The organism is Rhodococcus sp. NPDC019647 (assembly GCF_044389235.1).
GTDB classification, from domain to species: Bacteria; Actinomycetota; Actinomycetes; order Mycobacteriales; family Mycobacteriaceae; genus Rhodococcus_F; species Rhodococcus_F oxybenzonivorans.
This window is the reverse complement of the sequence record NZ_JBIRXS010000002.1, coordinates 451,531-563,873: the sequence shown is the minus strand read 5'-3', so window position 1 is coordinate 563,873 and position 112,343 is coordinate 451,531. Positions and strand designations below refer to the sequence as shown.

Genomic DNA, 112,343 nt, shown 5'->3' with positions numbered 1-112,343 from the left:
CTGCACCGAAGAGGACGTTCTGATGGCCCTGTCGACGGTCACCGACCCGGAACTGGACGAGCCGATCACCGATCTCGGTTTCGTCCGGTCGGTCACCCTCGACGACGACGGGGTCACCGTGCACCTGCGGCTGCCCACCGCATTCTGCTCGCCGAACTTTGCCTATCTCATGGCCTCCGACGCCCTCGACGCCCTGCGTCTGATCGAGGACATCGGCGAGGTGCGGGTGATGCTCGACGACCACCACGACAGCGACAAGATCAACACCGGCCTCGCAGCCGACGCCGGATACGTCGGAACGTTCGGCTCCGAGGCGGAAGAGAGTCTGCACGAACTGCGCCGAACGTTCCGGTCCAAGGCACATGCCGCGGCGATGGAACGCTGTGTGGAGGCGCACCTGAAGACCACCGACCTGGGTGTGAACGAGATCTACCGACTCGTTCTCAGCGACCTCGCCCCCGGAAAGGCGAAGGCCGCGTTGCTGCGACGCCGAATCGGCATCGGGTTGAGCATCTGCCCGGCCAGCCCGGTGTTCGTCGACGACGCCGGCAAACGCATCCCCGCGGAGTCGGTGCCGATGCGGCTGAGGTTCGCCAAATCGGTGCGCATTTCGATGGAAGGCAACGCCCACTTCTGCCGCGGCCTGCTCGCCACCCGCTACGCGGACAGCGAATCCGTCGGCGGCACTCCGCGAATCACTAATCTCAGAACCAGGAGCCCCCGATGAAGGCCGTGCAAGTGGTGGGATACCACACCAAGTTGCAGCTCACCGACATTCCCGAACCCACGATCGAGGGTCCCCTCGATGTCATCGTGCGGATCGGCGGCGCGGGTGTGTGCCGCACCGACCTGCATGTTCTCGAGGGGCAGTGGGAGGAGAAGTCCGGTGTCGCACTGCCGTACACGATTGGTCACGAGAACGCCGGTTGGGTCCACGCGGTGGGTGACGCCGTCACCAACGTGGTGGTCGGCGACAAGGTGATCCTGCACCCGCTGATCACGTGCGGGCTGTGCCGGGCGTGCCGTTTCGGTGACGACGTCCACTGCCAGAACAGCAAGTTCCCCGGCATCGACACCAACGGCGGATATGCCGAGTATCTGCGCACCACCGCCCGCAGCGTGGTCCGGATCGACGACTCGCTCGAACCCGCCGACGTCGCCGCCCTCGCCGACGCGGGCCTGACGGCGTACCACGCCGTCGCCAAGGTCGCCAGGACCACCCGCCCCGGAGACGTGTGCGTGGTGATCGGGGCAGGCGGCCTCGGGCACATCGGCATCCAGGTCCTCAAGGCGATCTCCGGGGTCACCGTGGTCGTGCTCGACCGTAACCCGGCCGCGGTCGACCTCGCCGCGAAGATCGGCGCCGATCACGGCATCGTCGCCGACGGCACCCACATCCAGCAGGTGCTCGACCTGACCGGCGGGCACGGCGCCGAAGCCGTCGTCGACTTCGTCGGTGAAGGCGGTGCCACCGCCGAAGGGATCGCGATGCTGCGCCGCGCCGGAAACTACTACGTCGTCGGCTACGGCGAGAACATTAACGTCCCGACCATCGACGTGATCTCCACCGAGATCAACTTCATCGGAAATCTCGTCGGCTCCTACAACGACCTGCAGGAGCTCATGACCCTCGCCGCCCAGGGCAAGGTCACTTTGCACACCACCCGGTACCGGCTCGAGGACTTCCAGCAAGCCCTCGACGATCTCGATGCCGGTCGGGTCCGCGGCCGGGCGATTCTCGTCCCCTGACGCGCTGCATACTCCGCACAAGAAAAGTACGAAAGGGACCATCAGTCATGGCAAAAGAGTTGCGGTACAACACGGACGCCCGAGCCCGCCTCGAGCAGGGCGTCAACGCCCTCGCCGACGCGGTCAAGGTGACCCTCGGCCCCAAGGGGCGCAACGCGGTACTCGAAAAGCTCACCGGACCGCCGACGATCACCAACGACGGCGTCACCATCGCCCGCGAGATCCAGCTTCGCGAACCCTTCGCCAACATGGGTGCCCAGTTGGTCAAGGAGGTGGCGATGAAGACCAACGGTGTGGTCGGCGACGGCACCACCACCGCCACCGTGCTCGCCCAGGCCATGGTCCGCGAAGGTCTGCGCTCGGTCGATGCCGGCGCCAACCCCATGCGGGTGCGGCGCGGCATCGAACGGGCAGTGTCCGCGGTCGTCGACTCCCTCCGTGAGCAGGCCTCCCAGATCGCGGGGCAGAGCGATCTGCACCGGATCGCGACCCTCGCCGCCAGCGACGACGAAGTGATCGGACACGCCATCTCGACGGCGGTTGATTACGTCGGCAAGTCCGGGGTCGTCACCACCGAGGAAAGCGACACCCTCGGGCTGTCGGTCAACATCGTCGACGGCATCGAGTTCGACCACGGCTACATCTCCGGCTACATGGTCACCGACCCGGAGCGGATGGAAGCGGTGCACACCAATCCGCTGATTTTGCTGACCAACAAGAAGATCAGCCAGGTCCAGGACATCATGCCGGCCATCGAGGTGGCCAAGCGAGCCGACCGGTCCCTGGTCGTACTGGCCGAGGACGTCGACGGTCCGGCCCTGCAACTACTCGTCGGCGGCAACATGCACAAGACGATGCAGTCGGTGGTCGTTCGGGCTCCAGGGTTCGGTCATCGCCGCGTTGCCGAGCTCGAAGATCTCGCGGTGGCATTGGGTGGGCACGTGATCGCCAAGGACACCGGCATCGAACTGTCCGAAATCAGTGTCGAGCATCTCGGTTCGTGTGACCGCATCACCGTGACCGAGAACGAGACCACGATCGTCGGCGGCCACGGGGACCAGCGTCTGCTCGACGCCCGCATCGCGCAGCTCGAGGCGCAGCTCGAGCGCGCCAAGATCGAGGCGGATCAGGAAAGCCTCGAACTGCGCATCGCCCGGCTCACCGGGCGGGTTGCCGTCATCCGCGTCGGCGGCGCGACCAGTGTCGAGCTCAAGGAGCGGATGCTGCGCGTCGAGGACGCCCTGGCCGCCACCCGCGCCGCGCTCGAGGCCGGGATCGTCTCCGGCGGTGGCACCGCGCTGGCGCAGTCGCATCGGGCATTGGCCGATCTCGACCTGGCCGGCGACGAGGCCATCGGGGTTGACGTCGTGCGCCGCGCTCTTCCGGAACCGCTGCGCTGGATCGCGATCAACGCCGGTTTCGAAGGCGACGAGGTCGTCGAGGTGGTCGCCGGTCTACCGCTCGGCCACGGTTTCAATGCGCTCACCGGTGAATACGGGGACATGTTCGACGACGGGGTGATCGACCCGTTCAAGGTCACCCGCGCCGCGCTCGAGAGTGCCGCCTCGATCGCGGCACTGCTGATCACGACCGAGACCGCTGTCGTGGAGGAGGTGATCGGTAATCCCGGTGCCATCATGGCGCCCGGTTTCGGCGATCTCGCCGAAGGCATGGTCCGCCCGTCGAATATCTATTGACAAAGACCAGTGGGTCACCCGCCTCGTTGGTCCTGCGAGGCGGTGACCCACTGACCCGATCCGAACCGGAGAGGGTCATTACCGGCGGTCAGGTGGGTGCGCACCTGACCGCCGGTAACCCGCGCCCCCGGCGCACCCCCCCTCAGGATCCCTATGGCAGGTCATATCCGTCAGCCTTGCTCCGCCCGGTGAAAGGCTTTCCGACACAGATCAGTGGAGGCGTCATGATTTTTATTGTCGTGAAGTTCAAGGTCCTTGACACACACCAGAACGACTGGTTGCTCATCACCAAGGAGTTCACCGACGCGACCCGATCGGAACCGGGCAATCTCTGGTTCGAATGGCACCGTAGCGCCGACAATCCCGCCGAGTTCGTGCTGATCGAGGCATTCGCCGACGGGCAGGCCGGTTCCGACCATGTCAATGCGGACCACTTCCGGAAGGGATTGGACGCGATGCGCCCGGCACTGAGCGAGACACCGCGCATCCTCCACACCGAGCTTCCCGGCGACGACTGGTCCCGTATGGGCGAGTTGGACATCGCTTCGTAATGCGCCACGCACCACACCGGGCCAGGCAAACCCCGGTGTGGTGCACACGTGACGGACACACAACAGTGCGGAAGGACAAGGCATGACCGTGGTGACGACCGGCCCCGTAGCGGATCTGGTTGCGGTTCTCGGCGATGCTGTGGTGACCGACGGCGACACCATGATCGCCTACACCCGCGATCAGGCGCTGCTCTCGCCATCCGGTCAACCGATAGCCGTGGTTCGTGCCCGGACAGTCGACGACGTCGTCACGACGCTGCAGACTGCCTACCGGTACACGATTCCGGTTGTCACGAGAGGTGCGGGGACCGGCCTGGCAGGCGGTGCCAATGCGCTCGAGGGGTGCATTGTCTTGAGTACCGAGAAGATGAACCGCATTCTCGAGATCGACGAGCAGTCACGTACCGCGACGGTCGAACCCGGTGTCGTCAACGGCGACCTCGCTACTGCAGCAGCAGAGCGAGGACTCTGGTACGTGCCAGACCCAGGCAGTCGCGCCATCTCCACGATTGGTGGGAACCTCGCGACAAACGCCGGTGGGCCCTGTTGCGCCAAGTATGGGGTGACCGGTGATCACGTCGCCCGGATAAAGGCGGTGCTCGTCGACGGCCGCATCATCCACACCGGTGCCGTCACCCGCAAGAACGTCGCCGGCCTGAACCTCACGCAACTGCTGGTCGGGTCCGAGGGCACTCTTGCCGTCATCGTCGAGGCGACCATGCGGTTGCGCAGAAAACCGGCGTACGCATCCACTGTGGTGGCGACGTTCGCCGACCCCGTCCAGGCCGTCGACGCGGTGATGGCGATTCAGCACGTGGCCGACCCGAGCCTGGTGGAACTCATGGACCACAACACGATCACCGCGGTCAACGACATGACCCAGATGGGCCTCGACGAGAGCGTCGGTGCGCTGCTACTCATCCAGTGCGACGGCGAGGCCGCGGAGGCGGAAACCGATCGCATCGCCGAAGCATGCCGCAGTTGTGCGGCGACCGAACTCTTCGTGACCACCGACCCGGTCGAAAGCGACGGGCTCATGCAGGCTCGGCGTGTAGCGTTGACCGCCCTCGAACGCTACGGCAGTACCCTGCTCGATGACCTGGCAGTGCCGGTGCCCCGGCTACCGCACATGCTCGACGCCATCAGCCGTATCGCTGACCGCCACCACCTTTTCGTTGGCACCTTCGGGCACGCCGCGGACGGAAACCTCCACCCCACGATCGTGTTCGACGCGGCTGACCCCGACGCATCCGACCGTGCCTACCGCGCCTTCGACGAGATGGTCACCCGGTGCTTGGCGCTGGGCGGATCGATCACCGGCGAGCACGGTGTCGGCGACCTCAAACGCAACTACCTCGAGACGATGGTAGGCACACACGAGCGAGTGCTCATGGGTCAGATCAAGGCGGTGTTCGACCCTCCCGGGATCCTCAATCCGGGACGCGCGATCTGACCGCCATCCCCGCAGATATCGATCCCGTAGTCCTGCCTCGAACGGTGCCCATCCCCGGGTGGCTCGGCGTGTGTCTCATACTGAGACTCGTATCACATTGAGACGCCGTACGCTCAAGCATGTAACCGGTGGAAGAAGAGGGCGTAGAGGAACCATGACCGCTAAGGATCTACGGGTAGCACGTGAGCGTTTTCTCTCCGAGCATCATCTCGACAGCTCCATTCGGCAGGACATCTACTCCTCCTGGCAGCGGTCGAAGTCACTGAAAGTGGTACCTGATCAGCTCGATCTCCCGTATGTCCGGGAGCCGAACCTGGACTGTCCCCTTGTCACGGCTGCTGGACCGGTCCTGAAACAGCTCGCGGACGGGCTGGTGGACGAGCCGGTCAGTGTGATTCTGACATCCGCCGACGGAGTGATCCTGACGAGGATCGCCGCCAGCCAGCGGCTCAATCGCACGCTCGACGCTGTCAGCCTGGCCCCAGGCTTCAGCTACTCGGAAGAATTCGCAGGTACCAACGGTATCGGCACTGCTCTCGAGACCCGGCAACCAACCCTGGTCACCGGCGCCGAACACTACGTCGAATGTCTCGGGCAACTGGCCTGTGCCGGTGTCCCGATCACCCACCCGATTTCCGGAGCTCTCGTCGGCGCGCTCGACCTGACCGGCTGGGTCGAGGACGGGGGACCACTGCTGGCCACCCTGGCCAAATCCGCAACCGCCCAGATCGAAGGCCGGCTCCTTGCACAGGCCAGTGCCGAGCAGACAGCGCTCCTGAACGCCTATCTGAAGGCCGGTCGGCGGGCACCGCAAGCAGGGGTTCTCGCTCTGGGTGACGATCTGGTGCTCCTCAACCGTCGCCTGCGCCTGGCACTGGATGCCCAAGACCAAGCTGCGCTGCTCGAGCACGCTGTCGACTTGACAGGAATGCCTGCCACACATCGACATATCGTCGCCCTACCCAGCGGACTGTCGGCGCGCCTGTCGTCCACCGAGGATTTCGGATTCGGATCGCGACGGCAGATGGCTTTGTTCTACGTACACCTCCTCGACACCGCCAACTCCGCGATCCCGGCAACAGAGAGACATGATTTCCTGCCCGGTATCACCGGCAGCAGCGCTTCCTGGCGCCGTAGTTGCCAGCAGATCGCCCGCTGCGCTCGCGAACAACAGTGGGTGACGGTTTCCGGGGAGCCGGGAAGCGGTCGCACTGCAGCACTCAAAGCGGCTGCTATGGTCCATATTCCGGTTCGAACGCGAATCTTCAGTGGGACGGAGCTGTCGGGGGACAGTGGCGCCATGCAGGCGCTTCGGCAAGAACTCGAACAGGACCGCTTCAGCATCATCCTTCGCGACATCGATCTGCTCGACGAGGAGCATCAGAGGTCTGTCGCCGACCTCATTTCCGGACGCGAGCACGCCGGCTGGATCGGTGTAACCATCGGCGCTGCAGCGCACAACACCGATCTGGACACGCTGATCCTGCCCTATTTCAGCCATACCGTGTCCGTGCCCGCGCTGCGCCACCGCATCGAGGATCTCCACGACCTGGTGCCGCTCCTACTCCGTCAGCTGGGCCACGGGGCAGAGCTATCGCTCGACCCTGCGGCAATGCGTCAACTGTGCAAATACAGCTGGCCCCGAAACGTGAGCGAGCTCCGGCAGGTCCTCCAGGAGGTGGTGCAGCGGCAACGCTCCGGCATCGCCGGGGTCGATCAGTTGCCACCGGTATGCCGGGCGCTGAGCCGACACACGCTTACACAGATCGAGGCCCTGGAGCGAGACGCCATCGTCCGCAGCCTAGAAGAAAACCACGGAAACAAGAAAGCGGCGGCAACCGCGCTCGGCATCTCACGCGCGACGATCTACCGGAAAATCAAGGAGTTCGGAATCGGCTTGTAAGTCGTCTCCCAAGCATGGACTGGCCGCCCCGCAGTCACGCGGAGCTACTCGGCTATCGCTGATCGCGAACACCCCCCGCGTCGTGGCTTCCTGCCTCAGGTTCGGATTGCTCAATGCCCGAACCCGGTACGGACCGGGAAGCCGCACGATCGCGGCCGATCGGGGGCCGATGGTCCTCTGTGGTCGTATCCAATTCGTCGGGGCAGCATCCCTTCTGTGTCCGGAAATGAGACGGCCATCACGCCAGTTCCGCCGGATTATGGGGGATGCCGAGATAGTGCACTCGGTACGAAACCCGAAGTCTAGCGCAGCAACCGAGAAGGCGATTCTGATGACGACAAACCCGCATACTCTTCACACAACGACTGGGCGAGAGCACTCCGGTAGTGGTCGGGTCTGGCTGGTGGCTCCACTGTGCACGACGGCCGCCCCCACCGACCGCCCTCCCGTGCGTGATGACCTGATGCGGACCTGGTTGCCGGACGGCGACGCTACATACCGCAGCTCCGACGGCCGCCGCAAGACCACCTGGGCACAACTGCATGCACAGTTCGATCTGGTGGAGGTGACGTCATGACGACCCTCACCGAAAATCGATCTTCATCTGGATTGCGTTACCCACGAGATGCATTCGAGAGCGGCTCGCGAGCGAGTCCGCTGCCGAGGATGATCTGCGCTTGGCTCCCGACGACCGCGTCACGTGCCCGCTACACCATCGGTGGATCTACCGCTGCGTCGCGTCGCCGGCCCATATCCGACCACTATCCGCCTGATCGCCGCATGCCGCGCCAGTCTCGCCACCTCGAAACAGCGAGCACGCAAGCCGGCGTGAACCCGGCTGTGCAATGCGCTACCGGGTTCCGCAGCGTCTCAATATGACTCATTATCTTGATCAGTTACAGAAAGCCGGGGCATAGTCTGCCCGTGTCTTCGACAACGGATTTCGCACGACAGTTGCGGCTCGCCGATCTGCGTGTGACCCAGCCGCGGCTTGCGGTATTGGAGGCGGTGCAGGCAAATCCCCACGCCGACACGGAGACGATCCTCGCGGCGGTGCGCGGTGTTCTACCCCGAGTGTCTCAGCAAGCGGTGTACGACGTGCTTCACGCGATGACCGCGGCAGGGTTGGTGCGGCGCATCCAACCGTCAAAATCTTTGGCGCGCTACGAGTCTCGGGTCGGTGACAATCATCACCACGTGGTCTGCCGGTCCTGTGGAGCCATCGCTGACGTCGACTGCGCCGTCGGTGACACGCCGTGCCTGACCGCTTCGCACGACAACGGATTTCGTATCGACGAGGCGGAGGTCATCTTCTGGGGCACGTGCCCCGACTGTTCCCCTTCACGCCGTTGACAACCCGATCCACCAAGCAGAGCCCGGATTACTCCCTTTTTGGAAGGAAAGCAGTGACTGACACCCAGACCATCGCAGAAGAACACCCTCCGATCGCCGAGGCCCAAACGGAGCCCGCGCAGAGCGGCGGCTGCCCCGTTGCCCACGGTCGTCAGAAGCACCCCACTGAAGGCGGGGGAAACCGTGACTGGTGGCCGAACCAGCTCAACCTGAAGATCCTGCAGAAGAACCCCGCCGTGCGCAATCCCATGGACGAGGACTTCGACTACACCAAGGAATTTGCGGCCGTCGACCTCGACGCTCTGAAGCGTGACATCGAGGAGGTCATGACCACCTCACACGAGTTGTGGCCCGCCGACTTCGGGCACTACGGCCCCCTCTTCGTCCGCATGGCATGGCACGCGGCGGGCACCTACCGCATCACCGACGGTCGCGGCGGCGCCGGCGCCGGGATGCAGCGGTTCGCGCCCCTGAACAGCTGGCCCGACAACGCGAACCTCGACAAGGCGCGCCGGCTCCTGTGGCCGGTGAAAAAGAAGTACGGCAAGAAGGTGTCGTGGGCCGACCTCATGGTCTTCGCCGGCAACGTTGCACTGGAGTCGATGGGTTTCGCAACCTTCGGATTCGGCGGAGGCCGGGTGGACCGGTGGGAACCGGAAGAGGACGTGTATTGGGGGCCTGAGCTCACCTGGCTCGGCGACGACCGCTACACCGGTGACCGGGACCTCGAAAAGCCCCTCGGGGCAGTCCAGATGGGTCTGATCTACGTCAACCCCGAAGGCCCGAACGGCAACCCGGACCCGCTCGCCGCGGCAACGGACATCCGCGAGACGTTCGCCAGGATGGCGATGAACGATGTAGAAACGGCCGCCCTGATCGTCGGTGGCCACACCTTCGGCAAGACCCACGGGGCCGGCCCCGCCGACCACGTCGGCCCGGAGCCCGAGGCCGCACCGCTCGAGGAGCAGGGCCTGGGCTGGAAAAGTTCTTTCGGCACAGGTAAGGGCAAGGACGCCATCACCAGTGGCCTCGAGGTGACCTGGACACCCACCCCGACCACGTGGGACAACAGTTTCCTGGAAACCCTGTACGGCTACGAATGGGAACTGAGCACGAGCCCCGCCGGCGCCAACCAGTGGATCGCGAAGGACGGTGCCGGTACCGGCACCGTTCCCGACGCCTTCGACTCCTCGGTGCGGCACGCCCCCACCATGCTGACCACCGACCTCTCCCTGCGGATCGACCCTGCCTACGAGAGGATCACCCGTCGCTGGCTCGACCACCCCGAGGAGCTCGCGGACGAATTCGCCAAGGCCTGGTACAAGCTGACCCACCGCGACATGGGCCCGGTCGCCCGTTACCTCGGGCCGCTGGTCCCGCAGGAGACGCTGCTATGGCAGGACCCCATCCCCGCCGTGACCCACGACCTCATCGGCGCCGATGACATTGCCACCCTCGAGGGGCAGATCCTGTCGTCGGGCTTGACTGTTCCACAGTTGATTTCGACTGCGTGGGCGGCGGCGTCGTCGTTCCGCGGAAGCGACATGCGCGGCGGCGCCAACGGCGGCCGTATCCGTCTCGAGCCGCAGGCGAGCTGGGAGGTCAACAACCCCGACGAGCTCGCGCACGTGGTAAGCACCCTCGAGGGCATCGCGGAGTCGTTCAACTCCGCCCAGACCGGGAACACCCGGGTGTCGTTCGCCGATCTGGTCGTATTGGGCGGAACTGTGGCTGTCGAGCAGGCCGCCAAGAACGCCGGACACGACATCGAGGTTCCCTTCACTCCGGGACGAGCCGACGCCACACAGGAACAGACCGACGTGGAATCCTTCTCGGCGCTCGAGCCGAGCGCGGACGGGTTCCGCAACTACCTCGGGACGGCACACCGGCTGCCCGCCGAGTATTTGCTGATCGACAAGGCGAATCTGCTGAACCTCAGCGCTCCCGAGTTGACGGTGCTGATCGGTGGCCTGCGGGTGCTGGGCGCGAACCACAACGAGTCGTCGCTAGGCGTGTTCACCGCACACCCCGGGTCGTTGAGCAACGACTTCTTCGTGAACCTGCTCGATCTGGAAACGTTGTGGGCGCCCACATCTGCGAACTCAGGTATCTACGAGGGCCGCGACCTCACCACCGGCGAGGTGAAGTGGACCGGCAGCCGTGTCGACCTGCTGTTCGGGTCGAACTCGGAGCTTCGCGCGCTGGCCGAGGTCTACGCCGCCGACGACGCCGAGGCGAAGTTTGTGCACGACTTCGTCTCCGCATGGGACAAGGTGATGAACCTCGATCGGTTCGACCTCCGCTGACCCGTGCACCCGGGTGTGCCACCCCGCGAGCTCACCGCTCCGGGGTGGCACACCAGGCACGCGGTTGTGCCACCGTCGAACTTCATTGACTGACGCTTCCCGGTCAGAGCACAGATTCGAGCCAGGCGGCGGTCTCGAAGAGTCGTTGCTCGGCACCGGGACGCCCGATCAACTGCAATCCGAGGGGAAGGCCCGCACTGTCACGACTGCCAGGGATCGTGACCACCGGCAGACCCATGGCCTGCCACGGTCGGCTCATGATGGGCGTCCCTGTCGCGTCGTGGCCGTGCGGCGCGGCGCCGAGAGCCGCGGGTCCGAGGATTGCTTCGTCCTCGTCCAACGCCGAGAGCAGCAGCTGTCGGGCCTCGCGGATTCCGGCGAGGGCGGCCCGGTAATCCGCTTCTGTGGTTGCGGCCCCCGCGGCGAACAGTTCGGCGAGGGGTGTGCTGATCTTGTCGGTCTGCGCGGCATCGGCGGCGCGTTCGCGAGCTGCTTCGTACGTCATCACTGTGTGGTGGTGTTCCGTCAGTGCCACAACCGTTGCGGCGGAGTCCAACTCACGGCATTGGATCCCCGTCGACGCGGCGGAATCAGCGGTCGTCCTGAGCGCCGCCGTCATCTCTCGGGATACCTCGCCGAGCTCGAACCCGCTCCACAGCCGCAGCCGGTGCGGAGCGGAAGGTTCGAGAGCGGGCGCTCGCGTGCCGTCGCGCAGTGCTGTCCACGCGAAGTGCAGATCGGGCACGGTTCGTGCCAGCAGCCCCACCGTGTCGAGACTGGGACTCAGCCCGGTGATGCCCGCGGTCGGGAGTTCGCCGTGAGCGGTGACGAAACCTGCGACTCCGCAGAACGACGCCGGCCTCGTCAGCGACCCCGCGGTCTGTGTACCAAATGCGAGCGGCACCATGCCCGCGGCCACCGCTGCCGCCGAGCCGCTCGACGACCCGCCGGGGGTGTGACCCAGGGCGCGGGGATTGCGGGTCGGGCCGGGCTTGAAGTACCCGAACTCGGTGGTCACCGTCTTACCGAACGGGAGTGCGCCGAGGGCACGCGCACGCGCCACACAATCGGCGTCCGTCGTCGCGGAGTCCGCGCCCCGCAGCTCACTGCCGCAGCGCGTCGGCATACCGGCGACGTCGATGAGATCCTTGACGCCGACGGGCAGGCCCCAGAGCGCGCCGTCCGGGCCGCCGTCCTGGATTCGGGCGGCCGCGGACCGCACCGCATCGGCATCGAGGTGGGCCCAGGCGTGGATTTCCGGCTCGAGGTCCGCGATTCGTGCGAGTGCCGCCTCCGCCACATCGATGGGCGTTGTCGCGCCCGTCGCCAGCTGCTCAGCCAGCTCCCGGAGTGGGCTCGGTGACCGTAGTTCCGTCTTCATCGCATCGCCACCATCGTGTCGTCGCTCGTCGTCTCGGTCTGCCCGGTGAGCGCTCGGGTGCGCATCACCGAGAAGAGGCGATCGGCTCGTGCTTTCGTCTCCCCGGACGGCGCCGACAACAGCGCGACGATGATGGACACCGCCAGCGAGAGGGGTGCCACGGCGAGTGCCGGGTTCGAGAATCCGAGGATGGAGTCCGGTCCCTGCACGACCGGGCTGAGCAGGATGACGGTCACCGACAGGACAAGCCCGACCACGATGCCGGAGATGACGGCACGCGCCGTCATGCGCTTCCAGTACATGGTCAGCAGCAGTGCCGGCAGGTTCGCACATGCTGCGATCGACATCCCCAGTGAGGCGAGGAACGCGACGTTCTGCTTCTGCGCCGCGAAGGCGATGGCGACACCGATGACGCAGGTTGCCACCGTCGCGACCCGGGCCGCGCGATGCTGGGCCTTCGCCGACACCGATCCGTTCCTGATCACCTGCCCGTACAGGTCGTGTGCGATCGCACCGGAGGTGGCGATCACCAGGCCGGACAGTGCGGCCAGAATGGTCACGAACGCCACGGCCGCGACGAACGCCAGCAGGACGCCGCCGCCGACCGTCTCGGCGAGCTGCGCGACCGCAAGGTTGCCGCCCCGATTCTCGGACTTGATCGCCTCGACACCGACCAGCTTGGCGGCGCCGTAGCCTAGCACGGGAACCAGCAGGTAGAAGGCGAAGAAGATCCAGATCGCCGTGTAGGCGGACGTTCTCGCCTGCTTCGCATCCGGAACGGTGAGGAAGCGGATCATCACGTGCGGCAGGCCGAGCACGCCGAGGACGAGCCCGACGGTCTGCGACAACTGGTCGAACGACGCGGCACCGGACGTACGCTGCGGCGCGACGAACGATTGCCCGAACTCGGCGAGCGCGGTGCTGAACGGGCCGAAGGGATTGAAATCGAACCGCACCAGCACGAGAACGAACAGCACGACGGCGCAGACCATGAGGAGACCGGTCTTGATGATCTGGATCCAGCTGGTGGCGAGCATGCCACCCACCAACGTGTACGCCGTGGTGAGTGTTCCGATGATCAACACGGCCACGGCGTAGTCGAGGTCGAACAGCAACGACACCAGAAGCGCGGCACCGACCAGCTGCGACACGAGATAGACCACGCTGATCACCACCGTGCTGATCGCCATCATCGACCGCACGTCCTTACCGGGGAACCGGGTGGCGAGAACATCCGCCAACGTGAAGCGGCCGAGGTTGCGCAGGGGTTCCGCGATCAGCAGCATCGCGAGGACGAACGCGACGGGCACGAAGACCGCGAGGTAGAACCCGTTGAAACCGGTCAGCGCGATCGCGCCGGTGACTCCGAGAAACGAGGCGGCAGAGATGAAGTCGCCGGCGATGGCGACACCGTTCTGCCTGCCGGTCAGGCTGCCGCCTGCGACGTAGTGATCGGCGGCGGACTTGTTCCTCTTGGAAGCCCACGCGGTGATCATCAGGGTGACAACGACGAGGGCCGCGAAAAGTGCAGCGGAGACGAGGTTCATGGCGCGTTATCCTTTCGCCGGCGAGGCGGTCCGGGAGTCGAGTTCGGCTGCCCGTGCCATGTAGTACCGGGCCACGACGATGGCGACGACGAATTGCGCGACCGCATAGAGCCACGCCACGGTGACGCCGCTGAAGACGACGCCGTCCAGCAGCGAGGTGAACCCGCCGAGGATCGGCAGGGGCAGGAACAGTGCGAGGACCAAGGCGCTGAGACGAAACGTCAGGGCGGCACGCGTGTCGGCGAGCGCCTGCAAATCGGATTTGTGTGGGACTTGTTCGGGCGGTGACGAGGTGACCATGGCTATTTTCCTCCGGCTGCGGCGGGAACGAGGGCGGGTGTCACGGTGATCGGATCGGACCATTCGTCGTAGAACAGCCAGTCGGGGGACTCGACCGGAACCGACAAACGGTGGAATTTGCGTTGGAAGTAGACGAGGCTGTCGCCGTGTTCGCGCGTCTGCACGCGGTCCAGTTCGATGAACATCACCGAATGCGATCCCACGGTCTTGCTGTCCGCGATCCGGCCGGCGAGCACCACGTGGGCGGCGCGCAGGATCGGGACACCGTCGTCGGTGTCGTCTTCCCAGATGTCCCACTGGAACCGGTCGGCCATCGCGACTTGTGTTGCGCCCGCGAAATGCATGGCCAGTTCTTCGTCGTCGCCGGAGAGCACGTTGATACCGACTCTGCCGTTGTTCTGGAATACGTTGTGCATGGCGCTGTTCTGATTTACGCATACGAGTGCGGTGGGCGGGGAGTCGGTTACCGAGCAGACGGCGGTCACCGTCATTCCGCATCGCCCGGCAGGGCCGTCGGTCGTCACGATGTTGACTGCGGCCGGCAGATTCGCCATGGCGGTGCGGAAGATCGATTGCATGGTTGTGAGTTCGGGCATTTCGTCTCCATGAGTTGGAACAAGAAAGTCGTGTCACCACGTTGCGCCGGCGTTCCTGAAAGAAGGATATGACGCGCGTCATGCACTGGAACATTGGCGGCGACGCTACTTTCTTGCAGTAAGTCGCCTACTCGGGTAGGGGATTCCTTCAGTTGCCTACCGCTTCCGTTACGGTCGGTGTTCACTGGACGAGGAAGCAAGCCATCTGTGCGAGGCAGGATTCGATGGATCAGCAAGAAACACGGGTTTACATCGTCGACGACGATCAGGAGTTGTGCGCATCGCTTGCGTGGTTACTCGATTCGGTCAACATCACGTCGGAGTACTACTTCTCGGTGCAGTCGTTCCTGGACGAGTACCGCCGCGACATCCCGGCCTGCCTCGTCCTGGACGTCCGGATGCCGGAAGTCGGGGGATTCCAGCTCCAGGAGGCACTCCTCGCCGACGAATCCCCGATTCCGATCATCTTCGTGTCGGCACACGGTGACATCAAGATGTCGGTGCGGGCCCTCCAGCGGGGTGCGCTGACGTTCATCGAGAAGCCCTACGATCCGCAGCACATGCTCGACGTCATTCAGGACGCGCTCCGAGTCGCGCGTCAACGATTCGGCGAGCGACGCAACAGAACGGAACTGCAGGGCCGGATAGACACGCTGACGGTGCGCGAAAAAGAAATCCTCGCACTCGTCCTCGACGGATTGCCCAGCAAGAACATTGCGAAAGAGTTGGGAATCAGCGTGAAGACGGTCGACGTGCATCGCACCCGTATCAAGGAAAAGACCGGAGCAGAAAGCATCGCCGTTCTCGTACGCGATATTCTGCAGGCCGGAATTGCCGTGACCTGAAATAGTTCGGCACTTTTCAGGGGAGTTCGACGACGAGCCGCCCGGATTTCGCGCGCGACACACACGCGGCAATTCTGTCTCCCGCCTTTCTCTCACTCTTGGTGAGGCAATTGTCGCGGTGGTCGGGCTCGCCCTCCAGCACGTCCAGGACGCACGTGCCGCAGATGCCTTCCCTGCAGGACGTGTCGATCTCGATGTCGTTCTCTTCGAGTACGTCGGCGATGGACTTCCCGGCAGGCACTTCGAACACCTCGCCCGTGTCGAGTTCCAACTCGAACGCCGTGTCCGATTCGGTCGCTGTAGGCGTCGCCGCCTCGAAGTGTTCGAAGTGGACCGCGTCCTCACCGACCGCGGGTTCCGCCAACCCGCGCACCCGATCCATGAAACCTTCGGGGCCACAGGTGTAGACGTGCGTTGCGGCGGACGCATCCGCCAGGATCTTCTCGAGGGCGGAGAGCTGGTCGTCCCTCGTCAGGCCGAAATGCAGGTGCACGTCCCGGCGGAAATCCGCACTCTCCAGCAGGTCGACGAACGCGGCCTGAGCCCTCGTCCGCGCGAAGTAGTGAAGGTCGAACTGTTGTCCCCGCCGGTGCAACGCGAACGCCAGACTCAACATCGGGGTCAGCCCGATCCCGGCCGCGACGAGGATGTGCCGATCGGCGCACTCGGCGAGCGTGAGCAGTGTGCGCGGCCGGCTGATCTGCAACTCGCTGCCGATCGTCACACGATCGTGCAGTGCGGCCGAGGCGCCGCGGGGACCGGTCTCGCGCTTGACGGCGACAACATAGGATTCGGACTCGTGCGGCGGGCTGCACAGCGAGTACTGGGTGAGGACCTCGGTGGGGCCGAGGATGTCGATGTGGGCGCCGGCAGGGTACGGGTCGAACGGTGAACCGTCCGTCCGAACAAGCCGGAACGATTTGATGTCCGGCGTTTCGTCGACAATGTCCGCAACAGTGACAGTGAACATGCTCATGGTGATTCTTCCTCCGGTGCTGCGACCCGTCGCCCGCGGGCGGGGTCAGCGCATGTACAGGCCGCCATTGACGTCCCAGCAGGCTCCCGTCACCGACGCGGCCGTCGGCGACGCGAGCAGAGCAACGGTCTCGGCAATGAAGTCGGGGGAGCCCAGGGTGCCCACCGGGATCGTGGTGAGGATGGCGGCCAGCTTGTCCGCGGGCACCGTCTCACGCACCACCGGCAGATCCAGCGGCCCCGGGGAGACCGCGTTCACCGTGACACCCGATGGGGCGAGTTCGCGGGCGAAGACCTTGGTCAGTGTGCCGACGCCGCCCTTGGCCGCGGCGTAGTGCGCGCCAGTCGCCGTGCCACCGTTCTGTCCCGCCAGCGACGCGATGTTGATGATTCTGCCGTATCGCTTCTCGGCGAAGTAGCTGCCGAACACCTGGCAGCCGAGAAAGGCCCCGTTCAAGTTGATCTCGACGATGTCGGAGAATTCTTCCGGCGCAATGTCCATCAGCGAGCCTGTCTGCGACCGGCCGGCGTTGTTGACGAGGACGTCGATGCCGCCCCACTCCTGGATCACCCGGTCACGGACGGCTTCGAAACTCTCCCGTTTCCGGACGTCCAACTCCACGCCGATGGCCGTGTCACCGCCCGGATTCAGCTCCGCCGCAGTCTCTTTCGCGGCATCGCTGTCGATGTCCGAGACTGCGACGCGGTATCCGCGGTCGTGCAATTGGTGTGCGATCGCGGCACCGAGGCCGCGTCCGCCGCCGGTGACTACTGCGACAGAATCCACGTCGAGCTCCTGTTCGATCGATGAGGTTCGGAAAATGCTGGTCAGAGCAGGTAGCCGGAGGCGTTGACCGCTGCCTGCGAGTTCACCAGCCGGATGACCTTGAGATCCAACCGCGGTCCGCTCTCGGTGTACCGGATGCGGTGCGTGACGTCGGCGGCGAGGGTCTGCTGATCGTCGCGCTTGAAACCCACGAGTATCTGCGCGGACCTCACGGTGACCGAGTCCTCTGTCCTTTCCTCGACCGTGAACCGCGAGACGGTGCGGACCGTCCGCGCGGCGGCGAGCGCGGACATCGAGTAACCGGAGGTCAGACGTTCGATACGCATGCGGCGCATGCGAGTGTCGTCATTAACCATGTTCAGCGATCCGTCGAAGTCGTCGGTGTCCGGGTCGATGGGAATGACGTACCGGCCTTCGTCGGTCCAGAGGGCGTCCCACGCCTGGTAGTCCTTGGCGTCGAGGAGGGCCGCTTCGTGCCAGATGAGTTCGATCGCCTGCAGTACGCGGGTGTCGGCGAACTGGGTGGTCATCAGATCAGCGCTCATCGGTCATCATCCTCTTCCACATTGCGTAGGCCTCGCGCATTCCGGTTTCGTCGGTGACGTGCGAGGTGCGGTGTCCGTTGCTGTCGAGCGCTTCCCGATTGAGACCGCGGTTCACCATGATCGGCATTCCGGGTGCGCCGCGGGATCCGCGCTGTACCCGATCCCAGGCCTCGGAATCGTCGGGACTGCCGAACCCGAACGGGCCCTGAAAATGTTCGTGGATGCGGAGGCGTTCGCGATTGACGATCTCCGGGCCGCCGTCCATGCCGAGGGCGATGTGCCGGATCTCGGTCTCGTCGACCGAGATCGGGCGCAGGACCCGGAAGAACGACATCGACATCGCGACGTTGGGGAAGATGTTGAGGTTGAATCCGGCACCGTGCATCGAGCGGACGATGCGGCGAACCTTGTCGGCGGGCATCGTCTTCGACAGTTCCTCGACGATGTGGTCGAAACGGGCCTGAATCTTCTCGGTCCCGTCGTCGTGGTCCAGGTCGACGTGCTCCGGGACCATGATCGCGACACTGTGGCCGTTTCCGAGTGCGTGGGTCACGGCGTTGTCGTCGGTCATGAAGGAGAGCATGTCGGCGGTCTCGGCGTCGACGGAGGACATCCAGGACCGGTGCACGATCGGGAAGTGGTATCCGTCGGTGGTGTTCTCCAACTGGATCTTCCAGTTTCCGCGGAAGCGGAAGCAATGTTCACCCTGCGTCTTGATGGGGTATCCGGCGCCCTGCTTCATGAACAGGTCCATCCACACCTTGGCGTCGCCGAGGAAGTCGTCGAGAGGTTCGACGTCGGGGTTGAAGCTGGCGAAGATCATCCCGGCGTAGGACTCCACCCGCAGGCTCTGGAGGGGGAGGTCCTTCTTGTCGAGGTTCTCGTCGTATCCGTCGGGGTATGGAATTCCGCGCAGACGACCGTCGAGGGCGTACGACCAGCTGTGATAGGGGCAGGTAAATCCGTTCGCTTTGCCCTTGGGGACCTCACAGACGCTGGCCCCGCGGTGGCGACACCGGTTCAGCAGGACATTGAAGTTCCCCTTGCGGTCGCGGTTGACGATCACCGGCTGCCGGCCGATGGTCGCCATCTTGTAGCTTCCGGCCTCGGGGATCTCGCTCTCGTGGGCAACCCATACCCAGGTGCGGTAGAAGATCCTTTCGAGCTCCGCCTCGAACATGTCGGGGTCGGTGTACAGCGATCCGTCCACGCGGTCGCCCGTGGCGAGGTCCGCGAAGTTGGTGTCGGTGGTGGTGGGATCCAGGGAAGTGGTCATCAGTTTCTTTTTCCATTCGATTCGAGCAGTCGTGTCGCCTCGTGGAGGCGAGTGACGAACAGCTTCTCGGTCGTGAAGTGCTTGATCCGGGCGATACCGCCCTGCACTTCACACTCGGCGGTGATGCGTGCGACGAGCAGTTCGGCCGATTCGTCCTCGTATCGCGACAGTTGCTGCATGATCCACCGCCCCCGCGCCGCAGGGCCGTCCACCTCGATCTGCTCACTCCCGAGCAGGTGTACATTTCCGCGGAAATGGGAGTTCGGTGGAAGATACGCGGTGAGCATTCCGACGATCTCCGGCCGGCCCCGACGCGTGCCGAACTTGTGCGCGTACTCGGTGCCGATGCCTTCCCACACCGCATCGGGCGTGAACAGCGAGGCGAGTTCTTCGATCGAAAACTCCACGGAGGGAACATCGCACAGTTCCATGTAGCGGCACATCACGCGGTGCACGGCCTCACGACTTTCGATGCGCTCGGCCGCGGTCGCAGAGTGCATTCCGCTCACACGCCGAGGTCGACGTCTTCGCGGACGGTGAGCGCACGGCCGATGCGGGCTTCGATCTTCGCGTATCGCCACAACGTGTACTCGCCGACCGGGGTGGTGCGGAAGAGGCTGCAGACGGCCTTGACTGTCTCCTGGGTGTCGACGTCGGCGAGGATGTAGCAGGTCCAGGGCCAGCCGTCCGACGGTCCGACCAGATGGCTGTCGTCGTCGATGTCGCCGATCACCCGGACACCCGGTGTCTCGGCCACCGCGTCCATCATCCCGGAGAACGCCTTCCACACCAGCCCGCCCTGGCCGGTGGGGAGGTCGAAGAAGTTCTGATTGATGCCGATGCAGAACAGGACTCGCAGCGGTGCGGTCTTGGTGTCACTCACGATGATCTCCTCGATTCGAACGGGGTGGTCAGATGAAGCCGGGGAACGGCGGGATGTCCATGAGTACCGCACCGGCGCTGTCGTAGATGCCGTCGCCGAGGAAGGCGTGCTGCGGCGGGACCAGGGCCTCGCGCATGTACCGCTGCATCGCGTTGCCGTCGTAGATCGCGCCGGTGCCCGACAACTGGAAGGCGGTGTGCACGGCGGAAGCGCCCGCCTTCGCCACGTGCGTCGAGGACAGACGGAGAAGTGCCGCAAGCTTGTCCGGGACCGGATCGCCGGCGACCACCGTGGCGTACGCCTCGTCGGTGACCTCGTAGAAGAAGGCACGAGCGGACCTCAGGGTCGCCTCCGCCTTGGCCAGGTCAATGCGATAGTAGGCCCGATCGGCGAGCTTCGGCGCTCCGGTGATTCCCGTGCGTCCCGCACCGACTTTGATCGCGTAGTCGAGCGCGGCGCGGCCCACTCCGAGATTGACGACGGCCAGGACCTGGGCGGCGTACGCGATGGAGGGATAGCGGTAGAGGGGTTCGTCGACGGTCGGGGTTCCGCCCCGGATGAACGTCCAATCCTCGGGGACGACGACGCCGTCGACCTTCAGTTCGTGGCTTCCGGTACCCGACAGACCGACCACGTCCCAGTTCTCGACGATCTCGACGTCCTTCGGCCACAGCAGTGCGGTGCGGGGTTTTCCGGCTGTGGAGTCGCCGCCGCGAATTCCGACACCGAGAATGTCGGCGCCCTTGCATCCGCTGGCGAACTTCCACTGCCCGGTGATCTTCAGACCACCCGGCACCTGCTGCGCGGGTTGGACCGGGAACAATCCGCCGGCGAAGACGAGGTCCGGGCTGTCCTTGTACAGCTCCGCCTGAGTCGCGAGCGGCAGTGCCGCCAGGTAGACGAGCGCGGAGCCGAAGCTCGCAACCCAGCCCGCCGATGCATCCACCGCGGAGATTCGTTCGATCATCCGCAGAAACTCGCTCGGGGGCAGTGCGTCACCGCCGAACCGGCGGGGGGTCGCCGCGCGGTAGATGCCGATCTGCTTGAACTCGTCGATCATGTCGCGAGGCACGAACTTCTGGCGAGCGAACTCTTCCCGCCGCAGTGCGACGTGCTCGAGGACGTCCTCGAACGACAGCGTTCCGTTCGCGGCGGCGTCCGTCGTGTCGAGGGTCGGTGCGTTGGTCATCAAATACTCCGATCGACGCGAAGTAGAAGGGGTGTGGCGTGTTTCGTGTCGAATTCACGCTATTGCGGTGGTGGGCATCACTCAATCGGTGCTTCCTCCCGCCGACATGCAGAGATGTCGCCTCGGAGTAAAGGATTTCCCTATCGTGTCCGCTGTCTGTCCGCTCAGTAGACTCGACGTGAGCCGAAGGAGGCCGCATTGTCCGATCTCGCGCCGTCCGACTACGAACAACTCGTCGAGTCCCTCCGCTACTGCGTCCTGGTCCATGATGCGGCCACCAAGGACATCCTCTGGGCGAACAGGGCTGCATCGGAACTGCTGGGATTCACGGTCGAGGAACTCAAACCGCTCAAGGCGCCCGATATGAGTTCCCGGGCGAAGCGTTACCGCCGGTCGGTGGGACGGCGGTGGCTGCAGGACGCGGTCGACAACGGGGCGGCGGTCATCGAATGGGCGTATCGCGCGAAGAGCGGGAGGGAAGTCCTCACGGAGGCGATCGCGGTCCGGGTCGAGTTGAGCGCCCGGACCGTGGTGATGGTGCAGTTCCGCGACATCGAGCAGGAGACGTCGATGCGCCGCGATCTGACCCGCACCGAGGCCGACCTCACCCGCACCGAGGCCCGCCTGGCCGCCTTCCTGCGGAACATGGCCGAGGGAATCCTCGTCCTGGACGACGACAGCCGTATCACGTACGCAAGTGAGGCGGCGTCGCAACTCCTGAAGGTTCCGGTGACATCGCTTGTCGGCGAACGTTTCACGGAGTTTTGCCGGGCGGGGCAGTCACGGGAGAGCGTGCGGCGCGCCCTGGAACTGACAACCGCCGACGGAGGCTCCCAGAGCCTGCGCTACGAGGTGGAACTGACAGCCGGAGAGCGCCGGTGGCATGCGGGGAGCTGCCAGAACATCGGTATCGAGAACGATCTGAGCGGCCACCTCCTGCTCTTCCACGACGTCACCGAACACGTCCGCACCGAGCAGGAGCACGAACGGGACTCGCAGTACCTCAATTACCTGGCCCGGTACAACGCGATGGGCGATATGGCCATGGCCATCGCTCACGAGCTGGCCCAGCCGCTGGCGGCGGCCACCAATTTCATCGCCGGAACGCAGAGCCGCCTCGGCGATGGCCAAAGCGGTCACGACGAGGTGAGCTGGGGCCTGGGGGAGGCGCGCAAACAGATCGACCGGGCCAATCAGATCGTCCGCAGTCTGCGTGAGTACGTGACGCAACTCGAGGAGTCACAGCAGATCGTCGATCTCAACGACATCGTCGACGAATGCGCGTATTTCATCAACATCCGGGCGCGGCAGAGGGGAGTGCACGTCGAATACCTCCGTGCGCACGACACCATTGCCGTCGTGTGTGAACGTGTGCTCACCGGGCAGGTCATCCTGAACCTGTGTTTCAACGCCATCGACGAGATGGCGGAATGGCCGGCGGCCGACCGCATCGTGACGGTGCGCACCGACGTCACCGAGACGGAGGGCGTCGTGAGCGTCGAGGACCACGGCAAGGGGCTCTCGCACATCCCGGACGGCCGAATCTTCGACGGCGTGTTCACCTCGAAATCCACGGGTCACGGAATCGGGCTCGCACTGAGCCACCGCATCATCACCCGCCAGGGTGGGACACTCACCGCGCGCGAGAACGATCCGCACGGGGCCGTCTTCACGTTCACATTGCCCGCCGATCCGAACCACTGAGCGGCCGACCCACGCGGGTAAAGGTTTCTTGGATTCCGTTGGGCGCGATCCGGTTCTAGCGTGGTGGAAAACACCACCGCGGCCCGGAGGTACCTCGTGGACTATTCGCATCATCACCGGACATTCCTGACCTGTTACGCCGACACCCACCGCTACGGCTGGCACCACGTCGACCTCTTCGTCCACGACGAGGACGGCAACGAAGTGAACTGGGTCCACTGGCAGACCCGGGAGGACGGACCGGACGGCGCCGACGCGGCCACCGCGCGCGTCGAACCGAACCTGAGACGGACCACCGACTGGCAACACGGAATCAGCGCCGACGGCAGCGAGTACTGGATCGCCGAGGCGGCATGGGCTCAGTGAACCGGCGGATCGGGGAGGCGGGCTCGACGTGGGCCTGGGCCGTCCCGTTCGGCGGAGTAAAAGGCTCCGGTTATGGACTCGAGCACGGGGTCGAGTGTGTGAAGGCCGTCCCAGCGCCCCGCGTGGTCAACCATCCACCGAAAGGGCCGTGATTGGGACGGGCAGCCTCATCGGTCAGTCCGACTTCGCAGATTCGTCGATGAGACGCTCCAGATAGTCGAGATCTTGGCGGAGTAACGCAATGGCGCGGGCGGGACCTTCGGGTGTGACGGGATGTGGGTTCTCCTGAACCAGGGAACGTACTGCCATGTCGGCGAGTTGGCCGGCGATAGCCCGGTCGTTCTCGGCATTCCCGGGTTGGTGCCACCACGCGATCCAGTTGATCATGCCGATCACACCGAGTGCGGCAGTTCGGGGATCGACGGGACGCATCTCGCCGAGTCGGATTCCGTCTTCGATGACTCGAATGAACTCTTTGAGCACGTGCCGGCGGCTTTGCTGGTACGTGGATGCGATCTCCTCCGGCAGTTCGGCTTCGGATCGGATGATCAGCCGGAATCTGTCCGGACCTTCCGCCTGGTGCAGGGCGATGGCGGTGGCCATTTGCCGGAGTTTCTCGGTCGGACCGACTTCGGGACGTTCGTTGATCTCGTGCAAGAGAGCGGCGGGCGTCTCGGTGCTCTCACTGACCAGGCGCGAAAGGAGTTCGTCCTTGTTGGCCACGTAGTGGTAGAGAGCCGGCCGGGTGAGGCCGGTCGCATCAGCGATGTCCTGGAGCGTGGTGCTGGCGAAGCCTTTCTCGGCGAACAGCCGAGTAGCTTGCTCCATCATTTGCTTCTCCACAAGCTCACGACGAGGGTTGCTGCGGCTCGCTGCGCTCTCGACCGTGGCCTGATCTGCGGTGGTCGACTTACCCCGCCCACGGGGTCGGCGCCCGGGTGCAGCTTCCTCGCGTGTCATGCCCGAAGGATAACGGGAGCCCGACACGGGCCGGGTGCTCATCCCGAGGCCCCGAACCTGGCCAACACGGGATCGGCCGGTGTCGATGCGGGTCCATCGAAGAAAGCAAGGTCAATGCGTGCGCTGGCCAGACCGGCGGCGATATCTTCGCGGCATGAGGTGGGGGCTTCGACGACGACCAGGGCATCGGTGTGGTGGCGGAGTCGTTCGGCGAGATCGAGCCGCGTGAGCACGGCAGCCCGGGTAGGGGGGCCGGCGAGCCACAGAAGACGCGCGTTCGGTGCGGACGCGACGAGGTCGGTGGCTTCGGCGTCTCGAGCTGAGTCGAGATCGACATCGAGTACGACGGTGGTCGCCGACTCCCGCAGCTCTGGCGGTGCGATCCGGTGCTCGAACCGGTCGTTGTCGTGGTCGAGCGGTTGCTCGAAAATCCAGTCCGCGATGGCCGTGCTGGGGACGGAGTCGACGGGTGCGTTCGCGTAGCTGGCCAGCCCCTTACGAACCAGGTCGGGTGCGGACTCGTGGAATCTGCTGACGCTGACCTTTCCGGCGCGGGTCATGTAGGCGATCATCAGCTGTTGGACGGGAAGGTTCATGCGTCGCGGGAAAGATTCCCACCAGAGTTCGCTGCGGTGCGCGATCTGCTGAAGGTATTCGACGGCGGGACGCCGTACCCGCTCGTACTCCGCAAGGGCGTCTTCGAGGGTCGGGGCCGTGGTGAGTGCGCGGTCGAGGGCGATGGCGTCCTCCATGGCCAGCTTGGTTCCCGAGCCGATGGAGTAATGCGCGGTGTGGGCGGCGTCGCCGAGAAGGGCAACGTTGCCGCTGTGCCAGCGCCCGCACGAGACGGTCCGAAAGCGCATCCAGCGGGTGCGGTTGCCGATGAGCGGGTGATGTTGCAGCGTGTCGACGAACGCATCCTGCAGGTACTGCAGCGCGAAGTCGTCACTGTCCTGCGGTGCGGTCTTGTCGGTGGAGACGTCGAACCCTGCCCGCCGCCACGTTTCCTCGTCGGTCTCGATGAGGAAGGTGCTGCGGTCGGGGGCGTAGGGATAGGCATGCGCCACGAAGGTTCCGTGTTCGGTGGTCACGGGGATGAAGATGGCGCTGGGAAGCGCGAAATTTGTTCCGCACCAGAGATACAGGCCGGCGCCGGTGTCGATGCGGGGCCGGAGTGTGTCGGCCATCTGGGTGCGAGTGGCACTGTTGATCCCGTCGGCAGCGACGATCAGGTCTGCGTCGAGTTCTGTTGGGTCGCGTCGTTCGCCGAAATGCAGTTGCACGCCGGCGTTCTCCGCTTGCTGCTGGAGGACGTGGAGCAGGGTGGTGCGCGCGATGGCGAGAAGGTCTCCGTGTGCCAGCCGTGCGATCTGATCGCCGACCTGCATCGACATTTCGTGGGGGTGGGCCGCTGCCACGATCGCCTCGAGTGACGCCGGGTCGGCGTCCCGGAGGTTGCGCTGAGTGCGCGAGGCGAGACCGACGCCGAAGCCGAAAGTCTGATCCGGGGGGCTCTGTTCGTAGACCGTCACCTCGGCGTCCGGGTGGCTGCGTTTGAGCAGTCTCGCGGTGTAGAGGCCACCAGGCCCGCCGCCGAGTACTGCGACTCGCTCGAGATTCATGACAACTCCAGTCTGTGACGTTTAAGTAGATTATTCTACGCAGATGTCGAATGGTCAATCCGACATGTGGCGATCTCGGAGTAGCTCCGGTGTTGCGGTTTTGCGACGCCCCGGCCCCGGCATGGGTTTCGGGGCATGCCTCGCTGAGGCATGCCCCGAAAGGTGGTGAACCGTTGGTTCAGACGACCGTGTGACTCACTTCTGCCTCGGCGGCCACTTTCGCTGCGATCTCGGCACGCAATCGCTTCTTGTCGATCTTGTTCACGTTCGTGTGCGGCAACGACGAGGCCCATTCGAGCCGTTCGGGCCATTTGAACTTGGCCACACCGAGTTGCGCCAGATGTGCCTGAATATCGCTGAGTGGCAGCGGTTCTCCGCCGGTGGCCACCAGGTACGCGCAGGTTCTTTCCCCGAGTCGCGGGTCGGGCATGGCGACGACCGCCGCGTTTGCGACTCCGGGGTGTGCGAGCAAAAGCAGTTCGAGTTCTTCGGCGTTGATCTTCTCCCCGCCACGGTTGATGAGATCTTTGATGCGGCCTTCGATCGACAGGTACCGCTCACCGTCGATGATCGTGATCGCGGCGAGGTCCCCTGTGCGGTAGAAGCCGTCGGAGGTGAAGGCTTCCCGGTTGTGGTCCGGGGCGTCGAAGTAGCCGGGGATCGTGTACGGGCCTCGGCAACACAGTTCTCCCACCTCTCCGTCGCCGAGTTCGTTCTCGGTGCCGGGCTCGAGGATGCGGATTTCATCGTCCGCGGCGACCGGGGTGCCCACTGTCGTCAGTCGCGCCAGGGTGGGGGCACCGGGCGGAGTCACCGTGAACAGGCCTTCGGACATGCCGAACAGCTGCCCGGCCCAGTGGCCGGCACCGTCGTCGACACGCTCGAACAGTTCGAGTGGAACCTTGGCACCGGACAGTACGACGCGGGACAGTGATGCGCGGGCCTTGTCGAAGTCCGGGCTCAGCACGGCCTGGTAGTGACCGTGCCCGATCAGGACCTCGGTTGCCCGGGCCCGTGCCATCAGTTCGAACGCCGAGGAGGCGTCGGCAGTGGCCAAGATCAGGCAGGCACCGACCGAGTGCGCTGCGTGCAAACCACAGGTGATCCCGGCGTTGTGAATGATCGGAATCAGATGTGCCACACGACTGTGTTCGTCCCAACCGAGTCGCTTCGCGTAGAGCAGGGCGTTGTTCCAGTATTCGGCGTGAATGCGTGGAATGACCTTCGGGACCCCGGTGGTGCCGCCGGAAAGTTGGAAAGCCGCGACGTCGAGTGGGTCGGTCTGTGCCTCGGTCTGCTCGACGATCGCTCGCGCCGACGCGACCGGGATGTCCAGCCCCAGTTCCTCGAGTCTCGGTTCGGCGCCGTCAGCGCCGCCGGCGACGGTGAGGATATGGCGAATCGTGGGATGGTCGGCGGCATGTTCGCGGGCGAACCCGACGAGATCGAATGTCGGCAGACTCGCCTCGACGATGTGCGCAACGGCGCCGACCTTGCGACTGATATTCCCGATTTCGTGCATGCGGTGCGCGGCCAACGTCGCCACCGGAATAAGCCCGGCTTTGACGCAGCCGTACCAGGCGAGGACGGTTTCCAGTCGGTTGGTCAGTTGGAAGATGACCGGGTCGAGTCGCCGGAGACCGAGCCGGATCAGCCCGGCCGCGATCTGGTCGGTGCGCCGGTCGAGTTCGATGAAGCTCATTTCCCGTTCCGCGGTGATCACGGCCGACCGGTCCGGGAAGCGGGTGGCGATCTCGTGCAGTCGCTGCCCGGTGGGATCACTACTCCACGCACCGCTTGCGCGGTAGTGATCGGCCCGATCCTCCGGGAACGGGACCAGGCGCCCACCCCAGTCCGAGAATGTCACGGTCGATCTCCTCTGCTGGTCCTGATTGTGCCGGCGGGAAACATCATCGCTCCGTGACGGCAGGCAGAAGCCGTGCCAGCTCGAGGGCGTGGTCCGGGTGATCGGCAGGCACGATGCCGGAGTAGATGGCGGTCCAGCAGCCCGGGCAGCACAGCTGCCGGAACACGACGGGGGTGTCGACGTACTCGGCCGGGTCGGACGTGACCTGTGGTCCGGCGGTCGACGACGGACCTTCGAACCGTGCCAGACCGAGCGACGTGTTGTTCTTGTCGTCTCCGAGAAGTCGTCCGCACTGGGCGCAGGCGATGGCGCGGGTGTCTCCGATGGTGACCTCGGCGAGGTTGTCGTCGAGTCGGCGAGCGCCGGTCAGATCGAGTGTGGGGGCGTCGATCGGTGTGGAACCGGAGCGCTCTCGCCTCTCGGTGCGCATCGCGTCTCGCCGATCCGAGGTTCGATTCTCGTCGACGGCTCCGTCACCGAGGATGACGCCGTACACGGTCTCGGCACCGGATGCGGTGACCTTGCCCTCGCGGAAGTCGGCGGCCACCGCGGCCGGGTCGCGCAGCAAGGGGTCGCCGTATCCGCCGCCGCCCTGCCAGTGCATGTACAGCACCTCGCCGGGGGCGACATAGCTCTCGGCGTAGCAGGCTCCGAGTTCACGACCGCCGCCGAGTTCGTCGAGCGACCCCGGAATGCGGCCCGCCGCGAATTGCTCGACGATGTCGGTGCTGCGGGCAAGCACCTCGACCCCGGTATTTCCGGGGTATCCGCCGGCGAGTCCGTTGTTCTGGGCGACGGCCTTGCCTGCGGATGCCAGGACCAGGCCCATAGGCAGGCTGGTGCCGTAGGGGGTGATGGCGATGGAGGCGCTGACACCGCCGCGGTGACGTCCCGGTCCGCCGGAATCGGGTTCCTCGCGACGCCACAGGGTGAGTAGCGGATAGAGGAACTCGGTCATCTCGGTGTCCGGAATGCGGCCCATCGGGATGCAGAACAGGCCACCGGTGTCCATGCCGTCAGCGGTTGGGCGCGCACCGTATCCGCCCGCCATGGGTTCCATCATGATGTTGAGGAACGGTACCGATTGTTCGGGGCGCTCGTCGAGACCGGCGATCACCGCGGTGTCCCAGGTGCCGCAGCAGGCGGCCTGCACACTCGTGCCGAGATCGACGGAGCGGTCGAGCATCTGGGACAGGCATTCGGCGATCAGGGTGCCGGTGAGCCACGCCGGTCCGATCGGGCCGCGACTGACGGCGGCGGGGAAGGTGGCGTTGTTGATCGTCCCTTCCTCGGCGACGAGGTCGAAGCAGCGCATCAGCCCGCCCGCGGACCACGGAATGTCACCGGCGAGGATCGGCAGCAGAGCCAGCATGACGCCGCCGCGCATGCCGGCGTAGGTGCAGTTGATGACGCCTGTCTGGGGGTCGGTACCGGTGAAGTCGAAAGTGAGGTGATCGGCGGTCTTGGTCATCGCGACTGTGATCTTGTGGACACCGCGGTCCCCGGTGTGTGACTGGTCCTGGTAGCCGGTGGCCTTCCAGGTTCCGTCGGGCAGTGAGGTGAGCTTGCCCCGCAGCCGACTCTCGGCGTCGGCCATCATGCGCTTCATCACGGCCTTGACGGTGTCGGCACCATACTGCTCGATCACGGCGAGAAGCCGATTGCGGCCCACCGTGTTGGCGCCGATCTTCGCCCTCAGGTCGAGTCCGACGAGCATCGGGACCCGCGAGCGCCGTACCCAGGCATCGGCGACGTCGCGCTGCAGTTCGTAGTCGCGGACCACCTTGATCGGCGGGGTGGGCAGCGACTCGGAGAACACATCCTTGGCTGCGGGGTCGAAGGACCCGAGGCCGGATCCGCCGAGATCTGGCTCGTGGCAGATCGCACTGGTCCACCCGAACAGCTTGCCTTCGTGGAAGATCGGCTGATAGACGATCACGTCACTCTGGTGCAGGCCGCCCCCGACCCAGGGGTCGTTGCACAAGAACATGTCACCTTCGGTGATGCCCGGATTGGTGGCGCGGTGCTGCAGGGTCCAGTAGATCGCGAGGTCGACGGCACCGACGAGCATGGTGTTGTAGAGGCCGACCTGAACTTCCTGGCCGAGCTCGTCACTGATGGCGAAGTCGAAGTCGTTTGCATCGGTGACGATGGGGGAGCCGGACATTCGCTTGAGTGCCTCACCCATCTCGTCGGTGACCGACCACAGACGGTGCCGGATGACCTCATAGGTAAGCGGGTCGAGGTTGTCGATCTGTTCGTCGGTGACGGTGTGGACTTCCAGCGTCGGCGGAAGGGATCGGGAGAGCGCGTCGGGGTCGACGGGTCGGCTCGAGAAAACTTCGGCGCCGGGAATTTGCATGGTCATCTTCGGTGCTCCTAGTGGGCGACGATGTTGAGGTTGCCGAGACGGTCGACGGTGCCGGTGGTGCCGTGGGGGACGACGACGGTGGTCGTCGGGACCTCGACGATCGCCGGGCCGGACAGTACGTGTCCGGCGAGCAGCTTGCTGTAGTCGTAGACGTCGGTGTCCACGTATCCGATCCGGCCGTTCAGGCAGACCTTGCGGGTGCCGATCCTGGCGGCCGATGCATCGGCGGAGTCCGCGGACTTCAGTTCCGGCAGCGTGGGGGAGAAGGGCAGAATGCCGGTCGCGCGCACCCGGTAGGTAATCGCCTGGATGCCGGCTTCCCGGAATCCGCTGTCCTCTCCGTAGAGTTCGGCGTACCGCTGCTCGAACAGATCCGACGCCTGCGCGATCCCGACTGCGTCGAGGTCTCCGGCCGGGATCGGGGTGGCGACCTCGGCGAGCTGCATGGTGTAGCGCATGTCGATCTCACGCTCGATCTCGACGCCGGTGAACGTCAAGCCCTGTCGGTTGATCTGTTCGAGCACCTGGTTTTCCAGTTGCGTGAAGTTGCGCTCGGCGCGGGCGGGGTCGAGGGGCATGGCGGCCGGGTCGGACAGTTCGGCGGCGAGGACGATGTTGGACGACGCGAGACCGTACGCCGAGAAGGCCGACGCGACCTGGCCGAGCGGAACGATGACCTCCCGGACACCGACCTCGGCGGCGTAGGCCGCGCAGTGGGCCGGGCCGGACCCGCCGAAGGCGTAGAGGACGAAGTTCCGGGGATCGTGGCCGGCCTCGACCACGGTCTTGCGAAGCAGGTCGCCGGTCTGGGCGTTCTGGACCGCGTAGATGGCCGCGGCGGCGTCCTCGATCGACAGACCCAGCGGCTCGGCAATTCTGGTACGGATCGCTTCGCGCGCAAGGTTTTTGTCGAGCGGTTTACGCCCGCCGAGGAGGCCGCGTTCGGGCAGGATTCCCAGCACCAGATTGGCGTCGGCGTTGGTCGGTTCGGTGCCGCCCTGGCCGTAACAGGCCGGGCCCGGGACGGCCTGCGCGCTGTGCGGGCCGATTTGCAGGTTGCCACCGGCGTCGATCCAGGCGATGGCGCCACCGCCGGAGCCGATGGCGTGGACCTCGAGGGTCGGCACGTTGATCGGATGGTGGTTGATGATCGTGCTGGAGGAACGGACGGGCTCCCCGTCGACGACGAGTCCGACGAGGAAGGTGGTTCCGCCGACGTCGGTGGCGATGATGTTGCGGTGGTCGAGTTGCTTGCCGAGGGAGACGGCGCCCACCACACCGCCGGTCAGCACTGATCCGACTGTGCTGATCGCGTTCTTCGGTGCCTCCGCGGCGGCGACTGCGCCACCGTTGCTCTGCATCACCAGCAGAGGTCCCGCGAGTTGGAGCTTGCGCAGCTTGGACTCCAATTCGCCGAGGTAGTCCCGGAGCCCGGGCCCGATCTGGGTGCTCATGATGGTCGTCGCGTTGCGGGCGAACTCGCGGATGCGGGGACTCACCTCGCTCGACAGGGAAACGAACATCGTCGGGTCGATTTCGTGGACGAGTTCGCGAATGCGCTGTTCATGCACGGGGTTGCGGAACGACCACAACAGCGAGACCGCGATCCCCGACACCTTCTCGGCGAGGAGCTCGCGGATGGACTCGCGGGCGGAGTCCTCGTCGAGGGCGACGACGACGTTGCCGTCCCGGTCGAGCCGCTCGGTCACCTCCAGGGCGTGCTTCTTCGGGACGAGACCGTGGGACTTGCTCTGTCCCATCACGTTCTGGAGCTGTTCAGGTGAGCTGCCTAGATAACGTCCTTCGACGTTCATGATGTAGATCGAGTCGCGGTGGCCCTTGGTGGTGAGGAAGCCGACCGGGGGCACGTTGCCCATGACGAGGGCGTTCAGGGACGAGGTGGTGCCGTGAGCGATGTGGTGCGTGTTTGCCAGCATCTCCTCGATCGGGCATCCCAGCTGCTCGGCGAGCGCCTCGAGAACGTCGATCACGCCGCGTGAGTAGTCGGGCGGGGTCGAGGGAGCCTTGGCGGCGAGAACAGTGCCGGCGTTGTCGTCCAACACCGCGTCGGTGAACGTGCCACCGACGTCCACTCCAATTACATATGCCATTGCCGCTGTGCTCCTTCGTGCCGGGGGTATGCGACGGGGTGTGAGGTCATCCTCGAACACCTCCTTACGTCAATGTCGAGTATTCGACGTGACTGACGACCTGTCAAGTGCTGAATGTGAGGAGGGACACGAACGTGGCTCAGGTCGGCATCGTTGCTCGCGGGGCCCGCCAATCCCGAGGCTTGACGAATCGTCATTCGCGTCGAATAATCGTCGTGAACGTAAATATCCGGCAGGGCGGACCGCGCTCCCAGCTGCCATTCCAATCAGAAGGGCTACGCCATGGGCATTCACCGCATCGGACTCGTCGTACCGAGCTCGAATGTGACCGTCGAAACGGAAATGCCGGCCCTGCTCGGCCGACATACGAAGGCCCAGTTCTCATTCCACTCGAGCCGCATGCGGATGCAGGCGGTGTCTCCGGAACAACTGCGAGCGATGAACGCTCAACGCGAGCGGTGCATCCTCGAACTCGGTGACGCAGGCGTCGACGCCATCCTCTACGCATGCCTGGTCGCCCTGATGTCAGTGGGACCCGGGGAGCACCAACGCGTGGAAAGCCTGGTCGCCGAGCAACTGGCGACCGGGGGTTCCGACGCAGTGGTCCGCTCCAGCGCGGGCGCCCTCGTCGAAGCGCTCCATGCCCTCGACGCGAAACGGATCATCCTCGTCACGCCCTACATGCTTCCGCTCGCCGAGCAGGTCGTCGCCTATATCGAGGCGGAAGGCATTGCGGTGTCCGACTGGCGCGCTCTCGAGGTCTCGGACAACGCCGAGGTCGGCTGCATCCCCGGCGAACGGGTCATGGAAGCGGCACGATCGCTCGACCGCACCGGAGCCGATGCCATGGTGATCTCCGCCTGCGTGCAGATGCCCTCACTCGACCTCGTCCAAGGCGCGGAAGACGAATTCGACCTGCCGGTGCTGTCGGCCGCTACCGCCGGCGCCTACAGCCTGCTGCGCGCACTCGACCTCGACGTCGACATTCCCGGAGCCGGAAGTCTGCTGCGCGCCGACGCGCCGGCTGCCGCCCGCCAGTAACCGAACCCTTGGGAGAGTTCACCATGTCCGAACTGCAGCACACCGTCAGAGGCGTTGACCACGTCGCTTATCCGACCTTCGATCCCGCCGCCACCGTGAAGTTCTATCGCGACGTTCTCGGGTTCCCGGTCGTACACTCCATCTGCGCCGCCGGCTGGGGACCGGAGAAACACCCCGACTTCATTCACTTCTTCTTCGACATCGGCAACGACGACCGGCTCGCCTTCTTCTACTACTTCGGCCTCGAACCCTTCGACGGCGGACCACAGGGCGACTCGTACTCCCGCTTCGATGACGACGTGCCCATCTTCTTCATCCGCTCGCGTCATCTGGCCATTCATGTCGACAGCGAGGAGGACCTGACGGAATATCGGCGGCGACTGGACCACAGCGCATGGCCGGTGGAGATGCAGATCCAGCACGAGACGATCGAGTCGATCTACACCCATGACCCCAACGGGTACATGATCGAGATCACCCGGGCGCTGCGTCCGGTCACCCCGCAGGAAGATCTCGACGCGAACCTCACCATCGACGCCCTCGTCGACGTGGTGACCGGCCCCGATCCCAGCATGGCCGCCCTGCTGACTCGCAAGGCGGAACTGATCACCGAACGCGCGGCCGCCTGGCAGCAGGAACAAGAATCGAAGGAGGTGGTGACCCGATGACGACCTTGTTCGTCCTCGACGTCCCGGAGAACACCGCGGTCGCCGAAGTCGCCGGTCAGGATCCGGCGGTCACCGTCGACCACGTCGGTCCCTACTTCCGGATCGTCTCCGAGACGGCCATCGTCATCGACCGCCGCGCCACCGGCTGCCGCCACGCCGTCTGGTACAGCAGTGTCGCCGGGCTGGCGCAGTCTCGAATTACGCAGTGGGACAAGGACGTCATGCGGGTCGAGCCGCGATGAGTGAGGACTCACGGTTGGGCGCCGGCCGATATATCGACGCTGCTCGAGCTCCCGAGGCCACGGTGACGTCGACGCACGAGCTCGCCACCGCCGACGGTGCCACGGTCTCCGGCGTGCTGCGGGTCGTTCCTGGTGCGCGCACCGTCGTCACCTTGATGCACCCGCGTCAGGATCTGACTCATCATGTGCTCGTTCCCGAACTGCTCGCCCGTGGGTTCGCGGTGTGGACGCAGGGCACCCGGTCGGTCAACAACGACATCGCCCTGGTGCATGAGCAGGCGCTGCTGGATGCCGCGGCCGGACAGGTGTTCCTGCGGGAGAAAGGGTTCGAGTACGTCGTCAGTCTCGGGCACTCCGGAGGCGGGACCCTCTTCGCGTTCTATCACCAGCAGGCCGCACTACCGGCAGAGGAGCGGTTGACCCGTACCCCGGCGGGACGACCGATCGATCTCCCCGGCGCCGAGATGCCGCTGCCCGACGCGGCGATCTTCATGGCCCCGCACCCCGGACAGGGGGCACTGCTGTTGCGGTTGATCGACCCGTCGGTCACCGACGAGTCGGACCCCCTCGCCGCCGATCCCGACCTCAACCCCTTCGATCCTGCGAACGGTTTCGCCGAACCGCCGCACAGTTCCTCGTATCCACCCGATTTCGTCACCCGCTACCGGGTAGCGCAGCACGACCGGATCGCCCGCCTCGACGCGATCGCCCGCGCACGAGTCGACGAAGCCGCCGATGCGCGTCGCCGATACAAGCGCACCGCGGACCCGGCGGATCGCCGCGCCGCGTTAGCGCCCCGCGTCCTGAGCGTGTACCGCACCGACGCGGACCTCAGGTTCACCGACCTGTCCCTGAGCCCGAACGAGCGTCCCTACGGGTCACTGTTCGGCCGGCGACCCGACCTGACCAACTACGGACTCGTGGGCTTCGGACGGTTCGCCACTCCGGACGCCTGGCTGTCTACCTGGTCGGGTCTCAGCAGCAATGCCGACTTCCTCCGCTGTGCTCCCGCCGTCACCGTCCCGACACTGTTTGTCGAACTCACCGGTGATCAGGCGTGCTTCCCCGAGGACGCCACAATGATGGTCGACGCCCTCGGATCGACCGACACAACGCACGTCCGCGTCGCCGGCACCCACTTCGGAGGGCCGATCCGGGATGGCGCTCCCACCGGCGCCAGCCTGGCCGCCGCCGAGATCGGCGCGTGGCTCGAAACCCGCTGCACGTAACGCGTCCCTAGTGCGGCGTGGGGTAAGTGATTTGACGGTCTTGTTTGAGACAATGAGGCATGCGAGCTGCTCCTTTGGTTTTGCGCGACGGAGATCGGGATGTGCTGACCGCGTTGGCGCGGTCGAAGTCGGTGCGTGCGGATTTGGCGCAGCGGGCGCGGATGATGGTGTTGGCGGCAGACGGGGAGTCGAATGCGCAGATCGCGCGGACGGTCGGGGTGTCTCGGCCGACGGTGATCCTGTGGCGTTCGCGTTATGAGCAGTTCGGGACCGCGGGGCTCGAGGACGAGTTGCGGTCGGGGCGGCCTCGGAAGGTCGACCACGCCGCGATTGTGACCGCGACGTTGGCTCCGCCGCCGAAGAATCTCGGGGTGACGCACTGGAGCAGCCGGTTGCTCGCCGACCGATTGAAGATCAGTAACACCACGGTCGCGGCGGCATGGCGCGAGTACGGTGTCAAGCCCTGGCGCAGTGAGACGTTCAAGTTCTCTACCGATCCGGAACTGGTCGCCAAGGTCACCGACATCGTCGGGCTGTACTTGAATCCGCCGGACAACGCGATCGTGCTGTGCGTGGACGAGAAGTCGCAGATCCAGGCCCTGGACCGGACGGCACCGATGCTGCCGATGCGGATCGGTTCGGTCGAGAAACGCACCCACGACTATGTCCGACACGGCACCTCGACCCTGTTCGCAGCCCTGGACATCGCTACCGGGGAGGTCACCGGGCTGTGCAAACCGAGGCATCGTCATCAGGAGTTCCTCGTCTTCCTCAAACACCTCGCCCGCGCCTACCCGGACCGGGAGCTGCATCTGGTGATGGACAACTACGCCACTCACAAGAAGGCCGAAGTCCGGGCGTGGTTGGCCGAACATCCGCGTATTCATGTGCATTTCACGCCCACCTCGGCATCGTGGATGAACCTGGTGGAGGTGTGGTTCGGGATCATCGAGCGTCAGGCCATCCACCGCGGAACCTTCGGTTCCGTCAAGGATCTGACCACTAAGATCCGCGCCTTCATCAACGGATGGAACACCCGCTGCGCGCCGTTCGTCTGGACCAAGACTGCCGACCAAGTCCTTACCAAGGCAAACCGTCAAGTTACTTCAACAACAGGCCACTAGCCACCGATGCATTCACTCTGACCTGCCTCCGGCGGGACAGCGTGGTCATGTCACTTCGAGCGGAGACACCGATGTCTGCCCGTATCGCCCCTGCCGCGCCCGTCGTCGGACTCTGCCTCATGGCACTGATCCTCGAGGGGTATGACCTCCTGATGTACGGAACAGTGGTCCCCTCACTGTTGAGCTACGACTCCTGGAACCTCGACGCCACCCAGGTGGGAATGCTCGGCTCCCTCGCCGGAGTCGGCATGCTCGTCGGCGCCCTGCTCGCCGCGGCCGTCGCCGACCGTTGGGGCCGCCGCTGCACTCTCCTCACCGCCGTCCTCGTCTTCTCCACGGCGATGGGGGTGTGCGCGTTCGCACCCAGCCCCGAAGTGTTCGGGGTCGGGCGTGTTGCGGTGGGACTCGGGGCCGGTGTCCTGATGCCGACCGCGGCAGCAACATTGATCGAGTTCGCCGAACCGGGTGCTCGGGCCCGGTCGGTGGCGCTCGGGTTCGTCGGCACCAGCATCGGCGGAATACTTGCCGGAGTGCTGTCGCTGTGGCTCGTGCCCGAGTACGGGTTCCGGGCGATGTTCCTGGCCGGGATGGTGCCGGCACTCGTCTTCCTTCCGGTGATGCTCCGATACCTGCCGGAGTCACCGGCCTATCTGAATGCTCGTGGCCGGCATGAGGCCGCGGCGGCGATCGCCGACCGCTATCACCTCCAGCACGCCGCGAGCTCCGCTCTGGCCGCGCCCAGCCCCCGACGCGGGCTGCGCGCACTGTTCGGCGCGGACCGCACTGTCGCGACGCTGCTGTTCTGGGGCATGACCCTGGTCTGCCTGCTCGTATTGTTCGGCGTCGCGACCTGGCTTCCCGCGCTCATGAAGTCGGCCGGCTACCCGCTGGGTGCCGCCTTGTCGTTCCTGCTCACCCTGAACGTCGGCGGCGCGGCGGGCGCACTCATCGGTGCCGTACTCGCCGACCGGTACGGTATAAAACCCGTCACCGCAACCTTCTTCGTCATTGCCGCAGTGTCTCTGCTGCTCGTCGCCACCGCCCCGCCGCTCGCGGTCATCTATCTACTGGTACTGCTCGCGGGTGTGGGCACCACGGGCACCCAAATCCTGCTCAACACCTTCGTCGGCACCTTCTACCCGGCATCCAGCCGGGCCACCGGGCTCGGCATGGCATTGGGAGTGGGCCGGATCGGTGCGATCATCGGCCCCACATACGGGGGACTTTTCGTCGCACTCGGCGCCGGCACCACCTGGCAACTGCTCGCCTTCGCCGTCCCCGCCGTCGTCGGCGCCGTACTGACGCTGCTCGTACCGCGGCATACCGCGGCCGACGCGGCCATCCCTGTCGCTGAGAACGTTGAACAGAAAGCAGTGTCATGACCATTGATTTCACGGGCCAGGTCGCCATCGTCACCGGGGCCGGCGGCGGACTCGGCCGCGCCCACGCCCGCGCCCTCGCAGCCCGCGGCGCTCACGTCGTCGTCAACGACATCGCTGGATCCGCTGACGAAAGCTCCGCCGACAACACTCCGAACACGCCCGCAGACCGGGTCGTCGCCGACATCACCACCCGCGGCGGCTCGGCAATCGCCGACTACGCCGACGTCACCGACTATCCGCAGGTCACCGCCATGGTCGACCGGGCCCTCTCCGCATGGGGCCGGGTCGACATCCTCATCAACAACGCCGGAATTCTGCGAGATGCCAGCTTCCGCAACGCGAGCATCGACGACTTCCGCACAGTCCTCGACGTCCATCTGATGGGTGGCGTGCACTGCAGTAAAGCCGTATGGCCGCACATGATCACCCAAAAGTATGGCCGAATTCTCATGACGACCTCCGCGTCCGGGATCTACGGCAACTTCGGGCAAGCGAACTACGCCGCAGCCAAATCGGCGCTCGTCGGCCTGATGAACGTGCTCGCGATCGAGGGGCAATCCAAGGGCATTCGAGTCAATGCGCTGGCGCCCCTCGCGACGACTTCCATGACCGAATCGATTTTCGACGTCACGGCCGCCGAACTTCTGACTCCGGAGTCGATTACGCCCGGTGCGCTGTTCTTGGTCTCCGAGGATGCACCGACCAAGACGATCCTCGGCGCCGGCGGTGGAACGTTCGCGGTCAGCCGCATGCTCGAAGCCCACGGCGTCTTCCTCCCCGCGGATGCCAGAACCCCAGAAGACGTTGTCCGTCACTGGCCTCAGATCAACGACTCGACGGCGCAGTCGGGCACCGACAGCACTGCAGCCCAGATTCAGCACTTCGTCGAAACCGCAATCCGGGCCACACCCGACAGAGGAGACTGCTACCCGGAGTGACCAGCCGTATACAACCTCCGGTTGGTCTGCGCAAGTTGCCATTCCGTTTGCTGCGCGAGGCGGTCGAGCTGGGCGGCGTCGAGCCGGTCGCAGACGAAATTCCAGTGCACCGCGACACAATCGCCGACGGCGAGGTCGGGGACGAAGGCTCCCTCGGGCACTGTGTAGTCGGCGGGCACTTCCCGGTCGGGTCCGAGGAAGAGCTGCCCGTGCTCGAACATCAGCGGTCGTGAACGGACCACTGCCCGGTCGGCCGTGAACCCCACCACCTCACCCCAGCCGATCCGGCACGAGTCGAGGACGTGCAGCGGTTGCGGCATCCCCGTGTCGAGTAGTCGCGACCACGGGTAGACGCCGAAGACATGGAAATTGTGTGTCGGAGCCGCTTCGACGAGGAGCTCCCCGGTCAGGTGTTTCCAGTAGTGTCCCGCTGTCGACGCCAGCCGCGCGAGGAGGGTTGCGCCGAACTGGGCTCGGTCTATGCGGTCGATCAGGTCGTCGGCCGTCCAGTAGGCACGGACCACCCGCTCGTCCAGGGGGTCGGCGATGCCCGCGAGTTCCGCGATCACCTGTTGATACGGCCAGGCGCCGCTGAACTGCCGTGCCAGCGAGAGCACATCGACGTCGGTGGCCTGACCGCACGCGAGCGCCTGCAGTCGCTCGGAACCCGGAGGGCCGCAATACCCGAGCGCATTCGGGGCGTGCGCGTACTGCGCGAACAGGCGGTGCCCCGGCAGCACCGAATGTTCGAGCGACACCATGGCAGTCAGGCTCGCTGCCCGAGCAGCTGCGCGGTCTCGCGGTGCAACCGGCCGAAGTTGTAGTAGGCGGCGCAGGCGCCCTCGGGAGAGACCATGCAGGTGCCGATGGGTGTCTCCGGTGTGCAGGCCGTCCCGAACACCTTGCACTCCCAGGGCTTGATGACACCCTTGAGTACCTCACCGCACTGGCATGCCTTCGGGTCGGCGACGCGGATGCCCGGCATCGAGAACTTCTCCTCGGCGTCGAATTCCGCGTAATTCCGGTGCACCTTCAGTGCGCTCTGCGAGATGAACCCGAGACCACGCCACTCGAAATGTGGTCGCAGCTCGAACGTTTCGGCCATCAATTTCAGCGCCTGCACGTTGCCCTCCGGGCGCACCACCCGCTTGTACTGATTCTCGATCTCGCAGCGTCCCTCCCGGATCTGCTGGAGCAGCATGTGCACCGAGGCGAGAATGTCGAGGGGTTCGAAGCCGGCGACGACCATCGGCTTGCCATACACCTCGGACACGAAGCGGTACGGGCGCAGTCCGACCACCGTGGACACGTGCCCCGGGCCGAGGAACCCGGACAGCCGCAGGTCCGGCGACTCCAGGATCGCCTTGATGGGCGGAACGATCGTGACGTGGTTGCAGAACACGCTGAAGTTCGTCACCCCGAGCGCCCGCGCCCGCACCAGGGTCACGGCCGTGGACGGCGCCGTGGTCTCGAAGCCGACCGCGAAGAACACCACCTGCTTGTCCGGATTGTCGATGGCCACCTTCAGGGCGTCGAGCGGTGAGTACACGAACCGGACGTCCGCGCCCCGCGCCTTGGCCTCGATGAGATTGCCCTTCGAGCCGGGCACGCGCATCATGTCGCCGAAGGTGGTGAAGATGACACCGGGCTGTTCCGCGAGCCACATCGCGTCGTCGACGCGGCCCATGGGGATGACGCACACCGGGCATCCGGGCCCGTGCACCAACTCCACCGATTCGGGCAGCAGGTGCTCGATACCGTGACGATAGATCGTGTGGGTGTGGCCGCCACATACTTCCATGAACTTGAACTCGTCACCGCGGGCCAGCTCGGTGATGGACTTGACCAGGGCTCGCGCCGCTGCGGGGTCGCGGAATTCGTCGACGAACTTCATCACTTACCTCTGACTCTCAGGCGATCTCGGACGAGTTGAACGCGTCGATTTCGTTCACATAGTCGGCGCCCATCTTCTGCACCTGGTCCAGGGTGAGTTGCGCCTCGATTTCGTCGATCTTCGCCATCGCGAACCCGACGTGCACGAGCACCCAGTCACCGACCACCAGGTTGTCTTCGGCGAGCAGTCGAACACTGATCGTTCTCTGGACGCCGTTCACGTCCACCTTGGCCAGATGCTGTTGGGCGTCGACGATGTCGACCACCTGACCGGGTATTCCCAAGCACATCGGGTTTCTCCTCTCCGGGAGGTTCTCAGCAGATCCGGGGGAGTGGGTCACCGACGAGCATGTCGACGATCCGGCTGCCGCCGAATGATGTTCTCAACGCGACGATTCCTGGAGGTTCCCTCAGAATCTCGCCCACGACTGCGGCATTCGCTCCGCGAGGGTGCGCCCGCATCGCCGTCACGGCGGCCTCGGCTTCCTCCGCCGCGACGACGGCCACGAACTTGCCCTCGTTCGCGACATACAGGGGGTCGATGCCGAGCATGTCGCAGGCACCGAGCACCTGCGGTTGGATCGGCAAGGTTTCCTCGTCGACGATGACGGCGACCTGGGCGGCCTTGGCGAGTTCGTTGCAGACGGTTCCGACACCGCCGCGCGTGGCGTCGCGCATCCACCGTGTCGACGGCGCCGCCGCGAGGAGCGCCTCCACCACTCCGTTCACCGGCGCGGTGTCCGAGGCGATGTCCGCTTCGATCGCGAGGTCACCCCGCGCCAGCATGACCGCCATTCCGTGTTCCCCGATGGTGCCGGACAGCACCACCTTGTCGCCGGGCCGGACGAGGTCCGGCGACAACCGCCGACCGTCGGGGATCACACCGACGCCCGCCGTGGAGATGTACACGCCGTCGGCGGCGCCCTTGCCCACCACCTTGGTGTCACCGGTGACGATCTGCACCCCGGACAGAATCGCCGCCTCACTCATGTCGGCGACGATCTCCTTCAGCTCCGCGATGGGAAAGCCTTCCTCGATGACGAATGCCGCCGACAGCCACTGCGGCCGCGCACCCGACACCGCGAGGTCGTTGACCGTGCCATGGACGGCGAGGTGACCGATCGATCCACCAGGAAAGCGCCGCGGCTGCACCACGTAGGAGTCGGTGGAGAAGGCGAGCCGCTCACCGGAAGGCAATGCCAGGGCCGCGGCGTCCCCGAGCTGTTCCAGTTCTTCGTTGCGGAACGCCTCCACGAAGACGGCATCGACGAGCGCGGCCGACGATTTGCCACCTGCCCCGTGCGCGAGGGTCACCACCTCGTCCAGCAATCGCGGCCGACGCTGACGGAACTTGTCGATGCGCTCGAGCACGCGGTCTTCGCGCTGAGCCGAGGTGGCTGGTTCGGTGGTGCTCATGCATACGCTCCCGGTCTCGCGAGATGTTCCTGGGCGACGGACCACAACCGGTACCCGAGCATCGCGTGGCTCTCCTGAATGCGATGAATGCTCTGCGAGTGGATGGTGAAGCAATAGTCCAGGTAGTCGGCAACCGCCATCCGGCCGCCTTCGTGTCCCGCGAACCCGATGGTCAGAAGACCTCTGCTCTTCGCCTCGGTCAGCGCCGTCATCAGATCGTCGGAATTGCCGGAGGTCGACAACGCAATGGCCACGTCCCGATCCCGGGCGTGGGCGATGATCTGTCGCTTGAAGATCAGGTCGAACCCGACATCGTTGGCCAATGCGGTCACCACCGCCTGGTCGGCGGCGAGGGACCAGGCCGCGACGGGGCGTCCGCGCGCCGGACGACTGAACAGGGTCGCCAGGGTCGCGGCATCGGTGGAGCTGCCGCCGTTGCCGAACGTGTAGAGGCGGCCGCCGCGCCGAAACCTGTCGGCCATCTCGATGCCGGCCGCTGTCAGGCCTTCGCCGTACTCCTCGAGTGAGGCCCGTTGCAGCCGTGCACTTTCGGCTGCTTTCCCACGCGCCGAGGCGGCCAGGTCGTCGAGGAGGCTCTTCGCGTCCGTCTCCTCGGAGTCGATGAACGGGTAGAGAAAGTTGGTGCTCTCGGAGTCGTGCGTGGTCATCCTTCCCTCTCCTGCTCTGCTGCGCGGGGCTCTGTGCCACCGAGTCGGGTGATCGCTGCGCCCGCATGGACGAGGACCAGATCGTTCGGCCGCACGTCGGGCAACACGCTGACGTCCACCCATTCCTCACCTGTGGCGGTGCGCACCAGGGCAGGGCCGAGTGCGTCAGCGGGCTCCAGCACCACTTCACCGAGACGGCCCTCGTCGCTGCAGGTGACGCAGCCGGTCTGGGTGCACTCTTCGGTGTCGGGCTTCAGCAGCCCCGAGTGCTCGAAGCAGACGTGCGTGAGCTCCCACAACAGGTGGTACATCAGGACGAATCGCCCGGTGGCCGGGACCATCGGGTCGTCGGAATCGACCCACAGGATGTGATTCGCCGCTCCGGCGGGTGGACGCGGACCCGCCCCGATCCACAAGGTTTCGACGCCCCACGCCGGGGCGCGGCGCATCGCGTCCACGACGGCAGGCTCGTCGGCCGACGCGACCGCCAGCAGGACGTCCCCGGGCCGGCTCGCCACCCGGGATTGCGCCACGGGGTCGGGCTCGACGAGTGCGACCGACGGCAACGCGCGTTTTCCCATGATCACCGGGTGTACGAATTCGACCGCCACATGGTGGGCGTGCGGCTCCCATTGAGGTGAGATGACCCAGAGCGTCGCGCCGTCGTGGAATCTGCGCGCAAGGGCAAGTGATGCGGCGGCAAGGTCTGCCGACAGGTCCGTGTCGACGAGGTGGCCGCCCGTTTCGATGATCGTCATTGACTTCGCTCCCGTCCCCGGGCCGGTCGGTCGGGGCTACCGACGTCACGGTCCGCGCATGGTCGCCGCGGCACCGATCACCGCCTGGCCGAGGGAGAGTCCTCCGTCGTTGGGAGGCACCCGGTGGTGGGTGAGGACTCGATAACCGCTGCTCTTCCAGTGTGCTCTCAACAGACCGAGGAATAAACGATTTTGAAAGACTCCACCGGTCAGTCCGATCGTGGTAATGCCGGTGGTGGCGACGGCGAGGTCGACGAGCGTGGCGGTGGCCTCGGCCAGGGCATGGTGGAAACCGAGTGCCAGTTCCGCGGGAGGCGTTCCCCCGCGGACACCCGCGATCAGGCCCGACAGAAGTGAATGGATCCCGATCTTGTCGCCGTCCACGTCCATGGTCAGCGGGGCGGGGTGAGTGGTGGTGCGAGCGAGCGCCTCGAGTTCGATGGCGGCCTGCCCCTCGTAGGTGACGCGGTGACGAACACCCAATAGAGAGGAGACCCCGTCGAACAGACGGCCCGCGCTGGTGGTCCTGACGCAGCCCCTGCCCGACACCAGTTGTGACGCGACCGCCGCGCGTTCCGGCGCCGGCAGCGCGTCCGTGCAGGGGAGTCCGTCGAGGTTCCCGATCCCGGCCTCGTGCAGGAGGGCGAGTGCCACCCGGGCCGGGTTGCGGACGGCGGCATCACCGCCGGGAAGAGAAAAGGGCTGCAGGTGTCCCAGACGCCGGGTGCTCAGCACGTCGGGGCCGACGAGGAGGAGTTCGCCGCCCCACACCGTGCCGTCGCAGCCGTATCCGGTGCCATCGAAGGCCACACCCAGCACCGTTGTGTCCAGCAAACCCTGTTCCGCCATCAGTGACGCGACGTGTGCGTGATGGTGCTGGACGGTGTGCAGAGGGGTGCCGGTCCGCTCGCTGTACCGCTGCGCCCAGTGATGGGTCGAGTATCCGGGATGCGCATCGGCGATCACTGCCTCGGGCGAGATGCCGTGGAGGTGCGTCAACTGCTGCACCGACGTCTCGAACGCCCGCAGACTTTCGAGACTGCCCATGTCGCCCAAGTGCGCCGAACAGAAGGCGTAGTCCTGCCGGGTAAGGCAGAAGGTGTTCTTGATCTCGGCACCGACCGCCAGCACCTCCGGGCTGTGCTGCGGGAGTACGACCGGCAGTGGTGCATAACCGCGGGATCGCCGGATCGGCAGGACGGTGTCACCGTCGACCGACAGCACCGAGTCCTCGCACGGCACGGCGATGCGGCGGTCGTGCATCAGGAACACGTCCGCGATGCCCCGAAGCCGCGTGCGCGCATCGTCGTTGTCGAAGCACAGCGGTTCACCGCTGAGATTGCCGGAGGTCATCACCAACGTCCGCGGCGGTGTCACCCGGCCGCCCGGGGTGCGCGCGAACAGCAGATGGTGCAGCGGCGTGTACGGGAGCATCACACCGAGGTCGTCGATGCCGGGAGCGATGCCCTCGGACACGGAAGCCGAGTCGTGCTTGCGCAGCAGGACGATCGGCCGGGCGGGATGCTGCAGCAGGGCAGTCTCGAACTCGGAGATCCGGCACAGTTCCCGCGCCACGGAGAGGTCGGCCGTCATCACCGCGAACGGCTTGTCCGGCCGATGCTTGCGCTTGCGGAGGATCGCGACCGCCGCGCTGTCGGTGGCATCGCAGACGAGATGGAACCCGCCGAGACCCTTGACCGCGACGATCCTCCCGCCCTGCAGCGCCCGCTGCACGGCGAGCAGCGCGGTGTCATCGCCCGTGAGACGTTCACCGTCCACTTCGGCGAACAGGTGCGGACCGCAGTCGGGGCAGCAGACCGGCTGCGCGTGGAACCGGCGATCACCGGGGTCGCTGTACTCGGCCGAGCACCGCTCACACAACGGGAAGTCGGCCATTGTCGTGTTGGGCCGGTCGTAGGGCAGGTCGGTGATCACGGTGAAACGAGGTCCACAGTTCGTGCAGTTGATGAACGGGTGGCGGTACCGGCGGTCCTGCGGATCACCCAGCTCGCGGAGGCAATCCGTGCACGTCGCCACGTCGGGTGAGACGAGCGTTCTCGCACCGGCGACGTGACGGCTGTCGATGATCCGGAACGAGTCGTCGCCCCGCAGCGGCACTGCTTCGACGGCCACGTCCACGATGACCGCCATCGGCGGCGCGTCCGCGTGGAGCCTGCGGGTGAACTCCGACAACGACGCGGTGGGACCTTCCACCTCGATGAACACGCTGACGTCGTCGTTGCCGCAGTGGCCGCTGACACCGAGGTCGTCGGCGAGGCGGGCGACGAACGGGCGGAAGCCGACGCCCTGCACGACCCCGTGAACCGTGATGCGCGATCGTTCGACCGTCATCCTCGGATGATTCTCCGGTCGATGTCCCGGGCGCAAGAGCCTTCCGTGGCGACGCCCGTGTGGAGCGGAAGGGCGCCGGTGATCAGCCCGGGCTATTCCTCTTCGGTGGCGCGGGCGCCGGTGACGGTGTCGATCAACCCGTAGTCCCGCGCGTCGTCCGCGGAGAGGATTCGGTGTGCGCGCATGTCGTCGATCACGGTGTCGACGGGACGTCCACAGGAGTCGGCGATACGACTTTGCAGCCTGCGTAGTTGCCGCGAGTGGTGTTCGGTGGCAGTGGCGATGTCCGATGCCGCACCGGCACACGTGGTCCGCGGTTCGCGGAGGTGGAAGGTGGCGTGGGGTGCTGCCGTCCGTTTCTCGGCGGGAGACAGGAGGGCCACCGCCACGCTCGCTACGGCGCCCTGGCAGTGGACATGCAGCGGCACGCTCATCAGATCCAAGGTGTCGAGCAGGGCGGCGGCCGCGTCGACATCGGCATCGACGCTGCGCAGCCACACCTGGACCGCCCCGTCGCCGGACGCGTCGAGCAGGGCGAGTGACGCCGCCGCGCGGTTGGTGGCTTCGCTGCCGAGCCTCCCGGTCAACGTCACGATCCGTTGATCGAACAGGCGCTCGGCGAGCCAGTCGGAACTGGGAGCGGGGACCGACGTGACGTGCATCGGCGCGGGTGGCTGCCGCGGATCCGGTTGCCACGGTGTGTGGAACGGCGGGACGGGCGGCGGTGAGGGTGGTGGCCAAATCATGGTGATGACTCCTGTTGTGCAGAGATCGTCCAGTCGACAGTCCGGCCGACGGCCGCCGCATACCGCTCGAGCGTCGAGAGCCGAGGATCGATGTCACCGCGCTCGAGGCGTGCAATCGCGGACTGCGACGTGCCCATCTGTGCCGCGATGTCGGTCTGGGTCAGTCCGTGCTCGAGCCGGGTGGCGACCAGTTCGTCCAAGAGCGCTCGACGCCGGCCGGACAGGTGTTCCAATCCGGGAAAGGCAGTGCGCCGAGGTTCGGTCGACATACCATCGATGATATCTCGAATTCGATATACGGAGGGGTGCTCATGGCGAAAGTTCGTGCGGCTGTCGTCGGCGGCGGCATCATCGGTCTGGCGGTCGCCCGGGAACTCCTGCACCGGATCGACGGCCTCGAGTTGACGCTGTTCGAGAAGGAGGCCCGTGTTGCGGCCCATCAGACCGGCCACAACAGTGGAGTCGTCCACGCCGGTCTGTACTACACCCCCGGCAGCCTCAAGGCCCGGCTGTGTCTGCGTGGTGTCGCCCTGCTCCGGCAGTATGCACAGGACAAGGGTGTGCCCTACGAGGAATGCGGCAAAGTGGTGATCGCCCACGATTCCACTGAAATAGCTCGTATGAACGCCATATTCGAGCGTGCCGTTTCCAACGGGGTGCCGGACGTCCGGTTGCTCGACGGCGGCGCGATTCGGGACATCGAACCGCACGCACGCGGAGTCGCCGCGATCCATTCCCCGAGAACTGCGATCATCGACTACGTCGCGGTGGCGGAGGCGCTCGCAGGAGACGTCGGCGCGGCCGGTGGAAGGGTACGACTCGGGACCGAAGTGGTGGGGCTGGAAAGCCGGGCGCGGGAGGCTCTGGTTGCCACCTCCCACGGGACCGAGTCGTTCGATCTGGTGGTCACCTGCGCCGGCTTACAGTCGGACCGCGTCGCGGTACTGTCCGGTGAGTCCCGATCACCGCGCGTGGTCCCGTTCTCCGGCGACTACTTCCTGTTGCAACCCGAACGTTCGTCGCTGGTGAAGGGACTGATCTATCCGGTGCCGGATCCTCGCTATCCGTTCCTCGGCGTCCATCTCACGAAACGGATCGACGGCCGGATCATGCTCGGCCCGAACGCTTTCCTTGCGCTCGGCCGGGAGGCATACACGCGGCGGGACTGGTCGGTGCGCGATACCGCGTCGGCGATCGGGTTTCCGGGGTTCTGGCGGTTCGCCCGCGGGAACGTAGCGGCAGCCGTGCGTGAAGCCCGCACCGTCCTGAGTACGGAGGCGTTCGTGCGGGAGGCACAGAAGTACGTGCCCGATGTGTGTCGCGCGGACGTCACCCGTGGTCCCCGGGGGATACGGGCCCAGGCCATGAACGCCGACGGAAGCCTCGAGGACGACTTCGTCATCACCGGGGCGCACCGCGTCATTCACGTCCGGAACGCGCCCTCCCCGGGTGCGACGTCCTCGCTTGCCATCGCCGAATACGTCGTCGACGAGGCGCTCGCGCGCGCAACCGGGTGAGCTTGCCGTGACGTCCGACCGCCGCAACGCTGCAGTCGGAGGGTCAGCGGCGTCGCAGCTGGAGCGTGAAGCCCTCGGGCATGAGGGTGAGCCGCTCGGCGATCTTCAACTGATAGTCCGGATCACCCACGATGTCGTAGCGGCGCAGAATGGTCCCCAGAACGAGCACGGCCTCGTGTACCGCGAATTGTCTTCCGATGCAGGCGCGTTCGCCGGTGCCGAAGGGCTTGTACACGTGCGCGGGACGCGACCGGATTCGTTCGGGCAAGAAGTTGTCGGGGTCGAAGGCCTCGGGATCGTCCCCCCAGACGGGGTCGCGGTGCAGCGCGGGGATGAGGACGAGGACCCAGTCGCCGACCTTCATCGGATACTTGCCGACGAGGGTGGTGTCGACGGTGGCCTCCCGGCCGTAGGCGGGCGCCGTGGGCCACAGCCGCAGCGACTCGTCGAGCACTCGTCGCACATACCGCAGTTTGGCGATCTGCTCGAACCCCGGTGTCTCCTCGCCCCACACCTCCTCGACCTCGGCGCGAGCCTTCGCAAGCACCTCGGGGTGACGAGAGAGGTAGTAGAGGGCGAAAGACAGCGCGCCGGAAGTCGTCTCGTGTCCCGCGACGAGGAAGGTGACCACCTGATGACGGATGTTCAACTCGTCGATCTTGTCGGGGTGATCTTCCCGGGCCGCCCGCAACATCAGTTCGAGCAGGTCCTCGGGGCCCGCGTTGCCGCTGCCTCGGCGGGCCCGGATCACCTCGTCGACCACTTCGGCCAGATACTCCAGATTTCTCGCATTGCGGCGATCCGCCCTGCGTGTCAGGAGTCGCCCGATCGCGGACGTCTTCACGAACGTCGTCCGCTGCGAATGGCTGAGTGCGCCCACCATTGCCTGCACGAATGGGTGCGGACGTGGACGCTCGAACGAGTCGAACGAATAGCTGAAGCCCGTGCGGCCGATCGTCTCGAGGGTCAGCTTGGTCATGTCCGAAGACACGTCCACGGGTGTGCCGTCGGTGCGGCGGTCCCAGTACTCGGTCAACTCGTCGGCGACGTCGAGCATCGTACGGTGGTACGAGCGCATCGCCGGCTTCGTGAAGGCCGGCGCGAGCAGGTTGTGTCCCTTGCTCCAATTGGGCTCGTGGTTGTAGGCGGTGAACAGCCCGTCTCCGCCCAACTCCCGCAAGGAGGCGACGCCGGGAGCGAGGTGTTTGGCGAAACGGGACTCGTCCGACAGTTCCGCCACCATGTCGGCGCCCGAGGCGAACACGAAGCGGTTACCGAGGACATCGCGTTCGAAGATGGGCCCGAGCGTCTTCCCGATCTCCATCGAATTCTGCAATGGCGTGCGGATGTTGATGCCGAGCACGTCACCGAGTACCGGTAGTCGCCAGCGGGGATGAGGAATAGCCGCGGTGTCGCGCTCGCGAAGTGATTCGACGCTCATATTGCCCCCGGTGTGTCGCGCACTACTGAATTGATGTCTAGTACGCAAGGTACGCCTTACTGAATCGGTGTCAAGTAGTAGCGTGAGTCAGCATGACCAGTGCCCGCCGCCGCCTCGACCCCGAACAGCGGCGGACGCAGCTACTCGACATCGGCGCGCGTTTGTTCGCCGACCGGCCGTACGAGGACGTGTGGATCGAGGAGGTCGCCGAGCTCGCCGAGGTGTCGCGTGGGTTGATGTACCACTACTTCCCGACGAAACGAGACTTCTTCGCGGCCATCGTCGAGCGCGAGTCCGAACGGCTCCTCGCGGCCACTGCCCCCGACCCGTCGTTACCCGTCGAAGAGCAGGTGGCGGCGGGCCTCGACGCGTATCTCGAGCATGTCGCCAGCCATCGGCACGGGGTGCGGGCGGTCAACTTCGGTGCCCTGTCGGCGGATGCCGACATCCGGGCCATCGTCGAGCGCGAACTCGACGCGCAGCAACGCCGGATCGTCGACGCCCTCGACCCACCGGCGGACGACCGTGAGCTCATCGGTGTCGCGGTGCGCGGCTGGATCGCCTTTGTCCGAGCGGTGTGTATGGACTGGCTCGATCACCCGTCGATCCGCGAAAGCGAACTGCGGGACCTCTGTCTGCGGTCGCTGACCGGCATGCTCGGTGGGTGGCCGGAATGAACCCCGTGATCATCGAGCGAGAATCGACTGTCGATGCACCCATGGACCGGGTCTGGGACCGCGTCGTGAGCCCCGAGGGCATCAACGACGAGTTGCGGCCCTGGTTGACGATGAGTCTGCCCCGCGGCGCCGGGTCGATCACCATCGACACTGTTCCCGTGGGCGACCCCCTCGGCCGCGCCTGGCTCAAACTTTTCGGCATTCTGCCCTTCGACTACGACGCCCTGACCATCGCCGAGCTCGATCGGGGACGACGGTTCCACGAGAAGTCGACGATGCTCAGCATGCGTCGTTGGGAGCACGAACGCACTCTGACTCCGTGCGAGGACGGTCGTACTCGGATTTCTGACCGGATCACGTTCGAACTTCGTACTCCGATGGCGATAATGGCGCCCTTGATCGGTCGCGTGGTGCACGCCCTCTTCGGTCACCGGCACCGTCGCCTGCGGCGTCATTTCGACCGACCGATCACCAGTCGGTGAATCAGCCGTGCCGCGGTGCGTGCGGTGCGCTGGTCGATGTCGTATACAGGATTGAGTTCGGCCACATCGCAGACCGCGAGTTTTCCACTGGCGGAAACGGTGTCGCAGATGAACTGCACTGTCTCGACCGGAATGCCGAACGCGGCGGGCGCACTCACTCCCGGCGCGACTGCAGCGGGTAGAGCGTCGAGATCGATGGTCAGGTAGACGAGGTCCACGCCCGCCAGGAATTCGAGGACGAACGCGTGCACGGCAGCCCGGTCGAGCGAGTCGTCGTCCGACAGATGGCGCACACCGAGTCGCCGGGCGGTGTCGAACAGCGCTGTCGTGTTACTCGGCTGGGCGATGCCGATCACCGAGTACTGCACTGCGGTTCCGGCGGCACGTTCGCGCTCGAGAACTTGCCGGAACGGCGTTCCCGACGTCGCCACCGGATCGGGGCGGAGATCGAAGTGCGCGTCCACGTTGAGGATTCCGATTCGCCGATCCGAGGTTCTCAGCGCGGACCGGGCCAGACCGAGGTACGTCCCGTACGCCATTTCGTGCCCGCCGCCGAGGACGACCGGGAAGTGACCCGCGTCGACGACGGCGCCGACCGCGGCCGCGAGCGCCTCCTGCCCGGCCTCGAGCCGATCATCGACGACTGCGATGGTGCCGGCGTCGTACGCCCGAATCGGGTGGGGCAGCGCCATGGAGGAAAGTGCGGACCGCAACGCGTCCGGTCCGCCCGCCGCCCCCCGCCGCCCCTTGTTTCGTGCCACCCCTTCGTCACTCGCGAAACCGAGAAGCACGGTCGCCCCCGGTTCGGCTGCGGGATCGAACGGTGTGACCACCTGATGCCAGCGCAGATGCTCCGACGTGGAGCCGTCCACTCGCCCCGACCAGGTCGGCGGGGGAGTGGACACCGGAATCGGCACGTTCACGGCCGGCACCGGGCGGCCGAGTATGCAAGGACGCCGCGGCGCCACACGTCGGTGATCAGGGGGACGCCCGGGCGATAGGCGAGATGCAGATACGACGGTGCATCCAGCGCCAGGGCGTCGGCACGGGCGCCGGGACGCAAAACCCCGACGTCGTCTCGTCGCAGTGCCCGTGCACCCCCGGCTGTGGCAGCCCAAACGGCCTCGTCCGGTGTCATGTGCAGTTCCCGTACTGCGAGGGCGATGCAGAACGGCAGGCTGGTGGTGTAGCTCGTCCCGGGATTGCAGTCCGCGCCGAGTGCCACTGTCACCCCGGCGTCGATCAGGGCGCGGGCGTCGGGGTACTTGTTCCGGGTCGAGAAGTCCGCTGCCGGAAGGAGAGTCGCCACTGTGGAACTGCCGGACAAGGCGTCGAGGTCGGACTGCGTGGTGTAGCAGACATGATCGACGGACGCGGCCCCCAGCTCCACTGCCAACTGGACGCCCGGTCCCTGGCCGAGCTGATTTCCGTGTACCCGCGGGATCAGGCCTCTCGCCATCCCGGTAGTGAGGACCGCGCGTGCCTGATCCCGGTCGAATGCCCCTCTCTCGCAGAAGGCGTCGATCCACTTCGCCTCGCTTGCACACGCGTCGATCATCTCCGCGCACACCATGGTGACGTAGTCGTCGGTGCGCCCTTCGTATTCGGGCGGCGGCACGTGCGCGGCGAGCAACGTGACCTCGTCGGTGAGCGACGCCGCGATCCGGGTGCAGCGCAGTTCGTGTCCGATCGTCTGGCCGTACCCGGTCTTGCATTCGACGGTGGTGCTGCCCGACCGCAGCGCTTCGGCGAGGAGACGACGCGAATTGGCCTGTAGTTCTTCGTCGGTCGCGGAGCGTGTCGCTTCGATCGTGGTGCGGATCCCGCCCGCGGCATAGGGGTGCCCGGCCATGCGCGCGGCAAACTCCTCGGCACGTTCGCCGCCGAAGACGAGGTGCGCGTGGCTCTCGACGAAACCCGGGAGGACGGCCCGGCCGCCGAGATCGTGTCCGGCATCAGCGCTCGGGGCGGTTCCCGAGGGCCCCACCCACGCCACCGTGCCACCGTCGAAGACGACGGCCGCGTCGCGGAGCAGTCCGAGCGGACCGGCTCCGGCGCCCGGATCGTTGGTCACCAGCATGCCGATGTTGGTGAGGACCGTCGAGCGGGCGGCGTTCGTCGTCACGACGCACCCTCACCCTTCGGACATCGGTATGCGCACACCGCGCTTTCTGGCGATGTCGGCGGCGTGTTCGTATCCGGCGTCGACGTGCCGGACGATTCCCGTTCCGGGGTCGTTGGTGAGCACCCTCGTCAGTTTCTGCGTCGCCAGGTCGGTGCCGTCCGCGACACAGACCTGCCCGGCGTGGATGGAGCGCCCCATCCCGACGCCGCCGCCCTGGTGGATCGACACCCACGACGCACCGGACGCAGTGTTGAGCAGTGCGTTGAGCAAAGGCCAGTCGGCGACGGCGTCGGAGCCGTCCGCCATCGCTTCGGTCTCGCGGTACGGCGAGGCGACCGACCCCGAATCGAGGTGGTCACGGCCGATCACGATGGGCGCCGACACCTCACCGGAGGCCACCATCTCGTTGAACCGCACACCCGCGAGGTGCCGCTCGCCGTACCCGAGCCAGCAGATGCGGGCGGGCAGGCCCTGAAAGGCCACTCGCTGCCCGGCCAGTGTGATCCACCGGCGCAGGTGCTCGTTGTCGGGGAAGAGATCGAGGATCGCGGAGTCGGTGGCGGCGATATCCGCGGGATCACCGGACAACGCGGCCCAGCGGAACGGTCCCCGCCCCTCCTCGAACAGCGGCCGGATATACGCGGGAACGAATCCGGGGAAGTCGAATGCGCGGTCGTAACCGGCCTTGCGCGCCTCGTCCCGGATCGAGTTGCCGTAGTCGAACACCACGGCGCCCCGATCGAGAAACCCCACCATCGCGGCCACATGCCGGGCCATCGACGCCCGGGCGTCCTCGGTGAACGTCACCGGGTCCTTCTCCGCCATCCTCTTCATGTCACCGAAGTCCATTCCGAGCGGCAGGTACGACAGCGGGTCGTGCGCGGAGGTCTGGTCGGTGACGATGTCGATCGGTGCCTTTCTGGCCAGCAACTCAGGGAGCACCTCGGCAGCATTGCCCTCCAGACCGATGGACAGCGGACGCCTCGCGTCGCGGGCTTCCACCGCGAGAGCCAGCGCCTCCGAGATGTCTGCGGCCTTGACGTCGAGGTAATCGAGCGCGATCCGGCGATCGATGCGGGTGACGTCGCAATCGACGCAGAGCGCGACGCCCTCGTTCATCGTGACCGCGAGCGGTTGCGCGCCGCCCATCCCGCCCAGGCCCGCAGTCAGGGTGATCGTTCCCGCGAGCGTGCCACCGAAGCGGGCGCGTGCCACCGCGCCGAAAGTCTCGTACGTGCCCTGAAGGATGCCCTGCGTGCCGATGTAGATCCAGGAACCCGCTGTCATCTGGCCGTACATCATCAGTCCGAGCGCCTCGAGCCGGCGGAACTCCTCCCAGTTGGCCCAGTCACCCACCAGGTTGGAGTTGGCCAGGAGCACCCGAGGCGCCCACTCATGCGTGTGGAACACCCCGACCGGTTTCCCGGACTGCACCAGCATCGTCTCGTCCGACTTCAGGGTCCGGAGCGTCCTGACCATCGCCTCGAAGGCGTCCCAGCTGCGCGCGGCCTTTCCGGTCCCGCCGTAGACGACGAGGGAGTCGGGGTGCTCGGCAACCTCGGGATCGAGGTTGTTCATGAGCATCCGCAACGCGGCCTCCTGCGGCCAGCCGAGCGTGGTGAGTTCCGGCCCGCGGGGTGCCGACACCCGTCGTGGCCCGGCAGTCGAAGGCGTCGTCGTCACTGTCCACCCTCCAGCTTTCGATGGTCTCGAGTCAGTGTGGGTCTAGAAGCAGTGTGGGTCTAAAAGCAGTGTGCTCCCGCTGGGCAACGCAGGGGACGGGTTCTGCTGAGCGAGGCGGAACGCGTACGTGGCCGGAAGCGGGCATTTCGGGCGCCATCACCCTTACTTTGTCACGATTGAGTCACGGACCGCTACGGTAGGACATTGACGACGACGCCGATCATGAGAGAACAGATCCTTGTTACGAAGTGACTCGAAGTTCAGGACATATGGCTTTCACGCCGTCGCGGTCCTTGCGGCCGTCTTCTCGCTCGCGTTGGTCGCCTACCGCGAGTACGAGGCGGCGACGGGCTACCTCATGGATCTCTCCGTGTTCCGGGACGCCGGCTACGCATTCCTCAACGGCCTTCCGCTCTACTCTGCTGATTTCCCGAGCAGCTCCGGATTCCGATTCATCTATGCGCCTTTCGCGGCCATCCTTTTCGCGCCGATGTCAGAACTCGACCCGGTGGTTCTGCAGGTGCTGTGGTGCGCCCTGAACATCGCGCTCGTGTGGTGGATGCTGCGGGTGGTGTTCGCCAAGCTCGACATGCGGCGTCCGGACCTTCTCGCACTGATGTCGCTGGGTCCGGTCCTGCTGCTCGAGCCGATGCGCTCGAACTTCGGCTTCGGGCAGGTCAACATCATCCTGATGGCTTTGGTGGTCGCCGACTGCACCGGCGTGATCCCGCGCCGATTCCGTGGCATCGCGATCGGTTTGGCGGCGGCAGTCAAGATCACCCCTGCGGCGTTTCTCCTGGTGCTCCTGGTCCGCCGGGATTACCGCTCCATCGCGCGTGCCTTCGCTGCAATCCTCGCGACCATCGGCCTCGGCTTCTGGCTCCTGCCCCAGTCGTCGGTGTGGTTCTGGACCACCGAATTCTTCGCTACCGGCCGCGCAGGCCCGCCGGACTTCTTCCGCAACCAGGCCCTCACCGGTCTGATCGCCCGGCTGGGAGTCGAGGGCCGGCTCGCCAGTGTCCTGTGGATGGCGTGCGTCGTCGTGGTGGTCGCAGCGGTCGCGTGGTCGGCTCACCGGTTCACCCGGTCGGGGGAACATGTGATCGCGTTGTCCATCGTCGCGTTGGGGTCTCTGCTCGCGGCACCGTTCGCCGTCACGCATCACTGGGCGTACAGCATCCTTCTCATCCCGATTCTCGTCGCGCCTCGCTACCGCAGCTGGCGGCCGGTGGTCGGCGCGGCAACCCTCGTCTTCTTGATCGGCCCGAATTACGTACTGCAGTCCTCGTCGTCGGGCTGGGTGGAGTCGGCCGTGCGTGAGGTCGTCGGAAGCTCGCAATGCCTCGCCGGGGTGGTCCTCCTCTGCGCCGCAGTCGTGGCGGCGCGGTCGCGTACCGCGGTCAGCCCAGACGCCACGGTCGAGCCCGCCTCCGCGGACGCGTTGGAACCCGCCCGGCCCTGAAACGTCCTACCGACGGCGGGCGAATGTACCGTTCAGCGCCTCAGATGCGTCGAACGGTACATTCGCCCGCTGTCGAGGGGGCCGCGCTATCGTCGAAACATGTGCCGAAACATCACCGAACTGCGCGGACTCGAACCGGCAGCCACCGCGGAGGAGATTGAAGCGGCGGCGCGTCAATACGTACGTAAGGTCAGCGGGATTCAGAAAGTGTCGGACGCCAACCGCGAGCCCTTCGAGGAGGCGGTGGCGATCGTCACCGAGGCCACCACCACACTGCTGGCCGCGCTGCCACCTCGGAAGCAGCCGCCCCCCACTGTGCCGCCGCTGCGACGGCCGGAGGTCCGGGCGCGGATCGAGGCGAAGGCTGCGTCGTCCGGCTGATCCCTTCCCGGTTCGTGCAGGAGCAGAGGGGGCCGCGTGCCGGCGTCAGTAGCGCAGTGCGCCCAGGGCGTCGATGCGTTTGACGGCATCCGCGACGATGCCGTCGATGAGGTCCTTGCAGGTGGGCAGATCGTCCAGTAGCCCCACCACCTGACCCGACGCCAGGACACCGGCGGCGGTGTTGCCGTCGACGAGTCCCGCCTTGAGCAGCATCGGCGTGTTGGCGGCCATGATGATCTGCTGCCAGGTGCGGTCGCTGGACTTCTTCATGGCGAGGCCGTCCTTGACGAGCGTCGACCACTTCATGCCGGTCATCGCCTTGAATTTGGACGCGTTGCGGGCGGCGGCCACGAGTCCGCGCACATTCCCGGAGTGCTCGAGGCTGTTGACCAGTTCGGTGTTGAGGACCCGGTGCGGCATGCCGTCGACCTTCCGCGACACCGTGGTGTCCTGCAGTCCCTTGGCCAGGTACTCCTGCTTCACGGAGTCGGGCACGGTCGATTCCTGGGTAAGGAGGAAGCGGGTGCCCATCGCGACCCCGGCGGCGCCGTAGGCCAGCGCCGCAGCCAGCCCGCGGCCGTCGTAGAAGCCGCCCGCGGCGACGACGGGGATGTCGACGGCGTCGAGCACCGAGGGCAGCAGCAGGGTGGTGGCGACCGGTCCGGTGTGGCCGCCGCCTTCACCGCCCTGCACGATCACCGCGTCGGCGCCCCACGACGCCACCTTTTTCGCGTGCTTGGCCGCGCCGATCGACGGTATGACCACCACACCGGCCGCTTTGAGCTTCGCGATCAGTTCCTGTTTGGGGGCGAGCGCGAACGACGCGACGCGCACCTTCTCCCGGATCAGCAGGTCGATGCGTTGCGGGGCGTCGGTGGCATCGGCGCGGATATTGACCCCGAAAGGCTTGTCCGTCAAGGTCTTGGTCTTGGCGATGGCCGCCTCGAGTTCCTCGTACGTCATGGTCGCCGACGCCAGAATTCCGAGTCCGCCGGCGTTCGCGGTACCGGCAACGAGCCGCGGTCCGGCCACCCAGCCCATCCCGGTTTGGACCACCGGGTGTTCGACACCGACGAGTTCCGTCAACGCCGTTCGGAGCGCGCTCATGCCGACACCTCCCGGTCGCGCAGGCTGCGAGGATCGAGGACCTCGCGGATCAGGTGCAGTTCTTCTTCGGTCGGTTCGCGCGTCACTCCGGCCTCGTCCAACCCGGCCACTTCGAACGACGTGTTCTCCGCAACCTGGTCGGCGGTGACGCCCGGGTGGAGGCTCAGCGCGCGGAACGTGTGGCCGGGTCCGCCGAAATCGAATACGCCGAGATTGCTCACCACGCGGTGCAGGTGCAGGAAGCGGAACGCCGGGTTCTCGGGATCGACCTGGTCGTAGCCCACTCCGGACACGATGTCGACCTTGTCGCAGAACACCCGGGACGAATGCTTGCCCACCCAGTAGCTCGTGGGGTGGTTGATGGTGTTGCCGGGTGCACCGCGGACACCGAACATCTGGCGCGTGGGGTGTTGCAGCGGACCGAACGCCGACAGGTTCTGGTTGCCGTGCCGGTCGATCTGGTTGGCGCCCATGACGACGTGGCGTCGTCCGGATGCGACGACGTCGAACACCTTCCGGAACGGCATCCACCCCTCGATCGGGGCCTTGGCGCCGACAGCCGGGGTGTCGGCGAAGATCAGGGCTTCACCGTCGGTGATGAGCAGGTCGGGTTCGGTGGTGAGCCGGGCGAGCCGGGCCCCGATCAGTGGCAGCGTCGCCATGGGGCTGGCCATGATCTCTCCTGCACCGGAGAAAATTTCGGCGCAGGCGATGGCGCAGTATTCTGCGCGAGTCACTTCGGTGATCGTCTCGCTCATGCGTGTTCTCCAAACTTCTTCACGGCGGCCTGGTAGTCGTCCTCGCTGCCCGAGAGATAGGTGTCGACGAACTTCTGCCACGACTCCGGAGTTTTCGCCGATTCGGCGTAGTGCCGCTGGAACTTCTCGTCGCGCCCGTAGCTGTCGCCGGCGAGCGTGAAGTGCGCACCGTTGGGTGCCTCGACGACGCCGTCGACCATCATGCGGTTGAGGATGAGGTTCTGCAAGGGAACGGTTTTCACCAGTTCCTCGGTTTCCACCACTCGCTCGACGGAGACGAACCGCTTCTCCGCCGCGGCGCAGTACAGGTCGTCGAAGTAGGGATCGACACCGGTGTATGCGGCGTTGCCGTGCTTGTCGCCGAGATTCAGATGTACGAGCGCCGCATCGAGATTCAGTGCGGGCATCGCGATGAGTGTCTCGGATTTGCCCGAGGCGTCGGGGTAGGGGGAGGTGACGGTGCGTAATTCGTCGCCCCAGAAGGCGCGGACATCGGAACCGAGACCCGCGCGGATCGGCAGAAACGGCAACCGTGCCGCCGCGGCTTCGAGGCCACACTTGACCATGCCCTCGTCCATTTCCCGGACCTCGATCTCGCCGCCCGTGCGGGCCTTCGCGAACCAGGGGTCGTAAAACGGTGCCGAGTCGAGTGAGACGAATCCGTAGTACGCCTTCTTCACCTTGCCCGCCGAGCACAGCAGGCCGAGGTCGGGGCCGCCGTAGGTGACGACGGTGAGGTCGGTGATATCCGAGCGAAGCAACGCGCGCACCAGAGCCATCGGCTTGCGCCGAGAACCCCAGCCACCGATGCCGATGGTCATTCCGCTGCGCAGTTCGCCGACGACGTCGTCGAGCGACATTCGCTTGTCACGCTTGGTGGCCATGTATCAGCCTTCCCTGTTGTTCGAGTTGGAGCGGGGCTTACCGGTCTCGACGAACTCGTCTCGATGTTCGTCGGAGACCCCCACCAGGTTGAGTTCGAAGGTGTAGCCCTGTTCGAGTCGGTAACTGGTCTTCACGTCGACGGGGTCGATCCCGTTGATCGCCTCCTTGGCGCATCGGATCACGCGGGTGTCCTTGGCGGCGATCTTGCCGGCGATGTCGCGGGCGGCGGCGTCGAGTTTCTCGCGCGGTACCACCTCGTAGACCGAGCCGAAGTGCTGCAGTTGTTGTGCCGTCACGTTCTGGGCCGTGTAGTACAGGGTGCGCATCATGTGTTGCGGGACGAGACGCGCCAGGTGTGTCGCGGCGCCGAGTGCACCGCGATCGACCTCCGGCAGTCCGAAGACGGCGTCGTCCGAGGCGACGATCACGTCGGCGTTGCCGACCAGGCCGACGCCCCCACCGACGCAGAACCCGTTGACGGCGACCACCACGGGAACGGCGCAGTCGTAGACGGCGGCGAACGCGGCAGCGCACCCGCGATTGGCGTCGACGAGGGCGTCGTAGCCGTCGGTGGCCTGCATCTCCTTGATGTCGACGCCGGCGTTGAATCCGCGGCCCTCGGCTCGCAGGATCACCACGTGTGTGTTCGGGTTGCGGCCCGCAGCCAGTACCGCGTCGGCCAGTTCGAACCAGCCTTGCGACGGGATGGCGTTTACGGGCGGGTAGTCGACCGTCACCGTCGTGATGCCCCCGGGCTCGTCGTCAGTCCGGATTCCCATGTGTTTCCTCCATTTGAGCGGCCTCGCTACTGCACCAAGCAATTGCTTGGTAGGGTAGCACGATGGAAACGCGTTTCACTATGGACAGAACGGTGGTGCTCGTGACCGGCGGCGTTCGCGGAGTAGGTGCAGGCATCAGCCGCACCTTCCTGCGCGCGGGCGCCACGGTCGTGACCTGTGCGCGGAGGCCGGCGGACGGCCCGGTCAAAGCGGACGGTCGCGTCGCGGAGTTCATCGCCTGCGACATCCGCGACCCGGAGCAGGTACAGGGCATGGTCGATCGGATCGTCGAACGGCACGGCCGCCTCGACGTTCTGGTCAACAATGCGGGAGGTGCGCCCTACGCACTCGCCGCGGAGGCCAGCCCGAAGTACCACTCCAAGATCGTCGAACTGAACCTGCTCGCGCCCTTGCTGGTGTCGCAGGTGGCCAACGCGGTGATGCAGAACCAGGATTCAGGCGGCGCGATCGTCAACATCTCGAGCGTCAGCGGTTCACGGCCCTCACCCGGTACGGCTGCCTATGGGGCGGCCAAGGCTGGTGTCGATCACCTCGGCCGCAGTCTGGCGGTGGAGTGGGCGCCGAAGGTGCGGGTCAATTCGATCGTCGTCGGGATGGTCCGCACCGAGCAGGCACATCTGCACTACGGCGGTGAGTCGGGGCTCGCGGCTGTCGCGGAGACGATCCCGCTCGGCCGCATGGCCTGCCCCGAGGATGTCGGCAACTGTGCGGTGTTCCTGGCCTCACCACTGGCCGCCTACGTCAGCGGATCGACCTTGACCGTGCACGGCGGCGGCGAGCGCCCGGCCTTCCTGTCAGCAGCAGACCCCGATCCCGCCGGAGTGGCGGCGAATATCAACCCCCCGCGAGCAGCGGCGAATATCAATGAGGAGAGAATATGAGTGGACTGGTCGACGGTCGCGTCGTCATCGTGACGGGCGCGGGCCGCGGTATCGGACGCGCACACGCGCTGGCCTTCGCCGCGGAAGGTGCCAAGGTAGTGGTCAACGACATCGGCGCCGGACTTGACGGCTCGGCGACGGGAGAGAGTCCCGCCGAGCAGGTCGTCGCAGAGATTGTGGCCGCCGGCGGCGAGGCCGTCGTCAACGGTGACGATGTCGCGGACTGGGCCGGGGCGGAGAATCTGATCAAGGCTGCACTGGAGCACTTCGGCCGCCTCGACGTGCTGGTGAACAATGCCGGCTTCCTGCGCGACCGCATGCTCGTCGGGATGAGCGAGCAGGAATGGGACGCCGTGGTGCGGGTGCACCTCAAAGGTCATTTCGCCACCCTGCGGCACGCGGCCGCGTATTGGCGCGGTGAGGCGAAAGCAGGCCGTGCCGTGGACGCCCGGATCATCAACACCAGTTCCGGTGCCGGACTGCAGGGTTCGATCGGGCAGGGCAACTACGCGGCGGCGAAGGCGGCTATCGCGGAGCTGACCATTCAGGCGGCGGCGGAACTGAAGAACTACGGCGTCACCGTCAATGCCATCGCCCCGTCCGCCCGGACCCGGATGACCATCGGCGCCGGCGGGGCCATGGCCGAGGCGATGGCGGCGCCCGAGGACGGGTTCGATGCGATGGCCCCGGAGAATGTCTCCCCACTGGTGGTGTGGCTGGGCAGCACCGAGTCCAAGGACGTCACCGGACGTGTCTTCGAGGTCGAGGGCGGCAAGATCACCGTCGCCGAGGGATGGCGTCACGGTCCCACCCAGGACAAGGGCGCGCGGTGGGAGCCGAAGGAAATCGGCCCCGTCGTCGCGGACCTGCTTGCCAAGGCCGAAACCCCGGTCCCGGTCTACGGCGCCTGATCCGTGATGTGCGAACGGGACGCTCGTTGCGATAGACCCGACGAGCGTCCCGTTCGTTCCGATGCCGCTCGGATCGGAACACTGTTTGGACACCTTGCTAAACAGGTGTCCAAAAGTTACTCTCCAAGAAGGAAATGCCTCCCGGCTTAGGAGATTTCGTGAAGTTCGGTATTACGTTGTTCACCAGTGACCGCGGAATCGGACCGGCCTCAGCCGCGCGGGGGGCCGAGGCCAATGGATTCGACTCGTTCTACGTGCCCGAGCACACGCACATTCCGGTCAAACGTGATGCGGCACATCCGCAGACGGGCGACGCCTCGCTTCCGGACGATCGCTACATGCGCACGCTGGACCCCTGGGTCGCGCTCGCGTCGGCAGCCGCGGTGACCCAGCGTATCGAGCTCGGGACTTCGGTGGCTCTGCCTGTCGAGCACGACCCCATCACCCTTGCCAAGACGATCGCCTCGCTCGACCATTTGAGCGGCGGCCGCGTCGTCCTCGGTGTCGGATACGGCTGGAATCTGGATGAACTTTCCGATCATCATGTTCCGCCGGGCCGCCGTCGCACGATGCTGCGCGAGTACCTCGAGGCCATGCGCGCCCTGTGGACGCAGGAGGAAGCCTCCTACGACGGCGAGTTCGTCACCTTCGGGCCGAGCTGGGCGTGGCCCAAGCCGACGCGTGTGCCTCCGGTCGTCGTCGGTGCGGCCGGCAACGAGAAGAACTTCAAGTGGATCGTGCGTTCGGCTGACGGCTGGATGACCACACCGATCGAGCAGGACATCGACGATCGTGTCCGGTCGCTTCAGCGAATGTGGCGTGAGGCGGGCAGGGCGGGCGAACCGCGGATCGTGGTGCTCGACGGGAAGCCGGATGTCGACAAATTGCACCGGTGGCGAGACCTCGGCGTCAGTGAGGTCGTGTACGGAGTTCCGGATCGTAGCGAGGAGGAGGTACTCGCGTACCTCGGGCGACTCGCCGGAAAGATCGAAGGTTTGCGCGAGTCGGCGGCGCTTCGCTGAGTAGTGCGGTTGGATAGGACGAGGACACTCAAGTGTGAGAACGTGTTCTAGTATTGCCGTCTGCTGCTCGAGGAGAGGTCGGAGTCCGTGCGCATCGCACTCCTGTCGTATCGAAGTAAGCCCCACTGCGGTGGGCAAGGTGTGTACGTCCGTCATCTCAGCCGTGAACTGGTCGAACTCGGACACCAGGTAGAGGTGTTCTCGGGTCAGCCGTACCCGGATGTCGACCCCCGGGTCACCCTCACGAAGGTCCCGAGTCTCGACCTCTACCGCGAGCCCGATCCGTTCAGAACGCCGCACCCGCGGGAGTTCCGCGACAGCATCGATGTGCTGGAAGTAGCCACCATGTGGACGGCCGGCTTTCCGGAGCCGCTCACATTCAGCTTGCGTGCGGCGCGACTGCTGCGCGAGCGCGCCGACGAGTTCGACGTCGTGCACGACAATCAGTGCCTCGGCTACGGGTTGCTCCAGCTACAGAAGGCCGGCCTGCCCGTCGTCGCGACCATTCACCATCCGATCACCCGCGACCGCGCGCTCGACCTGGCGGCCGCCAAGTGGTGGCGCAAGGTCACAGTCCGGCGCTGGTACGGCTTCCTGAGCATGCAGAAGCGCGTGGCACGCCGGATTCCCGCGCTGGTGACGGTGTCGCAGTCTTCGGCCGACGACATCAGCGCGGAGTTCGACGTGCCCGCTGCTCATTTGCGGACCATTCCGCTCGGCGTGGACACCGAGGTGTTCCAGCCGCGCGCCGATGCACGGGTCGCGGGGCGGATCGTGTGTGTCGCGAGCGCCGACATGCCGCTCAAGGGTGTGTCGACCTTGCTCGAAGCCGTTGCGAAGGTGCACACCGAACGCACCGTCGAGCTGGTTCTCGTCGCCAAACTGGCGGCGGGCGGGGTCACCGAGAAACTGATCGACGAACTCGCCATCGGTGACGTGGTGCGCACGGTCTCGGGCATCGACGACTCCGAATTGGCGTCGCTGCTGGCCTCGGCAGACGTCGCCTGTGTCCCGTCCCTGTACGAGGGCTTTTCCCTACCCGCCGTCGAAGCGATGGCCTGCGGAACGCCGCTCGTCGCGAGCCGTGCCGGTGCCATCCCCGAGGTCGTGGGAACTCAGGAAGAAGCCGGTGTCCTGGTGACGCCCGGCGATCCGCAGGAACTGGCGGACGTGCTGGGCGCGCTGCTCGACGACCCGGAGCGGCGCGTCAGGCTGGGCGATGGCGGCCGCCGCCGCGCGCTCGAGCGCTACAGCTGGTCTGCGGTGGCGGCGAAGACCGCGGAGACTTATGCCGATGCCATCCAGCAGACCCGTGGAGGAGAACGACTGTGCTGACCGTGGACTTCGACCGGCTGGGCGTGAAGCCCGGCGACAAGGTGATCGACATCGGTGCGGGAGCCGGACGGCACTCGTTCGAACTGTATCGGCGCGGGGCCGACGTCATCGCGTTCGACCAGAACGCCGACGAGCTGGCCGACGTCGAGAAGATGTTCGTGGCCATGGCCGAAGTGGGGGAGGCGCCCGCGGGAGCCGACGCGCGTATTCAGGTGGGTGACGCGCTGAACCTACCCTATGAGGACGGCACGTTCGACGCTGTCCTCATCTCCGAGGTTCTCGAGCACGTGCCCGAGGACGATCGCGCCATCGCCGAGTTGGTGCGCATCCTCAAGCCCGGTGGTGTTGCAGCAGTGACGGTTCCGCGGTGGTTGCCGGAGAAGGTCTGCTGGGCACTGTCCGACGCCTACCACGAAGTGGAAGGCGGGCACGTGCGGATCTATCGGGCCGACGAGTTGGCGGGCAAGCTCACTGCGGCCGGGCTGAAGGTGCGGGGCCGCGATCATGCTCACGCCCTGCATTCACCGTACTGGTGGCTCAAATGCGCGGTGGGGGTGGAGAACAACGACAATCCCCTCACCAAGGCCTACCACCAGGTACTGGTGTGGGACATGATGAAAGCGCCCTGGCTCACGCGCACCGCGGAGAAGGTACTCAACCCCGTGGTCGGCAAGAGCGTGGTGTTCTATCTGGAGAAGCCGAACCGGCCGAGCGCGGTGAGGGCTCCGCGGTGAGAGCGGCCGACGTTCCGTCGGTGCCGAACGTGTTGTCGGAGAGCCAGGTACTGCAGACAGCGAAGTCGATCGCTGCGGCCCAGGAATCGTCGGGCGCGTTGCCGTGGTTCACAGGTGGTCACACCGACCCGTGGGACCACGTCGAATCCGCCATGGCGCTCGGCGCTGCCGGGTTGCGCGAGGAGGCGGAGGCCGCGTACGAGTGGTCGCGCCGCACTCAGCGGCCCGACGGTTCGTGGCCGATGGAGTTCCGGGACGGTGTGGTCCATAATGCCGACTCCGACAGCAACTTCTGCGCGTATCTCGCGGTCGGAGTGTGGCATCACTACCTGATCACCGGCAACCGGGACTTCGCCGTGTCCATGTGGCCCTCGGTGCGGGCAGGACTCGACTTCGTCGTAGAGTTGCAGGAACCGAGTGGCGAAATTTTCTGGGCCCGGGGAATCGGCGGCGAAGCATGCCCCGAGGCGCTGCTGACCGGCAACTCCAGCATCCACCACAGCCTCCTGTGCGGGTTGTTGCTGGCGCGACTTGTCGACGACCCCCAACCGGAGTGGGAGTTCGCCAAATACACGCTCGGCCACGCGATCCGGCAGCACCCGGAGTCATTCGCGCTCAAAGACGAATACTCGATGGACTGGTATTACCCCATCCTCGGGGGAGCCGTGCGGGGTGCGGCGGCGGCTGCGCGCATCGAGTCGCGGTGGGACGACTTCGTTGTCGAAGGTCTGGGCATCCGGTGTGTCGACCACCGGCCGTGGGTGACCGGAGCCGAGACGTGCGAGCTGGTGCTGGCCCTCGACGCGATGGGCGAGCGCACCCGCGCTCTCGAGCAGTTCGCGGCCATGCAGCATCTGCGTGATCCCGACGGGTCGTACTGGACCGGGCTCGTCTACAGCGACGGCAAACGCTGGCCGGTCGAACAGACCACGTGGACGGGTGGAGCGATGATTCTCGCGGCGGACGCACTGTCCCGCACCACGCCCGGACACGGGATCTTCCGGGACGCGGCGGCGCCGGTGGGACTACCGATCGGTGCAGATCGGTGCGGCGACTACTGTCACGCCAGCGGTTCGCCGGTCTGACCGCCAACCCGTTCGAGAACGCGTAGTGACCCGGTGACGGACGTCTCCTTGAATTGACCTGTCGCCAGAGCACGTTCGTAGATCTCGAACGGCGGCCGTCCACCGTCCGCGGGGTCCGGGAATACGTCGTGGATGACGAGTGCACCGCCGCCGACGACCCAGGGTGCCCACCCCTCGAGGTCGGCGTTCGCGGCCTCCGAGGTGTGTCCGCCGTCGATGAAGACGAAGTCGACGGGGGTGCGCCAGAATGTTGCCACCGTGGAGGAGCGGCCGAGCACCCCGACGACGTATTCTTCGAGCCCCGAGTCGGCCATGGTGTGGCGGAACCGGCCGACGGTGTCGAGCACACCGGTGTGGGGGTCGACGAAGGCCGGTTCGTGGTATTCCCAGCCCGGCTGGTGTTCCTCGGAGCCGTGATGGTGGTCGATGGTGACCACCCGAGCGCCTCGGGCTTTCGCGGCCGCCCCGAGGTAGATCGTGGAGCGGCCGCAGTAGGTGCCGATCTCGACGCCGGTACCGCCCGGAGTCAGATAGTGCATCGCGGCCTCGTGGAGGGCGGTGCCCTCGTCCTCCGGCATGAACCCGGGCGTGGAGTCGGCGAGTCGGAGAAGGTCTCGTGTCAGGTGTTCGGTGCTCATGTGGCCTCTACATCCGGGGCGGCCGCTCTGGCTGCCTTCTTCCGCTTGTGTAGCACCCCACCGATCATGGCGTCGAGTTTCGTACCCAACGGCCACCCCACGTAGTGGCACAGGAACAGGGCGATCTCCCGCAACTGCTCCTCGTCGAGTTCTTCGTTGTGCAGGGCGGCGCCCACCTGGATCTCCGCGACATCGACCAGTCCTTGCGCGGTGAGCGCACCGAGGAGGAGGAGCCTGCGGTCGCGGATGCTGAGCCCGGGCCTCGCCCAGATGTCGGCGAAGAGGTGGTCGGCGGTAACGGCGAAGTGCGCACCGGGCCCGTCCTGCATCTCGAAACCGTAGACCTTCTCCATCATGGCCAGGCCGCGGGTGCGGGTGTCGTCACTCATCGCTGCTCCTTCGTCGCTGTGCTGTCCACGCCCAGCCCCGGTCCCAGTCCCGTCAGGGCGATCCGGGCGAGCGGCAGGGTGACGTCGAGTCGTTCGCCGAGACCGATCGCCAGGAGAAGATCCTTCTCGCCGAGGTCCCGGACGTGGGACATGATCGGGTACCAGTTGTCGTTCTCGTCGAGGGCGGCGGTGGTGTCGCGGAGCATGATCGCGCCGGCGCCACCGGTGATCACGTCGGTGTGCCGGACGACCTTGCCGAGTTCGGTGATGTCGAGACCGGCGGCCTCGGCGAGTCGCTGCGCCTCTGCGGCGGCCGTGAAGGACACGAAGTGCAGCAGGTTGCGGGCGAGCTTCATGCGCGTGCCCGCGCCCACGTCGCCCGCGTGCACGACGAGTTCCGCCCAGTGCCCGAACGGCTCCCGCACCTTCTCGAACGCCGTGTCACTCGCGCCGACCATCACGGCGAGCTTGCCTTTGTGTGCGCCCGGTGCGCCGCCGCTCACGGGGGCGTCCACCAGTTCGACGCCCTGCTCACCGCACAACTGCGCCAATTCGACGGCAGTGACGTCGCTGATCGTCGAATGCACCGCCACGACGGTGCCCGGCCGGGCCACCTCCAGCATCTGGACGACGACGTCCCGCACCTGTTCGTCGTTCAGCACGGTCACAGAGATAACGTCCGCGTTCTCGGCGACCTCCCGCGGACTCGACGTCACCTTCGCGCCCGCCTTGCCGAACGGTTCCAGCGCCTCGGGCCGGGTGTCGCACACGATGAGTCCGCCGGGGCGGCCCAGCAGCCGCTTCGCCATGGGCGCACCCATGTTGCCGAGGCCGATGTAGCCGACGGATACCTGCTCGGTCGTGGTCATGCCCGGAAAATCTGTCCGCCGTCGACGTTGAAGATCTGCCCGGTGATCCAGCCCGCCTCGTCGGAGAGCAGGAACAAACACGCCCCGACGAGATCTTCAGGTGTTCCCATGCGCTTGAGGGGCAGGGTCTTGACCATGTCTGCCACCATATTTCCCGGGGTGACGGTGCGGGTGGCTTCGGTGTCGATCGGCCCCGGCGCAATGGCGTTGACCCGAATGTTCATGCCACCCACCTCATGGGCGAGCTGCTGGGTGAGGCCGTTGATCCCGACCTTCGCGAGCCCGTAGAAGCCGGAGTACAACCAAGCCGCCGTGGACGATTGGTTGACGATCGACCCGCCGCCGCCATTGTTCATGTGCGGCCACACCGCGCGGGTCACGTTGAGGGCGCCGTCGAAGTTCACGCTCATGAACTTCTTGTAGTAGTCCCACGGCACGGTGATGAGGAGGTCGAGTTTCATGCCCCCGTAGATGGCGGCGTTGTTGACCAGATAGTCGATGCCGCCGAACTTCTCGACGGTGAACTCGGCGAGTTGTTTCGCCGACTCCTCGTCGGACACGTCGACATCCTTGAATACCGCAGTCCCGCCGTCCGAGCTGATCTGTTTTGCCACGGTTTCGCCGAGTTCCGCGTTGAGATCCGCGACCACCACGTTGGCGCCCTCGGCTGCCAGCGCCCGGGCATATCCTTCGCCGATGCCCTGAGCAGCGCCGGTGACGATGGCTGTCTTTCCGTCGAACCGTCCCATATCGTCTTGTCTCCCTGAGTTGAGTGCGGTGAAAGTGTGGTGATGGACTACAGGGCCGGTTCCGCGACCAGCTTGGTCTCGAGGTACTCCTCGAAGCCCGCGACACCCATTTCCCGGCCGATCCCGGATTGCTTGTATCCGCCGAACGGCGCATCGGCCGCGTACCAGATTCCGCCGTTCACGCCGAGCGTTCCGGTGCGCACTGCCTCGACCATGTGCTGTACGCGTGCGGGATCCGTACCCCAGATCGATCCGGACAGTCCATAGGGGGAGTCGTTGGCGATGCGAATGGCGTCGTCGTCACCGTCGTGGGGGATGATCACGAGCACGGGACCGAAGATCTCTTCCCGTGCCACCCGCGCGCTGTTGTCGAGTCCGGAGATGAGGGTGGGTTCGATGAAGAAGCCGCGTTCGTGGTTGCCGGGGCGTCTGCCGCCGACCACGATGGTCCCGCCTTCCTCGACCGCGAGACGCAGATACGCCTCGACTCGCTCGCGTTGGCGTGCGGAGATGATCGGACCGCAGATGGTGCCGGGTTCGTCGGGGTCACCGGCAGGAAGACCGCGGAGGGTGCGCGCGGTGGCCTCGACTGCCTCGTCGTACTTTTCGCGCGGAACGAGTAACCGGGTGGTGAGCGCGCAGCCCTGCCCGGCGTGGGTGCTCACGGTGAATGCCGCCATTGCGCAGGCGCCCGCCAAGTCGGCGTCGTCGAGCACGATGAAGGCCGACTTGCCGCCCAATTCGAGGAACACCTTTTTGAGTGTCTGGGCGGCGGCCGTCATGACGGCCTTACCCGTTTCGGTCGAGCCGGTGAAGGACACGAGGTCCACCCGGGGGTCGGTCGACAGCTGCGCACCGAGGGAGTGGTCGCTCGACGTCACGATGTTGACCACACCGGGCGGGAAATCGGTTTCCTGCGCGATCAGTGTGCCGACGAGCGCCGCGCACCAGGGTGTGTCGGGAGCGGGCTTGAGCACCACGGTGTTTCCCGCGGCCAGTGCGGGGCCGAGTTTGGCGAAATTGATTTGATGAGGAAAGTTCCACGGCGTGATGGCGCCCACCACACCGACTGCCTCCTTCAGGACCCGTCTGTGCGACTTGATTCCCATCGTCGTCGACTCACCCAGGTCCTGTTCCCAGGAATAGCTGTCCGCCAGGCCCGCGAAGTATCCGAGATCGGCAACGGGCCCCTCGAGCTGCGGTCCGCTGGTGAAGAACCTCGGCGCGCCGACCTCGGCGATCGTGATCTCCCGGAATTCCTCGATGTGGGCGAGCAGGGCGTCGCGTAATTGCCGCAGGCACCGCGCCCGGAAGGCGTGGTCGCGGGACCAGGTCGTATCGTCGAATGCTCGGCGCGCAGCAGCGATCGCCACGTCCATGTCGGCGGGGGTGGCATCGGCCGCGGCACCCAGCACCTCTTCAGTGGCAGGGTTGATCACGTCGAAGGTGCCCCCGGAACCCGGGACGAGCTTGCCGTCGATCAGCAGGAGGGAACTGTCGGTGGGACGCAGAGTCATGGGGTCACTTCCCGATCGGATCGTGTGGGAGTTGTCGTCGTCACGAGTCGTAGGAGATTCGGACGGTGTGGGTAAGGGGCATCGCCTGACAGGCCGAAGAGTGGAGCCAGCAAAAACTGGACATATGTCTGGACTATAGTTTGCACATCTGTTCGGCGCAATGACTGGATGCGCCCGATTAATGGCAATACACGCCTCGCGGGAAGTGGAAACATGAACTCACACCGAGCAAAGCACCTGGCAGGACGCGGCGCGGTGGTGACCGGATCGAGTCGCGGAATCGGCCGATCGGTTGCCCATGCGCTGGCGGCCGAGGGCGCCGGCGTGGTGGTCAACGGTCGCGACCGGGAGGCCTCCGACACGGTGGCACAGGAAATCGTCGATGCCGGCGGACGGGCAATCGCGGTTTCGGGCTCGGCCGCGGTGTCGGGTGTCGCGGAGGCGCTCGCGGATGCGGCGGTGAGCGCGTACGGGTCGGTCGACGTCTTGATCAACTGCGCGGGGATCGCGGAACCTCCGCAGTCGTCCATCCTGAACGTCACCGACGAGCAGTGGAGCGAACTGATCGACGCCCACTTGACCTCGACTTTTCGCACCTGCCGGGTGATCGCTCCGCTGATGGTTGCCCAGGGACGCGGCGCCATCGTGAACACGAGTTCGTTCGCGTTCCTCGGCGACTACGGCGGTACGGGGTATCCGGCGGCAAAGGGTGCGGTCAACAGTCTCACTCTGGCAATCGCAGCCGAACTCGCAGACTCGGGTGTGCGCGCAAATGTGGTCTGTCCGGGTGCGCGCACTCGACTGTCCGTCGGCGAAGAATACGAGCAACACATCGAAGAGCTGCATCGGCGCGGCATGCTCGACGACGCGGCGCGCGACGGTTCGCTTCATCCTGCGCCACCGGAGTACGTCGCCGCGCTCTATGCCTACCTGGCGAGCGATCGGGCCGCGGCGATCACTGGAGGCGTCTTCGTCGGATCAGGTTGTTTCGTAGGGCGATTCGAGCGGCAGACGCCGAAGTTCGTCGCCTACCGCGACCACGACACGGCGCCACCGTGGTCCCTGGACGAGCTGGCGGAACTGGTCTCCTCCACGCAGCCCACCCCGGACAGAGCTCCCCGCAGCACGGATTCGTAGATCGAGTCCAGGTCCAGCTCGTCGCCGAGGAAATCGGTATTCACCAGCATGACGAAGCCGTGCATGGCGGCGAAGATGCTGACAGCCGCATCGAGAGTGTCTTCGGGCGGCACACCGCACGATGCCAGCATCGTACGCAGTGCCGTGTTGGCGTCCAGGGCTGCGGAGATGAAGGCGGCCCTGTCGACCGGGCTTGTAGTGAGTGTCCGGTATCGATGCGGGTGCTCGGTCGCCCAGGCGCGGTGCGCGTCGACGAGCGCCCGGAGGCCGTCCACACCGGTTCGGCCCATCGCGGTCTCGCGTAGGTGCGCGCCGAGTTCCGCCATGGTGCGCACCTGAACAGCGCCGCGGACGTCGTCGAGATTGCGGACGTGGTTGTAGAGCGACGCGGTGACGACCTCCAGTCGGGCGGAGAGACTCGTCATCGACAGGGGATCCCACCCGAGCTCGTCGATGATATCGATCGCCGCATCCACGACCTTCTCGCGCGTCAGCGTGCGACGCCGGATCGGTTCTTTCTGCCCTCTCGCCATGGGTTCAGCATAAGGGCTTCCATAATAAATGAAAGTGTGTAGTTTGATGCACATCACATTCATTTAGTCGATCGAGGAGCAGTGATGACCGCGTCTCGGATTGATCTCAAATCCCCCGACCTCTACGCGGAAGGGGTGCCCTACGCATTCTTCGACCGCCTGCGTAACAGCGAGCCCGTCTACTGGCAGCCCGAGGAGGGCGGCACCGGTTATTGGGCCGTGACGAAACATGCTGATGTAGTTGCCATCTCGCGGGACAGCGCCACGTTTTCCTCCGCGGTGGGCACCACGCAGATCGACGACTTCGACGAGGAGACCCGGGCGAAGCAAGCGGCCATGCTCGTCAATCTGGATCCACCGGACCACACTCGGTTGCGCCAGTTGGTCAGCCGAGGATTCACGCCGCGCATGGTCAAGTCGCTCGAGGCGCACATCCGGGACATCTGCTCGCAGATTGTCGACGACCTACTCGACGCGGGAGAGGTCGATTTCGTGCGCCGCGCCGCGGCCCCCTTACCGCTCGAGGTGATCGCGGCTCTCCTCGGCGCGCCCTCGTCGGACGTCGACAGACTCTACGACTGGTCCAACCGGATGATCGGATTCGACGATCCCGAGTACGCCACCACTCAGGCGGACGGCGAGCTCGCGGCGATGGAGATCTTCCTGTATGCCAACGAATTAGCGGCCCAGCGCCGCATCGAACCGCGCGACGACATCGTCACCAAGCTGGTCCAACCGGACGAGAATGGTGACACCCTCACCGAGATGGAATTCAACATGTTCTTCGTTCTCCTCGTGGTCGCGGGGAACGAGACGACACGCAACGCCACCGCGGGCGGCATGCAAGCTTTCATCGACCATCCCGAGCAGTGGCGCCGGTTGCAGGCCGAACCGGAACTTGCCGCGACCGCGGTCGAGGAGATCCTGCGGTGGGTCACGCCGGTGATGGACTTCCGGCGCACCGCCACCCGTGATGCGATGATCGGCGATCAACCGGTTGCCGCGGGCGACAAGGTGGTCATCTATTACCCGAGCGCCAATCGTGACGAGGACGTGTTCGACGCGCCGTACTGTTTTGACATCGCCCGAACGCCCAACCCGCACGTCGCCTTCGGGGGTAGCGGAATCCACTTCTGCCTCGGCGCGCACCTGGCACGGCTGGAATTGCGGATCCTGTTCGAGACGATGGCTGCCCGTATCGATCGCGTGGAGCCGACCGGTCCCATAACGCGGCTGCGGTCGAATTTCATCAGCGGCATCAAGAAGATGCCCGTGCGTATTCACCCGCGCGAGCAGTAAGTGCAGGGCTTTTCGTTGCCAGGCCGACCAAACTGTAGTAGCGTCCAGACACGTGTCCAGTAAGATGAATTTCGAGTCCACCCGTCGCCGTTTGACCGAAAAGCAGGCAGACACTGTCGAGCGTCTGACCAAGGCTGCAGTCGAGGTGTTGCGGGCAGAGGGATTCGCCGGCCTCACCGTTCGATCGGTGGCCGGACTCGCCGGCGTCGCCCCGGCAACGGCGTACACCTACTTCTCCTCCAAGGAGCACCTCGTCGCCGAGGTGTTCTGGCGCCGCCTCGCCGCTTCACCCGAGGAGGCGGACGCGGGTCTCGACCGGACCGGACGGGTGGTGGCCGTGCTGCGGCACATCGCACTGTTGGTCGCCGACGAACCCGAGTTGGCCGGCGCCGTCACCAGCGCACTGCTCGGCCGTGACCCCGACGTGGAGCACCTGCGCACGCGGATCGGCATCGAGATCCGGCAGCGACTCGCCGACGCGCTCGGCAGCGACCCGGATCCGGACGTACTCGAGGCGCTGGAGCTCCTGTACGCGGGTGGGTTGGTCCGCGCGGGCATGGGCTACGGGTCGTACACCGAATTCGCAGATCGACTGGAAACTTCCGCCAAGCTGATCCTGGAGTGAATGCACATGACCGCAGCGTCGATCCCCGGAGCGTCACTCGATCCGGTGACGTTCAATCCCTACGATTACGACTTTCACGAGGATCCCTACGTCACCTATCGCCGACTGAGGGAAGAGGCGCCGGTCTACTACAACCCGGAACTCGATTTCTGGGCTCTTTCGCGTCACGAGGACGTCGTTGCGGCGTTTCGGGACAACACGCGGCTGTCGAGTGCCAATGGCGTGTCGCTCGATCCGGCGGCCTACGGACCGAAGGCGTACAAGACGATGTCGTTCCTGGCGCTCGACGATCCGCGGCACATGCGGATGCGCCAGCTGGTCTCCCGGGGATTTACTCCGCGGCGTGTCAACGAATTGCACGGGCGCATCGAAGAATTGACGACGCAGTACCTCGACCCGGCCTTGGCATCCGGGGAATTCGACTGGATCTCGGAGTTCGCGGGCAGGCTTCCCATGGACGTCATCTCGGAACTGATGGGTGTCCCCGAAACGGACCGTTCCGAATTGCGGCGACTGGCCGACCTGGTGGTGCATCGGGAGGAAGGGGTCCTGGACGTTCCCCAGGCAGCCATGGAGGCGTCGCTGCATCTCGTGGGCTACTACGCAGACATGATCGCCGAGCGGCGCAAGAAGCCCGCGGATGATCTGACCTCGGCCTTGCTCGAGGCCGAGATCGATGGCGACCGGCTCACCGACGACGAGATCATTGCCTTCATGTTCCTCATGGTGGTTGCGGGCAACGAGACCACCACGAAGCTGCTCGGCAATGCTCTGTACTGGGGCTCACGGTTTCCGGACGAGGCGCGCAAGGTCCTCGGCGATCCGAGCCGGGTGCCGGAATGGGTGGAGGAGACACTCCGCTACGACACCTCGAGTCAGATGGTGGCGCGCACGGCGGCCGTCGACGTCTCTTTCCGCGACACGACCATTGCCGCGGGTGACAAGGTGCTCATCCTCATCGGTTCCGCGAACCGCGACCCGGCGGTCTTCGAGGATGCCGACGAGTACCGAATCGGCCGGGACACCAGCAACAAACTTGCCAGCTTCGGCGGCGGCACACACTTCTGCCTGGGCGCGCACATGGCCCGCCTCGAAGCGAAGATCGCTCTGACACAACTGGTCGAGAAGGTCGAAGGCTTTGAGGTGGACGAAACCAATTGTGTGCGTGTTCATTCGACCAACGTTCGAGGTTTCGCCTCGCTTCCACTGAAAGTGCAGGTTCGTCATGCCTAGGTTCGAACCCCATCCGCCGCGGCGTCCTGCGATCATCAGCGGTGCCTCTTCGGGTATCGGTACCGCCACTGCCTATGCGCTTGCCGACCTCGGTCATCCCGTGGCACTCGGGGCGCGGCGAGTGGCGGAATGCGAGGCCATCGCCGACAAGATCCGAAGTAGCGGCGGTGAGGCTTTCGCGCACTTCCTCGACGTCACGGACACGGCGTCCGTGAACGACTTCGTGACAGCGGCCGAGAGCACCTTCGGTTCGACGGAGATCGTGCTGTCCGGCGCCGGGGACCTCGAGTTCTCCACCGCCCACGAGATGGATCCGGATCAGTTCCTGAAGCAGGTCGATGTGCACCTCGTGGGTGCGCAGCGACTCGCGCATCGGATCCTCCCCGGGATGATCGAACGCAAGCGCGGTGATTTCGTGCTGATCGGATCGGATTGCGCAGACTCACCGCGGCCGCGGATGGGCGCCTACAACGCTGCGAAAACGGGCGTCGAGGCGATGGGCAGGCAGATGCGGATGGAACTGGAGGGTACCGGCATCCGTGCGTCGATCGTGCGTCCCGGGCCCACCCAGACCGCCATGGGTATGAACACCACTGGGGAGGTCATCGGACCCGTCCTCGAAGACTGGGCGAAATGGGGCTTCGCCCGCCACTCCTACTTCTTGCGTGCGTCCGCGATCGCTGATGCCGTCGTCGCCACCGTGAGTGCGCCCCGTGGAGCGCATCTGGTGCTGATCGAGGTTCAGCCCGAGGCGCCACTGCGAAAGGATGCCTGATGAATCCGACTCAGCCGCCGAGGGTTTCCGGCGGAGAGCGCGAACACGGCCACCTCGAGGAACTGCGCACCGACCCCATCGCCCTGATGCGGCGGGTGCGCGAGGAGTGCGGCGACGTGGGCGCCTTCCAATTGGTGGACCGCAACGTCATCATGCTGTCCGGGGCGGAAGCAAACGAGTTCTTCTTCCGTTCGAGCGACGAGGACCTGGATCAGCAGGCGGCCTATCCGTTCATGAAGCCGATCTTCGGTGAAGGTGTCGTGTTCGACGCCAGCCCCGAACGACGCAAGGAGATGCTGCACAACCAGGCTCTCCGCGGCGAGCAGATGAAGGGGCACGCCGCCACCATCGCGCACGAGGTCGATCGCATGGTGTCGCGCTGGGACGACGAGGGCGAGATCGACCTCCTCGAGTTCTTCGCGGAGCTCACCATTTATACGTCCTCGGCCTGCCTCATCGGCAAGAAGTTCCGAGACCAACTCGACGGTCGCTTCGCGCAGCTCTACCACGAACTCGAGCAGGGAACGGACGCGATCGCGTTCGTCGACCCCTACGCAGATATCGACAGCTTCCGGCGACGGGACGAGGCCCGGGTGCAGCTGGTCGCCCTCGTCCAGGACATCATGACGGACCGGATCGCCCACCCTCCGCAGGGCAAGGAGGACCGGGACATGCTCGACGTCCTCGTCTCGATCAAGGACGAGAACGGCAACGAGCGGTTCAGTGCCGACGAGATCACGGGCATGTTCATCTCGATGATGTTTGCCGGCCACCACACGACCTCCGGCACAGCGGCGTGGACGCTGATCGAACTGCTTCGCCACCCCGACTACGCGAAGCAAGTTGTGGGCGAGCTCGACGATCTGTACGCCGACGGCTCCGATATCAGCTTCGGGGCGCTGCGGCAGATCCCGAAACTCGAGGCGGTGCTGAAGGAAACATTGCGACTGCATCCGCCGCTGATCATCCTGCTGCGGGTCGCGCAGGGCGACTTCGAGGTAGGCGGATACCAGATCGCGCAGGGCGACCTCGTGGCCGCGACACCAGCGATCTCCAACCGCTTGGCCGAGGACTTCCCGAACCCGGACGCGTTCGACCCCGAGCGCTACATCGATCCGAACCAGGAAGACATCGTCAACCGGTGGACGTGGATCCCGTTCGGTGCGGGCCGGCACCGCTGCGTCGGTGCGGCATTCGCCTTGATGCAGCTCAAAGCTATCTTCTCCATCCTTCTGCAGGACTGGGAATTCGAGATGGCGCAGCCGTCGGAGACATATCGCAACGACCACAGCAAGATGGTGGTTCAGCTTCAGCAGCCTTGTGCGGTGAGGTACCGGAAGCGCAGCAAGTGATGAAAGTCGAAGCCGACCTCGATCTGTGCCAGGGCCACGCCATGTGTGAGCTCGAGGCACCTGAGGTGTTCACCGTGCCGAAGCACGGGAAGGTCGAGATTGTGGATACCGCCCCGCCCGAGGCGCTGCGCGCGAGTGTGGAAAGCGCCGTGCGCTTCTGTCCCACGCAGGCCTTGCGGATCGTCGAAGACAACGAAACTTCTGAAGGAGAATCCTGATGTCACAGTTCGATCGAAGGACCGGCCCGGCCGTACAGTTCGATCGCGCCGAGCTCGATGAGATGGTGCAGCGGTGGATAGACGAGAACAAGCGCTGCGAATCGCTCGGTGACTGGAAGCCGCTCGCCGAGATGTACACCGTGGACGCGACGTACGGATGGAACTACGGCCCCAAGGACGACTTCATGGCCGTCGGGCGCGACGAGATTCGAGACCTCGCACTCGGACAGGAGATGGAGGGTTTGGAGGGCTGGGAGTACCCCTATCAGAAAGTCGTCATCGATGACCGCAGCGGTGACGTCATCGGGTTCTGGAAACAAGTCTCCGATCGCACCCGCGAGGACGGCACCCAGTACCAGGTGTACGGGATCGGTGGCAGCTGGTTCCGCTACGGCGGCAACTTCCAATGGTCCTGGCAGCGTGACTTCTTCGACTTCGGCAACGTCTCCGCCCTGTTCCTCGAGATGATCACGAACAACGCGATGTCCGACGGTATGAACGCGCGGATCGCGCGCTCGACCTCCGGCCGGCTTCCGGGGTGGTATCCGGTGGGCCAGGCCCCGGTTCCGTTGTGGTGAGTGCCGTGCGGGTTCCCACCTCGTTCGCGGACCTGTCCCGCGAAGATCTCGCTGTGCTGGTGCCGGAACTGCTGCTGTGTGGTCATCTGATCGATCGCTCCGGCATGCCGCACCTGATCGGCGCGTTCGGACGTGAGGGGATGACGCAGGTCGCGATCGAGGAGTGGATGGCGGCGAGCCCGATCTACACCAAGCGGATGCAGCGCGCGCTGGCGTTCGAGGGTGACGGCGTCGTGACCATCTTCAAGGGTCTGCAACTCGACATCGGCGCGCCCCCACAGTTCATGGATTTCCGCTACCGCGTGATCGACCATGATCACGGCGAGTTCTGGCTGGACCATTGCGGGGCCCTCATGGACGTCGAACCGATGGGCGACGAGTACGTCACGTCCATGTGCCACGACATCGAGGACCCGACGTTCGATGCGACCGCGCTGGCCACCAACCCGCACGCGCAGGTGCGACCGGTCCACCGTCCGCCCCGGCGCCCGGCGGATCGCACTCCCCACTGCAAGTGGACCGTGACCATCGACGACACACATACCCCACCGCCGGTGCCCGAGGGCCTGGTGACGCTGGGCAGGTCGAGGGCCGCGGCGGTCGAATTGTCGCCGATCGACACTCGTGGGCCAGGCCGCCACGACTACGCGGATGCGCTTCTGAGCGATCTGCGTTTCTCCGACTTCTCCCATTCGGCGCTCGTCCGGATGGCCGAGGAAGTGTGCCTGCAACAGCACCTGCTCACGCTCGGATTCCTGTTGGCAGTGCGGTCGCGTACCGACGAGGAGTCGGCGACGACCATTGCGCGCAGACAATTCACCGGTATCGCCGGGCTCACCTCCGAGCGAATCCGGAACGCGCTCGGTCTGCCTGGCGACCTCGAGGGACTCGCAGCGGTGCTCGCCGTCCATCCGGCGTTCAATCCTCGCCAGTACGTCGAGGTCACAACCACCCTCGTCGATCGCCTCTTCCTCACCATTCGGCGTGCAGGCGGTTCCGACGCGGACGGTGCCTGGCCCTCGATGATCGACGGCGCACATCTGGAACCGCTCGACGCACTGCTGCGCGGGGTATCGCCGCGCTTCTTCGCACGGGTGATCGAGGAGACGGACACGGCGCTCACCGTGGAAGTCGTCACCGGGGAGGCGCCCGCGAAGGAGGCGTCGGAGGTGGCGCTCACCCGGTTCAGCACGGGCGCCGACTTCGCCTTCACCGACCGCGGCATACCGCTACCCCTCACCGTCGTCTGAAAGAGGACAAGTCCATGGCGTACAACCTTGCAGACCTCTTCGAACACTCCGTCGACGCCATGCCGGACCGGGTTGCGCTGATTGCAGCTGGACGGCGAATCACCTACCGCGAACTCGAGGACCGGGCCAACCGCCTGGCGCACAACCTACTCGAAGCAGGCCTGACCGCCGGCTCCCATATCGGTGTGCACCTGCACAATTCGATCGAGACGGTGGAAACGCTGCTGGCCGCGTTCAAGATCCGGGCCGTTCCCATCAATATCAACTACCGATACACCAGCGACGAACTCGCCTACGTCTACGGCAACGCCGACTTGGAAGCCGTCGTCCATCATCGGATCTACTCGCCGCGGATCGCCGAAGTCCTGCCGTCGCTGCCGAAGATCCGGTACACCGTGGTCGTCGAGGACGACCTCGGCGGCGCCGGGGTGCACAGCGACTCGGTGCCGTACGAGGAAGCGCTGTCCGGCAGCGGCCGAAGGGACTTCGGCGAGCGCAGCAACGACGATGTGTTCATCATGTACACCGGCGGCACCACGGGACGTCCGAAAGGTGTCGTGTGGACGCACGAGTCCATCTGGCGAGTGCTCGCCGGCGGCCTCGACTTCTATACCGGTGAGGCCATCGAAGACGAATACCAGCAGTCCCGGGTGGGGTCCGAGGGCGAGCCGACGTTGTGGTTCGCGTTGCCGCCGCTGATCCACGCCGCGGCGATGATGCCCACCCTCACCGCGCTGTTCAGTGGGAACACCGTGCTTGTGGAGTCGAAATTCGATCCGCACCGGACCTGGGAACTGGTGGAGCGACACCGGGTGCAGATCCTCATCATCACCGGAGATGCGATGGGACGTCCCCTGATCGAGGCTCGTCAATCCTCGCGCACCGACACGTCGAGCCTCGCGGTGGTCGCGTCGGGTGCGGCGTTGTTCTCTCCGGTGATCAAGGATGCGTTTCTCGAGGAGTTCCCGAATCTGGTGGTGTCGGATTCCATCGGCGCCTCCGAAACGGGTTTCGGTGGAATCGGGTTCGCGACCAAGGGGCAGAAGCAAGTAGGCGGCCCGCGGGTACCCGCCGGACGGTATGCCATGGTGATCGGTGACGACGATCGCCCCATCGAGCCCGGATCCGGCAAGGACGGCTGGTTCGCCAAGGGCGGCTACGTCCCGCTCGGCTACTACAACGATCCCGAGAAGACGAAGGAGATATTCCGGGAGGTCGACGGCAAACCCGTCGTGGTCACCGGTGACCGTGCGCGCATCGAGGAGGACGGTTCGATCACCCTCCTCGGGCGCGGCAACATGGTGATCAACACCGGCGGTGAGAAGGTGTTCGCCGAAGAGGTCGAGAGCGCGGTGAAGGCGCACCGAGACGTCTACGACGCCATCGTCGTCGGTGTCCCGGACGAACGCTGGGGGCATCGCGTCTCCGCAGTGGTGCAGCCGCGCGACGGTGCCGGAATCGACTTCAACGGACTCGAACAACACGTGCGGCAGAGCCTCGCCGGGTACAAGATTCCGCGGCTCCTGTGGGTGGAAGACGCTGTGCAGCGAACACCCAGCGGCAAGCCGGACTACCGCTGGGCGCAGGGCGTCACCAAGCAGCGGGAACCCGACCACCGCGTCATGTCCGGCTGACCAGGCGTTCGTACCGTTGCCGAGCCGCCTGGGTGCTGCCGAGTCCGAGACCGAATGCGATAGCTTGCCAGGTCATCCCGCGCTGACGAGCGACTCCGAGGAACAGGGCCTCGAGTTGGTCCATCTCCGCGCGGGCCTTGGGGATCAGGCTCAGCGCCGCGGTGATGTCGGCGTCGTCGACGTCGGGTTCACCGGGCTCTGGTGGCGTGGTACCGCCTGCGAGTGCGGCGACCACGCGGATGGCGCCGAGAGGTTCCAGCATCTCCGGGTGAGATTGGCGGGCACGCTGTTCCGGAGTGGACCCGTGCCGTTCGGCGATGCGGAAAAGCCCCGCATACTCGCGGTGCGCGCGATCACGACTGGGGTTGGGTGGGGTGAACGGGTCGGTGGGCATGCACTCGATGCTGCACCCTCGACCAGACGTCTGTCAACGATTTGTTGTAAACAATATGTTCACCGCCGAAGGTGGTGGCCCAGCGCGCGGGTGCGCGCTGTGCCACCACGGTGCAGGGTCAGGCCGGTGCGCGAACGACCAGAACCGTGCCGGGGAACTCGGCGGCCAGTTCCTGCCTGCTGTGCTTCACGGCGGCGGTGCCGTACCCCTTCTTGCGGCACTCGGGTGCTACCCAGATGGCTACGTCGACTTCGCGTCCGGTGAGCTCACCGAAGACCAACCCGACGGAGGTGTTCTCGGCGGTGTCCTCGCAGACGAACCACGCTGCGGACTCGTCGTCGATTCGCTTCAAACCCTCCGCGCGTTCCTTCTCGATCCGCTCCTGCGACCACGGAGTGCCGTCTTCCTCCTGTTCGGCGCAGCGGCGGCGGAACAACTCGGCGTCCTCGTCGGTGGGCGTGAACGGGCGCAGACGGAAATTGCGCCCGGTGCTCGCCGGGCGGTCGGACGCTGTCCACTCCAACTTCGCGTCGAGGTCCTCGAGTTCCGACTGGATGCGGAGGCGTTCATCCTTGGTCAGGCGACGGAACGTCAGATTGAGGACGGCTTCCGCGTACGCCTCGGATGTGTCGAGGAGGCCGGCGACGGTGGTGAGCGCCTCGGCATGATCCTTGCTGTCGACGATGGCATCGAGGACTTCGTGTCGCCGTTCGAGCGCGCGCAGAAGTGCTGCCGTGAGCTCCCGACGGTCGTGTATCCGATCTTGAACCTGTGTCGTCATATCTGCTTTCCTCGCCTCGGCCGTCATACATCTTCCGTACGGGGTCAATACTGCAAGAAGTCTCCGGACATGGCATCCGTTACCCGGCGGTACATACAGTTTTATCGTGGCGTGCAGATGACGACGGGGATCGTTCGCTCGGTCCAGGCCTGGTAGTTGTCGAAATCGGGATACATGTCGACGAGCCGCGGCCACAACTGCGCACGTTCCTCGGCGGTGGCCACACGCGCCGTCATGGAACGCACACGCGACTTCACCTGAACGGTGACCGCCGGATCGCTCCGCAGATTCAGGTACCACATCGGGTGCTTCGGCAACCCGCCCTGCGAGGCGACGAGGACGATGCGCTCGCCGTCCTCGAGGAACAGCAGTGGGTTGACCCGGGGTTCGCCGCTCTTGCGGCCGGTGGTGGTGAGCAGGCCGACGGGCAGTCCGCGCGGGAAGGCACTGCCCAACCGCCACTTGCTGCCCAGCCGCCCGCCCGTCCGCTGATACAGGACGACATTGATCTTCGACATCCACTTGATGACGGAGACCGTCCACTTGGAGTCGAGGCCGCGCGGTCGAGCGGAGCGAGGGGAATTGGGCTCTGGTCGAGCGTGGGCGGGGGCGGGTGTGTTCATGGCTGATCCTAGATTCGCTCGATGATGGTGCCGGTGGCCAGCGCGCCGCCCGCGCACATCGTGATCAGTGCCGTCGACCCGTCGGTGCGCTCGAGTTCGTGCAGCGCGGTGGTGATGAGTCGGGAACCCGTGCTGCCCACGGGATGCCCGAGCGCGAGAGCGCCACCGTTGACGTTCACCTTGTCCATGTCGGGACCGTGGACGGACGCCCACGACAGAAGTACGGAGGCGAATGCTTCGTTCACCTCGAACAGGTCGAGGTCGCCGATTTTCATTCCGCTGCGTTCGAGCACGCGTGCGGTGGCCTGGACGGGACCGTCGAGGTGGAACTCGGGTTCCGACCCGACAAGCGCCTGGGCGACGATACGGGCGCGTGGTGTCAGTCCGAGCGCGCGGGCCCGGGACTCGTCCATCAACATCACCGCGGCCGCGCCGTCGGAAATTTGTGAGGACGTGCCGGCCGTGTGGATGCCGCCCTCGAGGACGGGCTTCAGCGTGGCCAGCGACTCCGCGGTCGTGTCCCGCAGGCCCTGGTCCCGGCTGACCACTCGGCTTTCGCCGGTGGCATTGCCTTCCTTGTCGACGACGGGCGCCGTCATCGTCAGGACCTCGCGATCGAACCGGCCTTCGTCCCACGCCTGCTTGGCCCGTGCCTGCGAACGGACACCGAGTGCCTCGACGTCTGCGCGCGTGATCCCGCGGCGACGGGCGATGCGCTCGGCTGCTTCGAACTGATTGGGCATGTCGATGTCCCAGTCGGCGGGTCGGCGAGGTCCGGCGTTCTCGCCTACGTTCGCGCCGAGCGGGACCTGGCTCATCGCTTCTATCCCGCAGGCAATTCCGACGTCGATGGTGTCGGTCGCGATGAGTCCGGCAATCAGGTGATTGGCCTGCTGCGCCGATCCGCACTGGCAGTCGATCGTCGTTGCGCCGACCTGCCAGGGCAGCCCGGCATGCAGCCACGCCGTGCGGGTGATGTTGTTGGACTGCGCACCGGCCTGGGTGACGCAACCACCGATCACCTGCTCCACCACTTCCGGGTCGATGCCGGAGCGGTCGAGGATGCCCCGCTGGACGGCCCCGAGGATCTCGGCGGCATGCAAACCCGACAACCACCCACCACGTTTTCCGATGGGTGTACGCACTGCCTCGACGATTACTGGTGTGCCCACGGCGGGCTCCTTTCCTTGTCCTCAGAAAATAGAACAGGTTCTCCTATGGTGGCAAGGACCGGACCGGCTTTCCTTTGCTAGTCGCCTGGCTTGTGTTTCAATGTTAGTAGAACGTGTTTCACATCACGAAGTGGTGTATGGCCTAGGGCAGGAGACAGCAGTGGCGCAGCCCAATCTTCCAGAGGGTTTCGACTTCACCGACCCGGACATCTACGCAGAGCGCATCCCCTACCAGGAGTTCGCCGAGCTGCGTAAGACTGCGCCGATCTGGTGGAACCCGCAGCCGCCGGAGATCGGTGGCTTCCACGACGACGGCTACTGGGTGGTCAGCAAACTCGACGACGTCAAGGAGGTCTCGCGGCGCAGTGACGTGTTCTCCACGCACGAGAACACCGCGATCGTCCGCTTCGCCGACGACATCCCTCGCGAGAACATCGATATGCAGCGGTTCATCCTCATCAACAAGGACGCCCCCGAGCACACCAAACTGCGCAAGCTGGTTGCCCGAGGATTCACGCCTCGCGCGATCAACAGCCTCCGCGACGAACTCACCGAGCGCGCCGAGAAGATCGTCAAGGAAGCCGCAGAAGCGGGAGCCGGTGACTTCGTCACTCAGATCGCATGTGAACTTCCCCTGCAGGCCATTGCCGAGCTTCTCGGCGTGCCGCAGGAAGATCGGCTCAAGGTATTCGACTGGTCGAACCAGATGACCGGATACGACGATCCCGAACTGGACATCGATCCCCAGGCAGCGTCGATGGAAATCCTCGGCTACGCCTATCAGATGGCCGACGAGCGCAAGAAGTGCCCGGCCAATGACATCGTCACGACGCTGATCGAAGCGGACATTGACGGAAACGAACTCTCGCCCGAGGAATTCGGGTTCTTCGTCATTCTCCTGGCGGTGGCAGGCAACGAGACCACCCGCAACGCCATCACGCACGGCATGATCGCTTTCCTCGACCATCCCGATCAGTGGGAGCTCTACAAGAAGGAACGCCCGAAGACGGCAGCCGACGAGATCGTTCGCTGGGCCACCCCGGTCAACTCCTTCCAGCGCACCGCGCTCGAAGACACCGAGCTGGGCGGCGTGCAGATCAAGAAGGGGCAGCGAGTCGTGATGCTCTACGGCTCAGCGAATTTCGACGAGGACGCCTTCGACCATCCCGAGAAGTTCGACATCCTGCGGGAGAACAATCCGCACGTCGGTTTCGGCGGAACGGGCGCACACTTCTGCCTGGGCGCGAACCTCGCCCGGCTCGAAATCGACCTGATCTTCAATGCCATCGCCGACCACTTGCCCGACATCAGTAGGCTTGGAGATCCGCGGCGACTGCGCTCGGGTTGGCTCAACGGAATCAAGGAGTTCCCAGTGGACTACAAGACGACGTCTGGCGGCTGCCCGGTCAAGCACTGACCCCCACAAATTCAGCGGCGTCGGAGGGCACCCTCATCCTCTCCGACGCCGCTGTTCTATGTCCTGCTGTTTCCTAATGCGAATCGACGCACGACGAAGGCCCCGGTCCGCTGGTGGACCGGGGCCTTACACGCGCGAAGTTCGCGGCGTCAGAGTGTGCGCACAGTCTTCATCGCCCGCTCGACCTCCCAGAAGGCGCGGAGAGATGCGATCTTGCCTTCCTCGTTCACCCGGTAGATGATCACGCCCTCGGCGTCGATCTGTGCTCCGCCGACGACTGACCGTATCGTCCCGATGGTCACATTCTCGTTGCCGCACACCAGCGAGTCGGTGATGAGGAATTCGAGCGACTCGGTGGTCGCGATCGTCATGTCGTAGAACCGTGAGATCGCCTCGAGTCCACGATGCCCCTTGCCTTCGGGGTCGAAATGCGAGGGACCGACAGGGTCTTCCACGCAGGCGTCGTCGGCGAACAAGGCGAGCCACTCGTCCTTGCGTCTCCCGCTGGCGGCCTCTCGTGACGCCTGCCCCGCAAGGCGTGCCGGGTGGTCGGTGGTGGTGGTCATGTGCACCCCTAGTCGATGTACTGGTCGGCGAACTTACGCATGGAGTCCTGCTTGGCTTCGAGGGGTCCGTCGAACCCGATGCCGTCGAAGATCCACGGGACGACGATGGTGTCGGTCACTCCCGCCTCGGCCAGTTCCGCGTATCCCTCCTTGCCGAAGCGGTCGATGCAGACGGTCTGTATTTCGTACGGCAGCTCTGCCCTCCCGTACTCCTCGCGGAGTTCACGGAGGCGTGCAATCACCTGGACGAGATCGTCGAATTTGATCATTGCCGACGTCCAACCATCGCCCACCCTGGCGGCCCGGCGAAGTGCCACGTCGGTGTGCCCGCCGACGTAGAACGGCACCGGTTTCGTCGGGGCCGGGCTCATCTGCAGGCGGTCGAAGTCGTAGAACGCACCGTGGTACTCGACCATTCCGCCACCGAGAATCAGTCTGATGACCTCGATCATCTCGTCGACGCGGGCGCCCCGTTTCGCATACGGAACCCCGCACCATTCGAATTCCTCCGGAGCCCAGCCGATGCCGACCCCGAAGCCGAAGCGATTGCCGGTCAGATTCGCCACCGACCCAACTTGGCGGGCGAGGAGCACCGGATTGCGCGATCCCAGTTTGAGGACCTGGGTGTAGAACTCGATCCTCGAGGTGACAGCGCCCATCGCCGCGGCGGCGATCAGTGGATCCACCCAGGGCGTTTCCTCGTTCCACATCCGCGAACCGTCCGGGGTGTACGGGTAGTCGGTGCTCTGCTTCTCCATGAAGAACAGCGAGTCGGGCAGCGCGATGGACGAGAAGCCGCACTCCTCGGCTGTTTTCGCGAGGGCAGGTAGTTGGTCGAGGGGATTCATGGCAATGCCGACGGTGAATTTCATGATGGTGACCCCGCTACTGGTTGTCCGGCCGGTCGGATCCGACCACCCACATCGAGAAGTATTGAGAGCCGCCACCGTAGGCGTGGCCCATAGCCTTGCGTGCGTCTTTCACCTGGTGATCACCGGCGCGGTGCATCACCTGCATGGCCGACTCGGCGAACCGGATCATTCCCGAGGCGCCGATCGGATTGGACGAGAGGACACCACCGGACGCATTGAGCGGAAGGCGTCCACCGATGGCCGTCTCGCCCGCTTCGGTCAGCTTCCACCCCTCACCCTCGGACACGAACCCGAGGTTCTCGAGCCACATCGGTTCGAACCACGAGAAGGGGACATAGATTTCGGCGACGTCGATCTCGTCGAGGGGATCCTTGATTCCGGCGGCCTCCCACAGGGCGGCGGCAGCATCCCTGCCCGCCTGCGGGTTCACCTGATCCCGCCCGGAGAACGTGGTGGGTTCGGTACGCATGGCCGTGGCGTGAATCCAGGCGACCTCGCGACCCTCTGCCGTCACCCGCTCCGCCGCTTCCTCGTTGCCGATCACCATGGCGCAGGCGCCGTCCGAAGACGGGCAGGTCTCGTCGTATCGGATCGGATCCCACAACATCTGGGAAGCCTGCACGGACTCCAGGGTGATATCGGGTTGCTGCAGATGGGCGTACGGGTTGAGGCTGCCGTTGAGGCGGTCCTTCACCGCCACCATCGCGCCGATGTGCTCGGGCGCTCCCGACCGCCGAATGTAGGACCGGACGTGCGGAGCGAAATAGCCTCCCGCGCCGGCACCCACTGGCATGTTGAAAGGGATGGGGGTCGACAGCGCCCACATGGCATTCGACTCGGACTGCTTCTCCCAGGCGACCGTCAGCACTCGCTTGTGTACGCCCGCCTTCACGAAGCTCGACGCCACGACAGCCGTGGATCCGCCGACCGATCCCGCGGTGTGGACACGGAGCAGCGGCTTACCGTTGGCGCCCACAGCATCCGACATCGCGAGTTCCGGCATCATCGAACCCTCGAACAGGTCGGGTGCCTTGCCGATCACGACGGCGTCGATGTCGTCCCAACCCACGCGCGCGTCTTCCATGGCGCGGTCGATGGCCTCGCGGACCAGGCCGGCCATCGACACATCGTGCCGCTTCGCCACATAGTGGGTCTGGCCGGTGCCGAGTACAGCGGCTAGTTGATTCGCCATCAGTTGCGTCCCTCCAAGACTGCGACCAAATTCTGTTGCAGCACAGCACCACTCGTGGCGTGTGCCAGCGTGCGCCCGGCGTTGCCGTCCATGATGGCCCTGGCTGCGTAACCTATGCGCTCCAGGCCCGCCGCGAACATCGGGTTCCCGCTGAGCGGACCTCCCGAGGGATTGATCGTCGTCGAATCGGGCAGTCCGATGGCCTCGCGCAGGATCAGCTCCTGGTGGGTGAAGGGACCGTGCAGTTCAGCCACGTCTATTCCGCCGACGTCACCGCCGGTGGCGGCCCTGGCCGCCGACGTCGTGGAAGGCGACACCGTCAGGTCGCGGGCACCGAAGTTCGGGGAGTCGATCCGGTGTTCGATCCCGGTGATCCACGCCGGACGTTCACACAGCTCACGGGCACGGTCGCCGGCTGCCAGTACCACCGCGGCAGCCCCGTCGGTGATCGGTGCGCAGTCATGGGCGCGCAGCGGATCGGCGACGAACGGTGAGGCCAGCAACGTCTCGATGTCGACGTGGCCGGACAGCTGGGTGTTCGGGTTGCTCTCGGCTGCCGCTCGGCTGCGGGCCGCCACGGCTGCCATCTCCTCGGTCGTCCACTTTCCGGCATCGAGCCCGAGACGGGCCTGTAAGCCCGCGATCGACACCGAGTCGAGGGCGAGAGGTGTCACCAGATAGGGGTCGAGTTGCATCGACAGGACCTTGCGGAGATTGCCCGCCGACGACTTGCCGAAGCCGTAGACGAGGGCGGTGTCGACCTCCCCGGTCATGATCTTGACCCAGGCTTCGTAGAAGGCCCACGCCGCATCCATCTCGACGTGAGATTCGTTGATCGGCGGAACCGCACCGATCGAGTCGACCGCGGAGATGAACGAGAACGCCCGACCCGCCAGATAGTCGGACGATCCGGAACACCAGAAGCCGATGTCCGACTTCGTGATCCCGAGTTGGTCGTACAGCTGCTGAAAGCAGGGGACCAGCATTTCGACGCCGTTGGTGGTGCCGGTGGTCTGACGCACGTGCGGTGCGTGCGCGAACCCGACGACTGCGATATCTGTCATTGTGCCGCGCCCTTACAGGTGGTGTTTGAAGGTGTCGTACTCGGCGTCGGGCTCACCCGTCGGCCTGAAGTACTCGATGTTCTCGAGGGTGTAACCCCACTCCTCGCGTGGTTTCCACTTGGCTTCCACGCGCATGCCCATCCGGACGTCGGCGGCGTCGCACTCGAGAATGAGGTGCAGGAATGCGATGTCGGCGCCGTCGAGCAGCACATACGCTGCGACGTACGGCGGCTTGATGCGCTGACCGAGGAACGGGACGTTGACGATGCAGAAGGTAGTGACGATGCCCCGGTCCGGCAGCTCCACCTGCTCCTTCGTCGGGATGCCGTCGGTGGGATTGGCGCTGCGAGGCGGGATGTAGACCTTGCCGTCCGCGCCGGTGCGGCCGCCGATGAGCTTGCCTTCCTTCAACCCTCGAAGGTAGTAGCTCTCCTCGGCCGACGCCGAATGCATGTAGTCGAGGTCGACCGGCGTCGTCACCATCGTGACCGGCTCCGAGTCCTCGGGCGTCCCGGCGTCGCCGGCCGACTCACCCGGTTCGAAGCACACGATGTCCTGAATGCGTCCGACGCGCTGCTCCGCCCACCGCGCCCGGACACGCATTCCCGTGCTCATCGCGGCGACGGAAGGCACGTCCACCGCGTGCACCAAGGCGGTGTCGGCGCCGTCCAACTTGATCAACGCCCACGCGAACGGCTCGGTGAGCGGCTGTCCGGCAATAGGATCCGGCATCCATGTCCAACTCACCACGGTTCCGGCGTCGGATACGCCGACGAAGTCGGTGAGCGGTTCCGCCGTGTCGGGGTCGAATTCGGGCGGCGGAACGTAGACGCGTCCGTCCGATCCGCGCGCGCCGATGACTTTGCGGTCGCGCAGCGCAGTCACGAAGGCTCCGATGGTCGGGCCCACCGACCGGGTGTAGTCGAATTGAAGTTTCAGCGGGGCGCTCAATGGAGTATTCGAGAACTTTTCGGCCACCGCGCTCTTTCCCATGGTCACAACTTCGAGTAGAACAGGTTCTAGTGTTTGTGGCAAGGGTCACTTCTGACGACGGTCGATGCGGAGGCACACGATGAAGCTCGGGTTGCAACTCGGATACTGGGGCGCGCAGCCGCCGGCGAATGTCCCGGAGCTGATCGCCGCCGCCGAGGCCGAAGGATTCGACGCCGTCTTCGCCGCCGAATCATGGGGATCCGACGCCTTCACCCCCCTCGCGTGGTGGGGGTCGAGCACCGAACGCGTCCGCCTCGGCACCTCGGTCGTGCAGATCTCGGCGCGTACCCCGACGAGCTGCGCGATGCACGCGCTCACCCTCGACCACCTCAGCGGAGGTCGGGCCATACTCGGGCTCGGGGTGTCGGGCCCGCAGGTGGTCGAGGGGTGGTACGGCCAGCCCTTCGAGAAGCCCCTTGCGCGCACCCGTGAATACGTGTCGATCGTGCGCCAGGTGCTCGACCGTCGAGAGCCCGTCACCAGTGCCGGGCCGCACTACCCACTGCCGTACACCGGGCCGGGCAGCACCGGCCTGGGAAAGCCCCTCAAACCGATCACCCACCCCCTCCGGGCGGACATCCCGATCTGGCTCGGCGCCGAGGGTCCCAAGAACGTGGCGCTCACCGCCGAAATCGCCGACGGCTGGCTCGCGATCTACTACTCACCCCGCCTCGCCCCCATGTACAACGCATGGCTCGACGAGGGCTTCGCACGGCAGGGTGCTCGTCGTAACCGGGAAGACTTCGAGGTCGCGGCCACCTGTCAGGTCATCATTACCGACGACCGTGCCGCAGCCATCGACGGGCTGAAACCGATGACAGCGCTCTACGTCGGCGGCATGGGCGCACCCGAACTGAACTTCCACGCCCAGGTGTACACCCGCATGGGCTACGGCGAACAGGTCGAAGAAATCGGCCGCCTCTTCCGTGCAGGCCGCAAAGACGACGCCGCCGCCGTCGTCACCGACGACATGGTCACCGAGACCATGATCATCGGCAACGTCGACGAAGTCCGGGCCGACGTCAAACGCTGGGCCGACGCCGGAGTCACCACACTCCTCGTCTCGTGCCGCGACGCCCCGCACGTGCGGCAGCTCGCCTCCGCTGTCCTGGGCTGACCTCCCCGTCCCCGCCCCTGCCTTCCCTCCCGCCGGGCGAATGTACCTTTCGGCGCCTCAGGTGCGTCGAAAGGTACATTCACCCGGCCGCTGTGAGCATCCGGACCTCCGGTCGGGGGCGGGACGACGCCAACTGGTAGTGGCTGCGGAGGTCGTCGATCACGCGGTCGGGGTGGTCGCGGACGGCACTAGGGAGCGTCGGAAGCACGATGATGCCGTGGTTCTGCATCCGGGTTCGGCGCTCGACGGTTGATTTGTAGGCATTGGGCGCGAGATGCCAGTCGAGCGAGTCGATGTCCCAGGCGAACGCGACCTCGTCGATCCAACCGTCCGGCATGGCGATGAACTGTCCGTCGGCGTCGACGATCCTGCGGTTGAATGCCATTCGGGGTAGTCCGCTCCGCGTCCACAATCGGCGGGCTTCGGCTTCGGACACCGAGTGGACGTCGGCGCTCACCTCGCGCAGCACGGCACGGGGGAGTGCTGCGCCGCGGCCACTGCCCGCGTCCAACTCCGCGATGAGCTCGGGGACTCTTGCCCCGCCTCGCTGGATCACCTCGGCGATGAGGGATCGAGTGCTGTCCAGGGTGCGGCACCGTCGCGCCGCGTCGAGCAACGCGCGTGGAAGCGGGGCGCAGGGAAGCCCGTTGCGCATCACCGGCGCCGGCATTCGCGTCGTGCGTTCGACGAGGACGAAGCCCGTGGACTGGACACGCCGGTGCGTGGCGATCAGGACGTGGGCATCGCCGGAGTACGACGTTCCGTACCCGTATTCGTGTAGCGCTGCGCGCCCGGTGAGGACCGCGTTGTCGCTGCTGAGCACGATCGCGGCCACGGCACGCTGACGTGCGGTCGGGTGGCCGTTGCCGAGCATCACGACGCCGGGAAGGATCCGTTGCCACGGCCCGCCCGGACGGCATCGAGCGTCGATCGCCGAGTTCGACACTCCCCAATGCCTCAGTTCGGCGGTGCGGATGATCCCTGATCGGCTGATTCCGTACAAGTCTTCGAGCCGATGCTTCCATTGTCCCCGTCGCATGGACTCGATGATGACGCACCCGCTGCCGGCGGCAGGGTTGTTCACCAGGCGTTTTGGTGAGGCCTGTGGATAACTTGGGGGTTGTGGATAAGCCTTACATCCTGGGCGAATGTACCTTTCGGCGCCTCAGACGCGCCGAAAGGTACATTCGCCCGGCGGGGGAGGGGGTGGCTGGGGGTGGGGGAGGTCAGCGGCGGGGCAGGGTCAGCGGCCCTGGAAGTTCGGCGCGCGCTTTTCGGCGAAGGCGCGGGGGCCCTCCTTCGCGTCGGCGCTGGTGAATACGGCGGTGCCGAGTGCGGCGTCGATCTGGAAGGCGTCATCCTCGTGCATGCCTTCGGTGTCGCGGATGGTCTTCAGGATGGCCTGGACGGCGAGGGGTCCGTTGGCGGAGATGAGGTCGGCGAGTTCGAGGGCCTTGTCGAGGGCGTGTCCGTCGGGAGCGACGTGTCCGATGAGGCCGATCTCCTTGGCTTCGGCGGCGGTGATGTGGCGTCCGGTCAGGAGAATGTCCGCAGCGATGGTGTACGGGATCTGCCGGACGAGGCGCACCGCCGAACCGCCGAGCGGGAAGAGCCCCCATTTCGCTTCGGACACACCGAATTTGGCGCTCTCGCCGGCGACGCGAATGTCGGTGCCCTGAAGGATCTCGGTTCCGCCTGCGATGGCCGGTCCCTCGACCGCTGCGATGAGGGGTTTGGTGAGGCGACGGCCCTTGAGGAGGGCCTCGATTTTCGACAGGTCCCACGCCGGCTGGTTTCCCTCACCCCCGCCCGAGAAGGAGTCGCCAGGGTGCTGCACCGTCATGGCCTTGAGGTCTGCTCCCGCGCAGAAGGCTCCGCCGGCACCGGTGAGGATGGCGACGCGGATGTCCGGGTCGGCGTCGACCTGATCCCACGCGTCGCGCATGATCGCCATCATTTCGCCGGACAGCGCGTTCTTCGCCTCGGGGCGGTTCATCGTGACGATCAGGACGTGCCCGCGCTTCTCGACGAGGCAGTGCGGCGACTGTGCTGAAACGTCGGTTTTCTCGGTGGTGGTAGAGGACACTGAAGTCTCCCGAAGGGTGTGTGAGCTGGCTCTCAAATTGGGTCTTGCCAGAAACGGTAACACGTTCTACTTTGTTGACGTGGCCCTTAATATCGCAGACCTCGTAGAGCACGCAATCGACCTCGTTCCGGACCGCGTCGCGTTGGTGTCCGACGACCGGGAAGTGACGTACGCGCAGATGGAGGAGAGGGCCAATCGACTAGGCCATTACCTGCGTGAACAGGGTGTCCGGCCGGGTGACAAGGTGGGCATCTACAGCCGCAACACCCTCGAGGCCATCGAGGCCATGGTGGCGGTGTTCAAGATCCGGGCCGTGATGGTCAACGTCAACTACCGGTACGTCGAGAACGAGTTGCAATACATCTTCGAAAATTCGGACATGGTCGCGCTCGTGCACGAGCGTCGGTACGCCGACAAGGTGGCAGCTGTGCTGCCCCGCACGCCTCTGGTGAAGACCGTCGTCGTCATCGAGGACGGGACCGATCTCGACTACTCGTCGTACGGCGGCGTCGAATACGAGACCGCGTTGGCGCAGGGTTCCCCGGAGCGCGACTTCGAGGAGCGCAGCAACGACGACATCTACATGCTCTACACCGGCGGCACCACGGGTAAGCCGAAGGGCGTCATGTGGCGTCAGGAGGATGTCTGGCGTGTGCTCGGTGGCGGTATCAATTTCATGACCGGTGAGTACGTCGAGGACGAGTGGGACCTTGCCAAGCAGGGTGCCGAGACCGCCGGCATGACCCGCTTCCCCATCCCGCCGATGATTCACGGAGGCAGCCAGTGGGCCACTTTCCAAAGCTTGTTCGGCGGCGGCAAATGCGTGATGCACCCGGAGTTCGACGGCCACGACGTTTGGCGAATCGTCGACCAGCACAAGGTCAATCTCGTCTTCATCACGGGCGACGCGATGGCGCGACCCATGCTCGACGCCCTGATCGAGGGCAACCCGGCCACCGGTGAGCCGTACGACCTGTCGTCGCTGTTTCTGATGGCCAGTTCGGCGGCGCTGTTCTCGCCCAGTATCAAGGAGAAATTCCTGGAACTGCTGCCCAATCGGATGATCACCGATTCGATCGGCTCGTCCGAAACCGGCTTCGGCGGATTGAGTGTGGTGGAGAAGGGCAAATCGCACGGCGGCGGGCCGACGGTGAAGATCGACGCCTCCACTTCGGTCATCGACGACGACGGGAACCCGGTGGAGCCCGGCTCGGGCAAGGTCGGCATTCTCGCGCGCAAAGGACATATCCCGATCGGCTATTACAAGGACGAAGAGAAGACCAAGGCGACGTTCCGGGAGTATCACGGTGTCCGCTACTCGATCCCCGGCGACTTCGCGCAGGTGGAGGCGGACGGCACCGTCACGATGCTCGGACGTGGTTCCGTCTGTATCAACAGCGGCGGCGAGAAGATCTTCCCCGAAGAGGTGGAAGGCGCGCTGAAGTCGCACCCCGACGTGTTCGACGCCCTGGTGGTCGGTGTGCCCGACGAGCGATTCGGCCAGCGCGTCGCCGCCGTCGTCCAGACGCGCGGCGGGGCGCGTCCCGGCCTACACGAGATCGCATCGGCCGCGCGTAAGGAAATCGCCGGATACAAGGTGCCGCGCAGCCTGTGGTTCGTGGACGAGATCAAACGTTCGCCTGCAGGTAAGCCCGACTACCGCTGGGCCAAGGAACAAACGGAATCCCGACCCGCCGACGACCACAACGGCAACGGTTCGGCCCAGAGCGACACCGTGACGAGCAAAGGCGCGTAATGCACACAGCTTTGAGTGAGAAGTTCGGCATCGAGTACCCCATCTTCGGGTTCACGCCCTCCGAGCATGTGGCCGCGGCTATTTCGCGGGCCGGCGGCCTGGGCGTGCTCGGCTGTGTTCGGTTCAACGATCCGGAGGAACTCGAGGCCGTCCTGACGTGGATGGACGAGAACACCGACGGGAAACCGTACGGCGTCGACATCGTGATGCCGGCCAAGATCCCGACGGAGGGTACGTCGGTGGACCTGGAGTCGCTGATTCCGGCGGAACATCGTGCCTTCGTCAACCGCACCCTGGACGAGCTGGGTGTGCCGCCGTTGGAAACGGGCACCGAGCATGCGACGGGGGTGCTCGGCTGGCTTCACTCGGTGGCCCGCTCGCATGTCGATGTCGCGCTCAATCACCGTATCGCCCTGATCGCCAACGCACTGGGCTCGCCGCCCAAGGATGTCATCGATCAGGCCCACGCCAAGGGTGTTCCCGTGGCGGCGCTCGCCGGGGCGGTCGAGCATGCGCGCAGGCACGTTGCGAACGGCGTCGACATCGTCATCGCGCAGGGATATGAAGCGGGCGGGCACACCGGTGAGATCGCGTCGATGGTGCTGGTTCCGGAGATCGTCGACGCGGTAGGCGATTCCGCTGCAGTGCTGGCCGCCGGCGGCATCGGAAGCGGCCGTCAGGTGGCGGCCGCACTGTCGCTCGGGGCGTCCGGTGTCTGGATGGGGTCGTACTGGCTCACGACGTCGGAGTACAAGCTCGGCAGTGCGTCGGCCGACGGACCATCCGCCATCCAGCGGGCCTTGCTCGGTGCGACCTCGGCCGACACGGTGCGGTCCCGCATCTACTCGGGTAAGCCCGCGCGCCTGCTGAAGACCAAGTGGACCGATGCGTGGTCGAAGCCGGAAGCCCCTGCCCCGCTGCCGATGCCGTTGCAGAATCTGTTGGTCAGCGACGCTCACCAGCGGATCGCCGCTTCGGAGAATCCGGACGTCGTCGCGATGCCGGTAGGACAGATTGTCGGCCGGATGAACGAAATCCGGCCGGTGTCCGAGGTGATGGACGAGCTCGTCTCCGGCTTCGAGGCGGCGGTGTCCCGGCTCGTTTCGTACAAGTAGCGGTACTGGGGTGGCGAAGTAGGCGGGAGCGTACTTCGCCGCCCGTCATTCACAGGATTCACAGGCGGGAGTAGCCGGTACCATCGCGGACCCACACAGGATCTGCGCAGTTCCATCGCTGCGCGCTGAGTGTGCGTGTGAGTACCTTGAACGTGGCCGTGCGGGGAAACTCGGAGCACACCCGCACCAAGGTCGGGCGCTGTTTCGGACCGAGATCGGTCTGGGCGTCGAGGAACTCCGCGAAGTCGACGGGGTCGAATTCGCGGGTGGGCACGACTGCGGCCATCACCCGGTCGCCGACCTCGGCGTCGGGTACCGCATACACCGACACCTCCGCGAACCCGTCGTAGCGCAGCAGGATTCGTTCGATGGGCGCGGAGCCGAGGTTTTCGCCGTCCACGCGCAACCATCCAGTGCTGCGGCCGGCGAAGTACACGAATCCGTCGGCATCGCGGTAGGCCAGGTCGCCACTCCAGTACTTTCCGTCCCGGATTCTCTCCGCGTCGGCCTCCGGATTGTTGTAGTAGCCGGCGAAGGCGCCGGGACCGTTGACGTTGACGAGTTCACCGGTGGCGGCCTCGGCATTGACCAGGCGACCGGATGCATCGAATTCGGCAGGGGGACAGGGCAGACCCGACTCCGGGTCGAGGATCGCGATTCCGTCGGGCAGCCGCCCGAGTGCGCCCGGCGGTGAGCCGGGAGTAGCGGAAATGGCCACTCCGCCTTCGGTGGAACCGAATCCGTCGACGGCCTGCGTGCCGAAACGCCGGGAGAATGCGGCAACCGCGGGAGCGGATCCCTCGTTGCCGTACATCACTCGCAGCGTGTTGTCGGCGTCGTCGGGCTCCTCCGGCGTTGCCAGCACGTACGACAGCGGCTTTCCCACATAGTTTGCGTAGGTGACCCCGTATTGCCGGACATCGGCGAGGAAGTGGGACGCGGAGAACTTGCGCCGCAACACGATCGAGCTACGGGCTGCGAGCGCCACAGACCAGGCGGCCATCATGGCGTTGGAGTGGAACATCGGCATAGACAGGTACACGACGTCGTCCGCGGACAGCGAGAACCGCTCGGCGAGCATCAGGCCGGGCCCGGTGATCTTCGCGTGCGTACAGCGCACGGCTTTGGGGTCGCCGCTCGTCCCGGAGGTGAAGATGAGCATGAAGAGATCGTCGGGCTCGGGCGTTACCTGCTCGAAAGATGGCCGCTGTACAGACAGCATGTCGGCCCACTCCACGGAGTCCACGTTGATCACCGGGACCTCGAGCAGCAGTCCGTCGAGCAGATCCGAACGACTGTTCTCGGTAAAGATGACCTGGCAGTCGGCGAGCGCCGCATCGCGGGCCAGCGCGTCGCCGCGCCGGGTGGTGTTGAGGCCGACGAGGACTGCGCCGGAAAGCGCCGCCGCACCCGCGAGAAGCGAGAACTCGGGCACGTTGTCCATCAGCACACCGAAATGCCGCGGGCGTTCGGGATCGAGAAGATCATCGAGAACCGCGGCGCGCTGCAGGCTCGCCCGCAGGTGGTCTGACCAGGACAGGAAACGGTCCTCGAAGTACAGCCCCTCGGACTCGCTGTCGGCGACACCGCGAAGCAGGTCCGCCACCGTGCGTGCGAGTGTCGCCGTCATGCGGGGACGGTGGCCAGTTCGGCGCCGAGGGTCCGGAGCTGCCGGGTGGCGGAGCCGAGCCGGAACTCGAGGGCCTTTGCCGCGAGGAAGTACCGGTGCACGGGATGATCCTGGTCGAGCCCGACACCGCCGTGAATGTGAACCGCCGTGTGGGCCACCCGGTGACCGGCGTCGGACGCCCAGAACTTGGCGGTCTGCACGTCGCCCTCGCCGGGCAGTCCTTCGCTGAGCCGCCACGCTGCCTGCCACAGTGTGAGCCGGACGCCCTTGACGTCGATGTACGCGTCGGCGAGTCGCTGAGCCACGGCCTGGAAGCTGCCGATCGGCCTGCCGAACTGCACCCGTTCGCGGGCATAGGCGGCGGTCAGCGTCAGAGCCTGATCGAGCACGCCGTACTGGTACGCGCAGGCGCCGAGAGATCCTCGTTCGACGAGCCGATCGACGATCTCGCTGCCCTGCTCGACGGTGCCCAGGAGTCGATCGGAGCCGAGGACGACTCCGTGCAGCGCCACCTCGCCGGTGCTGGCGAAATCGACGGTCTGCTGCCTGGTGACGGTCACCCCTTCGTCGTCGGGGCGCACGAGGAACACCGCCACGCCGTCCGGGGTCGTCGCCGGCACCAGGAACAACTCTGCCGACGGCGCCGCGTCGACGACGATCTTCGTGCCGTCGAGGGTCCAGCCGCCCGGCGCGGGTTCGGCGTGGGTGACGGGCGAGCCCGGGTCGTCGTTGAGTTCCTCGTCGAGGGCGACGGTGAGGATTTCCGCACCGGCCGCTGCCGGAACTGCCCACTCCGTACGCTGCTGTTCGTTGCCATATCGCGCGAGCGCATCCGCCGCCATGACGATGGATGAAAGGTAGGGGACCGGTGCGACGGCCCGGCCCAGTTCGACCAGGATGCTGCACTGCTCGAGAACGCCGAAACCGTCGCCGCCCACCGACTCCGGTAGTGCGGCGCCCAGGACACCGGATGAGCCGAGTGTGGACCACAGTTCGCGATCGAGGCGGTCTTCGGCCACGTCGAGCTCCCGCAGGCGGTCGTTCGTGACGAGATCCGTGACGATGCTCCGGGTGAGACCGGCCAGATCCTGTTGCGCCTCGGTGAGGGTGAAATCCATGGTCGTGTCCTAACGCTTCGCAGGGGGCAGGCCGAGGGCGGTCATACCGATGATGTCGCGCTGCACCTCGTTGGTTCCGCCACCGAACGTGAGGATGAGGGAAGAACGGTGCATCCGTTCGATGCGTCCGCGCAGCAGGACGCCGGGGGAGTTCTGCCGAAGCGTGGCCGACGGGCCGAGGACTTCCATGAGCAGTCGGTAGGCCTCGGTGGCGAACTCGGTTCCGTACACCTTGTTGGCCGACGCCGCCTCTGGGCCCGGGGCGTGCGCTGAATCATTTCCCGTCGCTTCGCTTCCCCCGGTCGACGAGGCGATCTCCCAGTTCATCAACTTCAAATACTCGGCCTTGGCATGGACCCGGGCCAGATTGATCTGGACCCATTCCTGGTCGATGACGCGGCGGCCGTCCGGCAACTTGGTGTTCTGCGCCCACTCCCGCACTTCCCGCTGTGCGGTGAGGATCGGTCCGGCGGAGGTGAGCGCGACTCGCTCATGGTTGAGCTGGTTGGTGATCAACGCCCAACCACCGTGTTCGGGACCGACGAGTGCGGAGGCCGGTACGCGCACGTCCTGGTAGTAAGTGGCGCTGGTGTCGGGACCGGCCATCGTGTGGACGGGTGTGTACGAGAATCCTTCGGCCGTGGTGGGCACGATCAGCATGCTGATGCCCTTGTGCTTCTTCGCCTCGGGGGCGGTCCGGCAGGCCAGCCATACGTAGTCGGCGTATGCGATCAGGCTCGTCCACATCTTCTGGCCGTTGATCACATAGTCGTCGCCGTCCTTGACGGCGGTGGTGCGCAGGCTTGCAAGGTCCGTCCCTGCCTCGGGCTCGGAGTATCCGATGGAGAAGTGCAGTTCGCCCGCGGATATCTTCGGCAAGAAGAACGACTTCTGCTCAGGTGTACCGAAGTGCATGATCGTGGGGGCCACGGAGTTGATCGTGAGGAATGGCACGGGAGCACCGGCGATGGCGGCCTCGTCGGTGAAGATCAGCTGCTCCATCGCCGAACGCTCCTGGCCGCCGTATTCCTTCGGCCAGCCGAGCGTCAACCAGCCGTCCTTGCCCATCTGCGCGACGACGTCGCGGTAGACGTTGCCCTCGCCGTACTCGCCGGTGGTGGCGGCGAGAGCCTCCCGCCGGTCCGGCGTCATCAACTGCGCGAAGTAGGCGCGCAGTTCTTCGCGCAGCGCCTGTTGCTGTGGCGTGTAGGTGATGTGCATCGAAATACCTCTCCAGTCCGAAGGCCCGGAACTCGTCGCATCTGGCACACGTTCCAGTCTCTCCGGTGCGATGGCGGGGAGTCGGCCCGACCGGCTGGGGAGCGCGCTCGGTGGGCCTCTCGCAGTCGTGAAACGAATCATTGCACACGACTGGAACAGGTTCTAGTGTTAGCGCAAGAACGGTGTGCGCCGCAGCCCGGCGACACCCGGGCCGACGAGCGACGTGACGAGGAGAAGTGAGGGTTGCCATGGAGGTCAGAGTCGATTTCGACCGATGCGAGGCCAACGGTGTGTGCGTAGGGATTGCACCCGACATCTTCGACCTCGACGACGACGACAATCTGCACATATCGACCGCTCATCCACCCGCTGACCGGGAGGAAGACGTGCGGACTGCCATCGCGCAGTGTCCGAGGGCGGCGCTCACCGAACACCCCTGACCGTCGTTGCCCAAAACGAGAACACGTTCTACAGTGACGACGTCCACCGTGGCGCCGGGTGTGCAACCCGGCGGTGATTGCAGACGACCAGGAGTGCCGCTTCATGAATGATGTTGCTGACCGCGATGTGAACTTGGACGGCAAGGTAGGCGTCGTCACCGGCGCCGGATCCGGGCTGGGAAAGTCCGAGGCGATCAGTCTGGCACGAGCGGGTGCGTCCGTCGTGGTCAACGACCTGGTGGCCTCCGACGCCGTCGAAGAAACACTCGAAGAGATCCGAGGTCTGGGCGCCAAGGTCGAATTCGTCGCCGGCGACATCGGTGAACGGTCCACTGCCGACGCGATCATGGAAGCGGCGCAGGGCCAGTTCGGCAGCCTCGACATCCTCGTCAACAATGCCGGGATCACGCGGGACCGCATGCTGTTCAACATGTCGGACGAAGACTGGGATCTGGTACTGAAGGTGCATCTGCGCGGGCACTTTCTGCTCTGCCGCTCCGCCGCCTCCTATTGGCGCGGAAAATCCAAGGAGGCGGGTGCGCCCGTGTACGGCCGCATCATCAACACGTCCTCGGAGGCAGGCCTGCTGGGGCCCGAGGGGCAGGCCAACTACGGTGCGGCCAAGGCAGGCATCACGGCTCTGACCCTCTCCGCCGCGCGCGGGCTGTCTCGCTACGGAGTACGGGCCAACGCGATCTGTCCCCGCGCGCGCACGTCGATGACGGAAAACGTCTTCGGTGAGGCGCCGGCCGAGGGGATCGACCCACTGTCGCCGGAGCATGTGGCGGCGTTGGTCACCTACCTCGCCTCGCCCGCGGCCGACACCGTCAACGGGCAGCTCTTCGTGGTCTATGGCCCGATGGTCGCGTTGATGGCGGCTCCGGTCGTCGAGCGCCGGTTCGACGCGACGGACTCTCGATGGACGCCGGCGAGTCTGGCCGAGAGCCTCGGCAGCTACTTCGGTGAACGCGATCCGGCCGCGACCTTCTCGGCGTCGGCTGCCCTGCGTGAGCTGGGCTGAACGAGCCGTCGCGGCGCGGTCGGCGACACATCCGGCGTTACCGCCCGTTTTCCCAGGTAATACCCGCGTGATGGGCGATACTGGGTAAAAATACACAGCGACCGGCTGGGGTCGAGACGGTGCGACGGGGGAGGCAGCGATGTGCTTACACACGCTAGATCCTGTTCTAGTTTTACCGTCGATTCCGGGCGTCGACACCTCCATGGCGAGGGCTGAGTGACGTCCACGCAGCGGCGTGCAGGCGGCCCGGTCCGGGTTCGGTAGGCAGCCGACATGTCGTAGTCAAACCTGCTGTGTGATAACACTTTAGGCGTACCCGGTCGATGTTCGACGTGGACGCATCGCGGCTCTTCTTTTGGACGAAAACGCCCTCTTCGGAGTGCTCGATGTGGGACGATTCTTGCTGATGAATGACTCTTTTTGACAGGTGAACACGTTCTAGTTAATATGACCTGAGTCACAGGCCGTTGGGGGGCTGGGCTCAATCAACAGTCGGTGCTGGGTGCGATTAGGGACGAGGAGGACGAATGGTAGACCTCCTCGAGGTGCCATTGCGCGCTGTCGGCGGGTTTTTCACGATGTCGGCCGAGACGCTTAGGGCGGTGTTCTCGAGGCCCTTCCAGCGTCGCGAGTTCGTGGACCAGGCGTGGTTCGTTGCCCGGGTATCGATGGTTCCCACGGTGCTGGTCGCCATCCCGTTCACCGTTCTGGTGAGCTTCACCATCAACATCCTCCTCCGGGAGATAGGTGCCGCGGATCTCAGTGGCGCGGGTGCGGCGCTGGGCACCGTGACCCAGGTCGGCCCCATCGTGACAGTGCTCATCGTGGCCGGGGCGGGCGCCACCGCGATCTGCGCAGACCTCTCGGCCCGCACGATCCGCGAAGAGATCGACGCGATGCGGGTGCTCGGTATCAACCCGATTCATCGGCTGGTCGTACCCCGCGTGCTCGCCTCGACCGTCGTGGCCCTGCTGCTGAACGGCCTGGTCTGCACTATCGGGATTCTCGGTGGGTTCGTCTTCTCGGTGTACATCCAGGATGTGAATCCGGGGGCCTTCGTCAACGGCATCACACTTCTCACGGGGTTCGGTGAGCTCGTGATCTCGGAGGTCAAAGCCGGTCTGTTCGGCATGATCGCGGGTCTTGTCGCGTCCTATCTCGGCCTCAACGTGAAAGGTGGCGCCAAGAGTGTCGGTGACGCCGTCAATCAGACCGTCGTGTTCTCGTTCATGGCCCTGTTCGTGGTCAATGTTCTCGTCACCGCCGTCGGCATCAAGCTGACGGCAGGGTGATCGACATGGTGGTGGAGTAGATGGCTCTCGCAGCGGCCGGGCGGTTTCCCCGCACACGCCGGCAATTCGCGTCGACGTCCCGTTCGATAGACCGGCTCGGCGAGCAGGCGCTGTTCTTTGCGCGCGCGATCGCCTGGGCTCCTCGTGCGGTGAGGCGGTACCCGAAGGAAACTTTGCGGCTCATCGCCGAGATCAGCATGGGCACGGGTGCGCTGGCGGTGATCGGTGGAACCGTGGTGATCGTCGGATTTCTGACGCTCTTCACCGGAGGCACCATCGCCGTGCAGGGATACAGCTCACTCGGCAACATCGGTGTCGAGGCGCTCACCGGCTTCTTCGCCGCGTTCATCAACGTACGCATCGCGGCCCCGGTCATCGCGGGTATCGGACTCGCGGCCACGATCGGGGCAGGCTCGACCGCCCAGCTCGGTGCCATGCGTGTGTCCGAGGAAATCGATGCCCTCGAGACGATGGCGATCCCCTCGATCCCGTACCTCGTCAGCACCCGGGTGATGGCCGGAATGATCGCGATCGTTCCGCTCTACGCCCTCGCGGTGATCGCATCCTTCATCGCCAGCCGATTCGCCACCGTGGTTCTCTACGACCAGTCCGCCGGCGTGTACGACCACTACTTCTCGACCTTCCTGATACCGACGGACATTCTGTGGTCGTTCGCGCAGGCCATCGTCATGGCGATCGCCATCATGCTCATCCACACCTACTACGGCTTCACCGCGTCGGGTGGTCCCGTCGGAGTCGGCGTGGCCGTGGGCAACGCGGTGCGGTCGTCGCTGATAGCGGTGGTCACGGTGACCCTCCTCATCTCCCTCGCCATATACGGCGGTTCCGGCAACTTCAACCTTTCGGGATAGGAGTGCCGGTAGATGACTGATTCGGGCGGAAAGAAGAAGCTCGCGGCTCTCGTCCTCGTCGCGGGTCTGCTGGCGATCATCGCCTTCTCGCTGGCCATGTTCAACGGCGCTTTCACGGAATCGACACCGGTCACGGTCACCTCCGACCGGGCCGGCCTGGTCATGGAACCGGACGCGAAGGTGAAGCTGCTCGGCGTCGAGGTCGGTCGTGTCGGCTCCGTCGAGCACGTCACCGACGGTGCCGAATTGAAGCTCGATATGTACCCCGACATGATGTCGCTGATCCCTTCCAACGCCGCGGTGGAGATCAAGTCGACTACCGTATTCGGCGCCAAATATGTCAACTTCGTCATGCCGGAAGATCCCGCCACCACGCATCTCGAACCGGGCGCCGTCATCGCCTCCGACAACGTCACCGTCGAGTTCAACTCGGTCTTCCAGCATCTGACGGATGTGCTCGATCAGATCGAACCCGAGAAGCTCAACGCGACGCTGGGGGCCATCGCCTCCGCGCTGCGCGGTCGCGGCGACGAACTCGGTGCCCTGCTCGAGCAGAGCGACCGCTACCTCGCCAAGGTGAACCCCAGTCTCCCTCAGTTGCAGGAGGATCTGGCGAAGGCCGCCGTGGTCACGAACGTCTACGCCGACACCGCCCCCGAACTGCTGCAAACCCTCGACAACGTGACCGCTACCAGCCGCACGGTGGTCGAGGAACAGGACAATCTCGACGCAGTGCTGTTGAACGCCACGGGATTGGCCGACACGGCGAATACGGTGCTGACCGACAACGAGCAGGGCCTGACGGACACCGTCGACCTCCTGCTCCCCACCACGGATCTACTGGCGGAATATTCGCCGGAGATCTCTTGCTTCCTCGTCGGCCTCAACAACGTCATTCCCCTTGCCGAACAACTCATCGGCGGCAATCAGCCGGGAATCGCGTTGAGTGCGAGCTTCATGTATGGCCAGGAGCCCTACAGTTACCCGGAGGATCTGCCGAAGGTGAACGCGTCCGGAGGACCCAACTGCGCCGGCCTCCCGAATCCTGATCCGAACGTGCACGCCAAGTTCCTCGTCGCTGACACGGGTACTGTGCCGTTCGTGCCGTCGACCGAAGTACAGGTACACATGCCGAAGGTCTTCCAGATTTTGTTCGCCGGTGTCTACCCGGAGCCGGGTGGGCAGTGACCGTGAGAAGCACAACCGTCAAGCTGGCGATCTTCGCGACCGTGATGACCCTGATCTTCGTGGGTCTCGCAGTGGTATTCAGCCAGTACCGTTTCAGCACGTCCAAGGACTACTCGGCGACGTTCGTCGATGTGTCCGGCCTCAAACCGGGTGACAAGGTACGCATTGCGGGTGTGCCGGTCGGCGCGGTCAAGAACGTGAAGATCGACGACGACAACCTTGCCGACGTGGAGTTCGACGTGGAGTCGAAGTACTCGTTGTTCGAGGGAACGAAAGCTACGGTCCGATACGAGAACCTCGTCGGTGACCGCTACATGGAACTCCTCGAGGGTGCGGGGTCGGTGGAGCCGCTTCCGGAGGGCGGGTCCATCCCGGTGGATCAGACATCGCCCGCACTCGACCTGGACCTCTTGCTCGGTGGGTTCAAGCCGCTCCTGCGTTCGTTGAATCCGCAGCAGGTCAACGATCTCTCGGCGGCGTTGGTGCAGGTCTTCCAGGGGCAGGGCGGCACACTCGTGTCACTGCTGGGCAGTACCAGTTCGTTCACCAACACACTCGCGGACCGCGACCAGTTGATCGGTGAGGTCATCACCAACCTCAACGAGGTTCTCGGAACCATCAACAACCGCGGTGATCAGTTCAGGTCCACTCTCGATCAACTGCAGCAATTGGTGAGCGGCCTCGCGCAGGACCGCGATCCGATCGGTGATGCCATCCCGAGGATCGCCGGCGGTACAGGAGACCTTGCGGAGTTGCTCGAAGGCGTCCGCCCGCCGCTGCAGAGCACCGTTGCGGAGGCGAATCGCACTGCGACGCAGCTGCAGATGGGCGAAGAGACTCTCGATTGGGTGCTCCAGAACCTGCCGGACGCCTATCGCCGACTCATCCGAATCGGCACGTACGGCAGCTTCTTCCAGATGTACGTGTGCACGGTCAAGTTCAAGTTCACCGGACCGGAGGGCTCGGACCTGCTTCTCAACATGCCAGGCGGACAGACAGCGGGGAGGTGTGCACCGTAACCATGAGACAAGAACGCAATCCCGTCCAGGTCGGGCTGATCGGTGTGGCAGTCTCCGCCATGATCGTGATCGCCACCCTCCAGTACGACCAGCTCCAGTTCCTTTCGGGCGGAACACATTACAATGCCATGTTCGAGGACGCCGGTGGCCTGATGGCAGGTGACACGGTCACCCTGGCGGGGGTCGACGTGGGCAAGGTCTCCGACGTCGAGCTGGACGGGCAGCACGTGCTCGTCACCTTCACTGTCGAGGACGGCATAGCACTCGGTGATGTGACCGAGGCGGATATCAAGACAAATACCATTCTCGGCCGCAAGTCGCTGGCGGTCACTCCGCGAGGAACGGAGACGCTGCCGGTGGGATCGACAATCCCGCTGGACCGCACCAATTCGCCCTACTCGCTCAACGATGCACTCGGCGACCTCACCACGACGGTCTCCGAGCTCGATACCGGTCAGGTCAACGACGCGCTGAACGCGATGTCGGGTGCGCTCGAGAACACCCCGCCGGAGCTGCGCACCGCGCTCGACGGGCTGACCCGGTTGTCGGAAAGCATCAATTCACGCGACGAAACGCTGAAGCAGTTGCTCTCTCGCGCCGAGAACGTGACGGGCATACTCGCCGAGCGCAGCGGCCAGATCAACTCGCTGATCGTCGACGGCAACGAACTGCTGGGTGAACTCGACCGTCGCCGGGCCGCGATCAGCCAATTGATCGTGAACATCTCTGCGGTGTCGAGGCAACTGACGGGCCTGGTGCAGGACAACCAGGAGCAGATGAAGCCGACGCTCGACAAGCTGAACTCCGTGGTCGACATCCTCCAACGCAACAAGGACAACATTTCGCAGGCGCTCGACGGCCTCGCACCGTACGCGACGCAGCTGGGTGAATCTGTGGGGAGCGGACCCTTCTTCATGGCGTACGTCTACAACATCGGCATCGGCAACCTGCTGCAGGGGCTGAACGACGCGATCCTGTGGCCGGAGCATCTGCCGAACGACCTGCAGGCCTACCTGCAGACCGGGCCGTCCCTCGAGCTGAGGCCGCGATGACACACACAGAAGAAACCGGTGCGCGGAAGAAGTGGTGGATTCGCGGTGCGATCGCCGGCGTCGTGGTGGCCCTGATCGTCGGCGGCTTGGTCGTCATTCTGCCGCGACTGTTCGAGAACACCGTCACCGCATACTTTCCGACCACGACCGGCCTCTATTCCGGGGACGACGTGCGGGTGTTGGGCGTCAAGGTGGGCACTGTCGGCGAGATCGAGCCGGGTCCCGACTTCGCCAAGGTCACCATGAGCGTCGACAAGAGTGTGGACATCCCCGCCGACGCCAAGGCAATCATCGTTGCGCCGAGCCTGGTGTCCGGCCGGTTCGTCCAGCTGACGCCCGTCTATGCCGGGGGCCCGACCATGCAGGACGGTGCAGATATTCCGGTGGAGCGCACCGCGGTGCCGGTGGAGTGGGACGAGATCAAGTCGGAGCTGAACAAACTGTCCGAAGCGCTCGGACCGCAGGGCGCCGACCCGCAGGGATCGCTGGGAACGTTCATCGACACCGCAGCGGACAACCTCGACGGCAACGGTGAATCCCTGCGCAACACGCTGCGTGAACTGTCGGAGACGATGCGGACGCTGTCCGACGGACGGACCGATCTGTTCTCCACCATCCGGAACCTGCAAACATTCGTAGCAGCCCTGTCGTCGAGCAACGAGCAAATCGTGCAGTTCGAGGGACGGCTCGCCTCGGTGTCGAACATGCTCGCCACCAATTCGGACGAACTCGGCACCGCTCTGGTCGACCTGGATCTCGCACTGGGCGACGTCAACCGGTTCGTCGTCGAGAACAGGGCCGCGCTCACCGAACAGGTCGGCCGCCTGGCCGATGCCACCCAGGTGCTCGCCGACAAGCGACCGCAGCTGGAACAGACGCTGCACGTCGCCCCCACGGCATTGGCCAACTTCAGCAACATCTACAAGCCGGCGCAGGGGTCCTTGGTAGGAGCCGTGGCATTCGCGAACTTCGGCAACCCCGTCAACTTCATGTGTGGGGCGATCCAAAGTTTGCAAGCCAACGATTCTCAGCGCAGCGCCGATCTGTGCACGCAATACCTGTCGCCGGTGCTCAACTCGCTCACGATGAACTACCTGCCCATTCTCAGCAATCCCACGACAGGCGTGAATGCGTTCCCGGATCAGCTTCAGTACAGTCCGCCGAGCCTGGCCGGATCGGTACCCCCGCGGTCCGCACCGCCGGCGACGGGTGCGCTGGCCGGAATACCGACCGTCGCGGTGCCGAGGGACTTGAACGACCTGCTGCAGCCGGGAGGTGGACGATGACCGGGTTCGGGAGCAGGCACGTGCGGGGCGGCGGGATCGCGGCCGGGGTGCTCGCGTTGTCGCTGACCATGACCGGCTGTGAGTGGGAGGGTCTCAATTCGCTTCCCCTTCCGGGAACGGAAGGCACCGGCGGTGACGCGTACACCGTCGAAATCGAGATGCCCAATGTCACCACCCTCTCGCAGAATTCACCGGTCCGTGTCAATGACGTCACCGTGGGTACCGTCACGGGAATCGACGTGAAGGACTGGCACGCGCAGGTCACCGTCTCGTTGAACAACGACGTCGAATTGCCTGCCAATGCGACCGCCAAGATCGGCCAGACCAGTCTTCTCGGCTCGCAGCATCTCGAGTTGGCGCCGCCCACCGACGCGGAGCCCCAGGGCCGGTTGGAGGAAGGGGACGTGATCCCGATCGAGCATGCAGGGGCATACCCGACGACGGAGCAGACGCTGTCGTCGTTGTCGGTGGTTCTGAACGGTGGTGGTATCGCCCAGATCCGGGACATCACCGAAGAATTGAACGCTGCACTCGGCGGGCGAGAGGCCGAGGTCCGTGACCTGCTTCCACAACTCGACCGGTTGGTCACCAGCCTGGACCAACAGCGCGGCGACATCATCGGTGCCATGGAAGGGCTCGATCGACTCTCCGTCACCGTCAACCAGCAGAAGCCCACACTCGAGGCAGCGCTCGACGACATCCCACCTGGCTTGGAAGTGCTCGTGGCGCAGCGTCAGGATCTGACGACGGCGTTGGTGGAGCTCGGCAAACTCAGCGACACCGCGAGCCGTCTCGTCGAGAGCAGCGGGGAAGAGCTGGAACAGAACCTGCGTAACCTCACACCGGTGCTCGCGGAACTTGCCAATTCGGGCAGCGCACTCACCGACGTCCTGACCCTGATGCTCACCTACCCGTTCCCGATGAGGACGATGGACAAGGCCATTCGAGGCGACTACGCGAACCTGATGATGACCGTCGACCTGAGTGCGGCGAGGGTCGACAGCAACTTCCTTACCGGTACGGCCCTGGGTGGATCACTCGGTGGAGTGGAAGGAGCTGTCGGTTCGCTCGCGGGTGTCGCCGGACAGTCCGGCGACCCGCTGCAGATTCCGCTGCTGCCCGCCCCGCCGCCGGCACCGAAACCCGCGCAGGCACCCGCTCTCCCCGGGCTGCCGCAGATTCCCGGTCTCCCGCAGATTCCCGGCCTTCCGCCGCAACTGGGAGGGGCCCCGGCACCATGAGAAAATTCGTTCGTATCCAGTTGATCATCTTCTCGATCCTCACGGTGATCGGCCTCGTGGTGATGTCGATCCAGTACGTGAAGGTGCCGGTCATGTTCGGCATCGGGCGCTACGACGTCGTGGTGCAACTGCCGTCCACCGGAGGGCTGTACTCCCACGCCAACGTTGCCTATCGGGGAACCAACGTCGGTGTCGTCGATCGTGTCGCGCTCACCGACGACGGGGTCGAGGCCCAGCTGTCGCTCGACAGCAGCTACAAGATTCCCGCCGACGTCGACGCGGTGGTGAAGAGTGTGTCGGCCATCGGCGAGCAGTACGTCGACCTGATTCCGCGGACGTCGGAGGGCCCGGATCTCGCGGACGGTGACGTGATTCCACGGGATCGGTCCGCCGTACCGCAGGATGTCGGCGAGATGCTCGATCAGGCCGACGCGCTGTTGGCCAGCATCTCCGATACTCGGTTACGTACCGTGATCGACGAGGCGTTCACCGCGTTCAACGGTTCCGGCCCCGACCTGCAGCGGCTCATCGACTCGGCCCGTCTGTTCGTCGAAGAGGCGGATGCCAACAGCGACGCGACGATAGACCTGATCGAACAGATCGGCCCTCTGCTCGATACGCAGGTCGTCAGCAGTGACGCCATCCGGTCCTGGACCCAGGACCTCGTCACCTTCACTGATCAGCTCCGGGCCAGCGACGCCGATATCAGGGGAGTGCTCGAGAAGGGTCCCGGGACGGCCGCCGAAGCCACCCAGCTTTTCCAGGAATTGCAGCCCACCCTGCCGATCCTGCTGAGCAACCTGGTGAGCGTCGGACAGGTCGGTGTCATCTACAACAAGAGCATCGAGCAAGTTCTCGTCATCTACCCACCGTTGACCGCCGCACTCGTCACCGCCGCCAAAGGCGGACCGGTCGAGGACGGCGCGATCGTGGACTTCGCCCTGGAACTCCACGATCCGCCGGCGTGCACCACAGGTTTCCTGCCGGCGGATCAGCGGCGCAGCGGTGACCAGACGGAACCCATCGCGACTCCGAACGATCTGTATTGCAAGGCGGCGCAGGATGATCCGTCGGTCGTCCGTGGTGCGCGCAACCTGCCCTGCATGGAATACCCCGGCCGCCGGGCGCCGACCGTGCAGGCGTGCCGGGACGGGTGGGAGGCCGCGGGTAACAACCCGCCGTACGGGCCGATCATGCCGCCGGATGTACCCTCGTATACGGCCGTTCCTGTTATCCCCAGTTCCTACGAAGGATCACCGAGTGGGCCGGTCGCGGCCGTCCCGTACGACCCGGGAACGGGTAGCTTTGTCGGTTCGGATGGTAAGACGTACACCCAACCGGATCTGGCGTCAGGATCGCCGAGAAAGGACTCGACGTGGCAGACGATGATGACAGGTCAGCAGATTTGAGTGCATCGACACAGGAACGTGCCGCTGGTGACGTGGTGGGGGAGTCCTCCCCGGCGCGGAAGGAGCGCAGCAGGCGGCGAGCGGTACGCCACGCGGGTCCACCGGTCGGTGAGACCGGAGCGCCGCAACCGGTCGTATTGGCGAAGTCCAGCGACGCGCACCCTGCTGCAGCGCCCCAGCCCGAGCGCGAACCGGTGGCAGAGACGATCTCGACGAAGAAGGCGGCCGCCGAGGGTGCCGTCAAGTCGAGCGGGGCATCGCCACCGCCCGAAGACGAGAAGAGGACGCGTCGTTCGTGGAAGTCGCTGGTCGGCTACGGTGCGGTCGCGGTCGTCGTTCTCGCTTTGGTCGTGGCCGCCGTCGTCCTACTGCTCGACCAACGGTCGGCGCGCGAACGAGACGACCGGCGCCAGGCCTTCATCGACACGGCGCGACAGACCGTACTGAACTTGACGACGATTCATCCGGAGACCGCGAAAGAAGATGTCGACCGAATCCTTGCGGGTGCGTCAGGAGCCTTCCTGGCCGAATTCCAAGGCAGGGAGGACCCGTTCGTGGGTGTGGTCCGCGACGCCAACGTCACCACCGAGGGCGAAGTCCTCGAAGCGGGAATTCAGAGCGAGACAGACATTTCGGCCGACGTGCTCGTCGCGGCCCGCACCATGGTCACCAGCACCGAACAGCCGGAGCCGTCGCCGCGTGACTTCCGGATGCGGGTGACCGTCAGCGACGACAACGGGAAGTTGACCGCATCGAAGGTGGAGTTCGTCCCATGACCGACAACGACGTCGACACGTCCGCAGAACAACGGCGAAAGCTCCCGGTCGTCACCAGGGCGACAGCGTTGAAGATCGTGACGGCGCTTGTGATCGTCGCCCTCGCTGTCGCCGTGGGATTCCTCTGGTACGGCCATCGCCAGGGCCAATTGGCCGAACAGGCCCGCTCCGAGGCGGTCGACGCGGCGAGCAGGCAGGCCGTTGCGATGCTGGCGTACGACTTCGCCAATGTCGACAGCCAATTGGCTGCTGCGGCAGACGGAATCACCGGCTCGTTCCGTGACGAGTACACCGCCCTGGTGGAGGAAACCATCGCTCCCGGGGCCAAGGAGAAGCAACTGACGGTTCAGGTGACCGTGCAAGCCGCCGCACCGGTGTCGACCACTCCCACCGAGGCGGTGGTCCTGCTCTATCTGAACCAAACCACTACCAGTGCCGAAGCACCGGATGCTCGCACGTCGGGTAGCCGGGTGCGGGTCTCGCTGCAGAAGGTCGACGACCGCTGGCTCGTCGATCAACTCACCCCTGTGTAGCGATGTCGACTGTGTAGCGGTAATCCGCACCCGAGTCGCGCGGACCTTCACAAAGTGAAACATGTTCTAGTACTGTCGGGGCTTCCGGGCCGACTGCGACGCATCACGTTGTGTCGCAGGGCCACAACCGAACGGGGAGTCGTCGATGAAAGTTGCTGTAACCGGGGCCGCGGGATTCGTGGGCACCAATCTGCTCGATCTCCTGGTCCGATCGGGGCACG

110 protein-coding genes (2 of these 110 only partly in view) are annotated in these 112,343 nt (G+C 65.4%); 57 read left to right on the top strand and 53 right to left on the bottom strand.

Going from position 1 to position 112,343, the window contains the following annotated elements:
- From ACH49N_RS07295 to katG, 9 genes are all read left to right on the top strand, one after another.
- Window positions 1–727, top strand: the 3' portion of a protein-coding gene (locus ACH49N_RS07295) for an iron-sulfur cluster assembly protein (protein ID WP_358271345.1). It extends 20 nt beyond the left edge of the window; 727 of the gene's 747 nt are visible here — the last part of the coding sequence; its start codon lies off the left edge, out of view; the stop codon is at window positions 725–727.
- Entirely contained in the window at window positions 724–1,749 is a 1,026-nt protein-coding gene (locus ACH49N_RS07290) for an NAD(P)-dependent alcohol dehydrogenase (RefSeq protein WP_358271343.1), read from the top strand. Before ACH49N_RS07295 ends, ACH49N_RS07290 begins: the two co-directional genes overlap by 4 nt.
- Window positions 1,750–1,796: 47 nt before the next feature.
- Complete coding sequence (groL, locus tag ACH49N_RS07285) at window positions 1,797–3,446, top strand: chaperonin GroEL (RefSeq protein ID WP_213573928.1); 1,650 nt, start codon at window positions 1,797–1,799, stop codon at window positions 3,444–3,446.
- A 224-nt stretch (window positions 3,447–3,670) separates the two neighbouring features.
- A complete protein-coding gene (locus ACH49N_RS07280; RefSeq protein ID WP_358271341.1) occupies window positions 3,671–3,997 on the top strand; it encodes a putative quinol monooxygenase in 327 nt (108 codons plus the stop codon).
- Between the two features lie 82 nt (window positions 3,998–4,079).
- Window positions 4,080–5,450, top strand: a complete 1,371-nt coding sequence (locus ACH49N_RS07275; RefSeq protein ID WP_358271340.1) for an FAD-linked oxidase C-terminal domain-containing protein — start codon at window positions 4,080–4,082, stop codon at window positions 5,448–5,450.
- Between the two features lie 154 nt (window positions 5,451–5,604).
- Window positions 5,605–7,353, top strand: a complete 1,749-nt coding sequence (locus ACH49N_RS07270) for a helix-turn-helix domain-containing protein (protein ID WP_358271338.1) — start codon at window positions 5,605–5,607, stop codon at window positions 7,351–7,353.
- A gap of 448 nt (window positions 7,354–7,801) precedes the next feature.
- Window positions 7,802–7,930: a hypothetical protein gene (locus tag ACH49N_RS07265; RefSeq protein WP_317768548.1), complete on the top strand. Its 129-nt coding sequence runs from the start codon at window positions 7,802–7,804 to the stop codon at window positions 7,928–7,930.
- A 347-nt stretch (window positions 7,931–8,277) separates the two neighbouring features.
- On the top strand, window positions 8,278–8,706 hold the full coding sequence (locus tag ACH49N_RS07260; protein WP_358271337.1) for a Fur family transcriptional regulator: 429 nt from the start codon (window positions 8,278–8,280) through the stop codon (window positions 8,704–8,706).
- A 71-nt stretch (window positions 8,707–8,777) separates the two neighbouring features.
- On the top strand, window positions 8,778–11,012 hold the full coding sequence (katG, locus tag ACH49N_RS07255; RefSeq protein WP_358271439.1) for a catalase/peroxidase HPI: 2,235 nt from the start codon (window positions 8,778–8,780) through the stop codon (window positions 11,010–11,012).
- A 103-nt stretch (window positions 11,013–11,115) separates the two neighbouring features.
- On the opposite strand, the gene ACH49N_RS07250 is transcribed toward katG, so the two are convergent.
- Genes ACH49N_RS07250 through hpaC form a run of 4 tightly spaced genes read right to left on the bottom strand, consistent with a single transcriptional unit; the run spans window position 11,116 to window position 14,836 of the window.
- On the bottom strand, window positions 11,116–12,393 hold the full coding sequence (locus ACH49N_RS07250; protein ID WP_358271336.1) for an amidase: 1,278 nt from the start codon (window positions 12,391–12,393) through the stop codon (window positions 11,116–11,118).
- Window positions 12,390–13,940 (bottom strand): cation acetate symporter, encoded by a 1,551-nt coding sequence (locus ACH49N_RS07245; RefSeq protein WP_358271335.1) that lies wholly within the window; start codon window positions 13,938–13,940, stop codon window positions 12,390–12,392. The genes ACH49N_RS07250 and ACH49N_RS07245 overlap by 4 nt, the downstream gene beginning before the upstream one ends.
- Window positions 13,941–13,946: 6 nt before the next feature.
- On the bottom strand, window positions 13,947–14,240 hold the full coding sequence (locus ACH49N_RS07240; RefSeq protein ID WP_159919169.1) for a DUF485 domain-containing protein: 294 nt from the start codon (window positions 14,238–14,240) through the stop codon (window positions 13,947–13,949).
- A gap of 2 nt (window positions 14,241–14,242) precedes the next feature.
- Entirely contained in the window at window positions 14,243–14,836 is a 594-nt protein-coding gene (hpaC, locus tag ACH49N_RS07235; protein WP_159919171.1) for a 4-hydroxyphenylacetate 3-monooxygenase, reductase component, read from the bottom strand.
- 224 nt (window positions 14,837–15,060) lie between these two features.
- On the opposite strand from hpaC, the gene ACH49N_RS07230 reads away from it, so the two are divergent.
- Entirely contained in the window at window positions 15,061–15,681 is a 621-nt protein-coding gene (locus ACH49N_RS07230; RefSeq protein ID WP_007301658.1) for a response regulator transcription factor, read from the top strand.
- Window positions 15,682–15,697: 16 nt separating this feature from the next.
- On the opposite strand, the gene ACH49N_RS07225 is transcribed toward ACH49N_RS07230, so the two are convergent.
- The 7 genes from ACH49N_RS07225 to ACH49N_RS07195 are packed head-to-tail and all read right to left on the bottom strand — an operon-like array spanning window position 15,698 to window position 21,336.
- On the bottom strand, window positions 15,698–16,657 hold the full coding sequence (locus tag ACH49N_RS07225; protein WP_358271332.1) for a PDR/VanB family oxidoreductase: 960 nt from the start codon (window positions 16,655–16,657) through the stop codon (window positions 15,698–15,700).
- A 45-nt stretch (window positions 16,658–16,702) separates the two neighbouring features.
- The gene (locus tag ACH49N_RS07220) at window positions 16,703–17,443 is read right to left on the bottom strand and encodes an SDR family oxidoreductase (RefSeq protein WP_358271331.1); all 741 of its coding nucleotides are present in this window, start codon (window positions 17,441–17,443) and stop codon (window positions 16,703–16,705) included.
- A 41-nt stretch (window positions 17,444–17,484) separates the two neighbouring features.
- Entirely contained in the window at window positions 17,485–17,988 is a 504-nt protein-coding gene (locus ACH49N_RS07215) for an aromatic-ring-hydroxylating dioxygenase subunit beta (RefSeq protein WP_358271329.1), read from the bottom strand.
- The gene (locus ACH49N_RS07210; RefSeq protein ID WP_358271327.1) at window positions 17,978–19,264 is read right to left on the bottom strand and encodes an aromatic ring-hydroxylating dioxygenase subunit alpha; all 1,287 of its coding nucleotides are present in this window, start codon (window positions 19,262–19,264) and stop codon (window positions 17,978–17,980) included. The genes ACH49N_RS07215 and ACH49N_RS07210 overlap by 11 nt, the downstream gene beginning before the upstream one ends.
- Window positions 19,264–19,764, bottom strand: a complete 501-nt coding sequence (locus ACH49N_RS07205; protein WP_358271325.1) for a nuclear transport factor 2 family protein — start codon at window positions 19,762–19,764, stop codon at window positions 19,264–19,266. Before ACH49N_RS07205 ends, ACH49N_RS07210 begins: the two co-directional genes overlap by 1 nt.
- Window positions 19,765–19,769: 5 nt before the next feature.
- The gene (locus tag ACH49N_RS07200; RefSeq protein WP_358271324.1) at window positions 19,770–20,147 is read right to left on the bottom strand and encodes a hypothetical protein; all 378 of its coding nucleotides are present in this window, start codon (window positions 20,145–20,147) and stop codon (window positions 19,770–19,772) included.
- Between the two features lie 28 nt (window positions 20,148–20,175).
- Complete coding sequence (locus ACH49N_RS07195; RefSeq protein ID WP_358271323.1) at window positions 20,176–21,336, bottom strand: acyl-CoA dehydrogenase family protein; 1,161 nt, start codon at window positions 21,334–21,336, stop codon at window positions 20,176–20,178.
- A 198-nt stretch (window positions 21,337–21,534) separates the two neighbouring features.
- Between ACH49N_RS07195 and ACH49N_RS07190 the strand changes: the two genes are divergently transcribed.
- Both ACH49N_RS07190 and ACH49N_RS07185 read left to right on the top strand, forming a co-directional pair.
- Complete coding sequence (locus ACH49N_RS07190; protein ID WP_358271321.1) at window positions 21,535–23,040, top strand: PAS domain S-box protein; 1,506 nt, start codon at window positions 21,535–21,537, stop codon at window positions 23,038–23,040.
- Window positions 23,041–23,136: 96 nt separating this feature from the next.
- Window positions 23,137–23,406, top strand: coding sequence for a hypothetical protein (locus tag ACH49N_RS07185; protein WP_213578316.1), 270 nt, complete (start codon window positions 23,137–23,139; stop codon window positions 23,404–23,406).
- Between the two features lie 174 nt (window positions 23,407–23,580).
- On the opposite strand, the gene ACH49N_RS07180 is transcribed toward ACH49N_RS07185, so the two are convergent.
- From ACH49N_RS07180 to ACH49N_RS07160, 5 genes are all read right to left on the bottom strand, one after another.
- On the bottom strand, window positions 23,581–24,366 hold the full coding sequence (locus ACH49N_RS07180) for a TetR/AcrR family transcriptional regulator (RefSeq protein WP_201453502.1): 786 nt from the start codon (window positions 24,364–24,366) through the stop codon (window positions 23,581–23,583).
- 38 nt (window positions 24,367–24,404) lie between these two features.
- Complete coding sequence (locus tag ACH49N_RS07175; RefSeq protein ID WP_358271319.1) at window positions 24,405–25,988, bottom strand: FAD-dependent monooxygenase; 1,584 nt, start codon at window positions 25,986–25,988, stop codon at window positions 24,405–24,407.
- Window positions 25,989–26,166: 178 nt separating this feature from the next.
- Complete coding sequence (locus ACH49N_RS07170; RefSeq protein WP_358271318.1) at window positions 26,167–27,855, bottom strand: AMP-binding protein; 1,689 nt, start codon at window positions 27,853–27,855, stop codon at window positions 26,167–26,169.
- Between the two features lie 43 nt (window positions 27,856–27,898).
- Window positions 27,899–30,223 (bottom strand): hydantoinase B/oxoprolinase family protein, encoded by a 2,325-nt coding sequence (locus tag ACH49N_RS07165; RefSeq protein WP_358271316.1) that lies wholly within the window; start codon window positions 30,221–30,223, stop codon window positions 27,899–27,901.
- A gap of 11 nt (window positions 30,224–30,234) precedes the next feature.
- Entirely contained in the window at window positions 30,235–32,337 is a 2,103-nt protein-coding gene (locus tag ACH49N_RS07160; protein ID WP_358271315.1) for a hydantoinase/oxoprolinase family protein, read from the bottom strand.
- A 282-nt stretch (window positions 32,338–32,619) separates the two neighbouring features.
- Here ACH49N_RS07160 and ACH49N_RS07155 point away from each other — a divergent pair, with 282 nt between their 5' ends.
- The 7 genes from ACH49N_RS07155 to ACH49N_RS07125 all read left to right on the top strand — a co-directional run bounded on the left by ACH49N_RS07155 (window position 32,620) and on the right by ACH49N_RS07125 (window position 38,961).
- A complete protein-coding gene (locus ACH49N_RS07155) occupies window positions 32,620–33,378 on the top strand; it encodes a maleate cis-trans isomerase (protein ID WP_250773052.1) in 759 nt (252 codons plus the stop codon).
- A 23-nt stretch (window positions 33,379–33,401) separates the two neighbouring features.
- Window positions 33,402–34,046, top strand: coding sequence for a VOC family protein (locus tag ACH49N_RS07150; protein WP_159919199.1), 645 nt, complete (start codon window positions 33,402–33,404; stop codon window positions 34,044–34,046).
- On the top strand, window positions 34,043–34,288 hold the full coding sequence (locus tag ACH49N_RS07145) for a hypothetical protein (protein WP_159919201.1): 246 nt from the start codon (window positions 34,043–34,045) through the stop codon (window positions 34,286–34,288). The genes ACH49N_RS07150 and ACH49N_RS07145 overlap by 4 nt, the downstream gene beginning before the upstream one ends.
- A complete protein-coding gene (locus ACH49N_RS07140; protein ID WP_358271313.1) occupies window positions 34,285–35,517 on the top strand; it encodes an alpha/beta hydrolase in 1,233 nt (410 codons plus the stop codon). The genes ACH49N_RS07145 and ACH49N_RS07140 overlap by 4 nt, the downstream gene beginning before the upstream one ends.
- A 59-nt stretch (window positions 35,518–35,576) precedes the next feature.
- Complete coding sequence (locus ACH49N_RS07135) at window positions 35,577–36,641, top strand: IS630 family transposase (RefSeq protein ID WP_358271312.1); 1,065 nt, start codon at window positions 35,577–35,579, stop codon at window positions 36,639–36,641.
- A 71-nt stretch (window positions 36,642–36,712) separates the two neighbouring features.
- Complete coding sequence (locus ACH49N_RS07130) at window positions 36,713–38,023, top strand: MFS transporter (RefSeq protein WP_358271310.1); 1,311 nt, start codon at window positions 36,713–36,715, stop codon at window positions 38,021–38,023.
- The gene (locus ACH49N_RS07125) at window positions 38,020–38,961 is read left to right on the top strand and encodes an SDR family NAD(P)-dependent oxidoreductase (protein WP_358271309.1); all 942 of its coding nucleotides are present in this window, start codon (window positions 38,020–38,022) and stop codon (window positions 38,959–38,961) included. The genes ACH49N_RS07130 and ACH49N_RS07125 overlap by 4 nt, the downstream gene beginning before the upstream one ends.
- Here the strand turns inward: ACH49N_RS07125 and ACH49N_RS07120 are convergent.
- The 9 genes from ACH49N_RS07120 to ACH49N_RS07080 form a co-directional block, all read right to left on the bottom strand.
- Window positions 38,949–39,722 (bottom strand): DUF6390 family protein, encoded by a 774-nt coding sequence (locus ACH49N_RS07120; RefSeq protein ID WP_358271307.1) that lies wholly within the window; start codon window positions 39,720–39,722, stop codon window positions 38,949–38,951. The two genes, ACH49N_RS07125 and ACH49N_RS07120, sit on opposite strands and share 13 nt — an antisense overlap.
- Before the next feature lie 5 nt (window positions 39,723–39,727).
- Entirely contained in the window at window positions 39,728–40,855 is a 1,128-nt protein-coding gene (gene hypD, locus ACH49N_RS07115; protein WP_109326808.1) for a hydrogenase formation protein HypD, read from the bottom strand.
- A gap of 16 nt (window positions 40,856–40,871) precedes the next feature.
- Entirely contained in the window at window positions 40,872–41,144 is a 273-nt protein-coding gene (locus ACH49N_RS07110) for a HypC/HybG/HupF family hydrogenase formation chaperone (protein WP_109326811.1), read from the bottom strand.
- A gap of 25 nt (window positions 41,145–41,169) precedes the next feature.
- Window positions 41,170–42,270 (bottom strand): hydrogenase expression/formation protein HypE, encoded by a 1,101-nt coding sequence (hypE, locus tag ACH49N_RS07105; protein WP_208962682.1) that lies wholly within the window; start codon window positions 42,268–42,270, stop codon window positions 41,170–41,172.
- Window positions 42,267–42,938: an SIS domain-containing protein gene (locus ACH49N_RS07100; protein ID WP_109326813.1), complete on the bottom strand. Its 672-nt coding sequence runs from the start codon at window positions 42,936–42,938 to the stop codon at window positions 42,267–42,269. The genes hypE and ACH49N_RS07100 overlap by 4 nt, the downstream gene beginning before the upstream one ends.
- Window positions 42,935–43,696: a hydrogenase assembly protein HupF gene (locus ACH49N_RS07095; RefSeq protein WP_358271304.1), complete on the bottom strand. Its 762-nt coding sequence runs from the start codon at window positions 43,694–43,696 to the stop codon at window positions 42,935–42,937. The genes ACH49N_RS07100 and ACH49N_RS07095 overlap by 4 nt, the downstream gene beginning before the upstream one ends.
- Before the next feature lie 45 nt (window positions 43,697–43,741).
- Window positions 43,742–46,048, bottom strand: coding sequence for a carbamoyltransferase HypF (hypF, locus tag ACH49N_RS07090; protein WP_358271303.1), 2,307 nt, complete (start codon window positions 46,046–46,048; stop codon window positions 43,742–43,744).
- A gap of 92 nt (window positions 46,049–46,140) precedes the next feature.
- Complete coding sequence (locus ACH49N_RS07085) at window positions 46,141–46,710, bottom strand: ATP-dependent Clp protease proteolytic subunit (protein WP_358271437.1); 570 nt, start codon at window positions 46,708–46,710, stop codon at window positions 46,141–46,143.
- Window positions 46,711–46,790: 80 nt separating this feature from the next.
- Window positions 46,791–47,063, bottom strand: a complete 273-nt coding sequence (locus ACH49N_RS07080) for a helix-turn-helix transcriptional regulator (protein WP_159919217.1) — start codon at window positions 47,061–47,063, stop codon at window positions 46,791–46,793.
- 42 nt (window positions 47,064–47,105) lie between these two features.
- Between ACH49N_RS07080 and lhgO the strand changes: the two genes are divergently transcribed.
- A complete protein-coding gene (lhgO, locus tag ACH49N_RS07075; RefSeq protein WP_358271301.1) occupies window positions 47,106–48,311 on the top strand; it encodes an L-2-hydroxyglutarate oxidase in 1,206 nt (401 codons plus the stop codon).
- 43 nt (window positions 48,312–48,354) lie between these two features.
- Here lhgO and ACH49N_RS07070 read toward each other — a convergent pair whose 3' ends face one another.
- Complete coding sequence (locus ACH49N_RS07070; protein WP_358271299.1) at window positions 48,355–49,752, bottom strand: cytochrome P450; 1,398 nt, start codon at window positions 49,750–49,752, stop codon at window positions 48,355–48,357.
- A 92-nt stretch (window positions 49,753–49,844) separates the two neighbouring features.
- On the opposite strand from ACH49N_RS07070, the gene ACH49N_RS07065 reads away from it, so the two are divergent.
- The gene (locus ACH49N_RS07065; RefSeq protein ID WP_317768535.1) at window positions 49,845–50,429 is read left to right on the top strand and encodes a TetR/AcrR family transcriptional regulator; all 585 of its coding nucleotides are present in this window, start codon (window positions 49,845–49,847) and stop codon (window positions 50,427–50,429) included.
- Window positions 50,430–50,434: 5 nt separating this feature from the next.
- Window positions 50,435–50,911 carry a hypothetical protein gene (locus tag ACH49N_RS07060; protein ID WP_250773186.1) on the top strand — a complete coding sequence of 159 codons (477 nt, stop codon included), beginning with the start codon at window positions 50,435–50,437 and terminating at the stop codon, window positions 50,909–50,911.
- Here ACH49N_RS07060 and hutG read toward each other — a convergent pair.
- From hutG to hutU, 3 genes are read right to left on the bottom strand one after another with little or no spacing between them, the layout of a single operon-like run.
- The gene (gene hutG / locus ACH49N_RS07055; RefSeq protein WP_358271435.1) at window positions 50,881–51,828 is read right to left on the bottom strand and encodes a formimidoylglutamase; all 948 of its coding nucleotides are present in this window, start codon (window positions 51,826–51,828) and stop codon (window positions 50,881–50,883) included. The two genes, ACH49N_RS07060 and hutG, sit on opposite strands and share 31 nt — an antisense overlap.
- A gap of 2 nt (window positions 51,829–51,830) precedes the next feature.
- A complete protein-coding gene (hutI, locus tag ACH49N_RS07050) occupies window positions 51,831–53,036 on the bottom strand; it encodes an imidazolonepropionase (RefSeq protein WP_358271298.1) in 1,206 nt (401 codons plus the stop codon).
- Window positions 53,037–53,045: 9 nt separating this feature from the next.
- Window positions 53,046–54,719 carry a urocanate hydratase gene (gene hutU, locus ACH49N_RS07045; RefSeq protein ID WP_358271297.1) on the bottom strand — a complete coding sequence of 558 codons (1,674 nt, stop codon included), beginning with the start codon at window positions 54,717–54,719 and terminating at the stop codon, window positions 53,046–53,048.
- Between the two features lie 238 nt (window positions 54,720–54,957).
- Here hutU and ACH49N_RS07040 point away from each other — a divergent pair, with 238 nt between their 5' ends.
- Together ACH49N_RS07040 and ACH49N_RS07035 are read left to right on the top strand one after the other, a co-directional pair.
- Window positions 54,958–56,181 carry a glycosyltransferase family 87 protein gene (locus tag ACH49N_RS07040; RefSeq protein WP_358271296.1) on the top strand — a complete coding sequence of 408 codons (1,224 nt, stop codon included), beginning with the start codon at window positions 54,958–54,960 and terminating at the stop codon, window positions 56,179–56,181.
- Window positions 56,182–56,280: 99 nt separating this feature from the next.
- On the top strand, window positions 56,281–56,562 hold the full coding sequence (locus tag ACH49N_RS07035) for a DUF2277 domain-containing protein (RefSeq protein ID WP_358271294.1): 282 nt from the start codon (window positions 56,281–56,283) through the stop codon (window positions 56,560–56,562).
- A 45-nt stretch (window positions 56,563–56,607) separates the two neighbouring features.
- On the opposite strand, the gene ipdC is transcribed toward ACH49N_RS07035, so the two are convergent.
- The 4 genes from ipdC to echA20 are packed head-to-tail and all read right to left on the bottom strand — an operon-like array spanning window position 56,608 to window position 60,091.
- A complete protein-coding gene (ipdC, locus tag ACH49N_RS07030) occupies window positions 56,608–57,669 on the bottom strand; it encodes a (3aS,4S,5R,7aS)-5-hydroxy-7a-methyl-1-oxo-octahydro-1H-indene-4-carboxyl-CoA dehydrogenase (protein WP_159919233.1) in 1,062 nt (353 codons plus the stop codon).
- Entirely contained in the window at window positions 57,666–58,427 is a 762-nt protein-coding gene (gene ipdB / locus ACH49N_RS07025; protein ID WP_250773095.1) for a cholesterol ring-cleaving hydrolase subunit IpdB, read from the bottom strand. Before ipdB ends, ipdC begins: the two co-directional genes overlap by 4 nt.
- The gene (gene ipdA / locus ACH49N_RS07020) at window positions 58,424–59,311 is read right to left on the bottom strand and encodes a cholesterol ring-cleaving hydrolase subunit IpdA (protein ID WP_250773097.1); all 888 of its coding nucleotides are present in this window, start codon (window positions 59,309–59,311) and stop codon (window positions 58,424–58,426) included. The genes ipdB and ipdA overlap by 4 nt, the downstream gene beginning before the upstream one ends.
- 3 nt (window positions 59,312–59,314) lie before the next feature.
- On the bottom strand, window positions 59,315–60,091 hold the full coding sequence (gene echA20 / locus ACH49N_RS07015; protein WP_250773099.1) for a (7aS)-7a-methyl-1,5-dioxo-2,3,5,6,7,7a-hexahydro-1H-indene-carboxyl-CoA hydrolase: 777 nt from the start codon (window positions 60,089–60,091) through the stop codon (window positions 59,315–59,317).
- A 62-nt stretch (window positions 60,092–60,153) separates the two neighbouring features.
- On the opposite strand from echA20, the gene ACH49N_RS07010 reads away from it, so the two are divergent.
- The 6 genes from ACH49N_RS07010 (at window position 60,154) to ACH49N_RS06985 (ending at window position 66,080) form a co-directional block, all read left to right on the top strand.
- Window positions 60,154–60,993 (top strand): SDR family oxidoreductase, encoded by an 840-nt coding sequence (locus tag ACH49N_RS07010; RefSeq protein ID WP_358271293.1) that lies wholly within the window; start codon window positions 60,154–60,156, stop codon window positions 60,991–60,993.
- Window positions 60,990–61,904, top strand: coding sequence for an SDR family oxidoreductase (locus tag ACH49N_RS07005; protein WP_358271291.1), 915 nt, complete (start codon window positions 60,990–60,992; stop codon window positions 61,902–61,904). Before ACH49N_RS07010 ends, ACH49N_RS07005 begins: the two co-directional genes overlap by 4 nt.
- Before the next feature lie 158 nt (window positions 61,905–62,062).
- Window positions 62,063–62,926 carry an LLM class F420-dependent oxidoreductase gene (locus ACH49N_RS07000; RefSeq protein ID WP_159919245.1) on the top strand — a complete coding sequence of 288 codons (864 nt, stop codon included), beginning with the start codon at window positions 62,063–62,065 and terminating at the stop codon, window positions 62,924–62,926.
- Window positions 62,927–63,013: 87 nt separating this feature from the next.
- Entirely contained in the window at window positions 63,014–64,261 is a 1,248-nt protein-coding gene (locus ACH49N_RS06995) for a glycosyltransferase family 4 protein (protein ID WP_358271289.1), read from the top strand.
- The gene (locus ACH49N_RS06990) at window positions 64,255–64,995 is read left to right on the top strand and encodes a class I SAM-dependent methyltransferase (protein WP_358271287.1); all 741 of its coding nucleotides are present in this window, start codon (window positions 64,255–64,257) and stop codon (window positions 64,993–64,995) included. Before ACH49N_RS06995 ends, ACH49N_RS06990 begins: the two co-directional genes overlap by 7 nt.
- The gene (locus tag ACH49N_RS06985) at window positions 64,992–66,080 is read left to right on the top strand and encodes a prenyltransferase (protein WP_358271285.1); all 1,089 of its coding nucleotides are present in this window, start codon (window positions 64,992–64,994) and stop codon (window positions 66,078–66,080) included. The genes ACH49N_RS06990 and ACH49N_RS06985 overlap by 4 nt, the downstream gene beginning before the upstream one ends.
- On the opposite strand, the gene ACH49N_RS06980 is transcribed toward ACH49N_RS06985, so the two are convergent.
- Genes ACH49N_RS06980 through ACH49N_RS06960 form a run of 5 tightly spaced genes read right to left on the bottom strand, consistent with a single transcriptional unit; the run spans window position 66,056 to window position 70,242 of the window.
- Entirely contained in the window at window positions 66,056–66,718 is a 663-nt protein-coding gene (locus ACH49N_RS06980; RefSeq protein WP_358271283.1) for a class I SAM-dependent methyltransferase, read from the bottom strand. The two genes, ACH49N_RS06985 and ACH49N_RS06980, sit on opposite strands and share 25 nt — an antisense overlap.
- Entirely contained in the window at window positions 66,715–67,107 is a 393-nt protein-coding gene (locus ACH49N_RS06975; RefSeq protein WP_358271281.1) for a carboxymuconolactone decarboxylase family protein, read from the bottom strand. The genes ACH49N_RS06980 and ACH49N_RS06975 overlap by 4 nt, the downstream gene beginning before the upstream one ends.
- Window positions 67,104–67,976 (bottom strand): NAD(P)-dependent oxidoreductase, encoded by an 873-nt coding sequence (locus tag ACH49N_RS06970; protein ID WP_358271279.1) that lies wholly within the window; start codon window positions 67,974–67,976, stop codon window positions 67,104–67,106. Before ACH49N_RS06970 ends, ACH49N_RS06975 begins: the two co-directional genes overlap by 4 nt.
- The gene (locus tag ACH49N_RS06965; protein WP_358271277.1) at window positions 67,973–68,725 is read right to left on the bottom strand and encodes an SDR family oxidoreductase; all 753 of its coding nucleotides are present in this window, start codon (window positions 68,723–68,725) and stop codon (window positions 67,973–67,975) included. Before ACH49N_RS06965 ends, ACH49N_RS06970 begins: the two co-directional genes overlap by 4 nt.
- A gap of 47 nt (window positions 68,726–68,772) precedes the next feature.
- Window positions 68,773–70,242, bottom strand: coding sequence for an aldehyde dehydrogenase (locus ACH49N_RS06960; RefSeq protein ID WP_358271276.1), 1,470 nt, complete (start codon window positions 70,240–70,242; stop codon window positions 68,773–68,775).
- A 213-nt stretch (window positions 70,243–70,455) separates the two neighbouring features.
- Here ACH49N_RS06960 and ACH49N_RS06955 point away from each other — a divergent pair, with 213 nt between their 5' ends.
- Window positions 70,456–71,379, top strand: a complete 924-nt coding sequence (locus tag ACH49N_RS06955) for an SDR family NAD(P)-dependent oxidoreductase (RefSeq protein WP_358271275.1) — start codon at window positions 70,456–70,458, stop codon at window positions 71,377–71,379.
- Here the strand turns inward: ACH49N_RS06955 and ACH49N_RS06950 are convergent.
- Entirely contained in the window at window positions 71,271–71,912 is a 642-nt protein-coding gene (locus ACH49N_RS06950) for a TetR/AcrR family transcriptional regulator (RefSeq protein ID WP_236603374.1), read from the bottom strand. The two genes, ACH49N_RS06955 and ACH49N_RS06950, sit on opposite strands and share 109 nt — an antisense overlap.
- A gap of 84 nt (window positions 71,913–71,996) precedes the next feature.
- On the opposite strand from ACH49N_RS06950, the gene ACH49N_RS06945 reads away from it, so the two are divergent.
- From ACH49N_RS06945 to ACH49N_RS06905, 9 genes are all read left to right on the top strand, one after another.
- Window positions 71,997–73,211 carry a cytochrome P450 gene (locus ACH49N_RS06945; protein WP_358271273.1) on the top strand — a complete coding sequence of 405 codons (1,215 nt, stop codon included), beginning with the start codon at window positions 71,997–71,999 and terminating at the stop codon, window positions 73,209–73,211.
- A 64-nt stretch (window positions 73,212–73,275) separates the two neighbouring features.
- Window positions 73,276–73,836: a TetR/AcrR family transcriptional regulator gene (locus ACH49N_RS06940; protein WP_213578302.1), complete on the top strand. Its 561-nt coding sequence runs from the start codon at window positions 73,276–73,278 to the stop codon at window positions 73,834–73,836.
- A 6-nt stretch (window positions 73,837–73,842) separates the two neighbouring features.
- The gene (locus tag ACH49N_RS06935; protein ID WP_358271272.1) at window positions 73,843–75,069 is read left to right on the top strand and encodes a cytochrome P450; all 1,227 of its coding nucleotides are present in this window, start codon (window positions 73,843–73,845) and stop codon (window positions 75,067–75,069) included.
- On the top strand, window positions 75,062–75,844 hold the full coding sequence (locus ACH49N_RS06930) for an SDR family oxidoreductase (RefSeq protein WP_358271270.1): 783 nt from the start codon (window positions 75,062–75,064) through the stop codon (window positions 75,842–75,844). The genes ACH49N_RS06935 and ACH49N_RS06930 overlap by 8 nt, the downstream gene beginning before the upstream one ends.
- Complete coding sequence (locus ACH49N_RS06925; protein ID WP_250773139.1) at window positions 75,844–77,196, top strand: cytochrome P450; 1,353 nt, start codon at window positions 75,844–75,846, stop codon at window positions 77,194–77,196. The genes ACH49N_RS06930 and ACH49N_RS06925 overlap by 1 nt, the downstream gene beginning before the upstream one ends.
- The gene (locus tag ACH49N_RS06920; RefSeq protein ID WP_358271433.1) at window positions 77,196–77,414 is read left to right on the top strand and encodes a ferredoxin; all 219 of its coding nucleotides are present in this window, start codon (window positions 77,196–77,198) and stop codon (window positions 77,412–77,414) included. Before ACH49N_RS06925 ends, ACH49N_RS06920 begins: the two co-directional genes overlap by 1 nt.
- Window positions 77,414–77,992 carry a nuclear transport factor 2 family protein gene (locus ACH49N_RS06915; RefSeq protein WP_358271269.1) on the top strand — a complete coding sequence of 193 codons (579 nt, stop codon included), beginning with the start codon at window positions 77,414–77,416 and terminating at the stop codon, window positions 77,990–77,992. Before ACH49N_RS06920 ends, ACH49N_RS06915 begins: the two co-directional genes overlap by 1 nt.
- Window positions 77,986–79,242 (top strand): hypothetical protein, encoded by a 1,257-nt coding sequence (locus ACH49N_RS06910; RefSeq protein WP_397504484.1) that lies wholly within the window; start codon window positions 77,986–77,988, stop codon window positions 79,240–79,242. Before ACH49N_RS06915 ends, ACH49N_RS06910 begins: the two co-directional genes overlap by 7 nt.
- 14 nt (window positions 79,243–79,256) lie before the next feature.
- Window positions 79,257–80,876 carry an acyl-CoA synthetase gene (locus ACH49N_RS06905; protein ID WP_358271266.1) on the top strand — a complete coding sequence of 540 codons (1,620 nt, stop codon included), beginning with the start codon at window positions 79,257–79,259 and terminating at the stop codon, window positions 80,874–80,876.
- Here the strand turns inward: ACH49N_RS06905 and ACH49N_RS06900 are convergent.
- The 4 genes from ACH49N_RS06900 to ACH49N_RS06885 all read right to left on the bottom strand — a co-directional run bounded on the left by ACH49N_RS06900 (window position 80,863) and on the right by ACH49N_RS06885 (window position 83,846).
- Window positions 80,863–81,270 carry a DNA-binding protein gene (locus tag ACH49N_RS06900; RefSeq protein ID WP_159919270.1) on the bottom strand — a complete coding sequence of 136 codons (408 nt, stop codon included), beginning with the start codon at window positions 81,268–81,270 and terminating at the stop codon, window positions 80,863–80,865. The genes ACH49N_RS06905 and ACH49N_RS06900 overlap by 14 nt on opposite strands.
- Window positions 81,271–81,388: 118 nt before the next feature.
- Entirely contained in the window at window positions 81,389–82,051 is a 663-nt protein-coding gene (locus ACH49N_RS06895; protein ID WP_250773146.1) for a GNAT family N-acetyltransferase, read from the bottom strand.
- 101 nt (window positions 82,052–82,152) lie between these two features.
- The gene (locus ACH49N_RS06890; RefSeq protein WP_358271264.1) at window positions 82,153–82,674 is read right to left on the bottom strand and encodes a nitroreductase family deazaflavin-dependent oxidoreductase; all 522 of its coding nucleotides are present in this window, start codon (window positions 82,672–82,674) and stop codon (window positions 82,153–82,155) included.
- A gap of 8 nt (window positions 82,675–82,682) precedes the next feature.
- Complete coding sequence (locus tag ACH49N_RS06885) at window positions 82,683–83,846, bottom strand: steroid 3-ketoacyl-CoA thiolase (protein ID WP_358271263.1); 1,164 nt, start codon at window positions 83,844–83,846, stop codon at window positions 82,683–82,685.
- A 160-nt stretch (window positions 83,847–84,006) separates the two neighbouring features.
- Between ACH49N_RS06885 and ACH49N_RS06880 the strand changes: the two genes are divergently transcribed.
- On the top strand, window positions 84,007–85,263 hold the full coding sequence (locus ACH49N_RS06880) for a cytochrome P450 (RefSeq protein WP_159919278.1): 1,257 nt from the start codon (window positions 84,007–84,009) through the stop codon (window positions 85,261–85,263).
- Window positions 85,264–85,412: 149 nt separating this feature from the next.
- On the opposite strand, the gene ACH49N_RS06875 is transcribed toward ACH49N_RS06880, so the two are convergent.
- The 5 genes from ACH49N_RS06875 to ACH49N_RS06855 are packed head-to-tail and all read right to left on the bottom strand — an operon-like array spanning window position 85,413 to window position 89,950.
- The gene (locus tag ACH49N_RS06875) at window positions 85,413–85,829 is read right to left on the bottom strand and encodes a nuclear transport factor 2 family protein (protein ID WP_109334863.1); all 417 of its coding nucleotides are present in this window, start codon (window positions 85,827–85,829) and stop codon (window positions 85,413–85,415) included.
- An 8-nt stretch (window positions 85,830–85,837) separates the two neighbouring features.
- On the bottom strand, window positions 85,838–86,701 hold the full coding sequence (locus ACH49N_RS06870) for a TIGR03619 family F420-dependent LLM class oxidoreductase (protein ID WP_358271261.1): 864 nt from the start codon (window positions 86,699–86,701) through the stop codon (window positions 85,838–85,840).
- Between the two features lie 13 nt (window positions 86,702–86,714).
- Window positions 86,715–87,893, bottom strand: a complete 1,179-nt coding sequence (locus tag ACH49N_RS06865; RefSeq protein WP_358271259.1) for a thiolase domain-containing protein — start codon at window positions 87,891–87,893, stop codon at window positions 86,715–86,717.
- On the bottom strand, window positions 87,893–88,957 hold the full coding sequence (locus tag ACH49N_RS06860) for a thiolase domain-containing protein (protein ID WP_358271257.1): 1,065 nt from the start codon (window positions 88,955–88,957) through the stop codon (window positions 87,893–87,895). The genes ACH49N_RS06865 and ACH49N_RS06860 overlap by 1 nt, the downstream gene beginning before the upstream one ends.
- A 12-nt stretch (window positions 88,958–88,969) precedes the next feature.
- A complete protein-coding gene (locus ACH49N_RS06855; protein ID WP_317768554.1) occupies window positions 88,970–89,950 on the bottom strand; it encodes an OB-fold domain-containing protein in 981 nt (326 codons plus the stop codon).
- A 79-nt stretch (window positions 89,951–90,029) separates the two neighbouring features.
- Here ACH49N_RS06855 and ACH49N_RS06850 point away from each other — a divergent pair, with 79 nt between their 5' ends.
- Complete coding sequence (locus tag ACH49N_RS06850; RefSeq protein WP_358271255.1) at window positions 90,030–91,067, top strand: LLM class F420-dependent oxidoreductase; 1,038 nt, start codon at window positions 90,030–90,032, stop codon at window positions 91,065–91,067.
- 79 nt (window positions 91,068–91,146) lie between these two features.
- Here the strand turns inward: ACH49N_RS06850 and ACH49N_RS06845 are convergent, their stop codons facing one another.
- Both ACH49N_RS06845 and ACH49N_RS06840 read right to left on the bottom strand, forming a co-directional pair.
- The gene (locus ACH49N_RS06845) at window positions 91,147–92,106 is read right to left on the bottom strand and encodes a hypothetical protein (protein WP_358271254.1); all 960 of its coding nucleotides are present in this window, start codon (window positions 92,104–92,106) and stop codon (window positions 91,147–91,149) included.
- Between the two features lie 204 nt (window positions 92,107–92,310).
- Window positions 92,311–93,153: a crotonase/enoyl-CoA hydratase family protein gene (locus tag ACH49N_RS06840; RefSeq protein ID WP_358271253.1), complete on the bottom strand. Its 843-nt coding sequence runs from the start codon at window positions 93,151–93,153 to the stop codon at window positions 92,311–92,313.
- Between the two features lie 79 nt (window positions 93,154–93,232).
- Here ACH49N_RS06840 and ACH49N_RS06835 point away from each other — a divergent pair, with 79 nt between their 5' ends.
- Window positions 93,233–94,909: an acyl-CoA synthetase gene (locus ACH49N_RS06835; RefSeq protein WP_213573732.1), complete on the top strand. Its 1,677-nt coding sequence runs from the start codon at window positions 93,233–93,235 to the stop codon at window positions 94,907–94,909.
- On the top strand, window positions 94,909–96,024 hold the full coding sequence (locus ACH49N_RS06830) for a nitronate monooxygenase family protein (protein ID WP_109326908.1): 1,116 nt from the start codon (window positions 94,909–94,911) through the stop codon (window positions 96,022–96,024). The genes ACH49N_RS06835 and ACH49N_RS06830 overlap by 1 nt, the downstream gene beginning before the upstream one ends.
- A 58-nt stretch (window positions 96,025–96,082) precedes the next feature.
- Here ACH49N_RS06830 and ACH49N_RS06825 read toward each other — a convergent pair whose 3' ends face one another.
- Genes ACH49N_RS06825 through ACH49N_RS06815 form a run of 3 tightly spaced genes read right to left on the bottom strand, consistent with a single transcriptional unit; the run spans window position 96,083 to window position 99,993 of the window.
- Window positions 96,083–97,654: a long-chain-fatty-acid--CoA ligase gene (locus ACH49N_RS06825; RefSeq protein ID WP_358271251.1), complete on the bottom strand. Its 1,572-nt coding sequence runs from the start codon at window positions 97,652–97,654 to the stop codon at window positions 96,083–96,085.
- Complete coding sequence (locus ACH49N_RS06820) at window positions 97,651–98,772, bottom strand: acyl-CoA dehydrogenase family protein (protein WP_358271249.1); 1,122 nt, start codon at window positions 98,770–98,772, stop codon at window positions 97,651–97,653. The genes ACH49N_RS06825 and ACH49N_RS06820 overlap by 4 nt, the downstream gene beginning before the upstream one ends.
- A 9-nt stretch (window positions 98,773–98,781) precedes the next feature.
- Window positions 98,782–99,993, bottom strand: a complete 1,212-nt coding sequence (locus tag ACH49N_RS06815; protein ID WP_358271247.1) for an acyl-CoA dehydrogenase family protein — start codon at window positions 99,991–99,993, stop codon at window positions 98,782–98,784.
- Window positions 99,994–100,241: 248 nt separating this feature from the next.
- Between ACH49N_RS06815 and ACH49N_RS06810 the strand changes: the two genes are divergently transcribed.
- The 13 genes from ACH49N_RS06810 to ACH49N_RS06750 all read left to right on the top strand — a co-directional run.
- Entirely contained in the window at window positions 100,242–100,433 is a 192-nt protein-coding gene (locus ACH49N_RS06810) for a ferredoxin (protein WP_109326911.1), read from the top strand.
- A 103-nt stretch (window positions 100,434–100,536) separates the two neighbouring features.
- On the top strand, window positions 100,537–101,454 hold the full coding sequence (locus ACH49N_RS06805; RefSeq protein WP_358271245.1) for a 3-oxoacyl-ACP reductase: 918 nt from the start codon (window positions 100,537–100,539) through the stop codon (window positions 101,452–101,454).
- A gap of 527 nt (window positions 101,455–101,981) precedes the next feature.
- Window positions 101,982–102,746 (top strand): ABC transporter permease, encoded by a 765-nt coding sequence (locus ACH49N_RS06800; protein ID WP_109326912.1) that lies wholly within the window; start codon window positions 101,982–101,984, stop codon window positions 102,744–102,746.
- Window positions 102,747–102,766: 20 nt separating this feature from the next.
- The gene (locus ACH49N_RS06795) at window positions 102,767–103,618 is read left to right on the top strand and encodes an ABC transporter permease (protein WP_109326914.1); all 852 of its coding nucleotides are present in this window, start codon (window positions 102,767–102,769) and stop codon (window positions 103,616–103,618) included.
- Between the two features lie 12 nt (window positions 103,619–103,630).
- The gene (locus ACH49N_RS06790; RefSeq protein WP_250771073.1) at window positions 103,631–104,806 is read left to right on the top strand and encodes an MCE family protein; all 1,176 of its coding nucleotides are present in this window, start codon (window positions 103,631–103,633) and stop codon (window positions 104,804–104,806) included.
- Window positions 104,803–105,825: an MCE family protein gene (locus ACH49N_RS06785; RefSeq protein WP_159919305.1), complete on the top strand. Its 1,023-nt coding sequence runs from the start codon at window positions 104,803–104,805 to the stop codon at window positions 105,823–105,825. Before ACH49N_RS06790 ends, ACH49N_RS06785 begins: the two co-directional genes overlap by 4 nt.
- A gap of 2 nt (window positions 105,826–105,827) precedes the next feature.
- Window positions 105,828–106,877 carry an MCE family protein gene (locus ACH49N_RS06780; RefSeq protein ID WP_358271243.1) on the top strand — a complete coding sequence of 350 codons (1,050 nt, stop codon included), beginning with the start codon at window positions 105,828–105,830 and terminating at the stop codon, window positions 106,875–106,877.
- Complete coding sequence (locus ACH49N_RS06775) at window positions 106,874–108,163, top strand: MCE family protein (protein ID WP_358271242.1); 1,290 nt, start codon at window positions 106,874–106,876, stop codon at window positions 108,161–108,163. The genes ACH49N_RS06780 and ACH49N_RS06775 overlap by 4 nt, the downstream gene beginning before the upstream one ends.
- Window positions 108,160–109,404, top strand: coding sequence for an MCE family protein (locus ACH49N_RS06770; protein WP_358271241.1), 1,245 nt, complete (start codon window positions 108,160–108,162; stop codon window positions 109,402–109,404). Before ACH49N_RS06775 ends, ACH49N_RS06770 begins: the two co-directional genes overlap by 4 nt.
- Window positions 109,401–110,813 carry an MlaD family protein gene (locus tag ACH49N_RS06765; RefSeq protein WP_358271240.1) on the top strand — a complete coding sequence of 471 codons (1,413 nt, stop codon included), beginning with the start codon at window positions 109,401–109,403 and terminating at the stop codon, window positions 110,811–110,813. The genes ACH49N_RS06770 and ACH49N_RS06765 overlap by 4 nt, the downstream gene beginning before the upstream one ends.
- Complete coding sequence (locus tag ACH49N_RS06760) at window positions 110,810–111,589, top strand: hypothetical protein (RefSeq protein WP_397504487.1); 780 nt, start codon at window positions 110,810–110,812, stop codon at window positions 111,587–111,589. The genes ACH49N_RS06765 and ACH49N_RS06760 overlap by 4 nt, the downstream gene beginning before the upstream one ends.
- A complete protein-coding gene (locus tag ACH49N_RS06755; protein WP_358271237.1) occupies window positions 111,586–112,122 on the top strand; it encodes a h domain protein in 537 nt (178 codons plus the stop codon). The genes ACH49N_RS06760 and ACH49N_RS06755 overlap by 4 nt, the downstream gene beginning before the upstream one ends.
- 145 nt (window positions 112,123–112,267) lie before the next feature.
- Window positions 112,268–112,343 carry the 5' end (the start) of an NAD-dependent epimerase/dehydratase family protein gene (locus ACH49N_RS06750; protein ID WP_159919317.1) on the top strand. 923 nt of this gene lie beyond the right edge of the window, so only the first 76 of its 999 coding nucleotides appear in the window; its start codon is at window positions 112,268–112,270; its stop codon lies beyond the right edge, outside the window.

Excerpts from the sequence above, each read along its gene's own strand:
- ACH49N_RS07290 (WP_358271343.1), top strand. The coding sequence starts at position 724 with ATGAAGGCCGTGCAAGTGGTGGGATACCACACCAAGTTGCAGCTCACC.
- groL (WP_213573928.1), top strand. The coding sequence starts at position 1,797 with ATGGCAAAAGAGTTGCGGTACAACACGGACGCCCGAGCCCGCCTCGAG.
- ACH49N_RS07280 (WP_358271341.1), top strand. The coding sequence starts at position 3,671 with ATGATTTTTATTGTCGTGAAGTTCAAGGTCCTTGACACACACCAGAAC.
- ACH49N_RS07275 (WP_358271340.1), top strand. The coding sequence starts at position 4,080 with ATGACCGTGGTGACGACCGGCCCCGTAGCGGATCTGGTTGCGGTTCTC.
- ACH49N_RS07270 (WP_358271338.1), top strand. The coding sequence starts at position 5,605 with ATGACCGCTAAGGATCTACGGGTAGCACGTGAGCGTTTTCTCTCCGAG.
- ACH49N_RS07250 (WP_358271336.1), bottom strand. The coding sequence starts at position 12,393 with ATGAAGACGGAACTACGGTCACCGAGCCCACTCCGGGAGCTGGCTGAG.
- ACH49N_RS07245 (WP_358271335.1), bottom strand. The coding sequence starts at position 13,940 with ATGAACCTCGTCTCCGCTGCACTTTTCGCGGCCCTCGTCGTTGTCACC.
- ACH49N_RS07240 (WP_159919169.1), bottom strand. The coding sequence starts at position 14,240 with ATGGTCACCTCGTCACCGCCCGAACAAGTCCCACACAAATCCGATTTG.
- hpaC (WP_159919171.1), bottom strand. The coding sequence starts at position 14,836 with ATGCCCGAACTCACAACCATGCAATCGATCTTCCGCACCGCCATGGCG.
- ACH49N_RS07230 (WP_007301658.1), top strand. The coding sequence starts at position 15,061 with ATGGATCAGCAAGAAACACGGGTTTACATCGTCGACGACGATCAGGAG.
- ACH49N_RS07225 (WP_358271332.1), bottom strand. The coding sequence starts at position 16,657 with ATGAGCATGTTCACTGTCACTGTTGCGGACATTGTCGACGAAACGCCG.
- ACH49N_RS07215 (WP_358271329.1), bottom strand. The coding sequence starts at position 17,988 with ATGAGCGCTGATCTGATGACCACCCAGTTCGCCGACACCCGCGTACTG.
- ACH49N_RS07210 (WP_358271327.1), bottom strand. The coding sequence starts at position 19,264 with ATGACCACTTCCCTGGATCCCACCACCACCGACACCAACTTCGCGGAC.
- ACH49N_RS07205 (WP_358271325.1), bottom strand. The coding sequence starts at position 19,764 with ATGCACTCTGCGACCGCGGCCGAGCGCATCGAAAGTCGTGAGGCCGTG.
- ACH49N_RS07195 (WP_358271323.1), bottom strand. The coding sequence starts at position 21,336 with ATGACCAACGCACCGACCCTCGACACGACGGACGCCGCCGCGAACGGA.
- ACH49N_RS07180 (WP_201453502.1), bottom strand. The coding sequence starts at position 24,366 with ATGACACGCGAGGAAGCTGCACCCGGGCGCCGACCCCGTGGGCGGGGT.
- ACH49N_RS07175 (WP_358271319.1), bottom strand. The coding sequence starts at position 25,988 with ATGAATCTCGAGCGAGTCGCAGTACTCGGCGGCGGGCCTGGTGGCCTC.
- ACH49N_RS07165 (WP_358271316.1), bottom strand. The coding sequence starts at position 30,223 with ATGACCATGCAAATTCCCGGCGCCGAAGTTTTCTCGAGCCGACCCGTC.
- ACH49N_RS07160 (WP_358271315.1), bottom strand. The coding sequence starts at position 32,337 with ATGGCATATGTAATTGGAGTGGACGTCGGTGGCACGTTCACCGACGCG.
- ACH49N_RS07155 (WP_250773052.1), top strand. The coding sequence starts at position 32,620 with ATGGGCATTCACCGCATCGGACTCGTCGTACCGAGCTCGAATGTGACC.
- ACH49N_RS07150 (WP_159919199.1), top strand. The coding sequence starts at position 33,402 with ATGTCCGAACTGCAGCACACCGTCAGAGGCGTTGACCACGTCGCTTAT.
- ACH49N_RS07145 (WP_159919201.1), top strand. The coding sequence starts at position 34,043 with ATGACGACCTTGTTCGTCCTCGACGTCCCGGAGAACACCGCGGTCGCC.
- ACH49N_RS07140 (WP_358271313.1), top strand. The coding sequence starts at position 34,285 with ATGAGTGAGGACTCACGGTTGGGCGCCGGCCGATATATCGACGCTGCT.
- ACH49N_RS07135 (WP_358271312.1), top strand. The coding sequence starts at position 35,577 with ATGCGAGCTGCTCCTTTGGTTTTGCGCGACGGAGATCGGGATGTGCTG.
- ACH49N_RS07130 (WP_358271310.1), top strand. The coding sequence starts at position 36,713 with ATGTCTGCCCGTATCGCCCCTGCCGCGCCCGTCGTCGGACTCTGCCTC.
- ACH49N_RS07125 (WP_358271309.1), top strand. The coding sequence starts at position 38,020 with ATGACCATTGATTTCACGGGCCAGGTCGCCATCGTCACCGGGGCCGGC.
- ACH49N_RS07120 (WP_358271307.1), bottom strand. The coding sequence starts at position 39,722 with ATGGTGTCGCTCGAACATTCGGTGCTGCCGGGGCACCGCCTGTTCGCG.
- hypD (WP_109326808.1), bottom strand. The coding sequence starts at position 40,855 with ATGAAGTTCGTCGACGAATTCCGCGACCCCGCAGCGGCGCGAGCCCTG.
- ACH49N_RS07110 (WP_109326811.1), bottom strand. The coding sequence starts at position 41,144 with ATGTGCTTGGGAATACCCGGTCAGGTGGTCGACATCGTCGACGCCCAA.
- hypE (WP_208962682.1), bottom strand. The coding sequence starts at position 42,270 with ATGAGCACCACCGAACCAGCCACCTCGGCTCAGCGCGAAGACCGCGTG.
- ACH49N_RS07100 (WP_109326813.1), bottom strand. The coding sequence starts at position 42,938 with ATGACCACGCACGACTCCGAGAGCACCAACTTTCTCTACCCGTTCATC.
- ACH49N_RS07095 (WP_358271304.1), bottom strand. The coding sequence starts at position 43,696 with ATGACGATCATCGAAACGGGCGGCCACCTCGTCGACACGGACCTGTCG.
- hypF (WP_358271303.1), bottom strand. The coding sequence starts at position 46,048 with ATGACGGTCGAACGATCGCGCATCACGGTTCACGGGGTCGTGCAGGGC.
- ACH49N_RS07085 (WP_358271437.1), bottom strand. The coding sequence starts at position 46,710 with ATGCACGTCACGTCGGTCCCCGCTCCCAGTTCCGACTGGCTCGCCGAG.
- ACH49N_RS07080 (WP_159919217.1), bottom strand. The coding sequence starts at position 47,063 with ATGTCGACCGAACCTCGGCGCACTGCCTTTCCCGGATTGGAACACCTG.
- lhgO (WP_358271301.1), top strand. The coding sequence starts at position 47,106 with ATGGCGAAAGTTCGTGCGGCTGTCGTCGGCGGCGGCATCATCGGTCTG.
- ACH49N_RS07070 (WP_358271299.1), bottom strand. The coding sequence starts at position 49,752 with ATGAGCGTCGAATCACTTCGCGAGCGCGACACCGCGGCTATTCCTCAT.
- ACH49N_RS07065 (WP_317768535.1), top strand. The coding sequence starts at position 49,845 with ATGACCAGTGCCCGCCGCCGCCTCGACCCCGAACAGCGGCGGACGCAG.
- ACH49N_RS07035 (WP_358271294.1), top strand. The coding sequence starts at position 56,281 with ATGTGCCGAAACATCACCGAACTGCGCGGACTCGAACCGGCAGCCACC.
- ipdC (WP_159919233.1), bottom strand. The coding sequence starts at position 57,669 with ATGAGCGCGCTCCGAACGGCGTTGACGGAACTCGTCGGTGTCGAACAC.
- ipdB (WP_250773095.1), bottom strand. The coding sequence starts at position 58,427 with ATGAGCGAGACGATCACCGAAGTGACTCGCGCAGAATACTGCGCCATC.
- ipdA (WP_250773097.1), bottom strand. The coding sequence starts at position 59,311 with ATGGCCACCAAGCGTGACAAGCGAATGTCGCTCGACGACGTCGTCGGC.
- echA20 (WP_250773099.1), bottom strand. The coding sequence starts at position 60,091 with ATGGGAATCCGGACTGACGACGAGCCCGGGGGCATCACGACGGTGACG.
- ACH49N_RS07010 (WP_358271293.1), top strand. The coding sequence starts at position 60,154 with ATGGAAACGCGTTTCACTATGGACAGAACGGTGGTGCTCGTGACCGGC.
- ACH49N_RS07005 (WP_358271291.1), top strand. The coding sequence starts at position 60,990 with ATGAGTGGACTGGTCGACGGTCGCGTCGTCATCGTGACGGGCGCGGGC.
- ACH49N_RS06980 (WP_358271283.1), bottom strand. The coding sequence starts at position 66,718 with ATGAGCACCGAACACCTGACACGAGACCTTCTCCGACTCGCCGACTCC.
- ACH49N_RS06975 (WP_358271281.1), bottom strand. The coding sequence starts at position 67,107 with ATGAGTGACGACACCCGCACCCGCGGCCTGGCCATGATGGAGAAGGTC.
- ACH49N_RS06970 (WP_358271279.1), bottom strand. The coding sequence starts at position 67,976 with ATGACCACGACCGAGCAGGTATCCGTCGGCTACATCGGCCTCGGCAAC.
- ACH49N_RS06965 (WP_358271277.1), bottom strand. The coding sequence starts at position 68,725 with ATGGGACGGTTCGACGGAAAGACAGCCATCGTCACCGGCGCTGCTCAG.
- ACH49N_RS06960 (WP_358271276.1), bottom strand. The coding sequence starts at position 70,242 with ATGACTCTGCGTCCCACCGACAGTTCCCTCCTGCTGATCGACGGCAAG.
- ACH49N_RS06955 (WP_358271275.1), top strand. The coding sequence starts at position 70,456 with ATGAACTCACACCGAGCAAAGCACCTGGCAGGACGCGGCGCGGTGGTG.
- ACH49N_RS06950 (WP_236603374.1), bottom strand. The coding sequence starts at position 71,912 with ATGGCGAGAGGGCAGAAAGAACCGATCCGGCGTCGCACGCTGACGCGC.
- ACH49N_RS06945 (WP_358271273.1), top strand. The coding sequence starts at position 71,997 with ATGACCGCGTCTCGGATTGATCTCAAATCCCCCGACCTCTACGCGGAA.
- ACH49N_RS06940 (WP_213578302.1), top strand. The coding sequence starts at position 73,276 with ATGAATTTCGAGTCCACCCGTCGCCGTTTGACCGAAAAGCAGGCAGAC.
- ACH49N_RS06935 (WP_358271272.1), top strand. The coding sequence starts at position 73,843 with ATGACCGCAGCGTCGATCCCCGGAGCGTCACTCGATCCGGTGACGTTC.
- ACH49N_RS06930 (WP_358271270.1), top strand. The coding sequence starts at position 75,062 with ATGCCTAGGTTCGAACCCCATCCGCCGCGGCGTCCTGCGATCATCAGC.
- ACH49N_RS06925 (WP_250773139.1), top strand. The coding sequence starts at position 75,844 with ATGAATCCGACTCAGCCGCCGAGGGTTTCCGGCGGAGAGCGCGAACAC.
- ACH49N_RS06920 (WP_358271433.1), top strand. The coding sequence starts at position 77,196 with ATGAAAGTCGAAGCCGACCTCGATCTGTGCCAGGGCCACGCCATGTGT.
- ACH49N_RS06915 (WP_358271269.1), top strand. The coding sequence starts at position 77,414 with ATGTCACAGTTCGATCGAAGGACCGGCCCGGCCGTACAGTTCGATCGC.
- ACH49N_RS06905 (WP_358271266.1), top strand. The coding sequence starts at position 79,257 with ATGGCGTACAACCTTGCAGACCTCTTCGAACACTCCGTCGACGCCATG.
- ACH49N_RS06900 (WP_159919270.1), bottom strand. The coding sequence starts at position 81,270 with ATGCCCACCGACCCGTTCACCCCACCCAACCCCAGTCGTGATCGCGCG.
- ACH49N_RS06895 (WP_250773146.1), bottom strand. The coding sequence starts at position 82,051 with ATGACGACACAGGTTCAAGATCGGATACACGACCGTCGGGAGCTCACG.
- ACH49N_RS06890 (WP_358271264.1), bottom strand. The coding sequence starts at position 82,674 with ATGAACACACCCGCCCCCGCCCACGCTCGACCAGAGCCCAATTCCCCT.
- ACH49N_RS06875 (WP_109334863.1), bottom strand. The coding sequence starts at position 85,829 with ATGACCACCACCACCGACCACCCGGCACGCCTTGCGGGGCAGGCGTCA.
- ACH49N_RS06870 (WP_358271261.1), bottom strand. The coding sequence starts at position 86,701 with ATGAAATTCACCGTCGGCATTGCCATGAATCCCCTCGACCAACTACCT.
- ACH49N_RS06865 (WP_358271259.1), bottom strand. The coding sequence starts at position 87,893 with ATGGCGAATCAACTAGCCGCTGTACTCGGCACCGGCCAGACCCACTAT.
- ACH49N_RS06860 (WP_358271257.1), bottom strand. The coding sequence starts at position 88,957 with ATGACAGATATCGCAGTCGTCGGGTTCGCGCACGCACCGCACGTGCGT.
- ACH49N_RS06855 (WP_317768554.1), bottom strand. The coding sequence starts at position 89,950 with ATGGGAAAGAGCGCGGTGGCCGAAAAGTTCTCGAATACTCCATTGAGC.
- ACH49N_RS06850 (WP_358271255.1), top strand. The coding sequence starts at position 90,030 with ATGAAGCTCGGGTTGCAACTCGGATACTGGGGCGCGCAGCCGCCGGCG.
- ACH49N_RS06845 (WP_358271254.1), bottom strand. The coding sequence starts at position 92,106 with ATGCGACGGGGACAATGGAAGCATCGGCTCGAAGACTTGTACGGAATC.
- ACH49N_RS06830 (WP_109326908.1), top strand. The coding sequence starts at position 94,909 with ATGCACACAGCTTTGAGTGAGAAGTTCGGCATCGAGTACCCCATCTTC.
- ACH49N_RS06825 (WP_358271251.1), bottom strand. The coding sequence starts at position 97,654 with ATGACGGCGACACTCGCACGCACGGTGGCGGACCTGCTTCGCGGTGTC.
- ACH49N_RS06820 (WP_358271249.1), bottom strand. The coding sequence starts at position 98,772 with ATGGATTTCACCCTCACCGAGGCGCAACAGGATCTGGCCGGTCTCACC.
- ACH49N_RS06815 (WP_358271247.1), bottom strand. The coding sequence starts at position 99,993 with ATGCACATCACCTACACGCCACAGCAACAGGCGCTGCGCGAAGAACTG.
- ACH49N_RS06810 (WP_109326911.1), top strand. The coding sequence starts at position 100,242 with ATGGAGGTCAGAGTCGATTTCGACCGATGCGAGGCCAACGGTGTGTGC.
- ACH49N_RS06805 (WP_358271245.1), top strand. The coding sequence starts at position 100,537 with ATGAATGATGTTGCTGACCGCGATGTGAACTTGGACGGCAAGGTAGGC.
- ACH49N_RS06800 (WP_109326912.1), top strand. The coding sequence starts at position 101,982 with ATGGTAGACCTCCTCGAGGTGCCATTGCGCGCTGTCGGCGGGTTTTTC.
- ACH49N_RS06795 (WP_109326914.1), top strand. The coding sequence starts at position 102,767 with ATGGCTCTCGCAGCGGCCGGGCGGTTTCCCCGCACACGCCGGCAATTC.
- ACH49N_RS06790 (WP_250771073.1), top strand. The coding sequence starts at position 103,631 with ATGACTGATTCGGGCGGAAAGAAGAAGCTCGCGGCTCTCGTCCTCGTC.
- ACH49N_RS06780 (WP_358271243.1), top strand. The coding sequence starts at position 105,828 with ATGAGACAAGAACGCAATCCCGTCCAGGTCGGGCTGATCGGTGTGGCA.
- ACH49N_RS06775 (WP_358271242.1), top strand. The coding sequence starts at position 106,874 with ATGACACACACAGAAGAAACCGGTGCGCGGAAGAAGTGGTGGATTCGC.
- ACH49N_RS06770 (WP_358271241.1), top strand. The coding sequence starts at position 108,160 with ATGACCGGGTTCGGGAGCAGGCACGTGCGGGGCGGCGGGATCGCGGCC.
- ACH49N_RS06765 (WP_358271240.1), top strand. The coding sequence starts at position 109,401 with ATGAGAAAATTCGTTCGTATCCAGTTGATCATCTTCTCGATCCTCACG.
- ACH49N_RS06755 (WP_358271237.1), top strand. The coding sequence starts at position 111,586 with ATGACCGACAACGACGTCGACACGTCCGCAGAACAACGGCGAAAGCTC.